The following is a 90,872-nucleotide window of genomic DNA, read 5'->3' as shown; positions in this document are numbered from 1 at the left end:
GTGCGATGGTCGCCTCACGCGACTCGGGCGCCGGCGGACCAGACACGCCAAGACAACCCTGGTACACCTACCGCGCCCCGGGCCCCGCTTTTGATGACGCGACCGAATTGCTCGGCAAGCCGGGCCACGACCGACGCCCCCGAGCACAATCCAGATTTTGGTGGCGTGGCGGCCCCGCTCCCACTTCCGCGTACATAGCTTCAATTCGTCACTGTGACGAATTATATTCCGTCCCAACCGGTATTGGTGGCACGGACGCATCATGTCGCCACCGAACGGCGCGACCCCGCCACCGTCGGGCTGCGTTATGCGTTGCTTGACCTCCCAATGCGGGAGCAGCCCGTATCGGTATCGCGCATGAAGCCGCGCGGGCAGATCGCTACTTTAGAGCCGTAATTACAGGAATATCACAGCGATATTGCCTTATATGCGTAGCTGGGCAACCTTACGATCAGCCCCGTGATCCGCCCACCAAGAGGGCCAGCGTTGATTCCTATTCATGACGTCGCTCGCCTGCGACGGCCCGGAAAGACGAACCGGCGATGACGGCGCCGATCTGGATGGCGTTTCCGCCCGAGGTCCATTCGATGTTGTTGTCCAGCGGGCCGGGTCCCGGACCGTTGCTGGCCTCGGCGAGCGCCTGGCATTCACTGAGCGCCGAGTATGCCGCGGTCGCCGGCGAACTCACCTCGCTCCTCGGCGAGGTTGAGGCCGGCGCATGGGAAGGGCCGAGCGCCGCGCACTACGTGGCCGCCCACGCGCCGTACCTCGGCTGGCTAGTGCAGTCCAGCGCGGCCAGCGCCGAGATGGCCGCGCGGCAAGAGTTGGCCGCGACGGCATACACGACGGCGTTGGCCGCGATGCCGACGCTGGGCGAGCTGGCGGCGAACCACGCCACGCATGCGGTATTGGTGGCGACGAACTTCTTTGGTATCAACGCAATTCCGATAGCGCTGAACGAGGCCGATTACTCGCGAATGTGGGTGCAGGCCGCCACAACGATGAGCACCTACCAGGCCGTCTCGACCGCCGCGGTCGCCGGGGCCTCATCCAGTACGGGGGTGCCGCAAATTATGAAGGCGGACATGGGTGCGAGGAGCATGGATTCCGGTTCCGGAATGAGCGGCGGCTCGGGCATGGGCGGCGGAAACCCCTACATCATGGGCACCTCACTCCCCCAGAATCTCCAGGAGTGGCTGCAAGCGCTATTTCCCTTCAATCCCTTTTCGCCGCAGGGCTGGTCGATGCACCCGAGTTTGTCGATGTTCTTCTCGCGCGTGGAGACCCTGATCCCTATGTATGCCCACAATCCCGCGCAGCTGTTCGAGACAATCGTGATGCTCGCCCTGCAATTCGTCATTCACCGAACGCTCGTATTCATCAACCTTCTCCTGTTCAACCCGGTGGGGTTGCTCAGCTTTTTTCTGAGCAATCCGCTCTACACCCTCGGATTGGTTACGCCGATGTTGGCGATTCCCGCCGGAGCGGCAGGCGGCTTGGCGGGGCTGGCGGGGCTAGCGGGACTGCCAGGAGCAGCTCCTGTCCCCTCCGCGGTTCCGATCCCATTGCCGGCGACGGCAATTCCCCTCACCCAAACCCCGCCGCTATCCGCGCTCGCCGCCGCACCGACCATCAGCGCCGCACCGTTTCACGCGTCGGCGGTATCGGCGCCGGCGCCAGCCGCTGCGGCCACGCCGGGCGCGCCGCCCACCCCGCCCCCAACGCTGGTGGGACCGGAAAGTGCGGCGGCCGCACAGAATTTCGTGTCCTCGTATCTGGTGGGTGTGTTCGGCGCCGGGTCGGAGTCCAACGTTGCCGGCCAATCTCGCAAGGCGACCGCAGCTACCGCCGCGGCCGCGGCGGCCGCGGCGGGTCCGGCGGCACAACAGCAACAAACCCGGGGGCGTCCGCGAGCGGCACCCCGCCGCACACACAGAGGCTACCGGTACGAATTCCTGGACCTGGAACCCGAATTCAGCGCCTCAAGCGATGCGCTGTCAACTTCGGGGATGGCCTCCGACCAGGGCGCAGGACCGCTCGGTTTCGCCGGATCCGCCACGCGGCGCGCCGCGGGATTGACCAGGCTGGCCGGCGACGGCTTCGGCGGCGAATCAACCGTCCCGATGCTTCCCAGTGGCTGGGAGGCCGACCCAGCCTGAACGCGACCTCATGACGCGATGCAATCAGTCGCCCGGCGCCGACCAGTGCACCACCTTCATGGCGGTCATCTCGTCGAGCAGTTCGGGCCCGAGGCCGAAGCCCGTGCCGCTGGCACGGCGGGGCTCGGAAGCTCCGCCGGGCGCACCGCCGAAGACGGAGTTGATCTTCACCGCGCCCACCGGAAGACTGCGCCACGCCTCCTGGGCATGCGCCATGTTCCCGGTGAGCACCGTGGCGGCCAGGCCGTAGCGATCATTGGCGGCTTCGGTCAGCGCCGCCGCGAAGTCCGGCACCACCCGCACCGGCGCGACCGGACCGAACGTTTCCTCGCGCATGATCAGCATCTCGGGTGTGCAGTCACTCAACACCGTGGGCGGATAGAACGAGCCCGGTCCGGACTGCGGCTCGCCGCCGACCAGGACGTGGGCCCCGGCCCGGGCCGCGTCTTCGACGTGCGCGTGCACGTGTTCACGATGACGCTCGTCGACCAGCGGTCCGATGCGGTCGGCCCACGAGATCGCCTCGTCGATCAGTGCATTGAGGAAAGCGTCGGCGATCGATTGCACGACATAGACCCGCTCTACCGAGACGCAGATCTGTCCGGCGTTGGCGAAGGCGCCCAGTGCGGCCTGGCCGGCCGCCCAGGCCGGGTCCACGTCGGCGTCGGCGTCGACGATCAACGCGTCGTTTCCGCCATTCTCCAGCAGTGCCTTGGCGCCGCGTTCGGCACAGGCGCGCGCGATCTCTCGGCCGGTTGCGCTGCTGCCCACGTGCGCGACGACGTCGACCAGCTCCGCAGCCGCCAAGCGTTCCCCGACGGTTCCATCGCCGTCCACGATCTCGAGCACGCCATCGGGCAGCCGGGCGGCCAGCAGTTCGGCGAACCGCCGGCCGGTCTGCGGGCAGCGCTCGCTGGCCTTGTGTACCACGGTGTTTCCGGCCACGAGGGCGGCGCCCAGCAATCCGGCCGCCACCGCGACGGGATCGTTCCACGACGTGATCACCGCGACCACGCCGCGGGGTTGGGGAACCATGAGGTCAGTTGCGGACCATCCGCCCTGCAAAGCGTGTCCACGATGGAGCGGCCCCAGTTGGGCGTACTGCAGCAGCGTGTCGATTCCGGCGTCCACGCCGCCGCGCGCGTCGCCGCGCAGCTTGCCGGTTTCCCGCTCGTTCAGTTCGGCGAGTTCGTCGGCCGCGGCGCGGACGTCGCCCGCAGCGGCGGCGATCGCGGCGGCCCGTTCGGCCGGCGGGGTGCGGGCCCACGCGTCGGCCGCAGCCGCGGCGCGTGCGACGGCATCGTCGCAGTCGGCCGGGTCGGTGATCGGCACCTGCGTGACGGTGTCACCGGTCCGGGGATCCAGAACGCTGATGATCTTGGTAAGGGTCGAGGCCACGCCAGCGGATACCCTGTCCCCGGCCCGACCAATCGGCAGCCCCGAAGCGTCGCCAGCTAACGGAACTGAAGATGCCCGTGGACACAACGGTGGTCCTGTATGTTCAGCGTGTCGGCCGGCGCGAGGGAGCAGAGGCATCGATGGCAAACAGACCCGCCGACAATGCCTTCACCTCAGGGCACGCGGTAAATCCCGGCCTGCGCAAGGTGGCCCGATTTCTGCCTCGCGGATACGCCCTGCACCGCGGTCTCAAGGTGCAGCGGGCGATCATGAACCTCTTCAGTAGCACGGGGCGGCTGCGGGACGTACCGGTCGCCACGGTGGACGAGCACGTCACCGTTCGTCTGCATCGTCCGATCAACTTTCCCCACCGCGGACCGGCACTGCTCTGGGTCCACGGCGGCGGCACCATCATGGGTCACGCCGCCCAGGACGACAAATACCTTCGCAAGTTGTCCCACCGCGCGGGGGTCGCGATCGCGGCGGTGGAGCACCGGCTGGCGCCCGAGCACCCGTATCCGATCCCTCTCGAGGACTGTTATGCGGCGCTGTTGTGGCTCGCACGTCAACCATGGGTAGATCCGGATCGGATCGCTGTTGGAGGGGCCAGCGCCGGCGGGCACTTCGCCGCGGCACTCGCGCAGCTGGCCCACGACCGCAATGACGTCGAACTGGCCTACCAGATGCTGGTGTATCCCATGTTGGACGATCGCACCGGCGCCAACCACAGGGGCCAGAGGCGCATCATGTGGAACGAAACCGACAACCAACTGGCCTGGCGCTGGTACCTCAACGACGCCGACCCCAACCAGGCGGCCCCGGCTCGTCGGGACGATCTGTCCGGCCTGCCGCCGGCCTGGATCGGGGTCGGGACATTGGACCTCTTCTATGAGGAGTGCCTGGAGTACGCCCGGCGCCTGCGCGCGGCGGGTGTTCCCGTGCATGAGGAAATAGCCGCTGGCGCCTTTCACGCGTTCGACCAGATCGCGGATAAGGCGCCGGTGTCGGTGAACTTCTTCGCCAGTCAGTGCGATCACCTTCGGGACGCCCTCGCCGCGCCGCGCGCCTAGCCGCGGATGCCGGCAGCTCCCCCTGCGCCGAATCAATCGAACTCCTTGTGCACCATCGTATTTAAGACCTCCGGCGGAGGGCATACGGTGCACCCGGCCCGTCCGACGAGCCCTCAGCCGCGAACGGCGCCCGCCGCGGGCCGAAATGCCCGCGTGACCCGAATCCGCCGCCTTTTGACTGCAAATTGTGCAGAACGTGCAACTATGGGTGCTATGTCCAACCCCGTGGGTTTGCGCGAGCGTCGTCGACGCCAGACGAGCGCCGACATTCGCGACGCCGCGGTGCGCCTCGCGCTGGAACGCGGATTCGACAAGGTGACCATCGATGAGATCTGCGCCGATGCGGGGGTGTCGACGCGCACGTTCTTCAACTACTTCCCGAATAAAGAGTCCGCGATCGCGTACGGCCCTTCGGACATACCCCCGGAGCTGGTGGCCGATTTCGTCGCGGCCGGCCCCGCCCCCTATTCGGTGGTGCTGGAAGAGCTGATCACGCTGGCGGCGCACCACCTGCGCGACGTACCCCCGAAACGCGAACAGGCGGCCGGCATGCTGGAACTCGCCAAAACCTCCCCGGCGGTGCTGGCGGCATTCCTCGCCGACTTGGAGCGGTTCCAGAATCACCTGACCGATGTCGTCGCGCGCCGCCAAGGCATGCGAGCCGACGACGAGATAGTCGCGTTGATCGCCGCACTCGCGTTGACGGCCGTGCGTTCGGGCATCGAGCGCTGGTCAAGCGGGGAAGCCGGCGCCGCCGACGACACGCCGATGCCCTATGTCGAGCGGGCCGCTGCGCTGGTCAACAGCATCTTTACAAAGTGATTTGAAACACCGCGACCAATTGTTGCATGGTGTGCAAGGTATGCACATTATGTACTATGCTCATCAGGCAGTATCCAAAGACGCTTCATGAAGTAGGTGTCGGTACTGGGGGCGACCGCCGGTGCGCTTGGGCGACCGTTCCAACTACGGGCGATCAAGCGTGCACGCATCATAGTGATCGGCGAGAACCATTGCGGTGCAACGTAAGTCGCGGTCGTGACGCTTCCCTGCCCATGAGCTGGTGCACAGGTCACACTGACGCTGACCGATGATGGCGGCCTGATGGGGAAGGGAACCACCTGAGGTGAAGGTTGTGCGCAACGCGTGGTTGCCGCTGCTGATCGTCGCGGTCCTGGTGGTCGGCGGCTTCGCCGTGGCCCGCGTGAAGTCGTTCTTCAGCGCCCACGACACGGGCGTCATGACGAGCCCGCGGCTGGATGATTCCAAGCCGTTCAAGCCAAAGGTTGTCAAGTATGAGGTCTTCGGCACGGCCAGCACAGCCAACGTGAATTATCTGGACCTGTCCGCCGACCCGAGACGGGTCGACGGCGCACCCCTGCCTTGGACGCTGGTGCTCAGCACGACCGCCCCCTCGGTCTTTCCGAATCTCTCGGCCCAAAGCGACGGAAATTCCCTCGGTTGTCGCATCACCATCGACGACGAAGTCAAGGCCGAGAACCAAACCAACGGCGTGCACGCCCTGACCTTCTGCTTGGTGAAATCCGCATGAGCGCACACTTCGATGACGCCCGCACCGACACCATTCCCGTCGCCGACGAACCGGTGCGGGAGAAGATTCCGCGGCTAATCCGAACGTTCGCCGTGCCCATCATCCTGGGCTGGATCGCGCTCATCGCGGTGCTCAACGTCGTCGTCCCCCAGCTGGACGAGGTCGGGAAGATGCGTTCGGTGTCGATGGCCCCCGACGATGCGCAGTCGGTCGTCGCGACCAAGCGGATGGGTGCGATCTTCAACGAGTACAAGTCGAACAGCTCCGTGATGATTGTGCTGGAGGGCGAAAAGCCCCTCGGCGCCGACGCGCACGCCTACTACGACCAGATGGTGAAGAAGCTCGACGCGGACACCAAACACGTTGAGCACGTTCAGGATATGTGGAGTGATCCGCTGACCGGGGCGGGCGCCCAGAGCAACGACGGCAAGGCCGCCTACGTCCAGGTCTATCTGGCCGGTAACCAGGGCGAAGCCCTGGCCAACGAATCGGTCGAGTCGGTGCAGAGCATCGTCAAGAGCGTGTCCCCGCCGCACGGGGTGAAGGCCTACGTCACCGGGCCGGCGGCGCTCTCGGCGGATCAGCACACGGCCGGTGACCGCAGCCTGCAGCTCATCACCGCGGCCACGTTCACGGTGATCATCGGGATGTTGCTGCTGGTCTACCGGTCGGTCGTCACCGTCTTGCTCACGTTGGTAATGGTGGTGTTCGAGCTTTCGGCCGCGCGCGGGATGGTTGCTTTCCTGGGCTACTACAAGATCATTGGGCTCTCGACGTTCGCGACGAACCTGTTGGTCACGTTGGCGATCGCGGCCGCGACCGACTATGCGATCTTCCTGATCGGCCGATATCAGGAAGCCCGCGCCGTTGGCGAATCGCGCGAAGACGCGTACTACACCATGTACAAGGGCACGGCGCACGTCGTGCTCGGGTCAGGTCTGACCATCGCCGGCGCGACCTTCTGCCTGCACTTCACGAACCTGCCCTACTTCCAGACGCTGGGAATTCCGCTGGCCATCGGCATGGTGGTCGTCGTCGCGGCGGCGCTCACGCTTGGGCCCGCGGTCATTTCGGTGGTGACCCGCTTTCGTAAGACGCTCGAACCCAAGCGGACGCAACGCATTCGCGGGTGGCGCAAGGTCGGCGCTCTCGTGGTGCGCTGGCCCGGGCCGATCCTGGTCGTGACGATCGGGATCGCGCTCATCGGGTTGCTGACCCTGCCCGGATACCGCACCAACTACAACGACCGCAACTACTTGCCCACCGACCTACCCGCCAACGAGGGTTACGCGGCCGCGGATCGGCACTTCTCCCAGGCGCGGATGAATCCCGAAGTGCTGATGATCGAAAGCGACCACGACCTACGGAACTCCGCGGACTTCCTGGTCATCGACAAGATCGCCAAGACGGTCTTCCGGGTGCCGGGAATCGGTCGCGTGCAGGCCATCACCCGGCCGCAGGGCACGCCGATCGAGCACACCTCGATACCCTTCCAGATCAGCATGCAGGGCGTCACCCAGCAGATGAACCAGAAGTACCAGGAAGACCAGATGGCCGACATGCTGCACCAGGCCGACATGATGCAGACGACCATCGACAGCATGGAAAAGATGTCGAGCATCACCGCGCAGATGGCCAACGACATGCACCAGATGGTCAAGAAGATGCACGACATGACCATCGACATCAACGAATTACGCCAGCACATGGCCGATTTCGAGGACTTCTTCCGGCCCATCCGCAGCTATCTCTACTGGGAACGGCACTGCTACGACATTCCGGTGTGCTGGTCGCTGCGTTCGGTGTTCGACGGTCTGGACGGCATCGACATCATGACCGACGACATCGAGAGCCTGCTGCCCATCATGGACCATCTCGACACGCTGATGCCCCAAATGGTGGCGCTGATGCCGTCGATGATCGAGAACATGAAGGCCATGAAAACCACCATGCTGACCATGTATTCGACCCAGAAGGGTCTGCAGGATCAGCAGAACGAGGCGCAGAAGAACTCCAACGCCATGGGTAAGGCGTTCGATGCGTCGAAGAACGACGACTCGTTCTACCTGCCGCCGGAGACCTTCAACAACGCTGAGTTCAAGAAGGGGATGAAGAACTTCATCTCCCCCGACGGCCATGCCGTGCGCTTCATCATCAGCCATGACGGCGATCCGATGTCGCAGGAAGGCATTTCGCACATCGGCGCCATCAAGAAGGCCGCCTACGAATCACTCAAGGGCACGCCGCTGGAGGGTTCCAAGATCTACCTGGCGGGCACCGCGTCGATCTACAAAGACCTCAGCGACGGCAACACCTATGACCTGTTGATCGCCGGGATCTCTTCGCTGTGCTTGATTTTCATCATCATGCTGCTCATCACCCGCGGCGTGGTGGCGTCGGCCGTCATCGTGGGCACCGTCTTGCTCTCGCTGGGCGCGTCGTTCGGCCTGTCGGTGTTGATCTGGCAGCACCTCATCGGCATCGAGCTGCACTGGATGGTGCTCGCGATGTCGGTGATCATCCTGCTTGCCGTGGGCGCGGACTACAACTTGTTGTTGGTGGCACGGTTCAAGGAGGAGATCCACGCCGGCCTGAACACCGGGATCATCCGTTCGATGGGCGGCACCGGCTCGGTCGTCACCTCGGCGGGCCTGGTGTTCGCCTTCACGATGATGACGATGGCGGTCAGCGAGCTGACGGTCATCGGCCAGGTCGGTACCACCATCGGATTGGGTCTGTTGTTCGACACCCTGATCGTCCGGTCGCTGATGACGCCGTCGATCGCCGCGCTGCTGGGCAAGTGGTTCTGGTGGCCGCAGCGTGTGCGGCAACGCCCGATTCCTTCCCCGTGGCCCAAGCCAAGCGAAGAGAAGGCGGCCGAGGAAACCGAATCGCTAGCTCCCGCTAGGTAACCCAGTCCGGCTGCCCGGCGGTGTCGACCGCGGAGAAGTCCTTGTGGCCCAGGCCGGCGGTGGTGCCGCCGTCGACGACGAACTCCGAGCCGGTCGAATAGCTCGACTCGTCGCTGGCCAGGTAGACAACGAGGTTCGAGACCTCCTTGGGCTGGGCGATGCGGCCCAGCGCCGTCTGGAAGATGTCCTCGGGAACCCACTCGGTCATCGGCGTCTTGATGAGCCCGGGATGGATCGAATTCACCCGGATCCCGCTGGGCCCGAGCTCTAGTGCCGCCGACTTGGTCAGGCCCCGGACGGCGAACTTGGTGGCGGTGTACCCATGACAGGCGATGGTGCCGGCGATCCCCTCGATCGAGGAGATGTTGATGACCGATCCCCTCCCGGCTTCCTTCATGGGCTTCACCACGGCGCGGATGCCGAGGAACACACCCGTCAGGTTGATGTCGAGGATGCGCTGCCACTCCGAGATCGCGTAGTCCTCGAAGGTGCCGATGTTGATGATGCCGGCGTTGTTGACGAGGATGTCGATGCCGCCGAACTCACTGACGGCCGCGGCCACGGCGGCGTCCCAATCCTCGGGCTTCGTCACGTCGAGGTGCAGGTAGCGAGTTGCGTCTCCGACCTCGGCGGCGACCGCCTTGCCCTCGTCATCGAGGATGTCACCGAACACCACCTTGGCCCCTTCGGCCACCAGCGTCCGCACATGCGAGGCGCCCATTCCCCGCGCGCCCCCGCTGATGAGCGCGACCTTCCCGGCCAACCGTTCTGCCACCGCGATTCTCCTGTCGTGTGAGTCTTTAGCACCATACAGACGCGGACAGATGTATGACCAGGGTTGAGTCAGCCCACGATGTCGAAGATCGCCGCGGCGGAGGTGACGGCCTTGTCCGCGTTCCCCTCGTCGTGCAGCAGCATGCGCACGCCGACGCATCCGGGGCCGCCGGGATGTGCGGTGCCCTCGACGCGGAACGGACCCACCTTGCCCCGCGACATGAACATGACGTGCCAGCTGACCACCTGCAGCCTTCGCGTACCGGCCACCTCGGCGGCAAGGTCGATCGCAGCGGTTTCGAGGACGACGTGTTGCGGGCCGATGTGCAGCGCGGCGTCCGGGGAAGCGAGTTCGGTACTGAGCTCGGGCAGTACCCAATGGCCGTCGCCACGCCTGCTGGCACCGAACGCCTGCCACAGCGGCGGCAGGCCCGGCGAATCCTCGATCACCAGTTCGGTACCCGAAACGTCCATCCGGTCAAGGCCTTCCGGCGGGATGCCGATGATTGCTCCCTGCCCCTCGTTGAAGGCAATCACCCGATCCGGGTTGTCGGCGTCGACGATCTTGCATCGCCCGTAGCCCATGGTGCGGCCCTGGTGCACGATGCCGGAGTCGACGATCTCCACCCGGCTGACGTCATAGCCGGGGTCGACGATCTGTACCGACGCGATGACCGGGTTGGGCACCGCGACCATGTCGGTCTGGCAGCCCTCCGGGGAAGAAATGGCCAATGGCGCCACCATAATTCCCCCGGCCTCGTTGCGCATGTCGCGGCGGATGGTGACGGTGTCGTCGACCTCCCCGAGGTCCATCGACGAGTGTTTGCGACCGATGTAGCGGTAACTGAGCAGACCGGTCCAGCGCCGGTACAGTTCGTCCCGGTAGGCCTCGGAGTCTCCCGCCAGCTCTCGGATGTCGCGGAGTCGGTCGCTCAATTCCCGCCCCCCTCAGGCCTTTCCGTGCCGTACCTGGTTGAACGCCACGCCTCGGTCGGCGGCGTACTCGCGCGGGAAGTTCAGCACCCGCTCGCCGATCACGTTGCGCGCCATCTCCGTGGTCCCGCCGCCGATGCTGGCGATCTGACGGCCCAGGTAGCGGGTGCCGATGTCGAGCAGTCCCGCCTCGTCGTCGACCACGGCCGCCGGCCCGGCGACGGCCAACGCGGTGTCGTTCTCGACGTCGTGCACTTCGGCCATGGACAGCCGGATGATCGATCCCGCGGCGGGTGGCAGGGATCCCTTGGTCACGGCGTGGAAAACGTGCTCGCTGAGTTGTCCGTGCACGGCCCGATGAACCAGGGCCCTACCCACCATCTCGCGGACTCGTTCGCTGCCCGCCTGGTTCGTCTTCTCGACCAAGGACAGCAGGTCAACCGAAATATCCTCAGCCTCAGCGATTCCCGGGCCGCTGGTGAACTCCGATCCGTCGCCCATTGTGCGGCGCTCGTGGTAGAGCTGGCGCGACGCGACGTCCCATCCCTTCCCCGGCTCCCCCACCACGGCGTCGTCACCGAGGTCGACGTCGTCGAAGAACTCCTCGCAGAACTCGACCGAGCCGTTCACCTGCGTGATGCGGTTGATCGTGACACCGGGATGCCGGAGCGGTACCAGGAACATCGTCAGCCCTTCGTGCTTCGGCACGCTCCAGTCGGTCCGGGCCAGGCACAGACCGTAGTCGGCGGCGAACGCCCACGTGCTCCACGTCTTGGCGCCGTTGAGGATCCATCGCCCGTCCCGGCGTTCGGCGCGGGTGAGGACGCCCGCAAGGTCCGACCCCCCGCTGGGTTCCGACAGCAGCTGCACCAGCACTTCGTCGCCGCGCAGCGCGGCCGCGATGTGCGTGCGCTTCTGCTCCTCGCTGCCCATGTCGAGGATCGTCGCGCAGCAGATGGCGAAGGACGGAACGTTGAGCATGAGCGGCGTCTCGTAGGCTAGGGCCTCGGCGTCGAACGCCTTTTTGTGCTCGTAGCCCAGGCCGAGCCCGCCGTACTCGCGCGGGAAGCAGATGCCGGCGAATCCTCCGTCGTACAACTTCTTTTGCAGTTCGCGGGCGCGCCGCCAGGACGACAGTTCGTCGCGCTGCAGGACCATCGCGTCGCCGGAATCCAGCCGCGGGAGGTTGTCGGCCAGCCAGGCCTTGGCCCGCCTCCGGAAGTCTTCGACCGACTCGGGCGTCACCGGATGGCCTCCCATTCGAGCGTCGACCTTGTGCTGGGCGACTGTACAGCACCGCTCCCGCGGCTGTACAGGTTGGCGCCTACGACCGGTTCAGCTCCACCGCGGAGCGGATCAACGCTTTTAATGCCTCTTCGTCGACCTTGTCGCCCTGGTGGAAGTCGATCGCGCGCCTGGTGTTGCCATCGAGACTGGAGTTGAACAGCCCCGAAGGATCCTTCAGCGAGGCGCCCTTGGCGAAGGTCATCTTCACGACGTTCTTGTAGGTCTCGCCCGTACAGATCATCCCGTCGTGATACCAGACCGGAACACCTCGCCACTTCCAGTCCTCGACCACGTGCGGATCGGCGTCCTTGATGAGTTCCCTGATGCGGGCCAGCATCTCGCCGCGCCAATCCCCTAACTCCTTGATCCTGGCGTCGATCAGTTCAGCGGGAGATTTGTCCTGGGAGTTGGCCATCCTGACTCGCCTTTCCGATGTTGTCGCTCGACCGCCCCGTGTCCGACGCCGGGGTCGAAGGCCCGTAGTCTGCAGTACTCAGCATGACCGATACACATCCCTTCGACGACGCCATCCGGCTGGAGACCGTCGACGCCCACACCAGGCGCGGCCGAACCCATCCGGAATGGGCCAACATGGTGGGGCCCTTCGGCGGGATCACGGCCGCGGTCATGCTGCGCGCCGTCGAATCGCACCCCGACCGGATCGGCCAGCCGCTGGCGTTGACGGTCAACTACGCCGCCCCCATCGCCGACGGCGAGTTCGACATTTCACTGCGGGCGGCACGCACCAACCGCTCCAACCAGCACTGGATCGTCGAACTCAGCCAGGACGGCGACGTCAAGACCACGGCAACGGCGCTATTCGCCGTCCGCCGCAACGGTTGGGCCGATACCGAAAGCCGCCCACCGAGCGCGCCGGACCCCGAGCAGCTGCCCGCTACCGATCCGGGCCTCGTTCGCTGGACGAACCTGTACGACATGCGGTTCGCCGAAGGCCCCATGCCCGGCAAAGACGGGCAGCCGAGCCCCTCGTCGACGACCACCTTGTGGGTGCGCGACGCCGCGCGACGCCCGGTCGACTACACAGTGCTGGCCGCGCTGTCGGATGCCTTCTACCCGCGGGTGTTCCTACGACGCGGCGGCTTCGTCCCGTCGGGAACGATCTCGTTGACGGCGTACTTCCACGCCGATCAGGACGAACTCGACCGGGTGGGGAACGACTTCGTCCTGTGCAGCGCGCACGCCAATCGCTTCACCCGCGGCTACTTCGACCAGAGCGCACAGCTGTGGACACGAGATGGCACCCTGCTGGTCACCACCCATCAGGTCGTCTACTTCAAAGGCTGAGAGGTTTACACTTCGCCAGTGAAACGTCACGCCGGGACGCTGAGGGACGGGATCGAGCCGCAATGACAGAGCGCGCGGAGGGCGTGGTGGCCGACGCGGACACCGCGACGCTGCTGGCCATCGAATCCATCAAGCAGCTCAAGGCCCGCTATTGCCGGAATCTCGACAGCAAGGACTGGGCGGCTTGGCGCACCGTCTTCACCGATGACTTCGTCAGCGACACAGCGGAGGCCGGCGGCAAGGTGATCGAGGGCGCGGACGACTTCGTGGCGTTCACGCGCAAGGCGCTCGGGCGGCCGACGCAGGCCACGGCGCACCAGGTGCATGCCCCCGAAATCGCGCTCACGTCGGCGACGACCGCGCGCGGAGTGTGGGCCCTGCAAGACGTCGTCCGGTTCGGACCCGGGATGACGTTGGTGGGCTACGGGCACTACCACGAGACCTACGAGAAGATCGGCGGACAGTGGTTCATCAAGAGCTCCAAACTAACTCGGCTGCGAGAGGATATCGTCACTCCCGTGTTTTCTCTCTATGTCTCCGACCGAATCCGCCGGGCGATCGGCCGGGTCGCCCACGGGCTGATCGGACAGTGATAAGGCCATGACCGCCTCCACTGTTCTGGTCACCGGCGCCTTCGGACAGGTCGGCAAGCGTTGCACGCAGACCCTGCTCGAGCGGGGACGCGCTGTCATCGCGATGGATCTGCGCAACGACAACACCGTCGCCGTCGAAAACGAACTGGCCGCCGGCCGCCACCCCGGGACGCTGATTCCGGCCTATACCGACCTTCTGGACGCCGAGGCGGTGCGTGATCTCGTCGCGGCCCATCGGCCCGAAGCGGTCGTTCACCTCGCCGCGATCGTGTCCCCGCTCTCGTATCGCAGACCGGCGCTGGCCCGCAAGGTGAACGTGGGCGGCACCGAGAATCTTTTGGCGGCGTGCGCCGCACTCCCCCGCCCGCCCCTGTTCCTGATGGCGTCCAGCGCCGCGGTGTACGGATCGCGCAACCCCTACCGCCAGCCGGAGCGGATCACCCCGGACACCCCGGTGAACCCGATCGATCAATACGGTCAGGACAAAGTGCTCGCCGAGGCGGCGATCCGCGCCAGCGGCCTGCCGTTCGCGCTCTTCCGCCTGGGCGGGGTCATCTCGCCGGACACGCACACGGCGGTCAACGGCGACTCCCTGCTCCTGATGCGGTCGATGCCGGGCGACAACCGCATGCACGCGGTGGACGCCCGCGACGTGGCGCTGGCTTTCGCCAACGGTGTCGATCGGGAAGCGACCATCGCGGGCAAGGTGATACTGATCGGCGGCAACGAGTCGTACGTGCTCACGCAACGCGAGCTCGAGGACGGCCTGATGGAAGCCGTCGGCCTGGGTGGGCTTGGCCCGTCGGCCAGTCTGCCCGGCGATCCCGCCGACGACCGCGGCTGGAGCTTCACCGGCTGGTACGACACGACCGAAGCGCAGGCGCTGCTCGACTTTCAGGAGCACGACTGGTCCGAGACCCTGGGCTGGATCGCCGAGACGCAGGGCCCGACGCGGACCGTGGTGCGACTGCTGAGCCCGATCTTGCGCCCGGTCTTGCGTGCCGTCCTGATGGTGCAGCGCCGGCTCGAGGGACGCGGGCCCTACGCCGACCCGTGGACGCTGATCGAAAAGCATTACGGCACTGCGGCTCTGGCCAGCGCGGACTAGGCAGTCCGCTACGTCCGAAAGCCCTTGCGCCGCAGCATGGCTCGTACGTCGGCGCCCATCATCGGTCGATCCACCCCATCTGCGCTTCGGCGTGATGACCACCCTGAGGTGGGGTGAGTCGGTCGAGCCGGGACAGCTGGTCGGGCGTCAGTTCGACCGCGTCGGCACTGACGTTTTCCTCGAGTCGCGTCACGCGCTTCGTTCCCGGAATCGGCACGATGTCGGAGCCTTTCGCCAACAACCAGGCCAGGGCGACCTGAGCGGGTGTGGCACCGACGTCAGCGCTGATGCTCCGCAGTTCATCCGCGCTTTTCAAGTTGTGCTGGAAGTTCTCGTCGAAGAACCGCGGATTGGTCTTGCGGTAGTCGCTGTCGGGCAACCCCTCGGTGGAGCGAATGGCACCGGTGAGGAAGCCGCGGCCCAACGGTGAGTAGGCGACGAACCCGATCCCCAGTTCGCGCAGCAGCGGCAATATCGCCTCTTCTTGGTCGCGGGTCCAAAGCGAATATTCGGATTGCACGGCGGTGATGGGATGCACGGTGTGGGCGCGCCGGATCGTGTTCACACCGACCTCCGAGAGGCCCACGTGCCGCACCTTCCCGGCAGCGACAAGCTCCGCCAGGGCACCGACCGTGTCTTCGATCGGGGTCTCGCGGTCGAGGCGGTGCTGATAGTAGAGATCGATGTGATCGGCGCACAGCCTTTGCAGCGAACCGTCCACGGCGATGCGGATGTTGGCCGGGCTACTGTCCGGGCCGGTGCGTCCCGTGTGGGAAATGAGGCCGAACTTGGTGGCCAGCACGACCTGATCGCGCCGCCCCTGCAAGGCACGCGCAAGCAGTTCTTCGTTGACGTAGGGGCCGTAGACCTCGGCGGTGTCGATCAGCGTGACGCCCAGGTCGATGGCGCGATGAACGGTGCGGATCGACTCGGCGTCGTCGCTGCCGGCGCCCGCGTAGGCCACGGACATGCCCATCGCGCCCAGGCCCAGGCGGCCGACCTCCAGGTTGGCGAGCCGAGCTTGCTTCATGGAGTCATTGTGCGCGCAGCGACTTCGCCCCACGGGGCGGGTACCGTTGCGCGAGTGCACCGCATCGATTTTGCCGCGATCCGATGGACGACGTAGAAACCGCGCGACCGGCCCGCAATCTGGCGGTGGACTTCTACCGCGCGTCGGGTGTGGTTCTCATCGTGCTGGGCCACTGGCTTGCCGGTTCGGTGACCTACCATGACGGGCAATTCGGTCGCGAGAACCCGCTGCTCGACATGCCGTGGACGCAATGGCTGACATGGATCTTCCAGGCGGTCCCGGTGTTCTTCTTCGTCGCCGGTTACGCCGGCGCGGTGTCGTGGTCGCACCGCCGCGACGCCGACAGTTTCTCGCGCCAGGACTGGATTCGGCACCGACTGGCTCGGGTGCTGGGACCGACGACGGTGTATGTCGCGCTGGTTTCGTTGGTCGTGGTGGTTCTGCAGGTTCGGCACGTGGCAGGCACGGTGATGGAATACGCGGGTTGGGCCGTCGCCATGCACCTGTGGTTTCTCGCCGTGTACGTGCTGGTGGTGTCACTGACACCGATTGCCGTTGCCGCACATAGGCGTTGGGGTCTCAAGGCGCCGGCGGTGCTGGCCGCGGGCGTCGTGCTGGTCGATGCCGTTTCGCTGGCGGGCCACGTCCCCTATATCGGCTCGCTGAACTACCTGCTGTGCTGGGGCCTGCTCTACCAGCTTGGGATCGCTTGGCACGGTGGGCTGTTGGCCGGCCGCAGACCGATACTGTTGGCGGTCGGTTCGGCCGTCGTTCTGGCGCTGCTGATCCGGGTGGGACCGTATCCGGTCAGCATGATCGGCGTTCCGGGCGAGGCGATCGAGAACACGTCGCCCCCGACGGTGGCGATGACGGCCTTCGCTTGCACGCAAGCGGGGCTGGCCATGGCACTCGCGGCGATGCTCGACCGGGTCCTGCATCACCGCCCGGTGCAGCGCGTGCTGTCCACCGCCAATGCCAACGTGATGGCCCTTTACCTGTGGCACATGATTCCGGTCGTCATCGTCGCGATCGTCGCTTATCCGGCCGGCTTGATACCGCAACCCCACGAGGGTTCGGTGGCGTGGTGGCTGGTTCGGCTGGAGTGGATCGCGATCCTCAGCGTGGTGACGGCGGTCGAGCTGCTGTTGCTTTGGTGGCAGCGGCGGTTCTTCGCGGTTCCGCTGCCCACCTTCGGCCTGCCGCTCGGCGATCGCTTGGCCGAGGCGATCATGTTGACCGGTGCCCTCCTGGCCGCCGTTGGATTGCACTTGTTGGCGCAGGGCGGCTTTGCACCGGAGGGGCGTTTCTCGTGGCCGACCGCTGCCGTCTTCGCCGCCGGGGTGGTGCTGGTGGCGGTGCGCCCCAGGACCCCGTCCCGCGTTAGCGGCCACAGCTCGCAGGGGCGCCCGAGCGCTTAGCGGTTTGCCGGCAGCCCGGTCACCTCGGGTAAGCGACTTACGACCTCTGGACAGGGGCCGTAGTGCCCTGGGCGGGGTGGTTATTCGGGGAGAAACGTTTCCCCCAAGGCTCGGATTACTTGAGCAGTTGAGCCTAGGCTAGTAGGAGACACCCTCGCTAAGGGAGTACACAAATGTCACACGCCACGCTCCACACCAGCCAGGTCCCTCAACAGCGCGCACAGGATGCCGAGCTATTGAGGGATTCGGGAGTGCACAAGCTGATCGTCGCCGACCGCGACGGCAATTGCTTGGCGTTCCTATTGGCCTGGGACAGCTTCGACTACGACGCCGAAACCGACACCTATGTATGTGTCGTCGACAGCGATGGCAGAGAGCTGATGACCGTGTACACCGCCGGTGAGATCAAACCGACAGCCACGGCCAACACGTATGTGGTAACCGCGCCGGAGAGGTTCGGTGGCCCGAGGGCGCTGTAGCTCCCGCCGGCGACGGAACGGCCTGCTCGTAGCAACGCTATGACACGCCGTTCGTCATAGTGTGTTGAAAGATTCATCGGCCTGATCGCCAGGGGCGCTATTCGGCATGGCGGGTTCTGGCTGCTTCCAAGAGTGTCCGGGGCCCAGTGGCGGAGCCTCAAGGTATCTTGACATCGCGGCGCTTATGATAGACCGTTCGTACGGTTAGTTTGAGCCGAAGGGTGGACGATGCCCCGACCTGGTAGGCGTGGCGAGATCTTCGACGCGTTTGTCCGCTATGTCGCCGAACGCGGGTACGACAGAACGAATATGGGCGACATCGCCGACGAGCTTGGCATGTCGAAGGGCACCATCGTTCACCACTTCGGAACCAAAGCGCAGATGTTGCGGGAGCTTGAAGAAACCCACCTCGCCCGCCAACTCGATGCGCTACAGATGGCCTGGGCTCGACTTGCCGCACCGCACGAACGCGTTGCCGCAATCATTTACACCTCCGCACTGCTCCAAGTCGTCGCCCGCGACGCAACGGTGGCAAGCCAGCGCGAGGTGGTTCAGCTGTCCGATGACCCGGCGATGCAGCAGGTCCGCAAGTTGCGCCATCAGCTGCAAACGCTGGCGATTGACGAGATCCGCAGCGGAGTCGACAGCGGCGTTTTCCGAAGCGTCGACGTCGAACTCGCGGCACTGCAGCTGTGGGGATCGCTGCAGTGGATGTGGGTGTGGTTCGATCCCGCCGCTTCCCGAACACCCGAGCAAGTCGGGGCCGCGTTCGTCGACGTGTTCCTCGGCGGACTATTACTCGACCGCCTGGGGCTCAGCAAGTGGGCGAACCCGTCCGCCGAGGTCGTCTCGGTGGTGCGCGAATGCCTGGGCGCCGTCACGGGTCCGGCTGCCTGACGCGTAGCCGCGGATACCCCTGCGCGGGGCGGAGATTGGTGCAACACTTGCCGTTTTGATGTGCCCAGCCGTCGGTGGCCGGCGATTGTCGAGGCAAGACGCACCAACGCCGTCACTGTACGATGGGTCGGTTTCGTACGCCTGGCGTTTCTTGCCCACGGCGGCAGGGAACGCGAGGGCAGCCACGCCAAATGGTCAAAGAGCCTGGTAATGGCCAAAATAATTTAGGTAGCGTGCGGTCTCGTGACAAATGCACTCCCAGTGCAGTTCAACAAGGCGTCTCGGGTTATTGACTGACCGTACGGTCTAATGCCATAGTGATGCGTGGCGCAAACTAGGGCGGCATGGAGCCGAAGGGTGGGGTGTGCGAGTGCCGATTCCTCGTCTATCCCGTTTCGTTCGAAACGCTCTGCACTCAAAGGCCTTTCGCTGAACAGCCGCCCTACGAACCGGCGTGCTGATCGCGATCACGGACAGCGCCGCGGTCTCCGGCTAACGACTAGGCGCCGGCCAGTCGAAGAAGCATCGGAGGTGTCGCGGCTCGTTGCATGGCCACGTCAGGGGCGGCGCGGATGACCACCTCGCACTCGGTTGCCAGCAGAGTAGGCAGCAGGATTCGGCCGGGCACCGAAGTGGCGGGTGGGTTCTTCCGCATGTGCGTGTTGACCGGAAAAGCCCTGCGGCAGCCGTTCGAGTGGCGCGAGTTCATCTGGAATGGCTGGTTTCTCATGCGGGTATCCCTGCTGCCCACCATCGCGGTGTCCATCCCGGAAACCGTGCTTCTCATCTTCACGCTCAACCTCCTGCTGGCCGAGATCGGCGCCGCCGACGTCTCCGGTGCCGGTGCCGCGATCGGCGCGGTCACCCAACTCGGCCCGATCGTGACGGTGCTGGTGGTCGCCGGCGCGGGCGGCACCGCTATCTGCGCCGACCTCGGCGCGCGCACCATCCGCGAGGAGATCGACGCGCTCGAGGTGCTCGGCATCGACCCGATCCACCGGCTGGTGGTGCCCCGGGTCGTCGCCTCCACAATCGTCGCGGTGCTGCTCAACGGCCTGGTGGTCGCCGTCGGTCTGGGGGGCGGCTATCTCTTCAGCGTCTACCTGCAGAACGTCTCGAGCGGTGCCTACCTCTCCACGCTGACGGCGCTTACCGGCCTGCCCGAGGTGGTGATCGCGTTTGTCAAGGCCGCGACGTTCGGGCTGATCGCCGGCCTGGTCGGCTGCTATCGGGGGCTGATCGTGCGCGGTGGGTCCAAAGGTTTGGGCACCGCCGTCAACGAGACGGTGGTGCTGTGCTTCATCGCGCTTTTCGCGGTCAACGCAGCGCTGACCACCATCGGCGTCCGGTTCGGGACAGGCCGCTGAGATGTCCACAATTGCAGCACTACGCGTCCGCTTCCCCCGGACATCGGCGTTGGTCATCCGGTACGGGGACGTCCCGTCTCGGCCACTGGTCGAGATCGGGCAGATGGTCTGGTTCGCACTGACCGCAGTCGGGCAGATCCCCTTCGCCATGCACCGCTACCGCAGAGAGTTGCTGCGAATGGTTGCCCAGATGGGGATGGGCACCGGCGCGATGGCCGTGGTCGGTGGTACCGCGGCCATCGTCGGTTTCATCACCCTGTCCGCGGGCTCGCTGGTCGCGATCCAGGGCTACGCGACGCTGGGCAACATCGGTGTCGAGGCATTCACCGGATTCTTGGCCGCACTGGTCAATGTGCGGTTTGTCGCACCGGTAGCCGCCGGTCAGGCGCTGGCCGCCACGGTCGGCGCCGGCGCCACCGCCGAACTGGGCGCCATGCGCATCAGCGAGGAGATCGACGCGCTCGAAGTGATGAGCATCCGGTCGGTCGCCTACCTGGCCTCCACCCGCGTGGTGGCGGGCCTGATCGTCATCATCCCGCTCTACGGGCTGGCGATGACCATGGCTTTCCTGTCCCAGCAGGTCACCACGGTTCTGCTCTACGGGCAGTCGATCGGCACGTACAACCACTACTTCCACACATTCCTGCGCCTCAACGACGTTGGCTGGTCGTTCGCGGAAGTGATCCTGGTTGCGGTGGTCGTGATGACGACCCACTGCTACTACGGCTACACCGCCACCGGCGGGCCGGTCGGCGTCGGTGAAGCGGTCGGCCGGTCGATGCGGCTGTCGTTGATCACGATCGTTGTGGTGGTCGTGCTCACCGCGATGGCGGTCTACGGCAAAACCCCGAACTTCAATCTCACCGTGTAGCCGCCATGACGACCCCGGTAAAGGAGAACCCGAAACGCATTCCGCCGTACAGGACGGCCGCGGTGGTGTTCTTGATGGTCTTCGCGGTGGTACTGGGTGTCGTCTGGTTGCAGTTTCGGGGCCGGCTCACGCCGACGACACGCTTGACGATGTTGGCTCCGCGGGCCGGTTTGGTCATGGATCCGGGGTCGAAGGTCACGTACAACGGCGTGGAAATCGGCCGGGTGGCCAGCATTTCGGAGATCGAGCGTGACGGCACACAGGCGGCCAAGTTCGACTTGAACGTGAATCCGAAGTACATCGAGCTGATCCCGGCCAACGTGGACGCCAATATCAAGGCGACCACGGTGTTCGGCAACAAGTACGTGTCGTTGACCTCGCCGAAAAACCCTACGCCGCAACGTATCACACCGCAGCACGTGATTGATGCGAGGTCGGTGACAACGGAGTTCAATACTCTTTTCGAGACCCTCACCTCCATCACGGAGAAGCTGGATCCGGTCAAGGTCAACCTGACGCTGGCCGCAGCCGCGCAGGCGTTGACGGGCTTGGGCGACAAGTTCGGGCAATCGATCGTCAACGCCAACGCCATCCTCGACGACATCAATCCGCAGATGCCGCAGATCCGGCATGACATTCAAGGGCTGGCGGCCCTGGGCGACGTCTACTCCAAGGCCGCACCCGACCTGTTCGACTCTCTCAACAACGCGGTGATCACGGCACGCACGCTGCACCGGCACGAAGCCGACCTGGATGCCGCCTTGTTGGCCGCGGCCGGGTTGGGCAACACCGGCGAAGACATCTTCGCCCGCGGCGGGCCCTACTTTCAGCGGGGAGCCGCCGATCTGGTGCCGACCGCCCAGCTGCTCGACACCTACAGTCCCGAGATCTTCTGCACCATCCGCAATTACTACGACGAAGAACCGGCGGCATATGCGACGACGGGCGGCGGCAACGGCTACGCGCTCAGAACCATGACCGAGCTGACGTCAGGCTTGGGAGGCATTCTCACGCTCCCGGGATTGGCCGGCACGGCGGCTACCATGGGGCTCCTCGGTCTGGCCGGGCTGGTCGGCGGGGCACCGAATCCCTTTGTGTATCCGGACAATCTGCCGCGGGTGAACGCACGTGGCGGTCCCGGGGGTGCGCCGGGTTGCTGGCAGGCCGTCACCCATGACCTGTGGCCGGCGCCAAGTCTGGTGGTGGACACCGGCGCCAGCCTCGCGCCCTACAACCACTTAGACACCGGCTCACCGTATGCAATCGAGTACGTGTGGGGCCGTCAAGTCGGGGATAACACGATCAACCCATGAAAATCACCGGCTCCGCTATCAAGCTCGGCATCGTCTCGCTGGTGCTGCTGCTGATCACCGTGTCGATCGTCGTGGTGTTCGCTCAGGTGCGCTTCAACAGCACCAACCACTATCACGCGGAGTTCGGGAACGCCACCGGGCTGAAAAACGGCCAGTTCGTCCGCGCCGCTGGAGTGGAGATCGGCAAGGTCAAGGAGGTGCGGCTGATCGAGGGCGGCCAGCGGGTACTGGTGGACTTCGATGTGGACCGCTCGATACCGCTCTACCAGTCGACGACCGCGCAGATCCGTTATCTCAATCTGTTCGCCGACCGCTACTTAGAGCTCAAGCGCGGCGAGGGCGAGGGCGCTGACCGGGTCCTGCCGCCGGGCGGATTCATCCCGCTGTCACGAACCTCGCCGGCGCTGGATCTCGACGCCCTGATCGGTGGTTTCAAGCCATTGTTCCGGGCGCTCGATCCCGACAAGGTCAACACCATCGCGTCGGCCATCATCACCGTGTTTCAGGGCCAGGGCGGCACCATCAACGACATCCTCGACCAGACCGCGCAGGCGACCGCGCATATCGCCGAACGCGACCAGGCGATCGGTGAGGTGATCAAGAACTTGAACACCGTGCTGGACACCACCGTTCGGCATCGCAAGGAATTCGATCAGACCGTCGACAACTTCGAGAGATTGATCACCGGGCTGGAACACCACGCCGACCCGCTGGCCGCCGGCACCGCGAACATCAGCAACGCCGCCGGAACGGTGGCCGACCTACTCGCGGACAACCGCGCTCTGCTGCACAAGGCGATCAACTATCTGCAGGCTCTTCAGCAACCGCTCGTCGACCAACGCGATCAGCTCGGCGATCTGATCCACAAGACGCCGACCGCGCTCAACCTGATCGGACGCAGCATCGGGCTCTATGGCGACTGGGTGAACTTCTACGTCTGCGACCTCACGATCAAGTGGAACGGACTGCAGGCCGGCGGTCCGGTACGCACGGTCCGGATCTGGCAGCAGCCCACCGGTAGGTGCACGCCGCAATGAGAACGCTGACGGAATTCAACCGCAACCGGGTCGGGCTGATGGGCATCACCGTGCTGGTGCTCGTGGTCGCCGTCGGCCAAAGCTTGACCAGTATCCCGATGATCTTCGCCAGCCCGAGTTACTACGGGCAGTTCACCGACACCGGTCAGCTCAACAAGGGCGACAAGGTGCGCATCTCCGGCGTGAATGTCGGAAAGGTGGAGGCGTTCGCTATCGACGGCGACCACGTCGTGATCAAGTTCAACATCGGTCCCAACACCATCGGCAGCGAGAGCCGGCTCGCGATCAAGACCGACACCATCCTGGGTAAGAAGGTGCTCGAGATCGAGCCACGGGGAACCCAGAAGTTGCGGCCCGGGGCCGTGTTGCCACTGGGCCAAAGCACCACGCCCTATCAGCTCTACGACGCGAACTTCGACATCACCAAGGCCGCCACCGGCTGGAACATCGACACCGTCAAGCAGTCACTGAATGTCCTGTCGCAGACAATCAATGAGACTTACCCGCATTTGAGTGCCACGCTCGACGGGTTAACCAAATTCTCCGACACCATCGGTAAGCGCGACGAAGAGGTCAAGCACTTACTCGCTCAGGCCCACCAAGTGGCCAGTGTACTCGGTGACCGCAGCGAACAAATCAACCGGTTGCTGGTCAACGCGAAGACGCTGCTGGCGGCGTTCAACGAACGCGCCCGCGCCATCGGCGTCCTGCTGCAGAACATTTCCGCCTTCTCGGCCGAGGTGCAGGGGTTCATCAACGACAATCCGAACCTCAATCCCGTGCTGGAGCAGTTGCGTGCCATCAGCGACGTGCTGGTGCAACGCAAAGACGACCTGGCTCAAACCCTCACGTATGTCAGCCAATTCGCCGCATCGCTAGGGGAATCCGTCGCGTCGGGACCGTACTTCAAGATCGTCCTGTCCAATCTGCTGCCGTATTGGATCTTGCAGCCGTTCGTGGACGCCGCCTTCAAGAAGCGCGGAATCGACCCGGAGAACTTCTGGCGCAGCGCCGGGCTTCCCGAGTTCCGCTGGCCCGACCCCAACGGCACCCGGTTCCCCAACGGCGCACCGCCGCCCGCACCTCCGGTGCTGGAAGGCACACCAGAGCACCCGGGACCGGCCGTCCCGCCCGGAACGGCGTGTTCGTACACCCCGCCGCCCGACGCCCTGCCGCGGCCGTGGAACCCGTTGCCGTGCACGGGTGTAGACGTCGGCCCGTTCGGTGGCAGTTTCCCAGCGCCGACCGATGTAGCCGCGTCGCCGCCGAACCCCAACGGCCTGCCACCGTCACCGGGAATCCCGATCGCCGCGCGCCCCGGCGAGGCGCCGCCAGATGTCCCGGGCACACCGGTACCGCTGCCCGTCCAGGCACCACCGGGCGCGCGCACCGAGAACCTACAGCCCGCCGGCCCCACCCCCCCACCGTCGACGTTCGCGCCCGGGCTGCCGCCGGGGCCGCCCGCGCCGCAGGGACCCGGGCCGCAGCTGCCCGCCCCGTTCATCAACCCGGGTGGCACCGGAGGCAGCGGCATCACGGGAGGTAGCGAGAATTGAGCAGCGTCTTCAATATCCGCAAACCGCGGCCCCGGACGGTCATCGGCGTGCTGGTGGTACTGCTGGTCCTGGTCGCCGGGTCCCTCGGCTGGCGGCTTTACCAGAAGCTGACCGCCAACACCGTAATCGCTTATTTCCCAACGGCGAACGCGCTCTATCCCGGCGACAAAGTCCAAATCATGGGCGTTCGTGTCGGCTCCGTCGACAAGATCGAACCGGCCGGCGACAAGATGAAGGTGACGTTTCACTACGACAACAAGTACAAGGTGCCCGCCAACGCGTCCGCCGTCATTGTGAACCCGACGCTGGTGGCGTCGCGCAGCATTCAACTGGAGCCACCCTACAAAGGTGGTCCGGTCATGGGCGATAACGCCGTGATCCCCCTCGAGCGCACGCAGGTCCCGACGGAGTGGGACGAACTGCGCGAAGGCGTCGCCAACGTCATCGCCAAACTTGGCCCGACACCCGAGCAACCCAAAGGTCCGTTCGGTGAGGCCATCGAGTCGTTCGCGGACGGGCTGGCCGGCAAGGGCAAGCAGATCAACGCCACGCTGAACAGCCTGTCGCGGGCGTTGACCGCGCTGAACGAGGGCCGTGGCGACTTCTTCGCGGTGGTGAAGAGCCTGGCCCAGTTCGTCAACGCACTGCACAAAGACGACCAGCAGTTCGTCGCGCTGAACAAGAACCTGGCCCAGTTCACCGGCGAGTTGACCGGATCCGACCACGATCTCGCCAATGCGCTACAGCAGTTCGACAGCCTGCTCTCCACCCTGCGCCCGTTCTTGACCAAGAACCGCGAGGTGCTCGTCCATGACCTCGACAACCTCGCCACCCTGACCACCACGTTGGTCCAGCCCGACCCACTGAACGGTTTGGAGACCGCGCTGCATGTCCTGCCGACGTTGGAGACGAACCTCAGCCAGATCTACCACCCGTCGCATGGGGCCGTCATGTCGATCCCGGCGATCCCTAACTTCGCCAACCCAATGCAGTTCTTCTGCAGCATGATTCAGGCCGGTAGCCGGTTGGGCTATCAAGAGTCCGCCGAGCTGTGTGCGCAATACCTGGCGCCAGTCCTCGATGCGATCAAGTTCAACTACCTGCCGTTCGGGCTGAACCTGTTCAGCACCGCCGAGGCGCTACCCAAGGAAATCGCCTACTCCGAGCCGAGGCTGCACCCACCGAACGGATACAAGGACACCACGGTGCCCGGAATCTGGGTGCCCGACACCCCGTTCTCGCACCGCAACACCCAGCCCGGCTGGGTTGTCGCGCCGGGCATGCAAGGCACACAGGTGGGGCCGATCACGGGCGGCCTGTTGACCCCCGAATCGCTGGCCGAATTGATGGGCGGCCCCGACGCCGGACCCCCGCCCCCGGGGCTGCAGACCCCGCCCGGGCCGCCGAACGCCTACGACGAGTACCCGGTGTTGCCACCGATCGGCCTGCGGGCCCCGCAGGTGCCGATCCCACCGCCGCCGCCCGGACCAGGTGTGATCCCGGGTCCGGTCGCGCCGACGCCGGCGCCGGTGGCCGCGGCGACGGGAGCGGGATCATGAACGCATTGCGCGCCTTGGCTATTCGGGTCCGATACCGGGCGCGGCAGGGAATCGCACTACTGGCTGCTGTCGTGATGCTGACGTCGTGTGCGAAGTGGCATGGAATCGCGAACGTGCCGATGCCGGGCGGCCCGGGCTCCGGGCCCGGCTCCTACACCGTCTACGTGCAGATGCCCGACACGCTGGCCCTCAACGACAACAGCCGGGTGCGGGTGGCCGATGTCTTTGTCGGCACGGTGCGCGCGATCGGACTGAAGAACTGGATCGCGACGCTGACGCTACGTCTGGGCAAGAACGTCAAGTTGCCCAGGAACGCGACCGCCAAGATCGGGCAGACCAGCCTGCTGGGTTCGCAGCATGTGGAGCTGGCGGCGCCCCCCAACCCGTCTCCGGAGCTACTGAGGGACGGCGACACCATCCCGCTCAAGAATGCGTCCACTTACCCCACGACCGAGCAGACGCTCGCGAGTCTCGCCATCGTGCTGCGCGGCGGAGGCATCCCGAACCTCGAAGTGCTGCAGAACGAGGTCTACAACATCGTGAACGGTCGGGCCGAGCAGATCCGTGCCTTCCTCGGCAAGCTGGACACCTTCACCGCCCGGCTCGACGAGCAACGCGCTGACATCACCCGGGCCATCGATTCCACCAACCGGCTGCTAGCGTACGTCGGTCCCCGCTCCGACGTCCTGGATCGGGTCCTCACCGAATTCCCGCCACTGCTCAAACATTTCGCCGATAAACAGCAACTTCTGATCGACGCGGTCGACGCTACGGGGCGGCTCAGCGGAGTTGCCGACCAATACCTGTCGGCCGCGCGGGGCGACCTCCACCAGGATCTGTTGTCGCTGCAGTGCCCGTTGCGGGAACTCGGCCGTGCCTCCCCCTACTTGATTCGCGCACTCAAGCTGATCCTGGTCCGGCCGTTCGACATCGACGCCGTGCCCAAGGCGTTCCGCGGCGACTACTTCAATTTGTCGCTGACGCTCGACCTGACGATGAGCGCTGTCGACAACGCAGTCCTCACCGGGACCGGGTTCTCCGGAGCACTGCGTGCGCTCGAGCAATCGTGGGGCCGCGACCCCGAGACGATGATCCCGGACGTCCGGTACACGCCGAACCCCAACGACGCCCCCGGCGGCCCTCTGGTCGAAAGGGCGGACAGGCAATGCTGACCCGCTTCATCAAGCGCCAGCTGGTCATGTTCGGCGTCCTGACTGCGATCACCGCGGTTGCGCTGGGCTGGTACTACTTGCAGATTCCCGCCGCGGCCGGGATCGGCCAGTACACGCTGCAGGCGGCCCTGCCCGCGTCGGGCGGTCTGTACAAGACCTCCAACGTGACGTATCGCGGTGAAACCATCGGCACGGTCACCGCTGTCGACCCGACCGCTACGGGCGCGCGGGTGACGATGAGCATCGGCGATCGTTACCGGATCCCGATTGACGCGTCGGCGAACGTGCATTCGGTGTCGGCAGTCGGTGAGCAGTATCTCGACCTGGTGTCGGTGGGTAACCCGCGCCAATACTTTTCGCCCGGTCAGACCATCACCAAGGGCACCATCCCCACCGACATCGGGCCGGCGATCGATGCCGCCAACCGAGGGCTGGCCGCGCTGCCCAAGGACAAGATCGCCACGCTGCTCGACGAAACAGCCCAAGCGGTGGGCGGATTGGGCCCCGCGCTGCAACGACTGGTCGATGCGACGCAGGCGATCGCCGGTGACTTCAAGACCAACATCTCCGACATCAACGACATCGTCCAAAACTCCGGGCCCATCATCGACAGCCAGGTCAACTCCGGTGACTCGATCGAGCGCTGGTCGCACAACCTGAACATCCTGGCCGCGCAGAGCGCGGAAAACGACCAGCACCTACAAAGCATCCTGACCCAGGCGGCGCCGACCGCCGATCAGGTCAACGAGGTGTTCAGCGATGTCCGAGAGTCGCTCCCGCAGACACTGGCGAATCTCGAAATCGTGCTCGACATGCTCAAGCGCTACCACAAGGGCGTCGAGCAACTGCTGGTGGCCTATCCGCAGGGCGCCTCGGAAGGTCAGACGGTCACGACTGCCTTCCCGGGCTACGCATCGCTCGGGACCTCGCTGACGATCAACCAGCCCCCGCCGTGTCTGACCGGGTTTCTCCCGGCATCCCAGTGGCGGTCTCCCGCGGATACCAGCCTGGCGCCGATGCCGTCCGGAACCTATTGCAAGATCCCGCAGGACACCCCTGCCAACGCGGTGCGCGGCGCACGCAACCTTCCGTGTGTCGATGTCCCGGGTAAGCGGGCTGCGACGCCGCGTGAGTGCCGCGACCCCAAACCGTACGTTCCGTTGGGAACCAACCCGTGGTACGGCGACCCCAACCAGCTCGTCACCTGCCCGGCGCCGGCGGCGCGCTGCGACCAGCCGGTGAAGCCGGGGCTGGTGATACCCGCGCCGTCGGTCAACAACGGCCTCAACCCGGCGCCCTCCGACCGGGTGGCGGGGACGCCACCCCCGACCAGCGATCCACTGCAGCGGCCGGGATCGGGAACCGTGGAATGCAATGGGCAGCAGCCGAATCCCTGCGTCTACACCCCCGGCGGTCCTCCCCCGGCCGTTTACCTCCCCCAGAGCGGCGAACTGGTGGGGCCCGACGGTGTGAAGTACGCGGTCGACAACTCGAGCAAAACGGGAGACGACGGCTGGAAGGACATGCTGGCGCCGCCGGCCAGCCGATGAAGGGATTGGATTGAAATGCGGGAAGCCATTGGCCTAGGCCAACTTCGGAGTGACGCCTGTACGTATCTCGAACGGGTTGCCGCCGGGGAGACCATCGATGTCGTCCGTCGCGGCAAGCTCGTGGCGCGGATGGTGCCCGTCGGTGACTGGAGGGTGGCTCCCATCCCGGCGCGGTCTGCGAAACTCGCGGCGCGGGACGCCGGCGGGTGGGTCGGGCTGGACGAACTGCGAACGCGCGCCGGGCGCTGCTTCGACCGGGTCGCGGCCGGGGAGACGATCAGCGTTGTTCGCGGCGGCAGATTGTTGGCGCAGATCGTGTCCGCCGGTGAAGCGGAGAGGACCCCGAGCCCGGTCGACACCGGCGGCGGGATCGAGCTCGACGAATTGCGAAAGCGTGCGGGGCGCTACTTCGACGAGGTTGCGGCGGGCCAGACGATCGACGTCATCCGGGGCGGCAAGCTGGTTGCCCGCATCGTGTCGGTCGCCTAGGGACAACAGCCGCTGGTTTCCCGCGATGCACGGAAGGTTTGCGGTCGCGGCGGCGTTACGGCTCATGTGACCGCGACCGGCTTCCACGAGGGCGAGACCGCAACGCAGCGCCGGGCGGGCGTCGAAGCCGAGGCCAGGCGGCTCGAGGGCATGCTCGACTCATCGGGCCTGTCTCCGGGCGCCGCAAAGTTTCTCGCGTCACAGCGGTTCGCCGTGCTGACCGCGCGCGACCACGCGGGGGTCCTCTGGATCTCGCCGTTGGCCGCACCGCCGGGTTTCCTCCGCGGCCACCATGACATCTTGCGGGTGTCGGCGTTCCCCCGCGGCGGCGATCCCCTGCACGAGATCCCGACCGGCCAACAGGTAGGACTGATCGCCATCGACTTCGCCACCCGCCGCAGGCTACGGGTCAACGGCGAGCTTGTCAGTGCTGACCACCCGGGTGGTATGACCGTCCGCGTCGATCAGTCATACGGCAACTGCCCCAAGTACATTCATCGCCACGCCATCGATGGGGCCACCCTTGCTGCCCCTCCTCAAATACCTGCGAGACGCGCGACCGTTCTGGATGCGTCCGATCAAGCGTTGATTGCACGGGCCGACACGTTCTTTCTGGGCACCAGCCATCCCACCCGTGGTCGAGATGCGTCACATCGCGGAGGACCGCCGGGATTCGTCCGAGTCGACTCCGCAGACCGACTGTGGTGGCCGGATTTTCCGGGGAACAACATGTTCAACAGTTATGGCAACCTGGCCGTCGACGACGAGGCCGCTTTGCTGTTCCTCGATTTCGAAACCGGCGCCACCCTGCACATAACCGGCACCGCACACGTGCGGTGGACCACCCCGGGCGAGGCCGGCGATGACGGCGGAGTGGGTCGAAACGTCGCATTCGCCGTGGACGCCGTCGCCCGCTAGCCTTCGAAGAGTCCCCCGTCCCGTAAGGGGAGTTGGCAGATGGCGTGCGCCTCGTCGGCGCTGAGCCCGAACAACCGCAGAACGTTTTCGGTGACGACGTCGGCCGCGCGCGCGTCGTCGCGATCGGGATGGTCACGCAACAAATTTCCGAGGCCCAGCAGCGCTCCCCCGGCCATGGCGAGGGCTAACTCGGGGTCCTCGACGTCGAACCGCCCGGCCGCCACGCCGGCTTTGATGTCGCGGAGTGCGCGCGGGGCCAGACCCCGTTCCGACGACAGCAGTTCCAGCCCGTTGGCCAACAAAATCCGGCTCTCCTGCGGGTGCCGACGAAACAGCCGGCCAGTCAGCCGGAAACTGGTGGCGAAAGTTTGGGCCGGGTCCTCGATGGCTTCGGTGAGCTGATCGAGCATCGAGCCGTAGGTGTCGAGGACGTCGGCGACCGCGGCCTCGAACAACTGCTCCTTGCTGTCGAAGTGGTTGTAGAAGGACCCCATCCCGACGTCGGCGGCCTGGGTGATTTCCAGGACCGGGACGTTTACCTTGCCCTCGGCGATCAGCCGCTGCGCGGCTTTGACCAGCGCAGCCCGGGTACGCCGCTTGCGCCGCTCCAGCCTGGTCGGTTCTGCCGTCGCGCTCATTCATAGCAGTATGCATCAGTTATGAGGATTCCGTCAGATCCTTGACTGAACCTTCTCTCGTATGTGACGATTTCGTCAGTTAGTTGGGAGTTGTCATGGATTTGACCGATAGCGCCAGCCGGCAGGCGCACAGCGAGCAGACCGCACGGCCCGGCGAGCATCCGGGGCGGTCGCGTAACCCGGTGATCAAAGTCGCCGACATCGCGTGGTTGGAGTTCGAGCGCCCGGACCTGACCCGGGCCGAGGCGTTCGCGCGGGCGTTCGGCTTCCACACGGCACAACACGGCCCGGACGAACTGCAGTTACGCGGAACATGGGCGGGAGCGCCGTGCCTCATCCTGCGTCGCGGCCGGCGAAGCCGCTTCGCCGGCGCGGCGTTCCGGGCGACCGACGAGGCCGACGTGCTCCGGTTGGCGGACTCCGTGGGCGCATCCGTGCGGCCGCTGCCGGAAACCATCGGCGGGGTGTCGGTCGAGTTGATCGACCCCAGTGGCATGCCGGTCCGCGTCGTCGCCGGATTGCATGAACTCCCGCAACTGCCGGGCCAACAAACCCCCACCTTCAATTTCGGAAACGACATGCGGCGCGTCAACACCGGCCAGCGTCCGCCCCGAGAGCCCGCGCGGGTGCAGCGCCTGGGCCACCTCGTGGTGCAGTCGACCAAGTACGTCGAGGCGCTGAACTGGTATCTGGACAACCTGGGCATGATCGTCAGCGATTTCCTGTACTTCCCCGGCCAGCGCGACCGAGGCCCAACCATGAGTTTCATCCGGTGCGACCGTGGCTCGACACCGGCCGACCATCACACCTTGGCGATGGCCCTCGGTCCGGCCAACCGCTACGTCCATTCCGCATATCAGGTCAGCGATCTCGACGCGCTGGCCGCCGGCGGCGAATACCTTGGTGCGCGGGGCTATTCCCGGTCCTGGGGAATCGGCAGGCACATTCAGGGCAGTCAGATCTTCGACTACTGGCGCGATCCCGATGGCTATCTGTTCGAGCACTTCACCGATGGCGACTTGTTCGACAACACGCTGGACCCGGGCTGGGCGCCCTTCACCGCATCCGGGCTGGCCCAGTGGGGGCCACCGGCTACCAAGGATTTCCTCGGAACCGACGCGAAATCGGCTCGGCGCGAATTGGTTTCGATGGCCACCGCGCTCCGCGCGGACAACGAATTCGATGTCAAACGCCTGGTCGGCCTACTGAAAGTTCCCACCTCATGACCCTTTCCGTGCTGCACACCGCCTCTGAAACCGGCCACGCCTGGTGGCTCAAGACCGCCAACGGCGCAGTCAAGATCGACACCACGGCCACCAGCACCGCAGCGCTGCTGGCCGACCGGGCCGCCATCGAGAGAGCGGCCAACGGAACCGAGACCGTTGCCGTCGACACCCTCAACTTGATCTCACCGGTGACCCGGCCGTGCCGAGTCATCGCCCAAATGACCAATTACGAATCGCACGTCAGGGACGCGGGCATGGATCCGGCGTCAATCCCGCTCACGTTCTTCCGCAAGGCATCGGCGTCCATCAACGGGCCTTTCGATGACATCGTCAAACCGCAGCACGTCAGGCTGCTCGACTACGAGGTGGAGATCGGCCTCGTCATCGGCCGTGCGATTGCCATCGGCACCACCATCTCCGAAGACAACCTGGACGATTTCGTCGCCGGGTTGGTCGTCACGAACGACGTCTCCGCGCGGGACATTCAACTTCCGCAAACCCAGTTCTACGAGGCCAAGTCGTATCCGACTTTCACACCGGTCGGCCCGGAGCTGGTGCTACTCACCGCCAATGAGCTCAAGCGCTTCGGCGATCTGCGCCTGCGCCTGCGTGTCAATGGCCAGGAACGTCAAAACGCCCTCGTCGAGGGCGACATGCTGTATCGGCCACTGGAAGCGCTGCAGTCGCTCACCCAGTTCCAGGAACTCGCCCCGGGTGACCTGGTGCTCACCGGCACCCCGGCCGGCACCGCGCTGAGCGCCCCGCCGAAGCCCGTGCAGCTCATCGGAAACCTGTTGCCGCCCGCTATGAAATGGAAGATGTTCTTCTCGCGCCAGGCCGCCAACCAGAATTACCTGCATGACGGCGACGTCGTCGAGGCGTCGGTGGCCACCGACGACGGGGCCATCGATCTCGGAACGCAGCGCACCGCAGTCCGATTCGCGTGACCACCCCGTCGACCCGCCGGGTCCCCGTCGTCATCGTCGGCGCCGGACCGACCGGCGTCACCGCCGCCACGTTGTTGGCGCAGTACGGCGTCGACTGCCTGGTGCTCGACCGTTGGCCCGGCGTGTACGCCCAACCGCGCGCCGTGCACCTGGACGATGAGATCTATCGCATCATCGCCCGCCTCGGGATCGCCGACGCGTTCGCCGCGATGTCGCGGCCGACGCTGGGCCTGCGGCTGGTAGACAACCGTTTCCGCACGCTGGCCGAGTTCAACCGCGATCCCGGGCGCAGTGTGCACGGCTACCCGCAGGCCAACATGTTCGACCAGCCGGAATTGGAGGCTCTGCTGCGGGCCAACCTCGAACGCCACCCCAACGCCCGGCTGCGCGGGAACGCCGACGTCACCGACATCGTGACGGGCGCAACACGTGTCCGGGTCACCTTCACCGATCGCTCCGACGGCCGCGCTCACCAGGTCGACGCCGACTACCTGCTGGGCTGCGACGGCGCCAACAGCATGGTGCGCACCCAGATCGGCTCGGCCATGCGGGACTTGAACTTTCAGCAGCGCTGGCTGGTTGTGGACATCGCCAGCGATGCGGATCTGGGCCAGTGGGACGGGGTCCACCAGGTGTGCGACCCGGGTCGCGCGGGGACCTACATGCGCATCGGGCCGGCCCGCTACCGGTGGGAGTTCCAATTGCTGGCCGGCGAAACCGCGAATGACTTCGGCAGCCTGCACCGATTGCGGCCCTTGATCGAGCCGTGGACGAGCACCGTACTCATCGGCGAGCTGACGCTGTTGCGGGTCGCCGAGTACACCTTCCGCGCGCAGATCGCCGATCGCTGGCGTCGAGGCAACGTCTTCATCCTCGGCGACGCTGCGCACCTCACTCCCCCGTTCATCGGCCAGGGTATGGGAGCGGGACTGCGAGACGCGGCCAACCTCGCGTGGAAGATTGCCGGAGTTCACCACGGCACCCTGGCGCCGAGCGTTCTGGAGACTTATGAGCGGGAACGTAAACCGCATACCCGATCGATGATTCGCCTGGCGCTGAGCGTCGGTTGGGCCATGACCGGCGGCGGCCGCCTGGGCAATGCGGCCCGCCGGGCGGTGTTGCCACGGCTGCGGCTCATCCCCGGCCTGCGAGACAAGGTCGTCGACTCGAGAACCCCTGCGCTGCACCGTTCCGCGTTGGTACGCCGATCCCTGCGACCGCACCGGCTCGCCGGCATGCTCTGCCCGAACCCGACGCTACGCGACGGTCAACGTTTGGACGACGTGCTCGGCGGCGGTTTCGCGTTGATCAGCACCGCCCGCCCTGGTGCGGCCGACGAGGCGGCGCTGCGGCAGCGCCAAGTCACCGTGCTGGTCGCCGAAGCCGGCAGCCCGCTGGAGGCATGGCTAGAACGAGGCCGTGCCACCGCCGCACTGGTGCGCCCCGACCGTACCGTGGCGCACGCCGAACGCGACCTTGCCGCCCTTTGTGCCTGGACGGCAACCGTCCTTCGCCCCGCCGCAGTTCAGGCGGATGCCGCAGGCCGCGCGACGATCACAGGCGTCCGAACCGAATGCAGGACCGCGTTGCTGACGGATCCCAACAGCACACCGGTCAGACCGCCGCGCCCATGACTGCCGACGACGAGGAGCTGGGCGGTTTCCGACTTTTCGGCGAGCTGCCGGGCCGGCGCGTCACGTACGACCAGTCGCTGCACCGTCACATCGGGATAGCGTTCCTGCCAACCCGCCAGGTTCTCGGCCAGGCTGCGGTGCGCCTCCGCTTCCAGCGACGACCAATCCGCTTCCGGGAGTTCGCTTATCGTGATGTCACTCCATGCGTGTAAGGCCGTCAGGCCGACACCGCGACGGGAGGCTTCGTCGAAGGCGATTTCGATCGCGAGCTCGGAAGCCGGCGAGCCGTCGACCCCCACGACGACGGGAGCGTTGTCCATGTCCGGCAGGTCGTCGCCATGGATGACCGCGACCGGGCAATGGGCGTGCCGCACCACGGTCGCACTGACCGAACCGAGCACACCCCGGGCCAGCAATCCTCGCCCCGCCGTGCCCACAACGATCAGCTCCGCCTCGCCGGACATGTTGATCAGGGCCAGTGCCGGGCTGGAGTACACGAGTTCCCGGTGGATGGCGACCTTTCGGTCCGCCGGCAGCGCCTCTTCGGCGAGCTTGATCGCGTGCATGACCGCCTTCTTGCCCTCGTCTTCCAGCCGCACCGCTAGAGACTCGGGGTATGGGACCGGCGGCCAGGTGGCGGTCGGGGTCGTCACCGCGTGGACGACGGTCAGCGGAATTTTCCGCATCGCCGCCTCGTGGGCGGCCCAAATCGCCGCGGCGTTCGATGCCTTCGAGCCGTCCACCGCGACGACGACGCCGCGCTCTTGATCAGGTCCGGACATTTCGCTCTCCCTCCATCACCGGCGACGCTATAAACCCAGGGGGTCGTCGGTCGTGAGGCTTAAGTCCCTAACCCACGGGACGGAGGGCTTTCGCGGGAGCTGTTAAGCCCGCTGTAACGGCACGGTCACTTGCCGGCTAGGCGCGGTGCCGTTGTAGCCGCGCGATGACCCAGAAAGGTAACGCCACGAACAGCGTGCCGCCGATCAGATTGCCCACGGTGGTGATGCCGAGGTTGGTGAGCAGGCCGTGTTGGCCGAATCCCCAACCGATCCCGCCGCACGGTGCGGCCGGGTGAAACAGGTTGAGCAACAGGGGAAGACCGAGGAAGCCGACGTTGGCGATCACGTGCTGGGTGCCGCCGATCACGAATGCGAACGGTCCGTAGAACGCGAACGTCATGCGGGCGACGTCGCTGCGAGCCTTGAAGAACATGCACATCGACGTCTGCAGGAACCAGGTGCACACCACGGCGAGCAGCAGTGCGGTCCAGAACGGCTGGCCGGCCTTCTGCGCGCCGACGGTAGCCGCCCGTTCGGCGAAGGCGCCCAGGTATGGGCCTCCCGCGGCCCCGCACACCGTGACGAACACCAGCGCGCCCAGGACGTTGCCGATGAGGCCGACGGTAACCAGAAAGGCGTAGCCGCCGACGCTCATGACGCGGTTGAGGACGGCCAGAAATCCCGCGGCCATGTCGGCGGTGATCAGCGACATGCCGGACACCAGGATGAGGACGAACGACATGCCGAACGCCAGGCCCATCAACAGGCTTGCGACACCCGGGGTCTTGACTCCGGTGCTTACCATCAACGCCAGCAGCGCCCCGAACGCGACCATCACACCGCCGACCACCGAGCGCATCAGAAACGCCCACGGGTGCGTCGCCTTTTCCACGGCCATGGCGGCCACTCGGTCCACCATGGCCCCCACGCTGAGCGGTTCGAACGGATCGTCGGCGACGGCGTTCGTCGCGACACCGGCGGAGAAGGCGGCGAATGCGGGTGGCGCCGGGGCCGCGCTTTCCAACTGTGGCGCTTGCGCGTCGATGGTCATCGGTGTTCGCCTTTCCGTAAAGCGTTGATCGCGTTGATGACCCCGGTGATGTGCTCCGCGCTGAGCTTCTCCCCCTCGAAGACGTGGTTGAGCAGAATCTTGAGGTCGAGCATCTGTTGCAGGTAGACCAGGCACGGGGGGCACTCGTCGAGGTGCTTGGCCACGATCGGTCCCCACTGCCGCGGATCGGAGTCGACGAGTTCGTCGACGAGGCGGACGAAGTCGACGCAGTCGATCGCGGGGACCGCGTTGTCGTGGATGGTCATCGGCGATACCGCTTTTCCAATTCGTTGCGAAGATTTCCGCGGGCGCGGTAGAGCAGCGCCCGCTGCCCCTCGGTGGTCAGTTCGAGAAGTTCGGCCGCCTCTTCGGCCGTCGTGCCGACGACGTCCCGCAGGATGACCAGTTGCCGTTGCCGCTCGGGCAGCGCGTCCAATGCCGTACGGACATATCCGATGAGCTCGTTCTCGACGGTGCGGTCCTCCGGCAGAAAGCGCCGCGACGGCGGGATACTCCAGTGCCCCGCATCGGGATGGCTGGCGGGATGCATACGGCCCACCAGGGGGTCGACGTCATCCGCGGACAGCACCTCGTGGTCGCGGATGCGGGATTCGCGGCGCCGGTGCCGCGACGCGGTGTTCTTCACGATCCCGAACAACCAGGTGCCGACCGAGGAGCGCCCCTCGAATGAATCCGCGGACTGCAGCACCTGCACCCACGCCTCTTGCACGGCCTCTTCGGCCACCGTCGCCGAATCCACCATGGTGCGGGCGAAATTGACCATCGGCCGATGAAAGTCGCGGACCAGATTGGCCAGCGGAATGCCGCCGACCACCCGTTCCGATTCGGTGCCCCCCGGCGGCACCGCCACCGGGGTCACCATCGTCTCGCGCTCAAGCGCATGCGGCCAGTTCCCAGCGAAGCTGCCCTTCGGACGGGGATTGGACGGGGATGAACGCCGCTTCCCGGTAGCGACGGCTGGCCGATGTCCTGCTCGCATAACCCTTGCCACCAGCGGTGCGGATCTCGAGATCCGCACTGGCGCTGGACAGTTCGGCCGCGGCGAGTCGCAGCGATAACAGCTCCTTCTTGGTGGGCGACTCGACACCGCCCACCGCCGCGGCAAGTTCCGCCAGCGTGGTTTCCGCATCGGCAAGCTTTTCCGCCACGTGCTCGACCTGGGTGCTGAATACCGAGTTCACCCCGCCGAGACCGATTTTGGCCTGATTTACCGCAGTCCGGGTCAGGCCCAGGCACATCGCCGACTGCAAGACGAGGAACGTCGGACGGACCGCCTGCAGGAAGTCCTCGAAGTCACAGGACAACACCTGCTCCGCGGGGATATAGGCGCCCGTCAGGTTCAGGTACGACGAGGCGGTGCTACCCATCGCCAGCAGGTCGAAGTGATCGCCCACCACCACGCCCGGCATGTTCAGCGGCAAGGCCACGATCAGCCTCTCCCCGGCGTCGGTACGCACCGCGGTCACCATGGTCGAGTCGGGGTAGAGGTTGCTGGCCCACCTGATCGCCCCGGCCACCTCGTAGCCCCCCTCGACCGGCGTGGCGGTCAACTCCAGGCTTCCGCAGCCCGCCGCCTCCTTGAATGCCGACGCCATGCCGGTCACCCCCAGCGTGGTCCCGGCAAGGAGCGACCGGGCCGCCACCGTACTGTAAGGCGTTGCCGCCGTGAGCAAGTAGTCCACGGCCATGCGATGGGCCCACAATGAGAACCCGGTGCTCATGCATTCTCCGGAGATCAACCGGATCACTTCGGCCATGTCGGGGAGCCTGCCGTCGGCGTTGGCGGGCGCGCCGAGCCCGAGCAGGCCGGCAGTACCCAGTGCGGCGAAACTGCGACGGGATTGATGCTCGCCGCGGTCCAGTGCCCCGGCATGGGCCCGGATGTCTTCCAGCAGTTCGATATTCAACTGACTGGCAGCCGGATTCATCGTCGTCGTCATCTCGATACCTCCTGGGCGGAGTGTTTCCACGCGTAGTCGAGGAACTTGCCGTCGAAAGTGACGACCACTCTGTCGCCTTCGGGGTGCGGGCACCGGTGCACGCTCATCTGAAAGTTGATCGCGCTCATGATGCCGTCACCGAATTCTTCATGGATGAGTTCCTTGATCGCCGGGCCGTAGACGGCCAGCGCCTCATGGAACCGGTAGATCGTCGGGTCTGTCACCATGGTCGCATCCGAACCCCGGTACGGCATCATTTGCAGGACCGTTGCCGCCTCGTCGTCGAGGTCGAGAAGCGATGCGACCGTTGCCGCGTCGCCGGCCGAGAGCGGATGCTGTCCGAGTAGCGCCGCGACGGTCCACACCGGGTCCTTGGCGATCGATTCGGCGATCTTCGCCCAGCTCAATCCCCGCCGGACGCGGGCCAGCCTGACCAGCTCGGCAAGATCGCTCTTGGTCAATGTTGTTGTCACGGAATGGTTCCCGTCTCGATGCCTATTCGGTGGACAGAGTCGAGTCGACGCTCACCGGGTTGCGGAACGTGTTCACCACGGGTGACCAGGCGATCGCGTTGTCGTGGATCTCCTTGAGTGTCGCGTCGTCGGCGTCTCCGGCCAGCGTCACCTTGCACCGGACCGCGCTGAAGCCCAGCCGCTTTCCCTCGGGTGTGTCACCCACCCCCCAAACCGCGGAGATGTCGATGTCGCCCTCCATCTCGACCTCGATCTTGGTCAGTGTCACCCCGCGGTGTGTCGCGTTGGCCAGCAAACCCACCGACACGCACGAACCCAGCGCCGCCAGCGCGGTCTCGGAGGGGTTGGGCGCCGAGTCGTCGCCGAGCAGCGCGGGCGGCTCGCCCACCAGCATCGGCGCCAGGTCGCGGACGTAGGTCATGTTGCGGAACCCGGTCTCGCACACCGTCTTAGCTTTCAGGGTCTTCCTGCCGGTCTCCGGGTTGGTCCTGGCGTTACACGACAGCTTGTCGAGGCCTTCGGCGTCGATGACGAGCGCGTCGGTCATGTGAATTCCTCCGTTTTCGCTGATTTTGTGGCTTCACGGAGTTAGTGCTCTACGACGGCCGATGTGTGACGGCGGGCGGCATTGATTTACGTGGGCGACACGAAACATCACACAGCCGAAACGCGGCGCCGTCCAACGTCGGACGACTCTCGGGGAGATTTGCTTAGCTGAAAAGGCTTTGCCCGATGTAGTGGCCTTCGGCGGGCGCCGGCGGCACCGCGAAGATTGCTGAGCCGATGTGGCGAATGTATTCGTTGAGCAGGTCGTGGGCGCCCAACCGGTTCTGCAGGCGAATAAAATCTTGCGGATCTTTTTGGTACGAGATGAACAGCAGGCCGGCGTTGAGCTGGCCGTTGGCGTCGAGACCGTCGGTGTAGTTGTAGGACCGGCGCCGGATCATGATGCCGTCATTGTTCTCCCGGGCGGCCAGGCCGACGTGAGACATCGGGTCGATCAGCGGGTTGCCGTCGGCGCCTTTGGCGGTGAAGTCGGGGGTGTCGAATTCGCCCTTGCCGCTCAGCGGCGCCCCCTCTTCTTTGGTGCGGCCGAAGATCCGCTGTTGATTGCCGATGCGGTCGACGTCCCATGTCTCGAGCAGCATCCGAACCTTGCGCACGACTTGATAAGTCCCGCCGTTCATCCACGGCTGGTCGCTGTCCTCGACCCAGACGAACCGGTCGTACTCCGCATCCGTGGCGATGTTGCGGGTTCCGTCTTTGAAACCCAGGAGGTTTCGGGGCGTGTGCTGGCCCGGGCCGGCCGATGCTCGTCCGAATCCCAGCACCGCCCAGGACGGCGAGACGATGTTGCGGCCCAGCCGGGCCAGGTTTCGCACGGCGTGATAGCAGACCTGGGGGTCGTCGGCGCACGCTTGGACGGACAGATCGCCGCCGCGCAGGCGGGGGTCCAGGTTGTCCCCGTTGAGCGGGGGCAGATCGATGAACAGGGCGGGCCGCCGTGCGGCCAGGCCGAAGCGATCGCCGAACAGCGACGGTCCCAATCCGATGGTGACGGTGAGACTGGCCGGGCTCAGCCCATAGGCCTCCCCGGTATCAACGGGCGGCTGCACCTCGACCTGTGGCTGCACGGTGCCGACGGGCTTTCCCTGCTGCAGGATCGCGGCCGCGGCCGACCAGCGCGCCAGCAGGGTCTGCAGCTCGGTGCGGCCAGCCCCGGCGGCAAGCGAAAAGGACATGAACATGGCGTAACGCTGTGGCGGCGTGGCGATTCCGCCCTGATGCACCTGGCCGTAGAAAGGATAACTACGCCGCAGGTCGACGTTGTCGTCGTCATCGCCTTTGCGTTCGGCCGCCAGCGCGTAACCCGCGAAGCCTCCACCGGCGGCGCCGACCGCGGTGCCGGTGAGTCCGGCCAGCACGGCACCGCCAAGCATCCGCCGGCGCGAAACCGCTGCGGCTTCGTCGGTTTCGGTCGTGTCGTCGGTCACGAGGTCAGCCCGCCGAGACGACTTTTTGGGCGACCGTCGACAGGCTCTGGTGCAGCGGCTGGATGACCGCGGTGAGCTTTGGCGCGTCGCTGGCCTTCAGCGCAGGGGTGTAAGTCCGGAAGCCGCCGAGCGCAGACGGGTCACGGTATCCGTCCAAAGTGGCCAGCACCGTGTGGAATTGCTGATCGATCTGGTTGACCAAATTGGCGTCGATCTTCTCCAGGCCCGGCCGCAGCGAAGCGTACGCCTGCTGAGCGCCCTCCACGTTGCCCGAGAAGTCGACCAGATCGATGTGGCTGAAGGCCTCCTCCTCTCCGGTGATCTTGGTGTTCTGGATCTCTTCGATCAGGTCGCTGGCACCGTTGGCCAAGTCCTCGGGCTTGTACTGCAGGTTGGCGACGATGCCGTTCAATTTGCCGACGTTACCGACCAATTCGCTGCTGAATGCCTTGGTGGCGGGGGTGATCGCGCCACCCTGCCACAAGTCACGCTCGATGGCGTGGAAGCCCTTCCACCCCACCTTGGCGTCGACCGGCGTGGACTCACGCATATCGATCAGATAGTCCAGGCTGCCGGCATTGTCGCCGACCGCGAAGCCCGGTAACACGAAGCCCTCCACGGTGGACTCCGAGCGCTCCCAGAACAGCCGGGCTTTGGCGTAAGCGCTCTTCGCGGCGTCGACGTTGCCAGACTGCACGGCGGCGTCGAGTGCCTTCACGCCATCGTTGAGCTGACTGATCTGGCTGACGATATAGCCCGCATAGTCCTTGGTCCCCTGGCTGAGGATGCCGGCCACGGTGCCCGTCGGCGCCGCCGGCGTTTTGCCCGTGACGGTGAGGGTTTGGTATTCGGTGCTCGCGCCCGGACAGTAGAGCTGATACGCGCCGCCGTCCAAGGTGACCGTGAACGAGACCGGATCCAGGCCGGGCGCGAGATTTTCCTTCTCGCCGACGATCCGCTGGTCCCTGAGCAATTCGACTTCGCTGATACCGGGCGCATTCGTGTTGGCCACCGTGAAGGTCACCGGCCCCGCGGGCACGCTGGTGTTGTCAAGGGCGCAGCCGTCCTTGCCGGCGGTGCTGGCCATGGTGACCTTGACCGCGTTGGTGCCGCCGGGTTTCTGAGATTCCGCGCGGCTCGCGTTGCCACTCGAGTGACTACAGGCCGTCGCCAAGGATGTTGTGATTACGACCAACGCCGTTGCGGCCGGCCAGAACTCAAAGGACCGGCAACTTCGGGCGGTTCGATTCGGTGTCAACCGTCTTCCTTTCCTGTTCGGTCGGCGTCCCGCGCCGCGCCGAGGCTACAGCGCCAAGGACGCAGGCCAGAGCAAAACCACCCAGTGCCAGCGGAAGCCATACCTTCCACAGCTGCGCTTCCGCACGGTTTCGATGACTTGCCGCGATCTGCGCGGCGGCCGAGCGGTCTTCGGCCCCGGACGTGGACCAGTCCGTCGCCAGCCCGCCAAGACTGACGGTCTTGGCCCCGATCAGCCCACCGCCGGTCAAAACCGCCGTGCGGTTGCTCGTTGCCTGCGCATTTAGCACGGAATCGCTGTGCGCAAGCACGGTATACACGGTGGTTGTCGACCATTGACCCTGAAACGGCCCCGGAGTGCGCCCAACCGCCAGACCGACCGGCAGCCGGCCCCCGGTCATGCTCAGCAACTGATCCAGCGTTACTTCCGACGCGCCGTCGGCCCCGGCAGCCTCAGAAGCCTGCCATACCTGTACCGGCAAGCCGTCCACGATTTTGTCGTCAACCGGGACGAGCAGGATGTTGCGGACGGTTGAGGTGCCGTGCGCGAAGATGGCGAGCTCCCGTCCGTGCGGCCCATTCACCAGCGACACCGCGGCGGTGTGGCCGGCACGATCGCTGACGGTGCGGGTCCGCGGGTCGCCCGAAGAGTCGCCGGCCGGCACCAGCGCCACCAGCGCGGCGGCGGTGAGGAGTAGCAGCATCGAGGCGGCCGCCAACAGGCGCGCCCTGGCCCGCGGGGCGGCGGCAAGGCGAGCGGGCCACAAGAAGATGGCGAGCACGGGCACCGCGTAGAGCAGCCAGCCCACCACCTCGATGACTCGGGGGTCGGCGGGTATCCCGAACATCCCGGCGGTCACCGCGCCGAGCACCGAGTTGCTGGGCAGCCAGGCGGACAGGTCGAACACCCGCCGCTGCCCGATGTTCACCCAGCCGGCCTCGTGTGCGGTACGCAGCGCCCCCAGCACCAGCCCGGCGGCGATCAACACCAAGAACACCCCGGTGACCCGGAAAAAGCGGCCGATGTTGAGTTTCAATCCGCCGAAGTACAGCGCGACACCCATCGCGACCGCCGCCGCGATCCCCAGCGCACCACCCAGTACGGCGAACCATCGGTTGCCGTGCGACGTCTGGGCGGCCGCCAACAAGAACACCGATGTCTCGAAGCCCTCCTTGAGGACGGCGAGGAAGGCCATCGCGGCCAAGGCGAGCGCACCGCCGCGGTTGATCGCCTGCCGGGCATCGCGCTCGAGCTCGCCCTTGACCTGCGCGGCGTTGCCGTTCATCCAGATGATCATCGACGTCACGAACACCACGGCGATGACATTGATGACGGTTTCCATCATCTCCTGCTGCGCCTGCGGCAGGCTCGTCGCGAACAGATTCAGGCCCACCCCGACCGCGACGCTGATCAGCACCGCCGAGGCGACGCCGGCAAACATCGGCCGTATCGGCTGGCCGTTTCGTTTCAGGAAGGCGCCGACGATGCTCACGATGAGCGCCGCCTCGAGGCCTTCACGGAGGCCGATGAGAAAGGTGCCGATTAGTACGCCGAATACGCCCTGCATGCGCCCGATTTCTGTCCCGCGGGTCGGGATCCCGGCTTAGCCTAGCCTAAGCCCGCTGCGTCACGAGGCCGGCTGCGTCACGAAGTCGATGAGTTCTTCGACCCGGCTGATCAGCGCCGGCTCGAGGTCATTCCAGTCGCGCACCCGGGACCGAATATGCCGCCAGGCCCTGGCGATGTCCGCCTGGTTGGCGTGGGGCAGGCCGAGCGCCCGGCACGCCCCGTGCTTCCACTCGATGTGCCGTGGCACATCCGGCCAGCCCGCCAGGCCGAGCCGCTGGGGTTTCACGGCCTGCCAGATGTCGACGTAGGGATGGCCGACCACCAGCGTGTCGCTGCCACCCGGCCCTCGCCGCACCGCGTCGGCGATCCTCGCCTCCTTCGAACCTCTGACCAGGTGATCGACGAGCACACCGAGCCGGCGCCCCGGACCGGGCGCGAACTCCGCCACGATCTCCACCAGGTCGTCCACGCCGCCGAGATGCTCGACGACGACACCCTCGATCCGCAGGTCCTCGCCCCACACCTGCGCGATGAGTTCGGCGTCGTGCCGCCCCTCGACGTAGATCCGGCTGGCGCGGGCCACCCGGGCGCGGGCTCCCGGCAGGGCGACCGAGCCGGACGCCGTCCTCGTGGCGGCGGCAGGCGCCGCACGACGCGGCGGGGTGAGGATCACCGGACGGCCCTCGAGCAAATAGCCAGGGCCCAAAGGGAAGCCGCGCACGTGCCCGCGCCGGTCTTCCAGATCGACCCGCCCGTACTCGACCCTCACCACCGCACCGACGTACCCGGTCTGCACGTCCTCGACCACGAGGCCCAGTTCGGCTGGGTGCTCGGTCGAGTGGGGCTTGCGCCGGCCTGCGGCAAGGACATCGGTTCCGTAGCGATCAACCACGCGGCAATCCTAGAAAGCCTTGCGGCCAAACGTCGTTACGGCGCGCCCGTCGGCGCAGGATCGTGGCGAAGATCGCCCCGCCGCCCGCGCAACACCGGCGAGTAAAAAATGCGTTTTAACTGTGTGGCGTTACTCAGCTGATGACGTTGCCGATGGTACGTTGCTAGTTGTAGGATCTGCCGCTCTTTACATCGCGGCGGTGAGCGAGGTGGGAATATGGACCTGGCCCTTTGGGTGTCGAGCATCGTGGCTTTCGTGCGGGCCGGCTACCCCGCAGGCATGCCGACAACCGGATATGCGACCCTGGCGGCCTTGACCCGCCGGCGACTTTGCGACGACGAGATCACCGCCATTGCAAGCAAACTCATGAGGCGCCAATTCTGGCCGATCAGCCCCGTTGATATCGGTGTGGAAATCACCCGTGTCACCAACCAATTGCCATTGCCGGCCGACGTTGAGCGGGTCGGACATCGCCTCGATGAGATCCGCTGCGCGCGCGGATAACCCTGGACGCGGGATCTGACTCCTACTTAGCGCCTTTCGCCGGTCCGCCACACGCCGCCAGGTAGTCCGGGTAGCTCCAGGTCCGCAGGAACTGTTGGCCCGCCTGGAATCCTCGTTGATACAGGCCGTCGCGTTGCTCGGCGGTGATGTTGAAGTCGATCGGGCTGACCTCTTCGGCCGCGACGAAGATGGTGCGCCGGACGGTGCACGGGTCGTCGATGTAGGCGTTGTCCTGATTGCTTACCAGTGTCTCTATCGCCGCGATTCCCAAGGAAACTGGTCCGTGCACCGGATGGGTGGGCGGGATGCCGGGACGCGCGGACAGCCGGATCCCGAATGTCGGCCATCGCGGCTCAGCGTCGGGCCGGTCGAACAGCTCCACCGGAAAATCGGAGAGCAAGCCGCCATCGACCCAGGTGGCGTTGCTGACCCGAACGGGTTCGAACACATAGGGGATCGCCGACGAGGCGTGCACGGCGCGGGCGACCGAAAAGTGGTCGGGGTCGATGCCATAGGAAGCGAGGTCCCACGGGATGCGCACCAGCCGGCGCCGGGACAGGTCACTGGCCGTCACCACCAGCGACCACGCGAACTGGTCCGGCTCCTCGCCTGTGCGCAAGTCACCGAACGTCCGCACACCCAAGTCGGCGAGCAGACCGGCGAGCAGCCGTTCCAAGTAGGCCCCGCGGTAGACACCGTCCGACACCAACAGCGACAATCCCCCGCCGATCAGCGGCACGTGTCCGATCAGACTGCGATCCAGGAACTTCCGGTAGTCGATGGACCGCATGACTTCCGCGAGCCGGCTCAGCGGTTCGCCCGCGACCTGCAGCGCCGCGATCAGCGACGCGACGATCGCGCCCGCGCTGCTACCCGCGACGCGGGGAAACCGGTAACCGGCCCCGGACAGCGCGTCGACCGCGCCGACCAGCCCGATGCCCCGGACGCCGCCGCCCTCACACACCAGATCGGCGCGGGACGTGCTCACCGTCGACGCCATAGGCCTACCCCCTCAACAGATTCGTTGGCCGTCGACACCGAAGAAGTGCAGGTGCCCCGGCTCCGGGTGCAGGCGCACCCGGCTGCCCTTTTCCGGAGGCCGGCGTCCATCGGCACGCGCAACGACGGGCTGATCAATGACCTTGCCGGAGCCGGTGATTCGGCCGTAGACGTAGGCATCCGCCCCGAGCTCCTCGACCACGTCGACCTCCATCTCGACACCGAGGCCGCCCAGTTCGAAGTGCTCGGGGCGGACCCCCACGACGACTTCGCTCGCAGCATCGGTGAGCTCCCGGGGTAGCGGGATGTGCCAATCCCCCAGCGACACGGCGGAATCGACGATGGGCAGGGTGAACAGGTTCATGGCCGGCGACCCGATGAAACCCGCGACGAAGACGTTGACCGGATTGCGGTACAGCTCGCGTGGCGCGGCGAACTGCTGCAGCACACCGTCGCACAGGACGGCGACGCGGTCACCCATGGTCATCGCCTCGACCTGGTCGTGGGTGACGTAGACGGTGGTGGTGCCGAGCCGCCGTTGCAGTGCCGCGATCTGGTTGCGGGTTTGCACGCGCAGTTTGGCATCGAGATTCGACAGCGGCTCGTCCATCAGGAAGACCTGCGGCCGGCGGACGATCGCACGTCCCATCGCCACCCGCTGGCGTTGCCCACCGGAGAGGTCCTTGGGTTTGCGGTCCAGATAGGGCTGCAGGTCAAGCAGTTTCGCGGCGTCCAGGACCCGGTCGCGGATTTCGGGCTTCGGCGTCTTGGCGATCTTCAGGGCGAAGCCCATGTTTTGCGCGACCGTCATGTGCGGGTAGAGCGCATAGTTCTGGAAGACCATCGCGACGTCACGGTCCTTGGGATCGACGGTGGTGACGTCGCGGTCACCGATCCAGATGCGCCCTGAGTCCAGCGATTCCAGCCCCGCCACCATCCGCAGCGAGGTGGTCTTGCCGCATCCGGAGGGACCGACCAGGACGACGAACTCGCCGTCGCCGACGTCCAGGTCGAGGCCGTCCAAGGCCGGCCGGTCGGCTCCGGCGTAACACCGCGTCGCTTGGTCGAAAGTCACTGAGGCCATGGGCTACCCGTTCAGCCCCGAGACAGCGATCCCCCTGACGAAGGACCGCTGCGCGATCGCATAGATGATGACCAACGGCAGCATGATGAGCATCGAGGCCGCCATGATGATCGGCCAGCGCGCCACATACTCGCCCCGCATGCGCACCAGGCCGAGCGTCAGCGTGGCCAGGCTGTTGCGCTGGAGCATCAGCAGTGGCCATAGGAAGTCGTTCCACACGTTGACCCAGGTGAGCACCGCCAGCACCATCACCGCTGGGCGGGCGTGGGGCAACAGGATTCGCCAATAGATCTGCCATGGCGAACAACCGTCGAGTATCGCCGCCTCCTCCAGGTCGGTCGGAAGCGTCCGGAAGAACTGCCGCATCAGGTAGGTACCGAACGCGCTGCCGAACAAGCCCGGCACGATCATCGACCAGGGTGTGTCGACCCACCCGACCGTCCGCATCAAGATGAACTGCGGGATCACGGTCACGGTCAGCGGCACCATCAAGGTGCCAAGGTATAACACGAACAGTGTGTCGCGACCGCGGAATTGCAGTCTGGCGAACGCGTATCCGGCCAGCGAGCAGAAGAACACCTGGCCGGCGGTCACGCACCCGGCGTACAGCACGGTGTTGAAGAACATCCGCGCGAACGGCATCAACGAGAACACCTCGGTGTAGTTGGACCACCGCGGGTGCGCCGGTAGCAGCCTTGGCTCGGTGATCTCGCCTTCCCGCTTCAATGAGCCGGACACGGCCCAGGCGATCGGGAACAACCAGCACCAGGCGATGGCGAGCAGCGCGGTGTAGACCACCAGGCTACGAACGACATTGCGCGTGAACACCCGCTCAGCTGAGGCCACGAGAAGTCTCCCAAGACCGTTGCCGAGTGATTCGCAGCTGCACCACGGTCAGCACCAGCAGGATCGCGAACATCACCCACGCCAGCGCGGACGCATACCCGAATTCCAGGAAGGAGAACGCGTGCTGGAACAGCATGATGCCCAGGACATATGTGGCGGTTTCGGGGCCGCCGTTCGCGCCGTTGAGGACATAGACCATGTCAAAAGCCTGGAACGCGTGAATGATCGAGATGACGCCCACAAATGATATCGACCCACGGATCAGCGGCACCGTGATCGACACGAACTGCCGTATCTCGCCGGCCCCGTCGATTCGCGCCGCCTCGTAGACGGTCTCGGGAACGCCCTGCATCGCCGCGAGCAGGATGACGGTGGCGAACGGCACGCTGCGCCACACGCTGAGGATGCACAGCGAGGCCATCGCCCATCGGGGTTCGACCAGCCACGGGACCGGGCCGACCCCGACCCAGCCCAGCATGATGTTGAGCAACCCGTTGTCGGTGTTGAAGACGAACTGCCAGACGACCGCCATGACGACCGACGAGATGGCCAGCGGCAGAAAGACGATGGTGCGGAAAATGCCGATGCCCCTGACCTTTCGGTTCAGCACGCCGGCCACGACGAGGCTGACGACGATGGTCGGCACGACCGTTCCGAGGGTGAAGACGACGGTGTTGCGAATGGCGATGAGAAAGAGCGGGTCCGAGGTGAACAGCTCTTGGAAGTTCCTCAGGCCCACGAACTTTGGCGGCCGAAAGACGTCCCACCGCTGAAAGCTCATGTAGAGCGAGAATCCCAGCGGAAACAGCATGAACACCGCGACGGCGGCCAGATTCGGCGCCACGAAAAAGCGGCCGGCGCGGGCCCGCCGTCGCCACGGACCGGCGCCCTTGGCGGGTGTGCGCGTGGTGGCATCGACCGACGTCATGGGTTGCGCAACACCTCGTCGATGGCCGGCGACAGACTCGCCAGCGACGTGGCGGGCCGTGATCCACGCAGCACGGGCCCGAAGCTGCGGTCCATCAAGGCGACGATCTTCTCCCATGACGGGGTGACGGGCAGCCCTTCGGAGTACGCGGGTCCTTGGGTGAGGACGGCGAGGTTGTCGAGGTTCTGGTGGGCCTTGGCGAAGCCGGCCGAGTCGAGCGCCGATTGCAACACCGGCACAAAGAGGCTGGATTCACCGATCAACGCCTGCCCGACGGGGCCGGTCGCGAATTTCACGAATTCCCATGCCTGCTCCTTGCGTTGACTGCTCGCGGAGATGGCCAATCCGGTGGAACCGATGTCCGAATGGGCGGGCTGGCCCTGCCGGCGCGGCCCCACCGGCAACGAGGTGACGTCGAAGTCCAGGCCCTCGGCCCGGATGAAGGTCTGGTAGCGCCAGTGGCCGCCCATCGCCATCGCCGCCCTGCCCGCCGCGAACAGGTCGGGCGTGGACATCGATTGCACCTCGGACGCATTGGGCGCGACCTTGTGCTTGTTGGCCAGGTCGGCATAGAACTGCACCGCCTCGATGAAGGCGTCGTTGTCGAAGTTGAAGTGGGTCGGGTTCTTGAGCGGGGTGGACCACGGCACCCCATTGTTCATGGCGAACAGCCCGGCCGAATAGTAGGAGAACCACATGTTCACGAAGCCCCACTGGGTCACTCGCCCGGAGCGATCCCGCCGGGTGAGTGCCGTGGCGGTGTTCAAGAAGTCGGTGAAATTCCACGGGTTTTGCCACGTTTTGGGCGGGGGCGGCAACCCGGACTCGGCGAAGAGCCGCTTGTTGTAGAACAGGTAGTTTCCGGACCATTGCTCGGGGAGTGCGTATTGGCCTCCGCTGAACGTGAAGCTGTCGTAGAGCGCCCCGATACCGTCCGATTTCAGCTCGGCGGCGAAGGCCTGGTCGCGGGACAGCATGGTGTTGAGGTCGAGCAGCACGCCACGGGCGGCCAACTCGGCGTAGGTGAGGTCCCACGCCATCAACACATCCGGGCATTTTCCGCCGGCGCAGAACGTCGACAGCTGCTGCATCACGCCCGGAGCCGAAAGCACCGGGCGGACCTTGATATCGGGGTGGCGGCGCGCGAACTCGTCGACGATGCGGATCCTGGCATCGCGTTCGTCGGGGTTGGCCGCGAAGAAGAACGTCAAGGCGTCTTCTTCGGGCGCGCAGCCGGCGGCCCACGGCGCCAGGGATGCCGCGGTGAGCGCGCCGGCACCGCGCAGCAGCCCGCGCCGTCCGAACGGCTTATCGAGCATGGTGCTCCCGTTCTCGCCCCGTTGCCGGCCGCCCGGCCGGCGGTTTCTCCTGTCCTTGGTACCCGATGCGGCTGTGGTGTTGCTGGATCGGCCAACTCGGGAGGGCCAGCACGGCCCGGCGAACGCGGCCGGCGTCCCCGGTGATGTCGATCGCGTGGATGCGGTCATCGGTTCCGACGGCGATCAGCAGCAGCGCCTCGGCGTGCCCGTTTGGCGCGATCGCGATCCCCGGAGCCCCATCGATGAGCACGACCGCGCCGGCCCGTGCCCGGAGAGCGAATCGACGGGTCTCCTCCGCGACCCGTGCGGCGCCGCGTAGCTCGGTCGGCACGTCGTCGGGGACCAGTGCCCGATCGACCCTGCGCACCACGTCCGGGGCCAGCAGTGCGAGCAGACCGGCGATATCACCGCCGCGGGACGCCGCGAGAAACGCCTCGACGACCTCGAGGTGCTTCGCCATGCGCTCGGGCTCGCCACCCGGGTGGGCCACCCGCGCACGCGCCCGGCTTGCCAGCTTCTTCGCGGCTTCCGGCGACCGGTCGAGCAGACCGGCGATTCTCTCGAACGGCACGGCGAACACGTCATGCAGGACGAACGCGACGCGCTGCGCCGGTGAGAGCCGGTCGAGCACCACGAGCAGCGCGCTGCTCACCGACTCCGTCAAGAGCGCTTCCTCGTCCGCTGGCGGCGACGCGGTCGCAGCGAGCCGGTCCAGTTCGTCGGGGGTGGCGAGCGGTTGTTCCGCACGTCGCTTGCGTGCCCGGAGCTGGTCGACGGCCTCGCGGGCGGTGATCGTGGTGAACCAGCCGGTGAGGTTGTCAACGGCGGCGAAATCCGCACGGCTGGCCTTCAGCCACGCCGACTGAACCGCGTCGTCGGCGTCGGCCGCCGATCCCAGCAGCTGTAACGCGACCGACCTCAGGTGTCGCCGGTCCGCGTCGAAACGCTGGGCAAGATCCGTCAAATGTTTCGGGGCGCTCATGGGTCACCTTTTCCGCACAGGAGCCGTCAAGAAGATGACTGCGTCCATCAAGCTCTCTGTTGCAAAGGAGGCCAGCACCATGACCTTATCGATTGTGCGCCGTAGCGCCTGCGGCGACCATCCGGCTCGCCGCCGCAAAAACGGCTGTCTGACAAGGGTTTGCCGCAGATGAACACCGCATACGTTGCGATCACGCTGTTTACCGCCGCCATCACCGCCGCGATCGCCGTGGCCGATCTCATCCCGGCGGGTTTCGTCCTGGCGAACTCCTCCGAAGTCGGGGTGCCGCGTTCGTGGTTGCCGGCGCTGGGGGCGGTCAAGCTGGCCGGCGCGGCGGGGCTGATCGTGGGCCTGGCGGGCCTCCCCGCCTTGGGAATCGCTGCCGCCACCGGCCTGGTGCTGTTCTTTGTCGGCGCAGTCGTGACCCACCTGCGGGCCCGCGTCCTGTACAACATCGCGTTTCCCGGCGCGTACCTGTGCATGTCGGTGGCATCGCTGGCGTTGATGGTGCTGCGCTGACCGGGGGTCGCGATCAGCCGGGAAAGTACCGGATCCGGTTGATGGCGTCGCCCCGCCAGGCCATGTCGGCGAACAGTATTGCCCGCCCACGGCCGGAGTGGACCGACATCGTCACCGTGGGGCCCGCGCCGATCATCTTGGTCGAACCGCCGCCGTCCAGCTGCTCGACGAGTTCAGCGAGGTCGAGGGCGTCGTGGTCGCCGAGAGTGATTGTGGCGCCGGGTGATAACGCACGCGACGCGGCGAGAAGATCTTGCCGCGCGGCGGCACCGAGGAATGCCTCGGCGAGCTTCTTGTGCCGCGCACCAACCCGCCGGAATCCCGTCATGAAGCCGGTCGTGCCGCGCAACCGCTGATTGCTCAACAAGCCCCGAGACAGTTGCAGGGCGGGTCCGACCGCGCGCGATCCGGTTCGCAGGAACTGCAGCATCATCGCGGGCAGTTCCCAATAAGCCCGCAGTTCGCCAATGCGCCACTCGCCGTTGGTGTCTCGCAGGTCGTAGCGCAGGAACGCGGGAATGTACATCGTGATCGCCGAGCCCATCGCAACCTCGAGCTCGACGTCGCGCAGCACCACGGTGTCGACGACGATGTCGAGGTCGCGGTGGAATTTGATGTCACGCGGACCGATGAAGGTGTCATAAAAGCGGCCGATCTGCTCTTGCCCGACGTGCGGCCGCGACCCGACCGGGTCCTCGACGCGGCCGTCGTCGGTGAACAACGCCACCCACCCGGCACGGTCGTGCGCGGCGGCCGCCTGCGGCGAGCGCTCGACGGCGGCCAGGAGATGCTCCCGATCCGGCGCGACCCCCATCACGGACCCCCGACCACTTCGACCCCCGTGGCCCGCATCTCCTGAAGCGCCTCCGCGGCCGAGTCCGGCGAGACGGCCGCGGTCAGGTCTACCAGCACCCGGGTGGACAGGCCCGCCCGCGCGGCGTCCTCGGCGGTCCGCCGGACGCACTGATCGGTGGCGATACCGACCACATCGACCTCGTCGACCCCACGCTCCCGCAACCAGTCCAACAGCGGGGTCCCGTTCTGGTCCGCGCCCTCGAAACCGCTGTATGCCGCGGCGAAGGCGCCCTTGCGGAAGACTGCCTCGATCCGGCTGGTGTCGAGGTCGGGCCGCAGCTCCGCACCGGCACTTCCGGCGATGCAGTGCGGTGGCCACGATGATGAATAGTCCGGCCGGTCGGAGAAATGGTCGTCCGGCTGGACGTGGAAATCCTGGGTTGCTACGACGTGCCGGTAGCCCGGCTCGCCGGCGAGGTAGTCGTTGATGGCGGGCGCCACGGCGGCACCGCGGGTCACCGGCAGCGAGCCACCCTCGCAGAAATCGTTTTGCACGTCGACGATGATCAACGCCCTCACGCGTTTCACCCTATCGGTGTCGCCCGTCACGGCGCTTCAGCTGGGCGTATGGGTGGGACGGTTTGTTCGCCAACCAGTCGGGTAATCCACCGGCCATGTTGATCCGGAGAATCGCGCGCCCGTTGCTTTCAGTGGCTTTCATCGGCCAAGGAGTCAATTCCCTGCTGAACCCCAAATCGGCGGCGGCAGCGGCCGCCCCCGCGGTGGATGGTTTGCAGGCGTTGCCGAATTCGGTGAGCGGCAACATTCCGAGTGACCCCGAGACGGTCGCACAAATCACTGCGGCCGTTCAGATCGGCGGCGGCCTGCTGCTGGCCACCGGCAAGCTGCCGCGCGTCGCCTCGGCCGCCCTCGCGTTCACGGTGGTACCGGCCAACCTCGGGGCGCACTCGTTCTGGAACGAGAGCGATCCGGAGGCGAAAGCGCAGAAGCGCCAGCAGTTTCTCACCGACCTCAGCCTGGTGGGTGGATTGCTGATCGCGTCCGCCGACACGGCGGGCAAGCCGTCACTCGGGTGGCGCGGTCGCCGGGCGGCCGAGCGGCTCTCCGAGCGAGTGTCTTCGGCGCTGCCCGGCTCCGACGACGCCCACTTCGATACCGACTTTTCGGAGTTGGGCGAAAAGATCGTGCACGGCCTCCAGATCGGCGCCGAACGCGGTCGCGAACTGGCCAGCACGGCGGCCGAACGAGGCGCGCCGTACGCGGAGGCCGCGCTCGAACGCGGTCGCGAATTCGCCAGCACGGCCGCCGAACGGAGCAAGCCGCTGGCCCAGAAGGCCCGCAAACGGGGCGAGGAGCTGGCCGACGAGGCGGCCGAGCGAGCCGCGCCGCTGGCGAAGAAGGCCCGCAAGCGCAGCGAGAAGTTGGCCAAGGAGGCACGCAAGCGCGGTGAGGACCTGGCGAGCACGGCATTGGATCGCGGCGAAGACCTCGCCGACACCGCCCGCGCGCGCGGCATCTACCTCGCCGACACGGCCCGGGCTCGGGGGGGCTACCTGGCCGACACCGCGCGCGAACGACTCGGTGAACAGGTCAAGACGGGTCGCCGCAAGCTTTCCTGAGGGTTCACGCGTCGCCGCGCAGATAGGCGTCGACGATCGCATCGACGCCGGGGCCGACATCAATGGTCGCGCCGGCCTCGTCGGCGCCGAGCGGCTCGAGCGCGTCGAATTGGGACCGCAGCAGCGCGGCCGGCATGAAATGACCGGTCCTGGCGGCCAGCCGGCCGCTGATGAGTGCCGGTGAACCGGCGAGGTGCAGGAATTCGACCTGCGGGCAGTGCGTGCGCAACTGGTCGCGGTATCTGCGCTTGAGCGCCGAACAACTCACCACGCCTCCGTCGCAGTGGCCGGCCAACCACTCCCCGACCTTGTCCAGCCAGGGGTAGCGGTCGTCGTCGTCGAGCGGTTCACCGGCCGCCATCTTGGCGATGTTGGCCGGCGGGTGCAGGGAGTCGGCGTCCACGAAGGGCACCCGCAAGCGTCGCGCGAGCGCCGCTCCGACGGTCGACTTGCCCGATCCGGAAACACCCATCACCACGACGGGGGCCCGTCCGCTCACTCGGACGCGAGGTTGCGGTTCCATTCCAGCCAGCCGACGCCGTTGCGTCCGTCGGCCGTCTGGACGGTCGCCCAGACCCGCGGGAACTGGCTCACCCGCCCGTCCGCGGCGATCAGACGCACCGGAGCCTGGCCGCGGACCTCGACGTCCGCGGTGATCTCGCCGGGATTGAGCTCCAAGGTGGCTTCCAGCGGCAATCCGTTGACGCCGAACGACTCTCGTGAATCCACCGTTTGCAGCTCGGTGACCGTTCCCCGCGCGTCCTGGGAGTAGCCGATGCTGAACGCCGGCGCGCCGGGAATCCGGATGTTGACGCCGTGCAGGTGGGTGCCGTCGTCGAGGTGCAGCGCGCTCCAAATCCAGTCCATGCTCCACCAGTCACGCACGCCCCACGAGTGATCGCGCTGGCCGGGGACCGACTCGACGCGGTAGCTGGCGTCATCGATGGTCACCGTGCCCGAGACCCGGCACGGGATCTCGTAGCGCGTCGTCAACCGGTATTTGTACGGGACGCCGTCGGTGTCCCACACCAAGCTCATGGTCATTTCGACGGGGGTGCCGGGCTCCCCGCGCAACAACGCCGACGGATCGGGGTAAGCGTGAGCGCGCGCGTGCAGGTCGACGCGGTAGGTCTGCAGCGGGGTGGTCGCGGAGTGGCCGAGCTCGAAGGATTCGGTGCGCACGTCCCACGGGTCCGCCGGCAGCGGTACTTGCGCGTCGACGGCCACGGTGGGCATGCCGGGCCCGCAGAGCAGCGCGTGCACCCACGCCTTCTGCTCGTTGGCGATCAGGCCGAGGCGGAACCAGCCGCCCAATCCCTGTGCCGCATCGGCGAAGTCGGCATACCAGCTCTCGCTCCACAGCGGTTCGGCGGTCGGCGCGTGCGCACCTTCGTCCTCCTCCGTGGGCTGCAAGGGTTCGGGCGTCTGCGCGGCGGGCAGGGTCGCCAGCGCGTCGGTGTCGAGCACGTGATCACAGTGCCGTTGCAGCATCGTCATGAACATCCGGTCGCCGCGCTCGGTGCGTTCCACCAGCATCGAGGAGACGATCGCCATCATCACGCCGAAAAAGCTTTGCCTGCGAACACCTTCGGCGACGTCGGCGAGCGACAGCGGCGCCGCGGGCCCCAGCGCCTCGTGGTAGGCCAGCAACAACGCGTCGTACTGCTCCCGGCGATCCGGGGTCGGCAGCGCGCAGCCGAGGAAGTAGGACAGGTCGGTCAGCGCCGGACCCCAGGAAACCGTCTGCCAATCGACGACCGTCAGCGGGCGGTCGGCCGCGGCGGTGCCGAACAACAGGTTGTCCAGGCGGTAGTCACCGTGCATCAGCCCACAGGTCCGGTCGGGCGCCGACTCGGCGGCCAGGTAGCCGTCGAAGGACGCGACCAGGCGTTCGCACACCATGCGGTGCTCCGGTGCGATCTGGTTGCCGTAGCGGTCGATGAACCCGGCGTACAGCGGAGCGATCATCGCCTGGTTGAGCGGCGATTCCCGGTTCAGCCACGGGGCTTCGGCCAACGTGGTGTCGCCGAGCAGCGGCCCGTGCAGCCGCCCGAGCTCGACGACACAGAGGTGCGCCTGTTCGGCTGTCGCGCCGGCGATTTCGTCCCCGACCACGGCCGGCCCGGCATCACCCAGCAACAGATCGAACGCGCCCGTCGAGGTATCGACGGCGGCGTGGTAGCAGGGCGCTATCGGGCCGCCCAGGCGTGGCGCGATGTCGCCGTAGAAGCGCACCTCCCGCTCGTAGAGGCCAAGGGCAAGCCCGGTTTGCCGGCTCACCGGATCGGTGGCCGCCACCTTGAGCACTACCGACTCGGGCCTGCCGGAGGCCGCCGCGGCCTCGGCGTAGCTGAGCCGGATGCGGTAGCACTCGCTCATCTGCCCGGTGCCGATGCGCTCGACGGCGAAATCGGCGATGGGTCCGGCGCCGATCGCGGCTTCCAGCCATGCGGCGGTCAGGTCGCCGGGCCGTTCGATGACTTCTGCGGTGTCGGCATGCATGAGGGTCAGCGTGCCAGGTCACTGGGCCAGGGAGAAGCCATCCCAGGCAATCCGGCGGTGCGGATGTGGATCGAACTCGACGCGGCTCTTGCGGTCGAAGACCATGACGGCACGGTCGGCGGTGGTGTAGGTGGGCCAGTCGTCGCCCGGGGCACCGTGGCGGCTGAAGGACCGCCACCGCCGCTGCACCTGGTTACTGACCCGCAGCGCGGCGCGCCGATCGGCCGCGGCGGTCAGCAGCGCGCCGAATCGGGTGCGATAGACGTCGAAGACGGCCAGCAACTCGGTGGCATGGGTGGCACCCAGCCCCGACCAGCGCAGCGTGCGGGGGGCGTAGTCGTACCGGTAGAGGTAGGTGGGCGCGTGCGCGCTGTGGGCCTCGGCGATCTGCCAGGCCGCCGAACCGAAGGCGAAGTCGCCGCCGAGCTGGATGCATGCCGACGGCGCGGGATAATCCGGGTACGCGGACGTAATGCGTTCGCGCGCAGCCGGTTCCGTGTCGGCCAGCAGTTCCTCGATCATCGTTTGATTGGTCGGCAGCATTTTGAGGAACCGGGTGAACAGGCGCCCCTCTTCGGCGTTGGTGCCCACGATGAGTGGCACCCGGTGCGCGTGCCCTCCGCGCATCGCCTCGACCGGATCGATGGGCACGACGTCGTCGCCGGCGACCGGGCCGATCGGAAAGGCGCCCAGCCTGTCCTCCATGCCCTGGTCGATCAGCCGGTGCTGGGCGTCGACCAGTTGCGCCGGTGACGCCTGCATCAGCACCTCGGCGGCGTCCTGCGGGCGCGCGCCCAGCAGCGCGGCGAAGCGTGTCGCGAATTCCGCGGCGGTCTCTTGCGACCGGACCATGCCGGCGGCCGGACTTTCCGAAATGGCCCGTGCGAACAGCCCTTCGGCCGCCGGCACCGCCAACAGGCTGGCGGTGATGTGCGCGCCTGCGCTCTCCCCGAAGATGGTGACGTTATCCGGGTCGCCGCCGAACGCGGAGATGTTGTCTTTCACCCAGCGCAACGCCATCACGAGGTCGCGCAGGAACAAGTTGCTGTCGATGGTGATGTCCGGGGTCGAAAGGGACGACAGGTCCAGGCATCCCAACGCGCCCAGCCGGTAGTTCACCGATACGTACACGCAACCGCGGCGCGCCAATGCGGCGCCGTCGTACAGCGGCGTGGCCGAGCTGCCCAGGATGTAGCCACCGCCGTGAATGAAGACCATGACGGGCAGCGGCTCTTCGGCGGGGCCCTCGGGGGTGACGACGTTGAGGGTGAGGCAGTCCTCCCCCATCGGCTGGTAGCGGCCGACTCCGAGCATGGTGTAGCGGCGCTGCTGGGGCGCGCAGTTGGCGAAGCCGTGGCAGTGCCGCACCCCCGACCACGGTTGCGCCGGCCGGGGCGCCCGCAATCGCAATGACCCGACCGGCGGCCGAGCGTACGGGATGGATCGCCAGCGGTGGACGCCGTCGCGGGTGAAGCCTTCCACGGTGCCGATGCTCGTGCGTGCGCGGACGGTGCGCTGATGCATAACCCGACGTTAGCCGACATGACGGGCGTAACGCGCGCGCAGCGCCTTATTTGCGGGCATGGCGGTTTAGCCTGACTAGATGCGGATCGCCGCGCTGCTGGCAGCGTCGTTACTGGTCGCCGGGTGCTCACACACCGTCGGTGGCCAGTCCCAGCAAACTCAGACGTCGACGACCGCCGCCTCCACTCCACCTGGCAGCAAACCCCCGGCCCCCTCTGCCGCGCCGGCGGCCGGAGCCTCGATCTCCGACGTCATCGCGTGGATCGAGGCCGGCCATCCCGCGGACCCCGGTCGCTATCACAACGCGATTCGCGACGGTGCGACCACGCCACTCGGCAACGACATCGCGTTTACGGCCGCCGCCGGCAAAGCGTCTTGCACGACCGATTCCAAGCACACGGATGCCGCCCTGCTCTGCCTGGTGAGCCTGACCAACCCACCACCCGCTCCCCCGACGTCCTACGGCGGCTGGCAGGGCGGTTGGGTGACCTTCGACGGCGTCAACCTGCAGGTGGGTGCTTCGCGCGCCGATCCCGGCCCGTTCATCAACGGCAATGGTTCGGAACTGGCGAACGGTGACTCGCTGTCATTCGGCGACTATCGTTGCCGCGCCGATCAAACCGGACTGTACTGCGTGAATTACGCCCACCAGTCGGCCGCCCGATTGAGCCCCGCAGGCAGCCAGCCGTACGGCTGCCTACGGCCGGCGCCCGCACCGGATGGCGTGGGCACGGCGTTCAGCTGTTCGTGATGGTCGCGAACAGCTCGGCCATCTCGTCGGCGGGCCCACCAGGGACCGTGTAGCCGGCTTCGTCCCGGATCTCATCGAGATGGTCGCGCACATCCTCGATCGACAGGTCGGGGTCATAGAAACCCTTTGTCCGGGCGATGAAGAAGCGCGCGACATGTCCGGCACCGACCGTGTAGATCTCTCCGGAAACGGGGCATTCCCGGTGCGTCAGGAAGGCCGCCACCGGCGCGACCTGCGCCGGGTCCAGTTTTCGAAGGTATTGGCCCACAAGGTCGTCCAATACCGCCCGCGCCGCCGGGTCATCCTGCGGGCCGGCGCCGTCGGGCGAGTGCGTCAGCATCCGGGTGTAGGCGATCGGCGCGATGGCATTGACCTTGATGCCGTGCTCGGCCCCCTCGGCGGCCAGCACGCGGGTAAAACCGACCAGCCCGGTCTTCGCCGCGCCGTAGTTGCTCATGCGTTCGGCGCCGAGGATTCCGGCGGCCGAGCAGGTGTTGACGACGCGGCCGTAGCGCTGCTCCCGCATGGCCCGCCACGCCGGCCGCGTCACGTAAAAGGCGCCCTTCAGGTGCACATCCACCAGGGGGTCGAGCCGATCGGAGGTCATGTCTTCGAACGGCGTGTCACCCACGATGCCGGCGTTGTTGATCAGGATGTCCACGCGTCCCCAGGCACGCAGGACGGTGTCGATAATCGCCTCTGCACCTTCGGGACTCGTCACGCTGTGGTTGTCTGCGACAGCCTCGCCGCCTTGCCGGCGGATCTCGTCGACGACGGTGTCGGCCGCCGAGGTGTTAGAACCGTCCCCGTCACCGATCCACCCGTGTCGTTGACCACGACCCGGGCGCCGCGCGAGGCGAGAAGGAGTGCGTATTGCTTGCCCAGACCTCCGGCGGCGCCGGTGATTACGGCGGCCTGATCGGCGAATCGCATGGTCGTTGTCACCAGGTGACCAGAAGCTCTTTCATGCCGTAGATGTGGGCCTCTTTGAATCTCAGCTTCTCCGGCGGCACCGCCAGTTTCAGCCCGGGTAGTCGGCGTGCCAGCGTGGCGAACGCGACCTGCATCTCGACGCGGGCCAGATTCGCTCCGATGCATTGGTGCACGCCATACCCGAAGCCCAAGTGTCCGCGGGTGTTTCGGTCGGCGTCGAAGGATTCGGGATTGTCGACGAATTCGGCGTCCCAGTTCCCGGCGAGCAGGCTCATCATGACGAACTCGCCCTCGCGAATCAGCTCACCACTGATCATCAGGTCTTCGGTCGCCACGCGATCGACCTGGCTGTGCACGATGCTGAGGTAGCGCATGAGCTCTTCGACGATGTTCGCGACGACCGCACGGTCGTCGGTTTGTCCGAGTCGCTCGAATACATCCGGATGTTCCAGCAGCGCAACCGTTCCCAACGCGATCATGTTGGCGGTGGTTTCGTGGCCGGCTTGCATCATGATCACGCTGTTCATGGCCGTGGTGGGGTGGTCCAGCTGGCCCGTCGCCACGTATTCGGTCAGCAGGCGGCTGATCAAGTCGTCGCCGGGTTCGCGCGCTTTGCGTTCCACCAACTCTTCGATGTAGGAGTACATCGCCCCGAACGCCTGGCCCTTTTCCTCGTCGGTGGATTTCTGGTCAAGCCCCTTCGTGGTGTTGTGCTGGAAGATTTCGAGGTCTTCGGGCGGCACCCCCAACAACAATGCGATCACCATTGACGGCACGGGCAAGGCGAATTCACGCACCAGATCGCCCGGCGCACCGTTGGCGATCATCTGGCCGAGGTAGTGGTCGACCATTTCCTGAATGTGCGGCCGCATCGATTCGCAACGCCTGAAGGTGAAGTTGCTCGTCATCATGCGCCGCAATCGGTGATGCTCGGGATCATCGGTCCGCGCGAAAATCACCGCGACCTTGTTGTCGGCGTCCGTCGGCAGCATCGAATCCGGAATGGTCTTCGCGGACAGGCGCGGATCAACCAGCGCGGCCCTGATGTCCTGGTAGCGGCTGACCACCCAGACCGGGTTGCCCTGGAACATCGCCTTTCGTAGCCCGGGTTGTTCTCGCCACTCGGCGAACTCGGGCGGGGGCGCGAGCGGGCAATGTCCAGGACGCGGTACCGGCAGCACCGGGAGCTCGGCGTCGGAGCAGGAGTCGGAGGTCTCGAAAGATATTGACATAACCAGCGTTTCCCATTAAGTGTCAGTTATCTGCCAGTTGTAGAGCGTAAAGCTGCGTTTGCTGGCAGTCAACTGTCAGTTAGGCTCGTCACCATGACCGCGGTTGAGGACCGGCCGTTGCGGGCGGACGCGGCACGCAACGTCGAGCGCATCCTGCGCGCGGCGCGCGAGGTATATGCCGAGTTGGGGCCCGACGCCCCCGTGGAGGCGGTCGCGCGCCGAGCCGGCGTGGGCGAGCGAACCCTCTACCGCAGGTTCCCGGCGAAGGCCGCCCTGGTCCGGGCCGCCCTGGATCAGAGCATCGCGGAGGACCTCACGCCGGTGATCGACACCGCCCGCGTCTCCAAGGATCCGCTACGCGGTCTCACCCAACTGATCGAAGCGGCGATCTCGCTGGGGGCCCGCGAACACAACCTGTTGACCGCTGCACGCCGGGCCGGGTCACTGTCGTCTGACATCTCGGTTTCGCTCAACGAGGCGCTCGGCGACCTTACCCGCGAAGGTCAGAGAGTCGGCAGCATCCGTGCCGACTTGGTCAGCGACGACCTACCCCGCCTGGTCGCGATGCTCTTCAGCGTGCTGTCGACGATGGATGCGGACAGCGATGGCTGGCGGCGTTATGTCGCACTCGTTGTCGACGCGATATCGGTGAGTGAGCGGCTGCCGTTGCCTCCGGCGGCGGCACTGCGTTACGAGGTCGGGCCGAATAGCTGGCCGCTGTAGACGATTCAGTTGATCGTCACGCCGGCGTCGACCTTGAACTGCAACCCCGTCACATAGCGGGACTCGTCGGATAGCAGGAACAGCACCGCGTGGCTGACCTCGAGGGGCTCGATGGCCGGGGTGGGCATCGCATTGACGAAGATGGGAATCAGGTCGGGCCGCAATTCGCCCAGAGCGGCCCCGATCGACGGCGGGATCATGCCGGTGGGCGATCCCGTCGGATGCACCGAGTTGACCCGAACATTCTGGGCGGCCAGTTCGTTGGCCAACGCCAAGGTCAAACCCACGACACCATGCTTCGCGGCCGTGTAAGGCAGCTGCAAAGGAAAGCCTTTGATGGCACCGGCAGAGCTGATATTGACCAGGCTGCCACCGCCTTGGTCAAGCAAGTGGGGTATGGCCGCCGCGCAAGTGTTCCACACGCCGATGAGGTTCACGTCGACCACCGTGCGCCAGTCCTCGGGGGTCGTCTTGTCCCACGGCGCAACCGTCAGCACGCCGGCGTTGGCGACGGCGCCGTCCAAACCGCCAAGTTCCGCGACGCCGTCATCGACCGCCTCGCGCAACTCGGCCTCGTTGCGGACGTCGACGACCCGACTCACACAGCGGCGGCCGACCTCGCGAACCAGCCGCACCGTCTCGTCGAGGTCTTGCCCTGTGGCCAAGGGATATTCGATCTCGGGCAAAGATCGGCAGATGTCGACGAGGATCAGGTCGGCGCCCTCCTCGGCAAGCCGGAGCGCGTGGCTGCGCCCCATACCGCGGGCGGCACCGGTAATCAGAATGCGTTTACCGGCAACGCGTCCCGGATGTGGTGTCACCCGGCTAGCGCTCGTTCCACATCAGGCCACGCATTGTCGCGGACAGCGGGATGTCCTCCACACCGATGAGTCCTTGCGGCGCGCGGCACACCCAGTCGATGGCATTCACCGCCCGGCCCGCCGTCGAGATGCAGCCGGCATCAGTGGAATCGAAAAGAGGGTGCGAAACGTGGGTGTTGATTTCCACCCGCGGTTCGCCCTCCACGACGACGCGGTGTACCCCGGTGTGCCCCTCGGGCGGGTACTCCCAGTCGGGCGCCGCAGCCTGGGTGAGCCTGGTGACGTGCTCGAGGGTGATCACCGGCTCGCCGTCACGTACGCCCTCGGTGGCAAAGCGCACCGCGGCCATTTGTCCGGGCTCCACCGTCATCATCGTGCATTCGATTCGTTCCGACGTGTACCAAGGTTCGACGCGCTGGCGCACGTCGTCCAGTTTGATGTCGAGATTGTCCGCCAGGCTGCGGACCTGACCTCCCCACATCGACACGATCACCCCGGGCAGGAACATCATCGGCGAGTCGTCGTCAGGCGTCGAGCCGAATCCCATTGCCGCGCCGGTGAACTCGGCATCGTCATAGTTTCCGTAATCGAAAATCTCCTGCACGGTGATCGAGGAGATGCGGGTGGTCAGGCTAGCCGCTGAGTGCACCAGCGTGTCGCCGGAGAAACCGGGGTCGATGCCGTTGACGTAGAGAGAAGTGTCGCCCGCCGCGCAGGCCCGCTCCAGGGGCTCCCGCAACCAATCGTCGGCATGGTGAGGCGTGACCAGCCAGACCATCGACGTGCCGACGACGTTGACGCCCGCCGCAAGGAACTTGGCGATCTGTTCGATGGCTTCCATCGGCCGGGTTTCGCCCTGCGACGTGTAAACCACGCAGTCGGCGCCCAGGGCCACCAGCGCGTCGATGTCGTTTGTGGCGATGACACCGGTCGGTTCGTCCAGTCCGCACAACTGCGCCGCATCCTGACCGATCTTCTCGGCGCTGGCGGCGTGCACGCCGACGAGTTCGAGATCCGGTCTGCCGATGATGGCTCGCAACGAGTGCCGGCCCACGTTTCCGGTGGAGAATTGGATGACTCTGCGCACGGTTACCTTCGTCCTTCCAGCGGCGGGTGATGCACCATCATGGCGCGTTCAATCGCGGCGCGGGTCAGTAGTCGGGTATCGGCAGCGGCGAATTGTTGGAGTCGATGCCGCCGTCGACGTGGAAGGTCGCGTTGGTTGCATAACAATCCCGAGTGCACAGATACACCGCGAGCCGTCCGAGATCCTCGACGTCGCCCAGCCGGTGCAGCGGGGTGGCCTCTTGCATCTTCTCGAGCGACCCGGGCATCAGATCCAGGCTGCCCTTCAGACCGTCGGTGGCGAAGGAACCCAGGGCGATGGCGTTGACGCGAATCTTGGGGGCGAGTTCCTGTGCCATGGCGCGGGTGAGCGCTTCGAGGCCGCCCTTCGCAACGCAATACGCGGTCAGCGCGCGGATGCCGAACCGCGCCGAGCCCGACGAGATGTTGATGATGGAACCATGCCCGGCGTTGAGCATGTGCGGGGCGGCGAGCTGACTCATGATGAAGGCCGAAGTCACGCACCAGTCGAAGGTGTGCCGAAAGTCTTCGTCGGTGATGTCCAGAAACCGCGCGTAGGTGGACCCGCCGACATTGTTGACGAGAATGTCGATGCGGCCGAAGCGCTCCATCGCGGCGTTCACGACCCGCTCTCCGTCGGGACGACTCATCGCGTCGGCCACGAGCGCCAGCCCCTTGCCGCCCGCCGCCTCGATGCCTTGAATCGTGCCAACGATATCCGCCTCGGTGCGCGCGGTGCCGACGATGGTGGCGCCGGCCTCCGCCAAGACCCGCGCAATGCCCGCGCCGACGCCCTTCCCGGCGCCAGTGACGATCGCGACCTGTCCATCGAGCCGGAACTGCTCCAATGCCATGCCGGGCTCCTTTGACCGTGCGGGGTATGTGCGCAGTTCAATCTATGAATGTTGCTGACTAAAGTCAATGACGATCAGGAATCGAACTCCGCGGTGCCAGGGATGGTCCAAGAATGACCAAGTTATGCAAGCCTTTCTGGCCGGAACACGGCATAATGGTCTGGTTAACCTCGGCACTCTGGCATGAGTCGAGTCAACTGTGAGGAAAGAAATGGCCGTAAGGGACAGGCTCTCTGCGCGCGAAGCAAAGCGCCTGCAGACGAAGGAGCGATTGATGGGCGCCGCCATCGCCGAGTTCGCCAGAGCCGGGATGGCAGAAGCCGACGTCAGCACCATTGTGGCGGCAGCAGGGGTCGCCCATGGAACCTTCTTCTTTCACTTCCCGACCAAAGAACATGTTCTGCTCGAGTTGGAGCGGCGCGAAGAGGACCGCATCGCCAAGCAGTTCGCGCAATTCTTGAAATCCAAGCACGACCTGACTTCAGCCTTGAACGAGGCCGTCCGCCTCGTGGTCGGATTGGAACGTCGGCTAGGCGATCTGCTCTTCAATGACTTTCTCGCACTGCACTTCTCCCAAACCCGGCCGCAAACCGAAGACGGCAGGGATCACCCCTTGATCGTCTTGGTCGCCCAGGAGATCGCGCTTGCTCAAGAACGCGGCGAGACGGACCCGGACGTCAATTCCATGAACAGTGCGGTGTTCTTCCTGCTGGGTCTCTACGCGCTGTTGATCACCACGAGCCACTGGCCGACTGGCCACAGCCTCCTGGAAGACTACGTCGCGAGGACATTGCGCAGCTTAAAGCCTTGATGTGCCGCGGCACTAAGGCCGTATCACCCCGCGCAGCGGCATGAGCCCAAGTTCGTTGTGGGACATGAAGCCTGGCGGGGCGTCGCAGACGGCGGGGATGGCATTCGCGGGGCCCATCGCTGTCCAGGTGTAGCCGGGCAACGCGTAGCCGCCGTCAGGGTCCTGCGCCCCCTGGAGGATCAGCTCTGTGGATGAGTCACCCTCGATCACGATGCGGTAGTGATAGTGCTGAGGCCAATCCTCCTGCGGCTCAATAGCATCGTATGTGTCCATCGTGTAAATCTCGTGAAAGACGATGAGCGGCCGACCCTCCACCCACGCTGTCCATTTGTGATGCTGGCGGGCAACGGTACCCGCCGTGATCACCCCCTTGAAGCCCGGCATGTCGCTGGTTTCCCCGCCTTCGAACGGGATGTCCCGCGTGGCGACGCCGAGCTCCACCTCCGTCGTATACCTTTCGACCGTTTTACCCATGTGCTCGACGATCATTGCCATCGACTGTGCGAACAGCGGCCAGGCTTGCCCCAGCAGATTCGGGCCGTCCTCGAAGCCGGCCGGATCACTGCCCATCCCCATCTCGAACAAGTACTTCAGGGTGTCCCTGCCGAAATTCACGACCTCGTAGATGTGGATGGTGTCGATTTGGCTGACGATCCGGGCCAACGTCAGGACAAGGAGGTCACCCGCGAAACCGGGATTAACCCCACCTGCGTGGAACGATGTGCCGCCCTCGAGGCACGCGGCGTGGATCTTGTCGATATCCGCCTGACTGTGCTCGGTTCGGTACCACCACGCGCCGCCCGACGCGACCACGTTCTTCCCACCGCGCAGCAGGCGGCAGACTTCGTCGGGATCAGACCACAGCGGCGCGTAGAACACGCAATCCGCATCGAGAGCCTCGATGACCGTCTTGTCATCGGTAGCGAGCACTCCAGTCGGTGGTTTGCCGCAAAGCTCGCCGGCGTCCTTGCCGACCTTCTCCGGACGATTGCAGAGCACCCCGACCAGTTCGTAGGCCGGGTTATGGGCGAAATGGCGCAGCGCCACCGTTCCGACGTTGCCGACGCCCCACTGGATGACGCGGTACTTCTTCTCGGCCGGCGATTTTCCCGTGACTGTTGATTCTTGGGTCAGCGTCATTGCTACTCCTTTGCATGCCCGGGCAACGTTATGACGAACGAGCGGGCTCTTTGCCGGCAGCATCATGCCGGCCGCAGAGGCTAGCTCGCAGACAATTCACCAAGCCTTAGCGGCTGAGCGTAGGCACCTCGCCAACATGGTGTCAACGATTACCGCCTGACTCTTGTCAGTAATAATGCCCAGACGTGTCGGCCGTGAAGCCCTCCGAAGTGGCATTCGAGCTTGTTTGAAAAGCTCTTCCCTTGACTACTGCGCGCCTTCACTGAGTACAGTCAGTGCGCGATGTCATTCATCGGCGAGCGAAGGGGTTGCTGCATGCTGCAAGACCGCAAGATCCTCGTGACCGGAGGCACAGGTCAGATCGCCGGCCCGATTGCCGAGGACTTCGCCAAGCGCAATGAGGTGTGGATCGCGGCGCGGTTCAGCAATCCAGACCGAAGAGCAGAACTCGAGGCGCTTGGAATCAAGACTTGCGTATGGGACATGGACACGGGCGACAACTCGTCGCTGCCGGACGACTTCACCCACGTGGTCCATTCGGCCCTGAACCTCAGCCCTGACTACGACCAAGCGATTACCAACAACGCAGAAGGATCTGCGCTACTGATGCAGCACTGCCGCAAGGCGAAGGCGTTTCTTCACGTCTCTAGCACGTGTGTCTATAAGCCTCACGCAGATCATCCCAACCACGCTTACGCGGAGACCGACCCGCTCGGCGGTCTCGCCAGCTATGCCGAGGTCTATCCGATCGCAAAGATCACCTCCGAGGGCAGCGTTCGTGCCGCCGCACGCATGTTGGACCTCCCCACCACCATCGCCAGGATGAACGTTGGGTACAGCTGGACGGGTCATGGTGGGCTTCCCGTCATGCAATACCAGACCTTTAAGGGTGGACAACCCTGGCTCATTCCGTTGGGCTACCACAACATCGGGTCACCTATCGGGGGCGTCGACATCGCCGACCAAGCGCACAAGCTGCTTGAAATCGCCACTGTCCCTGCGACGATCGTCAACTGGGGCGGAGATGACCCGGTCACGGACCAGCAGATGGGTGAATACGTCGCCGAACTCACGGGGGTGACCGCAAGTTTTGTCGAGTCGCCCGTCAGTTTCGACAGCTTCTGGTCCGACAACACCCGCCGTGAGCAACTCATCGGCAAGTGCTCGCAGCACTGGAAGGAAGGCGTTCGGGACACGTTTTCCAGGCTCGGTTTGATCGGCGTCGCCGATTAGCAGCACCGGACGGACCGGTCGAACAAGGCGCAGGCAATTGGCCGCGACTGGAGCGAATGGAGACAAGCAGTGCGCAGGGTGATCCAGTTCTCGACAGGCAACGTCGGCCGACACTCGCTGAAGACAATCATTGAACGGCCAGACCTCGAACTGGTCGGCGTACACGCCGCCAGCCCCGAGAAGGTCGGGCGCGACGCCGCCGACCTTTGCGGAATAAACCAAGTCACGGGCGTTATCGCGACGGACGACATCGACGCACTCGTCGACCTACGGGCGGACTGCGTCGTCTTCACTCCGCAGGCCGAAACCCGGCCGATGGAAGTAATCGATCAGATGTCGCAATTCCTGTCCGCTGGCACCAACGTCGTTGGGAGCTCGTTGGTCTGGCTGGTGGCACCAACCTACGCGCAGGACTGGATACGGGATCCTCTGATCCGGGCGTGCGAGAAGGGCAGCTCGTCGCTATACGTCAATGGGGTTGATCCCGGTTTCTCGGCAGATACTCTCACTCACGCAGCTCTAAGCCTGGTGACCCGTGTGCGCTCGGTGACGGTGCAAGAGATATTCGACTACGGAAACTATGACGATGCCGAGTTCACCGGTGAGGGAATGGGCTTCAACAAGAGGCCCGACGATGATCCACCTCTGCTATTTCAACCGGGGATCGTAGATTTCATGTGGGGCGGGCAGGTACGTAGGCTGGCCGACCTGATGGGGATAGAGCTCGACGAAACGCGTCAGCGAACCGAAAGTTGGTACACCCCAGAGCCGATCGCATGCACGATGATGACCGTCGATCCGGGAGGTCGGGCCGCCGTTCGATTCGCTGTCGAAGGCGTCCTCAACGGGGAGCCGGTGATCACCATCGAACACGTCACTCGGCTCACAAACGCTGCAGGACCCGATTGGGTCTACCCGCCAGAAGGTCTCACCGGAGTTCACCGAGTAACCGTCGAGGGAGACCCTCGGGTGGAAATCAACACCCATGTATCTCATCCGCTGCTGGACTCCACAGACGCCGCATGCATGTCGACCGCAGCGCGCGTCCTGAACGCGATCAACTGGGTGTGCGAAGCCCCAGCGGGCCTGGTTGCCCTGGAGGACATTCCGCCGGCGAACATGCTGCCACCCTTAGCTCAGTGACGCCTCACGCCTCACTCTCGCGGACCCGTGCCGGCACTTTACGCTGACTACAGTCAGTCTGTATAGTTCACGAGCGAACCCAATCGGCCTCGATGACGCGGAGGATTGTGAACCTGCCGAAGCTGCACCAACGCACTGCCGGCGGCATCGCACGGGCCTCGGCGGAAACCGGCGGCGCCGCAACGGGTCTGACGTTCGACGAGCACTTGGAACGGTCCCAACTGGCGCAGCGTCAGGCCGACAAATGGCTTATCTCCGGCAGTCTCCTGATCGGCACCGCCGCCCTCGGCGTCTTCGGCCTGCCGCTGTTCCTCTGGGGAGTGCGGTTACTGCGCCGAGCCCAACGGGATGGGCTTTCCGTCCGTCCAATGCTGGTCACATTGCTCGGCTACCTGGTCATCATCGACGCCGCGATCAACACTGTCGGATGGGCACTCGACCTGGTGGCAAGCCATACTCTGCTGGCCCGTGTGCTGCTGAACGGGTGGGGCAACATGTTCGACGCCGGTTACTTCTGGCACTACAACGAGCTTTGGGTCGGTGGCGCGGCCGGTCCTGGCGAAAAAGCCATGGAGGTCGGTCTCATCCTGACGGTCTTCACCATGCGAATCGCGGCGGCGATCGGCTTCCTGCAGATGAAGCGCTGGGGCCATCAGTGGATGGTCGTCACCTGCTGGATGGGCGTGGTGATCTGGATTACCTACGTCTTCAACATGACCATGTTCGCCGACGTGCGCTTCGCCGGCGTCGTTCTGCCGGTCGTCGGCTGGTGGCTCTACGACATCTTCTACATCACCCCGTTCCTGGCGATCCCCTATTTGCACACCGTCAACCGCGAACTCTTCTCCGACTGATATGCGCGACGTGGAATCCAGTCGACAAGCCGATCGCCGGGGAGTCTCGGTGTACCGAGACAGTTTTCGAGATCTCAGCACGCATCGCATGACTACGTCACCGAGGAGGTCAAATCGTGGGCTATGTGTGGGAAATCCTTCGCTACGTCGCCGCGTGGGGCGGCACCGGCCTGATCATCTGGTTCTGGTATTGGCTGTTCTCCAACATCGGTACGTTCTGAACGGTGGACCGGGCCGCCGGAACGCATGGGATTCCGGCTAATGGCCGAAGATTCCCAGGCGATGGCCCTGGAACGGAGCTGCTCCGTGACGGCGGTCGCGCTCAGTGAGCAACGTCGCGAGGGCGTCCGGCTGGTCACCGGTGACCGGCGTCGCTTCGGTCTGAACGCAGCGCTGACGTTCGTTCACGTCCCCTACCCCGGAATGTCCGATTGGACACGCAGAACCCTGACATGCGGTGTGGCCCTTCAATGTTCGCCGTCAAAAGAACGGATCACCGAATATCGTCTGAACGAGTTGTCCGCTCGGGAACTGCGTGCGCTCACGCTTGTCGAAGGCGGCGTCGCACTCGGCTGGATAGCATCGCGATGGCCGGGCCTGCTGCCCGAGCTGCAGCGGCTGCTCCCGGAGATCGACCCCGAAACCGGCGATATGGCCGCGGAACACATGCTCAACCGGGCAATTGCGTTGGCGGCCACAGAGCAGGCATTGACGGTTCATCCACTGCTGGGCAATCTGCCGCTCGCCTACACGATGCCGCAGGGTGTGACCGACCGGTTGCGCCGCAGCTTCGGCAGGATGCCATGGACGACAACGCAAAAGCGCCTTCCGCGGCCGTACTCGGTTCCCGTCGGCGGCGACGGCGGCGTCCGCAATCCCAACCTGCCGCCGCCGAGCCGGCCCCAGGACAACGATTTCGACGTCACTCCCGAACACCGGCCCGGGATTCCCTACCCCGAATGGAACATGTGGACACAGCGATTCATGCGCGATCACGTCGCCGTGATCGAGCGTGCAGACGCCCGGCGCAGTCGCCGTCCGGTGCCCGTAGCGGTCGACGTACGGAAGTGGTTCGAAGAACACACCCATCGCGCCATGACAAATCGCCTCGAAGACGGCTCCGACCTCGACGTCGACCAATACGTCAACCACTACATCGACCTGACCACCGGCGAAGCCAAGGAGCCGAAGATATTCCGCGAGTTGCTGCCCAGCAGCCGCGACGTCACCACCGCCGTGTTGCTCGACGGCAGTTCCTCGCTCGGGGTGCACGGCGGGCGAATCTTCCGACTGGAATTGGCCTGTGCCGACGCGCTTTCGTGCGCCATGACACTGGCGCGCGAGCGACACGGCGTCTTTGTATTCACCGGCAATACCCGCCATCGGGTCGAGGTCCATTGCCTCAAGGACTTCGAAGACCGCCGGTTCGTGGCTCCAAGCGGGCTTGGCCTGTCCACCCGCGGATACACCAGGCTCGGCGCGCCGCTGCGCCATTTGACGAGCCGGCTCCTGGCGCAGCCCTCCGAGCGTCGGCTGCTGATCGTCATCGGCGACGGCCTGATCTCCGATGAAGGCTATGAAGGCCGGTACGCCTGGGCGGATGCCGCGCACGCCGTCGAGGAGGCCAACGATGCCGGGGTGTCGACGTACTACCTCGGCGTGGGACCCACCCGCGTCGATCCCCTTCCGGAAGTGTTCGGGCCCCGGAGGTCGCAACGAATCCGACGCGTAGAGGAGCTCCCGAGGGTGTTGGCCCATGTCCATCGTGAACTGGTCGCCGCATGAACGCCGCCACCGATCTCTATTTCGCCAACGGCAACGAAGTTCAGCTGTTCGAGCAGGCCTTTCGCCAGCACATGCCCGTGATGCTCACCGGCCCAACGGGATGCGGCAAGACACGTTTCGTCGAGCACATGGGCCTGCTGCTGCAACGACCGGTCGTCACCATCAGTTGCCACGACGACCTCACCAGCTCCGATCTCGTCGGCCGCTTCATGGTGACCGGTGGCGACGTGGTGTGGACCGATGGCCCGCTGACCCGGGCCGTCAAAGCCGGCGCGATCTGCTATCTCGACGAAGTCGTCGAAGCTCGCCACGACTCGTTGGCCATCCTGCATTCGCTCACCGATCATCGGCGTGCGCTGTACCTCGACCGAGCCGGCGAAGTCGTGACGGCACCGGAGGAGTTCATGCTGGTGTGTTCCTACAACCCGGCATATCGCAGCTCGCTCAAGGAGCTCAAACCGTCGTTCCGCCAGCGGTTTGTCACACTCGCGATGAGGTATCTGCCCCCCGAGCTCGAGGCCGAAGTGATTGTCGCCGAGGCCGGAATTCCCCTCACGACGGCGCGGCGGTTGGTCCAATGCGCGGTTGCCATCCGCACGGCCGACGAAGCCTTTCACTTCGAGCCGCCGTCGACCAGGGTGTTGGTCACGGCCGCGCACTTGATCGCCGCCGGCGCAACCGAATTGGATGCGGCCGACGCGTGCATACTCGCGCCACTGAGTACCGACGGCGCAGTCACCGACGGACTACGTGAAGTCGCGGCAGCCAGCCTGGTTGCCACCGACACCCCGAGCACAACCCCCTGAGAAAGGAGCCCGGCATGGACCAACAGGAACAGAAGCGCAAGAGGGCGCTCATCGTCTTCCAAATCTTCATCTACGGCTACCTGCTGGTGATGTTCGGCATCCAGCTGTACATGTCGTTCGCCCGCGGGTGGTGGGATCTGTGAATCCTGTTGCCGCGCAGACAGCGAGCTCCGTCGGCTTTGAGGATCACCACGACGAGTCCCGCCAGGCACAGCGCCGCGCCGACAAGTGGATGATCATCGGCGCCGCCCTGATGGGCATGTGGGCTCCGGGGCTCATAGGGTTTCCCATCTTCATGCGTGGGGTGTGGCTGCAGCGCCAAGCGCTGCGCGCCGGCCTGTCGGTTCGGCCCATGATCGTGACGCTGATCGGTTATCTGGTCCTGATCGACGGAATGCTCAACAGTCTGGGCTGGGCGCTGGACCTGGTTGCCAACCACACCTTGATCAACCGGGTGCTGATGGTGGGGTGGGGCAACATGTTCGATGCCGGCTACTTCTGGCACTACAACGAGCTCTGGATCGGCGGCGCGGCGGGACCGGGCGAGAAAGCCTATGTGGCAGGGCTGATCCTCACGGTGTTCTCCATGCGGGTGGCCGCGGCGATCGGGTTTCTACAGATGAAGCGGTGGGGCCATCAGTGGATGGTCGTCACCTGCTGGATGGGCGTGGTGATCTGGTCCGCCTACGTGTTCAACATGACCATGTTCGCCGACGTGCGCTACGCCGGCGTCGTATTCCCGGTCATCGGCTGGTGGCTCTACGACATCTTCTACATCACCCCTTTCCTCGCCATCCCCTACCTTCACACCGTCAATCGAGAAATCTTCTCCGACTAAAGGAGCAGCGCCATGACAAGTCCTTCCGCACCGTCGACCGCCGAAGACAACGCCCCGAGCGCCGATCTCGAGCCGGGGACAACGCCGTACTACGCGCGCATGCACAAATGGATCAAGCGTGCCGTCTTGGTGTGCCTGGTGGCACTGGTGCTCGAAGGCGCGTTCACGTTGCCGTTCATGGCCGTCTATTACGGCTACCCCACGCTTAGCCTCACCCAAATCTGCAGCGAGCTACTCAAGATCCGGTACTCCAACGACACTTTGGAATGCAAGTATCCCTACCCGCCGTTCGGACCGCCCGAGGGTGCCGAGGGCAAGGCCACAGCGCAGGATGTGTGGGGCATCCAGCCGATACCGAAATACCACCGGCTCGGGTTCCGCGAACTCGTCAAGATCCACAACGACAGGCTCGCTCGCCAGGCCGCCCAACAGCACGCGGCGCCGCACCCGTGAGCTATCGGGTCGTTCAGTGGACGACGGGCAACGTCGGCAAGAGTTCGGTGCGGGCCATCGCCGCAAACCCGACGCTGGAGCTCGTCGGGTGTTATGCCTGGTCGCCGGAGAAGGCCGGGCGGGACGTCGGCGAGCTGTGCGGCATCAAGCCGCTGAATGTCAAGGCCACCAAAGACGTTGAGGCGCTGCTCGCGCTCAAGCCGGACTGCGTTGTTTACAATCCGATGTTCGCGAATGTCGACGAGCTGGTCCGTATCCTCGAGGCGGGCGTCAACGTGGTGGGCACGGCCGGGTTCATCACCGGCCACTTTCTCGGCGAGGGACGCGAGCGCATCGCCGATGCCTGCCGGCGGGGTAAATCGAGCATCTTCGGCAGCGGCATCAACCCCGGCTTCATCCAACTGTTGACCATCGTGTCGGCGGGGCTTTCCGATCGGGTGGACAAGGTGTCGGTGCTGGAATCCTTCGATACCACGATCTACAACTCACCGGCGACCGAAATCCCCATGGGCTTCGGCTATCCCATCGACCAGCGAGATCTACCGGCGGTCACCGAGAAAGGATCCGGCATCTTCGGCGACGGCGTGTTACTGCTGGCCGATGCCCTCGGCGTTGAGCTCGACGAGGTCCGTTGTGAAGCCGAGTACGCCCGGACCACCGAGGATCTGCACCTGCCGGGAGACTGGACCATCGCGAAGGGTTGCGTCGCGGGCATCCACGTTCGCTGGAAGGGGATCTTGGCTGGCCGGGAGATCATTGAAATCGGCGGTCAGTGGCGCAAAGGGCAAGCGCTGGAACCTGATTGGCCGCTGGACATGGGCTATACGGTCGAGGTACAGGGCCGACCGACAATCAAGACCACGCTGAGCTTCCTGCCGCCGCCGGACTTTGACGGCACGACGCTGGACGACTACATCATGTTGGGCCTCACCATCACCGCCGTGCCGGCGATCACCGCGATTCCCGCCGTCGTGGCCGCGCCTCCCGGCATCGTCACCTATAACGACCTGCCGCTACTGCTTCCCCGTGGAGTGCTGGCCCATCATTGAGAGGACATGCGTGTGATGACCGCAACAACAGGTGCGCCCAATGTCTTCGAGGCGGGGCTTCCGACGCTGGAATATGACGTCAGCGAATCGCCGCACGAGGTCTGCGACCGCATTCGAGAAGCCCAGCGACGGGGGCCGATCGCCATCGGCCCGTTCGGGCCCGAGGTCCTCTCATATGAGCTCGCCCGCGGCGTTCTCCGCGACATCCGATTCGTCATTCCCCCGGGCCTTCATCTCAGCGCGCAGGGCGTGACCGCGGGTCCGCTCTGGGACAGGGTCGTCGGCAGCATCATCTGCGCCGAAGGCGCCGAACATCATCGGCTGCGGAGCTTGGTGTCGAGGGCTTTCACACCACGAGCTACCGCGCGTCTGCACGACACCATCGGCGAAGTGGTCAACGAACTGATCGACAGTGTCGCGGACGCGGGCCGCTGCGACGTTGTCACCGATATCGCCCGGCACTACCCGATCCCGGTCATCTGCGCGCTGCTCGGGGCGCCACGCGGCAGCTGGGCCCAGTTCGAACGATGGGCCGAAGCCATCTTCAAGATGGTCAACTTCTCGGTCAACATCGCCGACGAAATGCCCGTGATTCTGCGCGGGTGGGCCGAGCTCGACACCTATGTCGATGAAATGGTCGCGGAACGACGACACCAACTCACCGACGACTTGCTGTCTGATCTCATCCGCGCCGAGGACCCGACTTTTCGAGGCGACCGGCTCAACGCAGACGAACTGCGGTCGACGGTGGCCGGATTGTTGCTGGCAGGAACCGACACCACGCGCAATCAGCTGGCGGCTTCCCTACAGGTACTCCTCGATCACCCGGAGCAGTGGGCGATGTTGCACGAACATCCCGAACTCGCCATGTCCGCGGTCGAGGAGAGCATGCGTCACTCGCCCGCGGTCTGCAACACGGTCCGCACCGTCAACGAAGACGTCGAGTTTGGCGGATGCACGTTCCCCAAGGACACCTACATCTTCGTCAACTCCTTTGCGGCCAATCGTGATCCCGATGTTTACCAGGATCCCGATCACTTTGACATCACCCGCAAGGGAGCGCCGGCGGTGCTGACCTTCGGTGGCGGAGTGCACTATTGCCTCGGCGCGAATCTGGCCAGGCTGGAGCTCGCCGAAGGACTCAAGATCATGGCACACCGACTGCCCGACGCCCGCCGCGTCGGACCGGCACCGTGGAAACCCATGCTCGGGATGAGCGGGCCGACGAGTCTTCCCATAGAGTTTGGCCGCCGATGACGCAGCTTCCCTCCCTCCCGCTTCCCGACCCGGCTCCAGATGACACGCGGAGGTCGCAGATGAACGACTCGCCATCTCGGTTGCATCACGTCGTCTTTGCGGTGGAGCGTGAGCGCCATGACGCTGTGGGACAGCTGTTTTCTGATCTGGGTTTCAGCTTCGAAGAGATCGATCTCGACGAACTCGGGATCCGCGTACTGCTGGACTGGAATCGCGGCATCGAGCTGATCAGTCCGAACCCCGGATCCACCGGTGAGGTAGCCGTTTCGGTGACAGAATTCCTCGCCAGTCATGGCAATGGCGTCTTCACCGTGGTGCTGCAGGTCCCCGGTGCGTCAGCGGCCGAGGACATCGCCAAGCGCTACGGTTCGGCCACCCGCTTCCGGCAAGGCTTCGAGGGCGAGGGCAACTACCTCGAGGAAATCGACTTGTCGGTGTTCGGCTTGCCCCTGACCTTCCTATCGACCAACTTGCCCTGAGTAGTCACCAAAGGGAGTGCCATGAGCGAACTTCGGTTTGATGGCCGGGTTGCCATCGTCACCGGGGCGGGCGGCCAGCACCCGAGCCTGGGCCGCTCGCACGCCACTCTGCTCGCCGAGCGGGGAGCCAAAGTCGTGGTCAATGACTTTGGCGTGGGCCCCGACGGGCGAGGAATCATGCGTGCGAACGCGGAGCAAGTCGTCGAAGAGATCGTCGCCGCCGGCGGTGAAGCGGTTCCCGATCAGCACAGCGTTGCCGACGAAGAAGGCGCGCAAGGTGTCGTAGCGACGGCGCTGGACACTTGGGGACGGCTCGACATCGTGGTGAACAATGCCGGGGTCTGCTTCATGGTGCATTTCGATGAAATTTCCAGCGCCGACATCCGCAGCATCATCGACGTGCATCTGATGGGGACCGTGTGGATGTGCCGGGCGGCGTGGCCCCACATGCGTGAGGCGGGCTACGGACGGATCGTGAACACCACGTCGGGTGCGATGTTCGGAATCGAGCACCTTTCCATTTATGGTGCGGCCAAGAGCGGCATCTTCGGATTGACCCGCGGGCTGGCCGTCGAGGGGGCGGCGTTAGGTATCAAAGTCAACGCGTTGGGGCCGGCCGCCAACACCACCGCTATCCGCCACTTCAACGAGACTTCGCCCTTCACCTCGATGATGGAAGCGCACTTTCCCACCGGCCTGGTGTCGCCCGCCGTCATCTACTTGGCTCACGAGGACTGCGAGCTCTCCGGAGCCAACCTCGAGGCCGCCGCTGGAAATGTGGGCCTACGAGTTTTCGGCCAGACCGCGGGATACACCGACACCGACCTCACTGTCGAGAAGGTGCGAGACAACCTCTCGACGATTGTCGACAAGCGCACGGCGACGATGATCCCCGATCCGGGTGAGATGCCCGCCGGGCCTACCGGTGCGGCCCAGCTCGGCGCCGTTTTCAAGCCCTATCAACCGAATGGAGCCCCATGACCGTCGGTACGGCAAGTCCGAGCATCTTCGAGGCCGATCTACCGGTGTTGAACTACGACGTCACGGACACACCGCAGGAGATCTATCCACAGTTTCGGGCTGCCCAGCAGGTGGCTCCCATAGCACTGGGTCCGGTGGGGCCGGAGGTGCTCTCCTACGAACTTGCCCGAACCGTCCTCGGCGACCCGCGGTTCGGGATTCCTCCGGGCATTCACCTCACCGCGCACGGCGTGACGTCGGGCGAGCTGTGGGATCGCGTCGTACGCAGCATCCTGTGCATGGAGGGAGCCGAACATCGCCGGTTGCGCGGCCTGGTGTCGAGAGCCTTTACGCCGCGGGCAACCGCGCGGATGGACGAAACGATCCACGCCGTCGTCAACGAACTCACCGATGCCGTTGTAGCCGAGGGGAGTTGTGAGTTCGTCGAGGCGATCGCGCGACCGTATCCCATCCCGGTCATCTGCGCCCTGCTGGGCGCGCCGCGGGAGGACTGGAAGCTGTTCTCGAAGTGGGCGGAGGACATCTTCAAGATAGTCAGCTTCGACTGCAATCTAGCTGAGGAAGAGCCCAAGGTGCTCAAGGCCTGGGACGCCTTCGACGAATACATCGACGGGATGATCGCGGATCGACGCAAGACGCTGACGGATGATCTTCTCTCCGAACTGATCCGAGCCGAAGATCGTGGCGACCGCCTCGACGCCGGCGAAGTTCGAATGCTGGCATTCAGCATCCTAGTAGCCGGAACCGATACCACCCGAACGCAATTGGCTGCGTCGATGCAGGTCTTGTGTGAGCATCCGCAACAGTGGGCGCTGCTTCGCGACAGTCCCGAGCTCGGAATGAAAGCCGTCGAAGAAACCATGCGCCACTCGCCGTCGATGTGCAGCACGCTGCGCAGCGCCACTGATGACGTCACACTCGGCGGATACACTTTTCCCGCAGGGACGTTCATTATCGTCAACACCTACGCCGCCAATCGGGACCCGTCCGTTTACGACGATCCCACGCGTTTTGACATCACCCGCAATGATCCGCCGCCCATCCTCACCTTCGGCGGCGGCGCTCACTATTGCCTCGGAGCCAACCTCGCCAGGCGGGAGCTCTCCGAAGCACTCAAGATTCTTGCGCATCGTCTACCGCACGTACGGTGCACCGAAACCCCACCATGGCGACCACTTCTCGGGATGAGCGGGCCTACGGGCCTGCGGCTTGAGTTCGACCGAGCCGACGCGGTACCGACCGCAACCGAAAAGGACCGGCCGCTATGACCGCTAGGCCCGCGGCAATCCCCGTGCTCGGGGCGGCGATGCTCGCGTTTGGCACGCCGTCCCGATGTGCGGACCAGACGCCGTGACAATTCGGGCGAAATCGCTGTTTCACCCACCTCACCTTGCCGCGGCTACCGCTGCGGATCGCAAAGGAGACGCCGTGATCGTCCACCCCGATAACGTGAAGTCTCCACTGCGAATTGTCCAGTGGACCACCGGTAATGTCGGCAAGCGTTCGGTGCGGGCAGTTGCATCGAATCCCGCACTCGCCCTCGTGGGGTGCTACGCCTGGTCCCCCGACAAGGTGGGTCGCGACGTCGGCGAACTGGCGGGCATCGCGCCGCTCGGCATAGCGGCGACCGACGACGTCGATGCGCTTATCGAGTTGAAGCCCGACTGCGTCATATACAACCCCATGTGGCCCGATGTCGACCAGCTCGTCCGGATACTGTCCGCTGGGGTCAATGTTGTGACCACGGCAGCCTTCATCACGGGTCACTACTTCGGCGACGGTCGCGATCGCATCATCGATGCATGCGAGCGCGGTGGATCGACAATCTTCGGTAGCGGCGTCAATCCCGGGTTCGCCGAGCTGATGGCCGTCATGTCCTCGACGATCTGTGATCGGATTGACAAGATCACGATCACCGAGTCCGGAGATAGCACTCTGTACGACTCTCCCGCGACCGAAATGCCAGCGGGCTTCGGTCAACCCATCGACAACCCCGAACTGCAGGCGATGACGGCGGAAGGCACAGGCGTATTCCGCGATGCGCTGATCATGATGGCCGACGCACTGGGTGTCGAGCTTGATGATGTGCGGTGCGAGGCCGAATACGCCCAAACTACAGAGGATCTCGATCTTCCTGGTCCGTGGCGAATCGAAAAGGGCTGTGTTGCCGGGATCGACGCACGTTGGCGAGGATTCGTCGGCGACCGCGACATCGTCGAGATTCGCGTCCGTTGGCGCAAAGGTCAGACGTTGGACCCCGACTGGCAGATGGACACTATGGGGTATGAGCTGGAAGTCCAAGGGCTGCCGACTGTCAAGACCTCGATCCAACTACTCCCACCACCGGATTTTCAATTCGAAACCCTGGCCGACTTCATGGTGCTGGGCATGATCATTACGGCCATGCCGGCTGTCAACGCGATTCCGGCCGTGGTCGCTGCCCCGCCAGGTATCGCAACGTACAGCGATTTACCGCTCACACTTCCCCGCGGAGTTCTGAAGACCCAATAGCTGCCCTACCGGACGGTGTCTCCAAGCGTCGACGGCGGTCAAGTTCAGGGCCCGCGGTCACGCGTGAAGGGCACCGGGCCCTTCCGCGGCCAGCTCCAGCACCTGAATCTCGCCCGTAGTCCCGTCGACCTCGACCAGGGCGCCGGGCGGCAACGACTTGGTGGCTCCCTGCACGTCCACCACACAGGGGAACCCGAATTCGCGGGCCACCACGGCGGCGTGTGACATCGGACCGCCCAGTTCGGTCACCACAGCGGCGGCATAGCAGAACGCCGCGGTGTACCCGACGTCGGTGACCTCCGCGACAAGAATTTCGCCCGGCTGCAGGTCGTCGATCGTTTCCGGCCGCACAATACGCACCCGGCCGCGCACCCTCCCCCCGCACACGCCGACACCGCGCAGCGTCCCACCGCTGGTGAGAACCGCCGACGTCGCTGCGGTTGGCTGCCAGCTGCCGCTGAACACGGTCGGCGGAACCACGGCGGCCAGCCGGCGTTGTTCGGCACGGCGCCGGGCCACCAGCTCGCCGACATCCGGCGGCAGCGCATCGAGCTCGTCGACGAGCAGATAGAACACATCGTCGGCGGTATCCAACGTTCCGGCCTCGACCAACCTGCGCCCGTACTCGCGCATGAGGTCGCGTAACACCCAATTGGCCCGAACCACCTTGTCGCGGCGGACCTCGCGGTCGCGGAGCTGGCGTGCTGCCAGCTGTGCGATCGGCTTGGCGTGCAGTGGAATCCGGGCCCGCTGGGGCTGGGGCGGGGGCGCGACGCCGATCGCTCTGGTCACCATCCGGACGAGCAACTCGGGGTCATCGGCGTAGCTGATCGACAGCATCTCGAGCTCGGCGGGGCCACGATGCCCGATCAGCGCCAGCTCGGCCAGTACGGCGGCGTGAAACTCCGGCGCCTCGACGGCCAGCTTGCCCAGCCGCTCGCCCGGTTCGGCCAGCAGCGCCGTCACTTTCGGGTCGCGCTGTGCTGCAACCACCAACCGCTGCATTGCCTCGACCGATCGCGCACTGACCAGTTCCGGTCCCGCCGGCGCGGCGGTGTCGCGCCCACACAAACCGCGCAGCAGGACGTTGAACGCGGCGCACAGCATGAACGACGCGGATGCCAGCACCCAGCCGTGCACCACGTCGTCGCGCGCCAACGAGATCAGGCTCAGCAGCCGGCGATCGTCCAGCCGGGTGACGTCGTCGGCCAGGCGTTCCAGGTGATCGACATCGGCGACGAACTCGTGGGTGTCTTTCGACGAGCCGGCGGACAGGCCGATGAGGTTGACGCCGAATACCCCGATGTTACGAACGGTCCGCAGTTGCTTTCGGATGCGGCCGGTTTCGGAGCGTGGGCGCTCCGCGCCGAAGATCGGCAACGATGCCATGCTGGGGCCGAAGAATCCGCTGTTGCTGACGATCATCGCAGGCTTGGCAAACGGTACGGTTTCGGCCATGTAATGCGCCGAGGTGATGGCACCGTAGAGCCGGTGGGCGAAAACGGCGACCGTCCGTGTGGCGATTTCACGCTGGACGATCCCGCCTGGCCGCAGCCGCTCGGCGATGGCCACACCGCCGGCGCGCAGTCCGCGCACGGTCACCGATGCTGACGCCGGCGAGAACGGGCCCGGCAGCGCCTCCGACAAATTGGTGGCCAGGAAGGTCGGAAAACGCGGGTCGATCGGGGTATCGAACTCCCCGTTATCTCCTGCTGGGCCAGCCCAATTGGGTTTCACCCCGTCCTCTGTCGGCGCGTCGACGGAAGGGAGATCGCCTATGTGGGCCATCCGCCAGGGCAGCGACACCACGCGCTTGCCCACGGTCACCCGGCCGCGCACCGCGAGCGCCAAATCTTCGACGCATTCACCGGAGTTCCACGCCGGCCGGAAGCCCCACTGCTCACGCAACCGCGCGGTATCCATGAACGCCGCGCTACGCACCAGTTGCAGCTCGGCGACTTCAAAGCCCAACCGCACGACCGGGCGTCCAAGCGCCGCGGCGAGGCGCCGGAAGGTCAGCTCGCCCGAGGCCGCGAGATTAACCGGGCCACTGCCGATTCCGGTGTCCACGATCGCCCGGTTGAATAGCCTGAGGGCGTCGTCGAGGTGGACGACCTGCATGAGACGGTCGGCCGACCCGTCGGGGAATACCGGCAACGCCAGCACCCGACGCACCCAATTATCGACGTTTCGGCCGACAATCAGCGCGGAGCGGACCGCGACCCATTCCAGTCCCGACTCCTCGAGTATCCCCTCGACCCGGGCCTTGCATTGGCCGTCTGCGCTGACCGGCGTTCTCGCATCGTGCTCGGTCTTCGGCGCGTCTCCCCCGCCGTAAACATGCGGCGACGATGCGAAAACGATCCTCCTGGCCCCGGTTTCGGCCATCGCCTGCAGAACGTTGCGGGTGCCTTCGACGTTGACCTGGTGGCTGATCCGGGCGTCGGCGCCCGGGCTGTTCGCCCACGCGCAGTGGGCGACGACATCCGCGCCGGCGATCGCGCGGGTGACCGCATCGGTGTCCCGGATGTCGGCCGCGACGAATTCAGCCGCACTGGGCCAGCTTTCGGGTCGATGACGGGCAAATCCGATGACGTCGTGGCCCTGGCTGAGCAAGCGGAAGGTCAGGCCCCGGCCGAGCACGCCGCCGGCGCCGGTGACGGCGATTCTCACTGATTGGCCCTGCGCACGTTCATGGCTATTCGTCGTCGTCCATCAGCGCCGCGTTGACCAGATCCTCGAGGTCCATGTCCGCGATGTCCTTCTCCGAGGTCACCGGGGCGGGCGGCGACTGTCCGTCAGCTCGACCGCCGTCGGCCTCATTCGCCAACGCGAGCAACAGCTCCAGCACCCCGGCCTGTCGCAGGCGCTTGACCGGGATCGACCCCACGGCGCGCTGGATTTCGGCTTCCCCGGGCGCGGCGGCGGGACTCTGTTGCTCGGCCGCACCGATGAGTTCCCGATGCATGTAACCGGCCAGCGCGGCGGAGTTGGGGTAGTCGAAGATCAGCGTGGGCGACAGAGCCAAGCCGGTAGCTGATTTCAGCCGGTTGCGCATTTCCACCGCGGTCAGCGAGTCGAAACCCAACTCCTGGAATGCGCGGTCCGGATCGATGGACTCGGGGCTGGAGTTGCCGAGCACGGTGGCGATGTTGGCACGCACCAAGTCCAGCAGAACCGCCTGTTGCTCGTCGTCGGGCAGCCCTTCGAGGCGCTGCAGCAGAGCCGATTTCGACTTCGCCGCGGCCAGCGAATCGTCGACCTGCCGCCGGGTCGGCGCGTTGATCAGATCGATGAACATCGGCGGTAGCGTCCCGCCGTCGAACTTGACCCGCAAGGCGGCAAGGTCGATGTGGGCGGGCAACAGGAACGGCTCGTCGACGATGAGCGCAGTGTCCATCAGTTCGAGCGCCTCGTCGGCGGACATCGCGACGATTCCGTCGCGGCCGAACCGGGCACGATCGGCGGCACCGAGCGCTCCGGTCATGGCGCTGGCCTGATCCCACAGGCCCCAGGCCAGCGACATCGCGGGCAGTCCGTGCGTGCGCCGGTGCACGGCCAACCCGTCCAGGAACGAGTTCGCCGCCGCGTAGTTGGCCTGACCCGACGCTCCCGCCAGCCCCGCCATCGACGAAAACATCACGAACGCTGACACATCGAGGTCGCGGGTCAGCTCGTGCAGGTTCCATGCGGCATCGACCTTCGCCCGCAACACCGCCTCCACCCGCTCGGGAGTGAGCGATGAGATCACCGCGTCGTCGAGTACGCCGGCCGCGTGGATCACACCCGACAGCGGCCGTTGCACCGGAATGTCGGCGATCACCTTGGCCAGTGCCTCGCGGTCGGCGGCGTCACACGCCACCACCTGCACCTGGGCGCCGGCGGCGTTGAGTTCCGTCACCAGTTCGGCGGCGCCCGGCGCGTCGAGACCGCGCCGGCTCACCAACACCAGGTTTCGTGCGTCGTGGCGCGTGACCACGTGACGGGCCAATGCCGAACCCGCCATCCCGGTGGCACCGGTGATCAATACCGTGCCGGCCGCCCAGGCGTCCGGCATGGTCATGACGACCTTGCCCACGTGGCGGGCCTGGCTCAGATACCGCAACGCAGCCGGCGCGCGGCGCACGTCAAACCTGGTCACCGGCAACGGCCGCAGCACGTCGTCGCCGAACAATGTGGCCAGCTCGTCGAGTATCTGCGCGATGCGGTCCGGGCCGGCCTCGAACAGATCGAAGGCGCGGTAGCGAACACCGGGGTGTTCCTGAGCGACCGCTTCCGGCTCGCGCATGTCGGTCTTACCCATCTCCAGGAACACGCCGCCGGGGGCGACCAGTCGCAGGGACGCGTCGACGAAGTCGCCGGACAGCGAGTCCAGCACCAGGTCCATGCCGCGCCCACCGGTGACCGACCGGAACTTGTCCTCGAAGTCCAGGCTGCGGGAATCCGAGATGTGGTTCTCGTCAAAGCCCATGGCCCGCAATGTGTCCCACTTACCGCGGCTGGCGGTGGCGAACACTTCCAGGCCCAGGTGACGGGCCAGCTGCACCGCGGCCATTCCCACCCCACCGGCGGCGGCATGCACCAGCACCCGCTGGCCCCGCTTGACGGCGGCCAGGTCCACCAGCGCGTAGAAGGCCGTGGCGAATACCACCGTGGTGGTGGCGGCCGCAGTGTGCGACCATCCAACCGGCATCTTGGCGAGCAGGCGCTGGTCGGTCCTGCCGATCGTGCCCGTGCCATCGGGGAACAAGCCCATCACGCGGTCGCCGACCGCGAAACGCGCGCTGTCCGGGCCTGTTTCGATGACGACGCCGGATGCCTCGATGCCCATGACGGCGTCCGGGTCCGGGTAGAGCCCCAGCGCGATCATCACGTCGCGGAAGTTGGCGGCCAGGGCCGAGAGGGCGACCCGAACCTGCCCGGGCGCCAGCGGGGCGTCGGCGTCCGGGATGCGTTCGAACCGCAGATTCTCGAACGTGCCGTAACTGCTCATACCGAGTCGCCACGGCCCATCGGCCGGAGGCACCAGCAGGCCACCGACGGCGCGACTGCCATGCACCCGCGCGGTGTACACCGCCCCGCCGCGCAGCAATACCTGCGGCTCGCCGACCGACAACGCCGCTCCGACGGACTCGTCGTCCAACCGGCCATCGGTGTCGACGAGCACGATGCGGCCGGGGTGCTCGGTTTGCGCCGAGCGCACCAGTCCCCACACCGCCGCGCCCGCAAGATCGGTGACGTCCTCCCCCGGCAACGGCATCGCGCCGCGAGTCGCCACGATCAGGGTGCCCGCGCCGTCGCGGGCCAGCCAGGACTGCAGCACCGGCAGGACCGCGCGCGTGGCCGCGTAGACGTCGGCCACGACATCGTCGACCACCGGCGCCGATTCGAAGACCACCGCCGACGGCTGCGTCACGGGGTCGTCTGATTCCGTTGCGCCCCACAGCGATACCGTGACAGGCTGCACCGACGTCGACCGCTGCGCCGACCAGATGACCTCGAAGAGCCGGTCCGGTCCCGAACTCGAGACCGCCGCCAGCAGCTGCTGGTCGGTCACCGGCCGGGCCACCATCGACGCCACCGAGAGCACCGGCAGCCCCAACCCGTCCGCAAGTTCGATCGACACCGCCGAATCACTCACCGGCACGATCCGCGCCCGCACCGCCGTCGCCCCCGCGGCGTGCAACGAGACCCGCTGCCAGGAGAACGGCACCAACATCGAACCTTCGGGGAGTTCGTCGCCATCGGACGCCAAGATCACCGCGTGCAGTGCCGCGTCGAGCATCACCGGGTGGACGCCGAACCCGACCGCCGAAACCCCCGTGTCCGCGGGCAGGGTCACCTCCGCGAACACTTCGTCACCGCGACGCCACATCGAGGTCAGGCCGCGGAACGCCGGGCCGTAGCCGTATCCGCGCTCGGCCAGGCGCTCATAGCCGTCGCCGACGTCGACCGCGGTGGCACCCGTCGGTGGCCACACCGACAGGTCCGCGCTCGGCTGCACCTCACCCGCACGCAGGACACCCTCGGCGTGCAACGACCAGCCTGAACCGGCGTCGGCACGCGAAAAGACCGACACCGCACGGGCACCCGATTCATCGGCGCCGCCGACGACGACTTGCACCGCGACCGACCCGGAGCCCGGCAACACCAGCGGCGCCGCGAGATTCAGCTCATCGACAACGCCGCAGCCCACTTCGTCGCCGGCGCGGATCGCGAGCTCCACGAATCCGGCGCCGGGGAACAGAACCACGCCACCCACGGCGTGGTCGGCCAACCAGCCCTGCGAACTGGGCGACAACCGGCCCGTCAAAACCACCCCGCCGGACGCCGGCAGTTCCACCACGGCACCGAGGAGGGCGTGCTCGCCGGGCGCGAGCCCCAAACCCGCGGCGTCGACCGTGGCACCGTCGCCGGAGAGCCAGAACCGCCGGCGCTCGAACGCATAGGTGGGCAGTTCCACGAAATTGGCTTTGCCGATGGCACGTCGCCAGTCCACGTCCATCCCGGCGACGAATCCCTGCGCGACCGCGTTGGTCAGGGCCACCGGTTCCGGGCGGTCCTTGCGTAGCGCCGACATGGTGATCACCGGAGCGTCGGGAAGCGATTCTTCGATCGATGCCGTCAGCCCGCTACTGGGTCCGACCTCGAGGAAGCGGTTTGCGCCGGCCGAATGCACGAAGCGCACGCTGTCGGCGAACCGCACGGCTTCGCGAATGTGCCGTTTCCAATAGGCCGCCGAAGCGAAGTCGTCGGCTGCGAGCTGGCCGGTCAGGTTCGACACGATCGGTATCGTCGGGCTGCCGATGGCGAGCCCGGCCGCGACCGTGCCGAATTCGTCGACCATCGGATCCATCAACGGCGAGTGGAACGCGTGGGACACCGCCAACTGGTGGACGCGGCGCCCGTCGGCGCGGAGTTGGCCCGCAATCGCGGACACCTTGTCCTCGACGCCTGAAATGACCACCGACATCGGCCCGTTGACGGCGGCGATGCCGACGCCGGGCAGCAGCAGCGGGCGCACCTCCTCCTCGGTGGCCTGCACGGCGATCATCGCCCCACCATCGGGCAGGGCCTGCATGAAGCGGCCGCGAGCGGCGACCAGTACCGCCGCGTTCTCGAGCGACAAGACGCCGGCGACGTGCGCGGCCGACAGCTCACCGATCGAGTGGCCCAGCACAAAGTCGGGATGGACGCCCCAGGATTCGAGCAACCGGAACAGGGCGACTTCCACGGCGAACAACGCCGGCTGGGCGAATTCGGTGGTGTTCAAGAGCTTTTCGTCGTGGCCCCACATGACTTCGCGCAACGGCCGCAGCAGATGCCGGTCCAATTCGGCCACGACGGTGTTGAACGCCTCGGCGAACACCGGGTAGGCGGCGTGCAAACCCATGCCCATGCCGAGCATTTGGGCGCCCTGGCCGGGGAAGACGAAGACGGTCTTGCCCCCGGGCGTGGCCGTGCCCTGGACGACCGATCCGAGTTCACCGGCGGCCAACTCGTCGAGGCCGGCCAGCAACCGCTCGCGATCAGCACCGACAACGACGGCACGATGCTCGAAGTTCGACCGGCCCGCCAACGACCACGCCACATCACCGGCGTCGAGGTCACCGCGCTGGCGTACGTGCTCGGCGAGCCGCGTGGCCTGAGAGCCCAACGCCGGCAACGACTTTGCTGACACCACCCACGGCAACACCGGCAGCGTGGCGCGTTCCACGACGGACGCGGCCTCGACGGGCGCGGCCTCGATGATCACGTGCGCGTTGGTGCCGCTGATGCCGAATGACGACACGCCGGCGCGGCGCGGACGTTTCGCCTTCCAGGGCTGCGGCTCGGTCAGCAGCGCCACCGATCCCATCGACCAGTCGACGTGCGGGCTGGGTTCGTCGACGTGCAGCGTCGCCGGCAGCAGATCGTGACGCATCGCCAGCACCATCTTGATCACGCCGGCCACACCGGCAGCGGCCTGCGTGTGTCCCATGTTCGACTTGATCGACCCCAACAGCAGGGGCTCGGCGCGGTCCTGCCCGTAGGTGGCCAACAGCGCTTGTGCCTCAATGGGATCGCCCAACGTGGTTCCCGTGCCGTGGCCTTCGACCACGTCGACCTCGGCCGCGGACAATCCGGCATTGGCCAGCGCGGCGCGCACCACTCGCTGCTGGGACGGACCGTTGGGCGCGGTCAAGCCGTTGGAGGCGCCGTCCTGATTGATCGCCGAGCCCCGCATCACCGCCAGCACGGGGTGACCCAGACGCTGCGCATCCGACAAGCGCTCCAGGACGAGCATGCCGCCGCCTTCGGAGAACCCGGTGCCGTCGGCTGCCCCCGCGTAGGCCTTGCACCGGCCATCCGCGGACAGCCCGCGCATGCGGCTGAACTCCACGAAGATGTCGGGTGTGGCGTTGACGGTGACGCCGCCGGCCAGCGCCAGGTCGCACTCGCCGGAGCGCAGCGACTGCGCCGCCATGTGCAACGCCACCAACGACGACGAACACGCCGTGTCCACCGACACCGCCGGCCCCTCCAGCCCCAGCACATACGACACTCGGCCCGACGCGACACTCGACGACTGCCCGGTCAGGCGGAAGCCCTCCGCAGCCGGGGCGGCGCCCATGCCGTAGCCCTGCGTATAGACCCCGGCAAAAATGCCCGTCGCGCTACCCCGCAACGCACCGGGCTCCATCCCGGCCCGCTCCAAGGCTTCCCACGACAACTCGAGGAACATCCGCTGCTGCGGATCCATGGCCAGCGCCTCGCTCGGCGCGATGCCGAAGAACGCGGGGTCGAAGTCCGCGACTCCGTCCACGAAGCCGCCGGTGCGGGTGTAGCAGGTGCCCGGAACATCGGGATCCGGGCTGTAAATGCCGGCCAGATCCCAGCCGCGGTCGGCGGGGAACTCCGAGAGCACGTCGCGGCGCTCGATGAGCATCTGCCACAAATCGTCGGGGGAATTCACCCCGCCCGGATAGCGGCACGACATGCCGACGATCACGATCGGGTCGTCGCCGACGGCGCGAACGACCGGGGCGGGCGTGATTTCTTGTGGCACCCCGGCGAGTTCGCTACGGATGTAGCCCGCCAACCCGTTCGGTGTCGGGTAGTCGAAGATTAGGGTGGGTGAAAGCGCCAGCCCGGTGGCCGTTTTCAGCCGGTTTCGCATTTCGACCGCGGTCAGTGAGTCGAAGCCCAAGTCCTGGAACGCCTTGTCCGGGTCGATCGCCTCCGGCGTGGTGTTACCCAACACCGTGGCGATGTGCGAGCGGACCAGGTCCAGCAGCACCGCATGCTGTTCCGGTTCGGGCAACCCGTGCAGACGATGCGCCAGAGCGGATTTCGACTTCGCGGCCGCCAGCGAGTCGTCGACCTGGCGCCGCGCCGGCGCGTTGACCAGGTCGGCGAACATCGGGGGCACCGCGGCGGCGTGGGCACGCAGCGCGTTCAGGTCGATGCGGGCGGGCGCCATGAACGGCTCGTCGACGATCAGTGCGGTGTCGAACAACTCCATCGCCTCGTCCGAAGACAGGGCCAGGATCCCGTCGCGACCGAGGCGGGCGAGGTCGGCGGCGTCCAGCCCACCGGTCATGGCGCTGGCCTGATCCCACAGCCCCCATCCCAGTGAGATCGCCGGCAACCCGAGGGCCCGCCGATGCGCGGCCAAAGCGTCCAGGAAGGAGTTGGCCGCCGCGTAGTTACCCTGCCCCGACGACCCGACGAGGCCGGCCATCGACGAGAACATGACGAACACCGACAAGTCGAGATCGCGGGTGAGCTCGTGCAGGTTCCAGGCCGCATTCACCTTGGCGCGCAACACCGCATCGACTCGCTCCGGAGTCAACGACGTGACGACTGCGTCGTCGAGCACACCGGCGGCGTGGATCACCCCGGTCAGTGGATGGCTCGCCGGAATTTCGGCGATCGCCGCCGCCAGCGCCTCCCGGTCGGCCGCGTCGCACGCGACCGCGCGCACTAGGGCCCCGGCTTCCGCCAATTCGGCGATCAACTCCGCGGAGCCCGGCGCGTCGGGACCGCTGCGGCTCAGCAACACCACGTTCTGCACACCGTGTTGCGTCACCAGGTGGCGGGCCAGCGTCGAACCCGCCATTCCGGTGCCACCGGTGATCAGCACGGTGCCGGCCGCCCAGGCGTCCGGAACCGTCATGACAACCTTGCCGATGTGGCGGGCCTGGCTCAGGTACCGCAACGCCGCACGGGCGCGCCGGATGTCGAAGGTGGTCACCGGCAACGGCCGCAGTACATCGGCGTCGAACAGCCCGGCCAGCTCGATCATCCACTGGTGCATCCGCGGACGGCCGGGCTC

The 90,872-nt window shown here is 65.9% G+C and carries 80 protein-coding genes and 1 pseudogene (1 of these 81 only partly in view); 44 read left to right on the top strand and 37 right to left on the bottom strand.

Translation table 11 applies throughout. From position 1 onward, the window contains the following. The first annotated feature begins 542 nt into the window (after window positions 1–542). Window positions 543–2,159: a PPE family protein gene (locus tag A5781_RS14640; protein WP_067207186.1), complete on the top strand. Its 1,617-nt coding sequence runs from the start codon at window positions 543–545 to the stop codon at window positions 2,157–2,159. Window positions 2,160–2,183: 24 nt separating this feature from the next. Here A5781_RS14640 and A5781_RS14635 read toward each other — a convergent pair whose 3' ends face one another. Beyond that, the gene (locus A5781_RS14635; RefSeq protein WP_369817732.1) at window positions 2,184–3,557 is read right to left on the bottom strand and encodes an aldehyde dehydrogenase; all 1,374 of its coding nucleotides are present in this window, start codon (window positions 3,555–3,557) and stop codon (window positions 2,184–2,186) included. A 140-nt stretch (window positions 3,558–3,697) separates the two neighbouring features. On the opposite strand from A5781_RS14635, the gene A5781_RS14630 reads away from it, so the two are divergent. The 4 genes from A5781_RS14630 to A5781_RS14615 all read left to right on the top strand — a co-directional run bounded on the left by A5781_RS14630 (window position 3,698) and on the right by A5781_RS14615 (window position 9,091). Beyond that, window positions 3,698–4,627 (top strand): alpha/beta hydrolase, encoded by a 930-nt coding sequence (locus A5781_RS14630; protein WP_067207233.1) that lies wholly within the window; start codon window positions 3,698–3,700, stop codon window positions 4,625–4,627. Window positions 4,628–4,840: 213 nt separating this feature from the next. After that, the gene (locus A5781_RS14625) at window positions 4,841–5,449 is read left to right on the top strand and encodes a TetR/AcrR family transcriptional regulator (RefSeq protein WP_066948717.1); all 609 of its coding nucleotides are present in this window, start codon (window positions 4,841–4,843) and stop codon (window positions 5,447–5,449) included. 313 nt (window positions 5,450–5,762) lie between these two features. Next, a complete protein-coding gene (locus A5781_RS14620) occupies window positions 5,763–6,179 on the top strand; it encodes an MmpS family transport accessory protein (RefSeq protein ID WP_067207230.1) in 417 nt (138 codons plus the stop codon). Then, window positions 6,176–9,091: an RND family transporter gene (locus tag A5781_RS14615; protein ID WP_067207183.1), complete on the top strand. Its 2,916-nt coding sequence runs from the start codon at window positions 6,176–6,178 to the stop codon at window positions 9,089–9,091. Before A5781_RS14620 ends, A5781_RS14615 begins: the two co-directional genes overlap by 4 nt. On the opposite strand, the gene A5781_RS14610 is transcribed toward A5781_RS14615, so the two are convergent. The 4 genes from A5781_RS14610 to A5781_RS14595 form a co-directional block, all read right to left on the bottom strand. After that, window positions 9,084–9,866: an SDR family oxidoreductase gene (locus A5781_RS14610; protein WP_067207180.1), complete on the bottom strand. Its 783-nt coding sequence runs from the start codon at window positions 9,864–9,866 to the stop codon at window positions 9,084–9,086. The genes A5781_RS14615 and A5781_RS14610 overlap by 8 nt on opposite strands. Window positions 9,867–9,934: 68 nt before the next feature. Next, window positions 9,935–10,801, bottom strand: a complete 867-nt coding sequence (locus tag A5781_RS14605; protein WP_067207178.1) for a hypothetical protein — start codon at window positions 10,799–10,801, stop codon at window positions 9,935–9,937. A gap of 12 nt (window positions 10,802–10,813) precedes the next feature. Continuing rightward, complete coding sequence (locus A5781_RS14600) at window positions 10,814–12,043, bottom strand: acyl-CoA dehydrogenase family protein (RefSeq protein ID WP_067207227.1); 1,230 nt, start codon at window positions 12,041–12,043, stop codon at window positions 10,814–10,816. Between the two features lie 79 nt (window positions 12,044–12,122). Beyond that, window positions 12,123–12,500: a DUF1801 domain-containing protein gene (locus A5781_RS14595; protein WP_067207176.1), complete on the bottom strand. Its 378-nt coding sequence runs from the start codon at window positions 12,498–12,500 to the stop codon at window positions 12,123–12,125. 83 nt (window positions 12,501–12,583) lie between these two features. Between A5781_RS14595 and A5781_RS14590 the strand changes: the two genes are divergently transcribed. From A5781_RS14590 to A5781_RS14580, 3 genes are all read left to right on the top strand, one after another. Beyond that, complete coding sequence (locus tag A5781_RS14590) at window positions 12,584–13,390, top strand: acyl-CoA thioesterase II (protein WP_067207173.1); 807 nt, start codon at window positions 12,584–12,586, stop codon at window positions 13,388–13,390. 62 nt (window positions 13,391–13,452) lie between these two features. Continuing rightward, the gene (locus A5781_RS14585; RefSeq protein ID WP_067207170.1) at window positions 13,453–13,983 is read left to right on the top strand and encodes a nuclear transport factor 2 family protein; all 531 of its coding nucleotides are present in this window, start codon (window positions 13,453–13,455) and stop codon (window positions 13,981–13,983) included. Between the two features lie 7 nt (window positions 13,984–13,990). Then, complete coding sequence (locus A5781_RS14580; protein WP_067207167.1) at window positions 13,991–15,091, top strand: NAD(P)-dependent oxidoreductase; 1,101 nt, start codon at window positions 13,991–13,993, stop codon at window positions 15,089–15,091. A gap of 58 nt (window positions 15,092–15,149) precedes the next feature. Here the strand turns inward: A5781_RS14580 and A5781_RS14575 are convergent, their stop codons facing one another. Continuing rightward, on the bottom strand, window positions 15,150–16,121 hold the full coding sequence (locus tag A5781_RS14575) for an aldo/keto reductase (protein ID WP_067207164.1): 972 nt from the start codon (window positions 16,119–16,121) through the stop codon (window positions 15,150–15,152). Window positions 16,122–16,204: 83 nt separating this feature from the next. On the opposite strand from A5781_RS14575, the gene A5781_RS14570 reads away from it, so the two are divergent. The 13 genes from A5781_RS14570 to A5781_RS14510 all read left to right on the top strand — a co-directional run bounded on the left by A5781_RS14570 (window position 16,205) and on the right by A5781_RS14510 (window position 30,747). After that, window positions 16,205–17,539 (top strand): acyltransferase, encoded by a 1,335-nt coding sequence (locus tag A5781_RS14570; protein WP_067207162.1) that lies wholly within the window; start codon window positions 16,205–16,207, stop codon window positions 17,537–17,539. A gap of 173 nt (window positions 17,540–17,712) precedes the next feature. Continuing rightward, window positions 17,713–18,018, top strand: a complete 306-nt coding sequence (locus A5781_RS14565) for a hypothetical protein (RefSeq protein WP_067207160.1) — start codon at window positions 17,713–17,715, stop codon at window positions 18,016–18,018. Between the two features lie 228 nt (window positions 18,019–18,246). Beyond that, window positions 18,247–18,915 carry a TetR/AcrR family transcriptional regulator gene (locus tag A5781_RS14560; protein WP_067207149.1) on the top strand — a complete coding sequence of 223 codons (669 nt, stop codon included), beginning with the start codon at window positions 18,247–18,249 and terminating at the stop codon, window positions 18,913–18,915. Between the two features lie 653 nt (window positions 18,916–19,568). Next, window positions 19,569–20,282: an MlaE family ABC transporter permease gene (locus tag A5781_RS14555; protein ID WP_369806105.1), complete on the top strand. Its 714-nt coding sequence runs from the start codon at window positions 19,569–19,571 to the stop codon at window positions 20,280–20,282. Between the two features lies 1 nt (window position 20,283). After that, entirely contained in the window at window positions 20,284–21,153 is an 870-nt protein-coding gene (locus A5781_RS14550; protein WP_066948763.1) for an ABC transporter permease, read from the top strand. Window positions 21,154–21,158: 5 nt separating this feature from the next. Continuing rightward, a complete protein-coding gene (locus A5781_RS14545; RefSeq protein WP_067207144.1) occupies window positions 21,159–22,466 on the top strand; it encodes an MCE family protein in 1,308 nt (435 codons plus the stop codon). After that, complete coding sequence (locus tag A5781_RS14540) at window positions 22,463–23,503, top strand: virulence factor Mce family protein (protein WP_067207142.1); 1,041 nt, start codon at window positions 22,463–22,465, stop codon at window positions 23,501–23,503. The genes A5781_RS14545 and A5781_RS14540 overlap by 4 nt, the downstream gene beginning before the upstream one ends. Beyond that, window positions 23,500–25,059, top strand: coding sequence for a virulence factor Mce family protein (locus A5781_RS14535; RefSeq protein WP_067207139.1), 1,560 nt, complete (start codon window positions 23,500–23,502; stop codon window positions 25,057–25,059). The genes A5781_RS14540 and A5781_RS14535 overlap by 4 nt, the downstream gene beginning before the upstream one ends. After that, entirely contained in the window at window positions 25,056–26,618 is a 1,563-nt protein-coding gene (locus A5781_RS14530) for a virulence factor Mce family protein (protein WP_067207136.1), read from the top strand. Before A5781_RS14535 ends, A5781_RS14530 begins: the two co-directional genes overlap by 4 nt. Continuing rightward, window positions 26,615–27,790 (top strand): virulence factor Mce family protein, encoded by a 1,176-nt coding sequence (locus tag A5781_RS14525; RefSeq protein WP_067207133.1) that lies wholly within the window; start codon window positions 26,615–26,617, stop codon window positions 27,788–27,790. Before A5781_RS14530 ends, A5781_RS14525 begins: the two co-directional genes overlap by 4 nt. Then, on the top strand, window positions 27,784–29,340 hold the full coding sequence (locus A5781_RS14520) for an MlaD family protein (protein WP_067207130.1): 1,557 nt from the start codon (window positions 27,784–27,786) through the stop codon (window positions 29,338–29,340). Before A5781_RS14525 ends, A5781_RS14520 begins: the two co-directional genes overlap by 7 nt. A gap of 15 nt (window positions 29,341–29,355) precedes the next feature. Continuing rightward, entirely contained in the window at window positions 29,356–29,829 is a 474-nt protein-coding gene (locus A5781_RS14515) for a type II toxin-antitoxin system Phd/YefM family antitoxin (protein ID WP_156622711.1), read from the top strand. 66 nt (window positions 29,830–29,895) lie between these two features. Continuing rightward, on the top strand, window positions 29,896–30,747 hold the full coding sequence (locus tag A5781_RS14510) for a pyridoxamine 5'-phosphate oxidase family protein (RefSeq protein ID WP_067207123.1): 852 nt from the start codon (window positions 29,896–29,898) through the stop codon (window positions 30,745–30,747). Here the strand turns inward: A5781_RS14510 and A5781_RS14505 are convergent. Next, window positions 30,744–31,385, bottom strand: coding sequence for a TetR/AcrR family transcriptional regulator (locus A5781_RS14505; protein ID WP_067207120.1), 642 nt, complete (start codon window positions 31,383–31,385; stop codon window positions 30,744–30,746). The genes A5781_RS14510 and A5781_RS14505 overlap by 4 nt on opposite strands. A gap of 95 nt (window positions 31,386–31,480) precedes the next feature. On the opposite strand from A5781_RS14505, the gene A5781_RS14500 reads away from it, so the two are divergent. Genes A5781_RS14500 through A5781_RS14490 form a run of 3 tightly spaced genes read left to right on the top strand, consistent with a single transcriptional unit; the run spans window position 31,481 to window position 35,192 of the window. Further along, window positions 31,481–32,611, top strand: a complete 1,131-nt coding sequence (locus A5781_RS14500) for a VOC family protein (protein WP_067207117.1) — start codon at window positions 31,481–31,483, stop codon at window positions 32,609–32,611. Then, window positions 32,608–33,558, top strand: coding sequence for a fumarylacetoacetate hydrolase family protein (locus A5781_RS14495; RefSeq protein WP_067207114.1), 951 nt, complete (start codon window positions 32,608–32,610; stop codon window positions 33,556–33,558). The genes A5781_RS14500 and A5781_RS14495 overlap by 4 nt, the downstream gene beginning before the upstream one ends. Then, complete coding sequence (locus A5781_RS14490; RefSeq protein ID WP_067207111.1) at window positions 33,555–35,192, top strand: bifunctional 3-(3-hydroxy-phenyl)propionate/3-hydroxycinnamic acid hydroxylase; 1,638 nt, start codon at window positions 33,555–33,557, stop codon at window positions 35,190–35,192. Before A5781_RS14495 ends, A5781_RS14490 begins: the two co-directional genes overlap by 4 nt. Here the strand turns inward: A5781_RS14490 and A5781_RS14485 are convergent. From A5781_RS14485 to A5781_RS14435, 11 genes are all read right to left on the bottom strand, one after another. After that, complete coding sequence (locus tag A5781_RS14485) at window positions 35,084–35,974, bottom strand: universal stress protein (RefSeq protein WP_067207107.1); 891 nt, start codon at window positions 35,972–35,974, stop codon at window positions 35,084–35,086. The genes A5781_RS14490 and A5781_RS14485 overlap by 109 nt on opposite strands. A gap of 136 nt (window positions 35,975–36,110) precedes the next feature. Next, window positions 36,111–37,025 carry a formate/nitrite transporter family protein gene (locus tag A5781_RS14480; RefSeq protein ID WP_067207104.1) on the bottom strand — a complete coding sequence of 305 codons (915 nt, stop codon included), beginning with the start codon at window positions 37,023–37,025 and terminating at the stop codon, window positions 36,111–36,113. Continuing rightward, entirely contained in the window at window positions 37,022–37,291 is a 270-nt protein-coding gene (locus A5781_RS14475) for a hypothetical protein (RefSeq protein ID WP_067207098.1), read from the bottom strand. Before A5781_RS14475 ends, A5781_RS14480 begins: the two co-directional genes overlap by 4 nt. After that, window positions 37,288–37,908 (bottom strand): RNA polymerase sigma factor, encoded by a 621-nt coding sequence (locus A5781_RS14470; protein WP_067207095.1) that lies wholly within the window; start codon window positions 37,906–37,908, stop codon window positions 37,288–37,290. The genes A5781_RS14475 and A5781_RS14470 overlap by 4 nt, the downstream gene beginning before the upstream one ends. A 10-nt stretch (window positions 37,909–37,918) precedes the next feature. Further along, on the bottom strand, window positions 37,919–38,986 hold the full coding sequence (locus A5781_RS14465; protein WP_067207094.1) for an acyl-CoA dehydrogenase family protein: 1,068 nt from the start codon (window positions 38,984–38,986) through the stop codon (window positions 37,919–37,921). Continuing rightward, a complete protein-coding gene (gene cynS, locus A5781_RS14460) occupies window positions 38,983–39,459 on the bottom strand; it encodes a cyanase (RefSeq protein WP_067207091.1) in 477 nt (158 codons plus the stop codon). Before cynS ends, A5781_RS14465 begins: the two co-directional genes overlap by 4 nt. A gap of 22 nt (window positions 39,460–39,481) precedes the next feature. Beyond that, complete coding sequence (locus A5781_RS14455; protein ID WP_067207089.1) at window positions 39,482–40,006, bottom strand: OsmC family protein; 525 nt, start codon at window positions 40,004–40,006, stop codon at window positions 39,482–39,484. A 163-nt stretch (window positions 40,007–40,169) separates the two neighbouring features. After that, complete coding sequence (gene efeB / locus A5781_RS14450; protein WP_067207086.1) at window positions 40,170–41,453, bottom strand: iron uptake transporter deferrochelatase/peroxidase subunit; 1,284 nt, start codon at window positions 41,451–41,453, stop codon at window positions 40,170–40,172. Window positions 41,454–41,457: 4 nt separating this feature from the next. Next, the gene (efeO, locus tag A5781_RS14445) at window positions 41,458–42,627 is read right to left on the bottom strand and encodes an iron uptake system protein EfeO (protein ID WP_369817731.1); all 1,170 of its coding nucleotides are present in this window, start codon (window positions 42,625–42,627) and stop codon (window positions 41,458–41,460) included. Between the two features lie 43 nt (window positions 42,628–42,670). After that, on the bottom strand, window positions 42,671–44,278 hold the full coding sequence (gene efeU / locus A5781_RS14440) for an iron uptake transporter permease EfeU (protein WP_067207083.1): 1,608 nt from the start codon (window positions 44,276–44,278) through the stop codon (window positions 42,671–42,673). Window positions 44,279–44,338: 60 nt separating this feature from the next. Beyond that, complete coding sequence (locus A5781_RS14435; RefSeq protein WP_067207080.1) at window positions 44,339–45,172, bottom strand: DUF3097 family protein; 834 nt, start codon at window positions 45,170–45,172, stop codon at window positions 44,339–44,341. Window positions 45,173–45,388: 216 nt separating this feature from the next. Here A5781_RS14435 and A5781_RS14430 point away from each other — a divergent pair, with 216 nt between their 5' ends. Further along, window positions 45,389–45,676 (top strand): DUF3349 domain-containing protein, encoded by a 288-nt coding sequence (locus A5781_RS14430; RefSeq protein ID WP_067207077.1) that lies wholly within the window; start codon window positions 45,389–45,391, stop codon window positions 45,674–45,676. A 22-nt stretch (window positions 45,677–45,698) separates the two neighbouring features. Here A5781_RS14430 and A5781_RS14425 read toward each other — a convergent pair whose 3' ends face one another. Genes A5781_RS14425 through A5781_RS14400 form a run of 6 tightly spaced genes read right to left on the bottom strand, consistent with a single transcriptional unit; the run spans window position 45,699 to window position 51,834 of the window. Then, entirely contained in the window at window positions 45,699–46,664 is a 966-nt protein-coding gene (locus tag A5781_RS14425) for a patatin-like phospholipase family protein (protein ID WP_231990710.1), read from the bottom strand. A 24-nt stretch (window positions 46,665–46,688) separates the two neighbouring features. Beyond that, window positions 46,689–47,759, bottom strand: coding sequence for an ABC transporter ATP-binding protein (locus A5781_RS14420; RefSeq protein WP_067207066.1), 1,071 nt, complete (start codon window positions 47,757–47,759; stop codon window positions 46,689–46,691). A 3-nt stretch (window positions 47,760–47,762) separates the two neighbouring features. Continuing rightward, entirely contained in the window at window positions 47,763–48,587 is an 825-nt protein-coding gene (locus tag A5781_RS14415; protein ID WP_369816465.1) for a carbohydrate ABC transporter permease, read from the bottom strand. Window positions 48,588–48,591: 4 nt separating this feature from the next. Beyond that, window positions 48,592–49,533: a carbohydrate ABC transporter permease gene (locus A5781_RS14410; protein ID WP_067207060.1), complete on the bottom strand. Its 942-nt coding sequence runs from the start codon at window positions 49,531–49,533 to the stop codon at window positions 48,592–48,594. Further along, a complete protein-coding gene (locus A5781_RS14405) occupies window positions 49,530–50,852 on the bottom strand; it encodes a sugar ABC transporter substrate-binding protein (protein WP_067207057.1) in 1,323 nt (440 codons plus the stop codon). The genes A5781_RS14410 and A5781_RS14405 overlap by 4 nt, the downstream gene beginning before the upstream one ends. Next, a complete protein-coding gene (locus tag A5781_RS14400) occupies window positions 50,842–51,834 on the bottom strand; it encodes a sigma-70 family RNA polymerase sigma factor (protein WP_067207051.1) in 993 nt (330 codons plus the stop codon). The genes A5781_RS14405 and A5781_RS14400 overlap by 11 nt, the downstream gene beginning before the upstream one ends. A gap of 168 nt (window positions 51,835–52,002) precedes the next feature. On the opposite strand from A5781_RS14400, the gene A5781_RS14395 reads away from it, so the two are divergent. Beyond that, window positions 52,003–52,353, top strand: coding sequence for a DoxX family protein (locus A5781_RS14395; protein ID WP_067207047.1), 351 nt, complete (start codon window positions 52,003–52,005; stop codon window positions 52,351–52,353). A gap of 13 nt (window positions 52,354–52,366) precedes the next feature. On the opposite strand, the gene A5781_RS14390 is transcribed toward A5781_RS14395, so the two are convergent. Both A5781_RS14390 and pncA read right to left on the bottom strand, forming a co-directional pair. Beyond that, window positions 52,367–53,167, bottom strand: coding sequence for a ketosteroid isomerase family protein (locus A5781_RS14390; protein ID WP_067207046.1), 801 nt, complete (start codon window positions 53,165–53,167; stop codon window positions 52,367–52,369). Further along, window positions 53,167–53,727, bottom strand: a complete 561-nt coding sequence (gene pncA, locus A5781_RS14385; RefSeq protein WP_082939349.1) for a pyrazinamidase PncA — start codon at window positions 53,725–53,727, stop codon at window positions 53,167–53,169. The genes A5781_RS14390 and pncA overlap by 1 nt, the downstream gene beginning before the upstream one ends. 95 nt (window positions 53,728–53,822) lie before the next feature. Here pncA and A5781_RS14380 point away from each other — a divergent pair, with 95 nt between their 5' ends. Further along, window positions 53,823–54,788 (top strand): DoxX family protein, encoded by a 966-nt coding sequence (locus A5781_RS14380; RefSeq protein WP_067207039.1) that lies wholly within the window; start codon window positions 53,823–53,825, stop codon window positions 54,786–54,788. Window positions 54,789–54,792: 4 nt separating this feature from the next. Here A5781_RS14380 and A5781_RS14375 read toward each other — a convergent pair whose 3' ends face one another. Genes A5781_RS14375 through A5781_RS14365 form a run of 3 tightly spaced genes read right to left on the bottom strand, consistent with a single transcriptional unit; the run spans window position 54,793 to window position 58,814 of the window. Then, the gene (locus A5781_RS14375; protein WP_067207037.1) at window positions 54,793–55,287 is read right to left on the bottom strand and encodes a gluconokinase; all 495 of its coding nucleotides are present in this window, start codon (window positions 55,285–55,287) and stop codon (window positions 54,793–54,795) included. Continuing rightward, window positions 55,284–57,290, bottom strand: a complete 2,007-nt coding sequence (locus tag A5781_RS14370) for a phosphotransferase (protein ID WP_067207034.1) — start codon at window positions 57,288–57,290, stop codon at window positions 55,284–55,286. The genes A5781_RS14375 and A5781_RS14370 overlap by 4 nt, the downstream gene beginning before the upstream one ends. A gap of 18 nt (window positions 57,291–57,308) precedes the next feature. Then, on the bottom strand, window positions 57,309–58,814 hold the full coding sequence (locus tag A5781_RS14365; RefSeq protein ID WP_067207032.1) for a carboxylesterase/lipase family protein: 1,506 nt from the start codon (window positions 58,812–58,814) through the stop codon (window positions 57,309–57,311). Between the two features lie 79 nt (window positions 58,815–58,893). Between A5781_RS14365 and A5781_RS14360 the strand changes: the two genes are divergently transcribed. After that, entirely contained in the window at window positions 58,894–59,565 is a 672-nt protein-coding gene (locus tag A5781_RS14360; protein WP_067207028.1) for a hypothetical protein, read from the top strand. Here the strand turns inward: A5781_RS14360 and A5781_RS14355 are convergent. Then, window positions 59,552–60,498 (bottom strand): annotated as a pseudogene (locus A5781_RS14355) (SDR family NAD(P)-dependent oxidoreductase). The gene A5781_RS14360 and the pseudogene A5781_RS14355 sit on opposite strands and share 14 nt — an antisense overlap. 8 nt (window positions 60,499–60,506) lie before the next feature. Beyond that, window positions 60,507–61,730: a cytochrome P450 gene (locus A5781_RS14350; protein WP_082939348.1), complete on the bottom strand. Its 1,224-nt coding sequence runs from the start codon at window positions 61,728–61,730 to the stop codon at window positions 60,507–60,509. Between the two features lie 93 nt (window positions 61,731–61,823). Here A5781_RS14350 and A5781_RS14345 point away from each other — a divergent pair, with 93 nt between their 5' ends. After that, the gene (locus A5781_RS14345; RefSeq protein WP_067207027.1) at window positions 61,824–62,453 is read left to right on the top strand and encodes a TetR/AcrR family transcriptional regulator; all 630 of its coding nucleotides are present in this window, start codon (window positions 61,824–61,826) and stop codon (window positions 62,451–62,453) included. 5 nt (window positions 62,454–62,458) lie between these two features. On the opposite strand, the gene A5781_RS14340 is transcribed toward A5781_RS14345, so the two are convergent. From A5781_RS14340 to A5781_RS14330, 3 genes are all read right to left on the bottom strand, one after another. After that, window positions 62,459–63,274 (bottom strand): mycofactocin-coupled SDR family oxidoreductase, encoded by an 816-nt coding sequence (locus A5781_RS14340; RefSeq protein WP_067207024.1) that lies wholly within the window; start codon window positions 63,272–63,274, stop codon window positions 62,459–62,461. A gap of 4 nt (window positions 63,275–63,278) precedes the next feature. Further along, a complete protein-coding gene (locus A5781_RS14335; protein WP_067207022.1) occupies window positions 63,279–64,361 on the bottom strand; it encodes a dihydrodipicolinate reductase in 1,083 nt (360 codons plus the stop codon). A gap of 64 nt (window positions 64,362–64,425) precedes the next feature. Beyond that, a complete protein-coding gene (locus tag A5781_RS14330; protein WP_067207019.1) occupies window positions 64,426–65,214 on the bottom strand; it encodes an SDR family NAD(P)-dependent oxidoreductase in 789 nt (262 codons plus the stop codon). 211 nt (window positions 65,215–65,425) lie between these two features. Between A5781_RS14330 and A5781_RS14325 the strand changes: the two genes are divergently transcribed. After that, entirely contained in the window at window positions 65,426–66,025 is a 600-nt protein-coding gene (locus tag A5781_RS14325) for a TetR/AcrR family transcriptional regulator (protein ID WP_067207016.1), read from the top strand. 12 nt (window positions 66,026–66,037) lie between these two features. Here A5781_RS14325 and A5781_RS14320 read toward each other — a convergent pair whose 3' ends face one another. Further along, window positions 66,038–67,165 (bottom strand): dihydrodipicolinate reductase, encoded by a 1,128-nt coding sequence (locus A5781_RS14320; RefSeq protein ID WP_067207013.1) that lies wholly within the window; start codon window positions 67,163–67,165, stop codon window positions 66,038–66,040. A 315-nt stretch (window positions 67,166–67,480) separates the two neighbouring features. On the opposite strand from A5781_RS14320, the gene A5781_RS14315 reads away from it, so the two are divergent. The 14 genes from A5781_RS14315 (at window position 67,481) to A5781_RS14255 (ending at window position 80,554) form a co-directional block, all read left to right on the top strand. Beyond that, on the top strand, window positions 67,481–68,398 hold the full coding sequence (locus A5781_RS14315) for an NAD(P)-dependent oxidoreductase (protein ID WP_197503838.1): 918 nt from the start codon (window positions 67,481–67,483) through the stop codon (window positions 68,396–68,398). A 69-nt stretch (window positions 68,399–68,467) separates the two neighbouring features. Beyond that, window positions 68,468–69,541, top strand: a complete 1,074-nt coding sequence (locus A5781_RS14310; RefSeq protein WP_067207004.1) for a dihydrodipicolinate reductase — start codon at window positions 68,468–68,470, stop codon at window positions 69,539–69,541. 107 nt (window positions 69,542–69,648) lie between these two features. Then, the gene (locus A5781_RS14305; protein ID WP_231987361.1) at window positions 69,649–70,395 is read left to right on the top strand and encodes a hypothetical protein; all 747 of its coding nucleotides are present in this window, start codon (window positions 69,649–69,651) and stop codon (window positions 70,393–70,395) included. Between the two features lie 261 nt (window positions 70,396–70,656). Further along, window positions 70,657–72,180, top strand: coding sequence for a nitric oxide reductase activation protein NorD (locus A5781_RS14300; RefSeq protein ID WP_067207216.1), 1,524 nt, complete (start codon window positions 70,657–70,659; stop codon window positions 72,178–72,180). Next, window positions 72,177–72,986: a CbbQ/NirQ/NorQ/GpvN family protein gene (locus A5781_RS14295; protein ID WP_067207001.1), complete on the top strand. Its 810-nt coding sequence runs from the start codon at window positions 72,177–72,179 to the stop codon at window positions 72,984–72,986. Before A5781_RS14300 ends, A5781_RS14295 begins: the two co-directional genes overlap by 4 nt. A 14-nt stretch (window positions 72,987–73,000) precedes the next feature. Beyond that, window positions 73,001–73,129 carry a hypothetical protein gene (locus A5781_RS26450; RefSeq protein WP_046182590.1) on the top strand — a complete coding sequence of 43 codons (129 nt, stop codon included), beginning with the start codon at window positions 73,001–73,003 and terminating at the stop codon, window positions 73,127–73,129. Beyond that, the gene (locus A5781_RS14290; RefSeq protein WP_067206997.1) at window positions 73,126–73,824 is read left to right on the top strand and encodes a hypothetical protein; all 699 of its coding nucleotides are present in this window, start codon (window positions 73,126–73,128) and stop codon (window positions 73,822–73,824) included. Before A5781_RS26450 ends, A5781_RS14290 begins: the two co-directional genes overlap by 4 nt. A 12-nt stretch (window positions 73,825–73,836) precedes the next feature. Then, window positions 73,837–74,277: a hypothetical protein gene (locus A5781_RS14285; RefSeq protein ID WP_067206992.1), complete on the top strand. Its 441-nt coding sequence runs from the start codon at window positions 73,837–73,839 to the stop codon at window positions 74,275–74,277. Then, window positions 74,274–75,326, top strand: coding sequence for a dihydrodipicolinate reductase (locus A5781_RS14280; RefSeq protein WP_067206989.1), 1,053 nt, complete (start codon window positions 74,274–74,276; stop codon window positions 75,324–75,326). Before A5781_RS14285 ends, A5781_RS14280 begins: the two co-directional genes overlap by 4 nt. Before the next feature lie 15 nt (window positions 75,327–75,341). Then, window positions 75,342–76,583 (top strand): cytochrome P450, encoded by a 1,242-nt coding sequence (locus A5781_RS14275; RefSeq protein WP_067207214.1) that lies wholly within the window; start codon window positions 75,342–75,344, stop codon window positions 76,581–76,583. A gap of 59 nt (window positions 76,584–76,642) precedes the next feature. Then, window positions 76,643–77,062, top strand: coding sequence for a hypothetical protein (locus tag A5781_RS14270; RefSeq protein WP_067206986.1), 420 nt, complete (start codon window positions 76,643–76,645; stop codon window positions 77,060–77,062). A 21-nt stretch (window positions 77,063–77,083) separates the two neighbouring features. Continuing rightward, complete coding sequence (locus A5781_RS14265; protein ID WP_067206983.1) at window positions 77,084–78,043, top strand: SDR family NAD(P)-dependent oxidoreductase; 960 nt, start codon at window positions 77,084–77,086, stop codon at window positions 78,041–78,043. Continuing rightward, window positions 78,040–79,311 carry a cytochrome P450 gene (locus tag A5781_RS14260; RefSeq protein WP_067206980.1) on the top strand — a complete coding sequence of 424 codons (1,272 nt, stop codon included), beginning with the start codon at window positions 78,040–78,042 and terminating at the stop codon, window positions 79,309–79,311. The genes A5781_RS14265 and A5781_RS14260 overlap by 4 nt, the downstream gene beginning before the upstream one ends. A gap of 160 nt (window positions 79,312–79,471) precedes the next feature. Then, window positions 79,472–80,554 (top strand): dihydrodipicolinate reductase, encoded by a 1,083-nt coding sequence (locus A5781_RS14255; protein ID WP_369817729.1) that lies wholly within the window; start codon window positions 79,472–79,474, stop codon window positions 80,552–80,554. 57 nt (window positions 80,555–80,611) lie between these two features. Here A5781_RS14255 and A5781_RS14250 read toward each other — a convergent pair whose 3' ends face one another. Beyond that, window positions 80,612–83,227: a sugar epimerase family protein gene (locus tag A5781_RS14250; protein ID WP_067206977.1), complete on the bottom strand. Its 2,616-nt coding sequence runs from the start codon at window positions 83,225–83,227 to the stop codon at window positions 80,612–80,614. A gap of 25 nt (window positions 83,228–83,252) precedes the next feature. Beyond that, window positions 83,253–90,872 carry the 3' portion of a type I polyketide synthase gene (locus A5781_RS14245; protein WP_067206972.1) on the bottom strand. It continues 4,887 nt past the right edge of the window, so only the last 7,620 of its 12,507 coding nucleotides appear in the window; its start codon lies beyond the right edge, outside the window — the gene reads right to left on this strand; the stop codon is at window positions 83,253–83,255.

Source organism: Mycobacterium sp. 852002-30065_SCH5024008, assembly GCF_001665645.1.
Lineage (GTDB): Bacteria > Actinomycetota > Actinomycetes > Mycobacteriales > Mycobacteriaceae > Mycobacterium > Mycobacterium paraffinicum.
This window is presented reverse-complemented; position numbering and strand designations above follow the sequence as displayed.

Bases quoted from the DNA above. Each gene is read 5' to 3' on its own strand.
- A5781_RS14555 (WP_369806105.1), top strand. From the start codon at position 19,569: ATGTGCGTGTTGACCGGAAAAGCCCTGCGGCAGCCGTTCGAGTGGCGC.
- A5781_RS14545 (WP_067207144.1), top strand. From the start codon at position 21,159: ATGACGACCCCGGTAAAGGAGAACCCGAAACGCATTCCGCCGTACAGG.
- A5781_RS14380 (WP_067207039.1), top strand. From the start codon at position 53,823: ATGTTGATCCGGAGAATCGCGCGCCCGTTGCTTTCAGTGGCTTTCATC.
- A5781_RS14630 (WP_067207233.1), top strand. From the start codon at position 3,698: ATGGCAAACAGACCCGCCGACAATGCCTTCACCTCAGGGCACGCGGTA.
- A5781_RS14495 (WP_067207114.1), top strand. From the start codon at position 32,608: ATGACCCTTTCCGTGCTGCACACCGCCTCTGAAACCGGCCACGCCTGG.
- A5781_RS14500 (WP_067207117.1), top strand. From the start codon at position 31,481: ATGGATTTGACCGATAGCGCCAGCCGGCAGGCGCACAGCGAGCAGACC.
- A5781_RS14570 (WP_067207162.1), top strand. From the start codon at position 16,205: ATGGACGACGTAGAAACCGCGCGACCGGCCCGCAATCTGGCGGTGGAC.
- A5781_RS14315 (WP_197503838.1), top strand. From the start codon at position 67,481: ATGCTGCAAGACCGCAAGATCCTCGTGACCGGAGGCACAGGTCAGATC.
- A5781_RS14615 (WP_067207183.1), top strand. From the start codon at position 6,176: ATGAGCGCACACTTCGATGACGCCCGCACCGACACCATTCCCGTCGCC.
- A5781_RS14345 (WP_067207027.1), top strand. From the start codon at position 61,824: ATGACCGCGGTTGAGGACCGGCCGTTGCGGGCGGACGCGGCACGCAAC.
- A5781_RS14590 (WP_067207173.1), top strand. From the start codon at position 12,584: ATGACCGATACACATCCCTTCGACGACGCCATCCGGCTGGAGACCGTC.
- A5781_RS14540 (WP_067207142.1), top strand. From the start codon at position 22,463: ATGAAAATCACCGGCTCCGCTATCAAGCTCGGCATCGTCTCGCTGGTG.
- A5781_RS14300 (WP_067207216.1), top strand. From the start codon at position 70,657: ATGGCCGAAGATTCCCAGGCGATGGCCCTGGAACGGAGCTGCTCCGTG.
- A5781_RS14420 (WP_067207066.1), bottom strand. From the start codon at position 47,759: ATGGCCTCAGTGACTTTCGACCAAGCGACGCGGTGTTACGCCGGAGCC.
- A5781_RS14455 (WP_067207089.1), bottom strand. From the start codon at position 40,006: ATGACCGACGCGCTCGTCATCGACGCCGAAGGCCTCGACAAGCTGTCG.
- A5781_RS14330 (WP_067207019.1), bottom strand. From the start codon at position 65,214: ATGGCATTGGAGCAGTTCCGGCTCGATGGACAGGTCGCGATCGTCACT.
- A5781_RS14575 (WP_067207164.1), bottom strand. From the start codon at position 16,121: ATGAAGCAAGCTCGGCTCGCCAACCTGGAGGTCGGCCGCCTGGGCCTG.
- A5781_RS14370 (WP_067207034.1), bottom strand. From the start codon at position 57,290: ATGCATGCCGACACCGCAGAAGTCATCGAACGGCCCGGCGACCTGACC.
- A5781_RS14265 (WP_067206983.1), top strand. From the start codon at position 77,084: ATGAGCGAACTTCGGTTTGATGGCCGGGTTGCCATCGTCACCGGGGCG.
- A5781_RS14580 (WP_067207167.1), top strand. From the start codon at position 13,991: ATGACCGCCTCCACTGTTCTGGTCACCGGCGCCTTCGGACAGGTCGGC.
- A5781_RS14485 (WP_067207107.1), bottom strand. From the start codon at position 35,974: ATGTCCGGACCTGATCAAGAGCGCGGCGTCGTCGTCGCGGTGGACGGC.
- A5781_RS14595 (WP_067207176.1), bottom strand. From the start codon at position 12,500: ATGGCCAACTCCCAGGACAAATCTCCCGCTGAACTGATCGACGCCAGG.
- A5781_RS14270 (WP_067206986.1), top strand. From the start codon at position 76,643: ATGAACGACTCGCCATCTCGGTTGCATCACGTCGTCTTTGCGGTGGAG.
- A5781_RS14550 (WP_066948763.1), top strand. From the start codon at position 20,284: ATGTCCACAATTGCAGCACTACGCGTCCGCTTCCCCCGGACATCGGCG.
- A5781_RS14275 (WP_067207214.1), top strand. From the start codon at position 75,342: ATGACCGCAACAACAGGTGCGCCCAATGTCTTCGAGGCGGGGCTTCCG.
- A5781_RS14295 (WP_067207001.1), top strand. From the start codon at position 72,177: ATGAACGCCGCCACCGATCTCTATTTCGCCAACGGCAACGAAGTTCAG.
- A5781_RS14320 (WP_067207013.1), bottom strand. From the start codon at position 67,165: ATGACGCTGACCCAAGAATCAACAGTCACGGGAAAATCGCCGGCCGAG.
- A5781_RS14565 (WP_067207160.1), top strand. From the start codon at position 17,713: ATGTCACACGCCACGCTCCACACCAGCCAGGTCCCTCAACAGCGCGCA.
- A5781_RS14640 (WP_067207186.1), top strand. From the start codon at position 543: ATGACGGCGCCGATCTGGATGGCGTTTCCGCCCGAGGTCCATTCGATG.
- A5781_RS14520 (WP_067207130.1), top strand. From the start codon at position 27,784: ATGCTGACCCGCTTCATCAAGCGCCAGCTGGTCATGTTCGGCGTCCTG.
- A5781_RS14470 (WP_067207095.1), bottom strand. From the start codon at position 37,908: ATGGTGACCCCGGTGGCGGTGCCGCCGGGGGGCACCGAATCGGAACGG.
- A5781_RS14325 (WP_067207016.1), top strand. From the start codon at position 65,426: ATGGCCGTAAGGGACAGGCTCTCTGCGCGCGAAGCAAAGCGCCTGCAG.
- A5781_RS14390 (WP_067207046.1), bottom strand. From the start codon at position 53,167: ATGGGGGTCGCGCCGGATCGGGAGCATCTCCTGGCCGCCGTCGAGCGC.
- efeU (WP_067207083.1), bottom strand. From the start codon at position 44,278: ATGCAGGGCGTATTCGGCGTACTAATCGGCACCTTTCTCATCGGCCTC.
- A5781_RS14535 (WP_067207139.1), top strand. From the start codon at position 23,500: ATGAGAACGCTGACGGAATTCAACCGCAACCGGGTCGGGCTGATGGGC.
- A5781_RS14515 (WP_156622711.1), top strand. From the start codon at position 29,356: ATGCGGGAAGCCATTGGCCTAGGCCAACTTCGGAGTGACGCCTGTACG.
- A5781_RS14475 (WP_067207098.1), bottom strand. From the start codon at position 37,291: ATGACCATCCACGACAACGCGGTCCCCGCGATCGACTGCGTCGACTTC.
- A5781_RS14430 (WP_067207077.1), top strand. From the start codon at position 45,389: ATGGACCTGGCCCTTTGGGTGTCGAGCATCGTGGCTTTCGTGCGGGCC.
- A5781_RS14285 (WP_067206992.1), top strand. From the start codon at position 73,837: ATGACAAGTCCTTCCGCACCGTCGACCGCCGAAGACAACGCCCCGAGC.
- A5781_RS14585 (WP_067207170.1), top strand. From the start codon at position 13,453: ATGACAGAGCGCGCGGAGGGCGTGGTGGCCGACGCGGACACCGCGACG.
- A5781_RS14360 (WP_067207028.1), top strand. From the start codon at position 58,894: ATGCGGATCGCCGCGCTGCTGGCAGCGTCGTTACTGGTCGCCGGGTGC.
- A5781_RS14505 (WP_067207120.1), bottom strand. From the start codon at position 31,385: ATGAGCGCGACGGCAGAACCGACCAGGCTGGAGCGGCGCAAGCGGCGT.
- A5781_RS14465 (WP_067207094.1), bottom strand. From the start codon at position 38,986: ATGACGACGACGATGAATCCGGCTGCCAGTCAGTTGAATATCGAACTG.
- A5781_RS14405 (WP_067207057.1), bottom strand. From the start codon at position 50,852: ATGCTCGATAAGCCGTTCGGACGGCGCGGGCTGCTGCGCGGTGCCGGC.
- A5781_RS14480 (WP_067207104.1), bottom strand. From the start codon at position 37,025: ATGACCATCGACGCGCAAGCGCCACAGTTGGAAAGCGCGGCCCCGGCG.
- A5781_RS26450 (WP_046182590.1), top strand. From the start codon at position 73,001: ATGGACCAACAGGAACAGAAGCGCAAGAGGGCGCTCATCGTCTTCCAA.
- A5781_RS14625 (WP_066948717.1), top strand. From the start codon at position 4,841: ATGTCCAACCCCGTGGGTTTGCGCGAGCGTCGTCGACGCCAGACGAGC.
- A5781_RS14350 (WP_082939348.1), bottom strand. From the start codon at position 61,730: ATGTCAATATCTTTCGAGACCTCCGACTCCTGCTCCGACGCCGAGCTC.
- A5781_RS14560 (WP_067207149.1), top strand. From the start codon at position 18,247: ATGCCCCGACCTGGTAGGCGTGGCGAGATCTTCGACGCGTTTGTCCGC.
- A5781_RS14410 (WP_067207060.1), bottom strand. From the start codon at position 49,533: ATGACGTCGGTCGATGCCACCACGCGCACACCCGCCAAGGGCGCCGGT.
- A5781_RS14525 (WP_067207133.1), top strand. From the start codon at position 26,615: ATGAACGCATTGCGCGCCTTGGCTATTCGGGTCCGATACCGGGCGCGG.
- A5781_RS14365 (WP_067207032.1), bottom strand. From the start codon at position 58,814: ATGCATCAGCGCACCGTCCGCGCACGCACGAGCATCGGCACCGTGGAA.
- A5781_RS14260 (WP_067206980.1), top strand. From the start codon at position 78,040: ATGACCGTCGGTACGGCAAGTCCGAGCATCTTCGAGGCCGATCTACCG.
- A5781_RS14395 (WP_067207047.1), top strand. From the start codon at position 52,003: ATGAACACCGCATACGTTGCGATCACGCTGTTTACCGCCGCCATCACC.
- A5781_RS14400 (WP_067207051.1), bottom strand. From the start codon at position 51,834: ATGAGCGCCCCGAAACATTTGACGGATCTTGCCCAGCGTTTCGACGCG.